Genomic DNA, 112416 nt, shown 5'->3' with positions numbered 1-112416 from the left:
CGGTCAGGTACTTGGTCGCCGAATGCACCACCAGCGTCGCGCCATGCTCGATCGGCTTGCACAGCCAGGGCGTGGCGGTGGTATTATCTACGATCAGCGGCAAGCCCACACGGTCAGCAATGGCGGCAATCGCGTCCAGATCGGTGATATAGCCGCCCGGATTGGCAATGGTCTCGCAGAAAATCGCGCGGGTGTTGTCATCCACCGCCGCCTCGACCGCCGCCAGATCGTCGAAATCGACGAACTTGGCCGTCCAGCCAAAGCGCTTGATGGTCTGGCTGAACTGGGTCAGCGTGCCGCCATAGAGCCGGGTCGAGGCGACAATGTTCAGCCCCGGCCCCATCAGCGGGAACAGCGCCATCAGCTGCGCCGCATGGCCCGATGAGCAGCAGATTGCCCCGGCCCCGCCCTCCAGCGCGCAGACCCGGTTCGCCAGCGCCGACACGGTCGGGTTGGTCAGGCGCGAATAGATATACCCGACCTCCTGCAGGTTGAACAATTTGGCCGCGTGATCCGCATCGCGGAATACATAGGCGGTGGTCTGGTAAATCGGCACCTGCCGCGCGCCGGTGGCCGGATCGGGCTCGGCCCCTGCATGAATCGCCAACGTGTCAAAGCCGTAGCCGGGTGTGTCGGTCATCTGGTGTCCCCCCTTGATGGTTCCGGCGGAACGCTAACGGGGATCGCGGCAACCATCAACCGCTGCTCTGCGCGCAGATCTCACAATACAGCCCCTGCATTGCTGCTTTTGAAATACTCCCCGCGGAGCGTCCGGCAGCGGCCGCAGGAGCCTCCGGCGGGAGTATTTCAAAAGCAGCAATCGCAAGAGATCAGCGCAGCCACAGGCCTTCGCGCTTGAGCGTATTGCGGATCACCTGTTCGCGGCGCGGCAGGTTTGCGCGGTCAAACAGCGCGCGGGCGCGGCGGCCCTGATTCTGGTAGACCATGGCCTTGACCGGGGCATAGTCGCGCAGCACCCGACGCAGCGGTTGGTCTTTGGCCACCGCCTCCAGCACCTCGACCGCACGGTCGCTTTCGCGGGCGTAGAGCAGCGGCAGGGTGCGGTAGTGGCAGGTCACATCGCCATCCAGCCCCGCAAGGCCGGGGCCGGGCCGTCCGCCGCCAAAGGAGTGGATCACCAGCGGCAGCGCCACCTGATCCAGCCAGGGGTCAAGCTCCTGCAGCACCAGTTCGGACGGGCGGTCATTGCGGATGGATTTCGCATAGGACAGAAAACGCGCGCCAAAGCGGCGGGGGCTGTCGTGAAAGAACCAGCCGGCGTTGAAATACAGATAGCGTTGCCAGTATTCATCCGGCTGGCTCAGATCAAGCGAGGCGGCAAAATCCAAGCCAAAGCGGTCATAGAGCGATTTCCAGATCTCCCCATAGCCCGGCCCGTAAAGTTCCAACCGGGGCCAGGTGCCTTCGCGCCGCAGGCTGGCCGAGGGGCGGGTGAAGTCCAGCGCCAGCGTGGCCAGATCGCCGGTGATCAGGGTGTCGGTGTCCAGAAACAGAAACGGCGAGTCGGGCAAGGCAGCCAGCGCCTCGATCTTGTTGCCATAGGGGTAATCCTGCCCGAACACCTGCGAGTCGAACGGCACGATCGTGGCGCCCAGCCCTTCCAGCGCCGCGCGGGCGGCGGCACTCATGCGCGGGTCGCTTTTCCACAGCGGCCCCGGTTGCGGCTCGCAGATCACCAGCTGGCCTGTAAATTCCGGGTTGGTCAGCCGCAGCGAGCCTGCCAGCAGGATCGCCTCATATTGCAGGCGACCGGCCTGGCCGATGGCCATCAGGGTGACAACGTGGCGCTTTTTCGGGCCGGGGTCGGGCATCATTCTTCCCGTAGACTGCTTTTCATCTGTCTAGCGGGATTTCCGGCATCGGGAAAGCCCGCCCCGCACCGTCGCAGCGGCGGCCATTTTGAGAATCGTTCGCAATTAGATTGACATTGCGACTAATTCGCATAAATTGAGACTGACAAGGACAACACGCAGGAAGTATTGCTATGCTGGCGCGACGCACGTTTCTGGGGCTGATAGCCGGGGCCTTTGCCCCACGCCTCGCCTTTGCCGATACCCCGTCCATCGTGGCCACCACCGGGATGATCGCCGACGCCGCCCGCGCTCTGACCGGCCTGCCGGTGACCGCATTGATCGGGCCGGGGATGGACCCGCACGGCCACCGCCCGACGCGCAACGACATCCTGACCCTGTCGCGCGCCGATCTGGTGCTCTGGCACGGGCTGAACCTTGAGGCGCAGTTTGCCAAGCTGATGACGGGGCTGGCAGAGAAATCCACCGTTCTGGCAGTGGCCGAGACACTGCCTGCCGATGTGTTGCTGTCTGATCCGGCCTATCCCGACCGCCCCGACCCGCATATCTGGTTTGATCCCACGCTCTGGGCGCAGGTCACGCAAGCGATGGAGCTGACGCTCGCCGAATTTGCGCCCGATGTTGCGGCAAATGGCGTGGCCTACCGCGAGTCGATCACCGCCATCGGCTTTTATGCCAACAAGGTGCTGTCCACGATCCCGGCCGAATCCCGGCTGCTGGTCACCGCGCATGATGCCTTTGCCTATTTCGGCCGTGCCTTCGGGCTGGAGGTGGAGGGGGTGCAGGGCATTTCCACCGAATCCGAGGCCGGGCTGTCGCGCATCGCCGAACTGGTCGATCTGCTGGTCGACCGGCGCGTGCCGGCGGTCTTTGTCGAAAGCTCGGTCTCTGACCGCGCCCTGCGTGCGCTGATCGAAGGGGCGGCGGCCAAGGGCCACACCGTCCGCATCGGCGGCGAGCTGTTTTCGGATGCAATGGGGCCCGAGGGCAGCTATGAGGGCACATGGGTCGGCATGATGGATCACAACGCCACCACCATCGCCCGCGCGCTGGGGGGCGACGCACCGGAACGCGGCGCGCTGGGGGTGCTGGGCTCGGATGGCTGAGGATGCAGGGAGCACATGGCTGATGCAGGCCGGGGGTGACGCCGGACACAGGTGCGCCTTGCAGGTGCAGGGGCTGACCCTGCGCTACAATGATGTGCTGGCGTTGGATGGCGCGACCGCGCGCTTTCCCACCGGCAGCATGACAGCGATCATCGGCCCCAATGGTGCAGGCAAATCCACCTTTCTGAAATCGGTGCTCGGGCTGGTCGAGGCCGAGGGCGCGGTCAGCGCCTTTGGCGGCCCAGTCGCGCAGGCGATGCCCCGCATTGCCTATGTGCCGCAACGCGCGGCAGTGGACTGGAGCTTTCCGGTCCGGGTGATCGACGTGGTGCTGATGGGCTGCTACCGCAAAACCGGGCTGCTGGGCCGGATCGACCGTCGGATGACGGCGCATGCGATGGCCGCACTGGCCCGGGTCGGCATGCAGGATTTTGCCCGCCGTCAGATCGGGGCCTTGTCGGGTGGCCAGCAGCAGCGGGTGTTCTTGGCCCGCGCTCTGGCGCAGGGGGCAGACCTGTTCCTGCTGGATGAGCCCTTTGCCGGGGTCGATGCCGCCACGGAATCCGCGATCATTTCGGTGCTGAAATCGCTGCGCGACGGCGGGGCCACCATCATCGCCGTGCATCACGACCTGACCACCGTGGCCGCCTATTTTGACCGGGTTGTTCTGATGAACCGCCGCACGCTGGCCGAGGGTCCGGTGGCCGAGACCTTTACCCGCGACGCATTGGCGCAGGCTTACGGTCCCGCCCTGATGCTGGACCCGACCGGGAGCTCTGCCGTATGATCTGGCAGGCCCTGATGCTGCAAGGCGGGTACAACTCCGTTCTGGTCAGCCTCGGGGCTGCGCTCCTTGGCGCAGCTGCGGGGGCGGCGGGGGCGTTCCTGACCCTGCGCCGCCGGGCGCTGATGTCGGATGCGATGGCCCATGCCACATTGCCGGGAATCGGGCTGGCCTTTCTGGCGATGGTGAGCTTGGGCGGCGATGGCCGCTTTCTGCCGGGGCTGATGCTGGGTGCAGCCCTCACCGCTGGGGCGGGCCTGTGGGCGGTGCAGCGGCTGGCGCGCCAGATGCACGAAGATGCCGCCACCGGCGCGGTGCTGGCCAGCTTTTACGGCGCGGGCATTGTCATTCTCACGCTGATCCAAGGCCTTGGCACCGGCCGCCCGGCAGGGTTGGAATCCGTGCTCTTGGGCTCCACTGCCGGAATGCTGCGTGCCGACGCGCTGGTGATCGGCTTTGGCGGTCTGGCGGTCAGCCTGGCCCTCTGGGCGCTGCGTCGCCCCCTCGCCATGGTCGCCTTTGACCCGCTGCATGCAAGCATGATGGGCGTCAACCCGCGCCGGATGGATGCGGCACTGATGGCGCTGGTGCTGGCTGTCGTGCTGGTCGGGCTGAACGTGACCGGCCTGATCCTGATCGTGGCCCTGCTGGTCACCCCTGCCGTCACCGCCCGGATGTGGAGCACGACCGTCACCGGCACCGCCACGCTTTCGGCGCTGATCGGGGCCGCCTGTGGCTATGTGGGGGCCGCGATCTCGGCCTCGGTGCCCGACCTGCCCACCGGCCCGGTCATCGTGCTGCTGGCGGCGGGCGTCTTTGCGCTCACGCTGCTGATCCGGGGGCACCGCGATGGATGAATTCCTCTATCTCTCGCTGCCGCCGATGGTGATCGCCTCGCTTGCCGCTGTCGCCTGCGTGTTGCCCGGAAATTTCCTCTTGCTGTCGCGCCGCGCCATGCTGGGCGACGCGATGAGCCATGTGGTGCTGCCGGGCATTGTCGCCGCCTTCCTGCTGACCGGATCGGGCAGCGGCGTGGTGATGGGGGCAGGGGCCCTTGCCGCCGCAGGTCTCTCGGCCCTGCTGATCGAATTCGTCACCCGCCGCGCGCAGATGGAGCCGGGGGCGGCGATGGCCGTGGTCTTCACCGCGATGTTCGCGCTGGGTGTGGTGCTGTTGGAAACCACCGGCACCTCGGGCGTGCACCTTGATGTCGAACACGCGCTCTATGGCAATCTGGAAAGCCTGATCTGGCTGGGGGCCGCCCCGCCCGAGCTCTGGCGCCTGGCGCTGATCGCGGCGGGGCTGGGTCTGGCGCTGCGGCTGGTCTGGCGGCCCTTGGTGCTCGCCACCTTCGATCCGGTGTTCGCGCAGACCCAGGGCATCCCGGTGGCCTGGCTGCGCGCTGGCCTGACCGCAGCCACCGCGCTCGCCGCTGTCGCGGCGTTTCAGGCTGTCGGCTCGATTCTCACCATCGCCATGCTGATCTGCCCCGCCGCCTCGGCCCGGCTGCTGACGCGGACGCTGCCGTCGCAGCTCATGGCCTCGCTCGGCTTCGCCGTCGCCTCGGCGCTGCTCGGCTATATCCTTGCCGGCTATGCGCCGCTCTGGGCGGGGCTGCCCTTCACGCTTTCGGCCTCTGGCATGATCGCCACGGTCTCGGGGCTGATGCTGGCCTGCGCCGCGCTGATCGCTTCCCATCGCGCCCGCGCCGCCCTATAAGGCCGCGAACCCAAACGCGAGGGCACGCCGATGCGCACCGCCGAAATCACCCGCCAGACCGCCGAGACCGGGATCACCGTCGCGATCAACCTCGACGGCACCGGCCAGTATGATGTGAACACCGGCGTCGGCTTTTTCGACCACATGCTCGACCAGCTTGCCCGCCATTCCCTGATCGATATCACCCTGCGCGCCAAGGGCGACCTGCACATCGACGACCACCACACGGTCGAGGATTGCGGCATCGCGCTGGGTCAGGCGCTGACCCGCGCGCTTGGCGACAAGACCGGCATCCGCCGCTACGGTCACTTCGCGCTCGCCATGGATGACACCCAGATCTCCTGCGCGCTCGACCTGTCGGCGCGGCCGTTCCTCGTCTGGAACGTGGATTTTCCGACTGCCAAGATCGGCACCTTTGATAGCGAGCTGGTGCGCGAGTTCTTTCAGGCCTTTGCCACACATGGCGGCATCACCCTGCATGTCGACCGCATCCACGGGCTGAACAGCCACCACATCGCCGAGGCCGCCTTCAAATCCGTCGCCCGCGCTCTACGCATGGCGGTCGAACCCGATCCCCGCATGGCGGGCCAGCTGCCCTCGACCAAAGGCGCGCTCTAACCCATTTTCTGTCTTCAAATATCCCCGCCGGAGGCTCCCACAGTCCCGCCGGGCGCAAGGGCCCAGGATCATGCTCACCGTCCTCGTCGATTACGATAGCGGCAACCTGCACTCCGCCGAAAAGGCGTTCCAGCGCATGGCGGCAGAGACCGGTGGTGGCGAGATCCTCGTGACCTCGCGCCCCGAGGATGTCGCCCGCGCCGACCGCATCGTGTTGCCCGGCGACGGCGCTTTCCCGGCTTGCCGCCGGGCGCTGGGCGATGTCGGCGGATTGTTCGAGGCGATCGAAGAGGCGGTGACCCACAAGGCCCGGCCTTTCCTCGGCATCTGCGTCGGCATGCAGATGATGGCGAGCTGGGGCCGCGAATACAGTGAGACACGCGGCTTTGACTGGGTGCCGGGCGAGGTGGTAAAGATCACCCCCGCCGATCCGGGCCTGAAAGTCCCGCATATGGGCTGGAACGATCTGGTGATCGACAACCCCCATCCGGTGCTGGCGGGGATCGAGACCGGCGATCACGCTTATTTCGTCCACTCCTATCACTTCCGCGTCACCCATCCGGCGCAGCGGCTGGCCCATGTCGATTACGCGGGCGATGTCACCGCCATCATCGGGCGCGGCACCATGGTCGGCACCCAGTTCCACCCGGAAAAGTCGCAAGCCACCGGCCTGCGCCTCATTGCCAATTTTCTGCAATGGAAACCGTAAACCCGGCTGATTTGCAGCTGATCCTTGACGAAATCGCACATTCCATGGCGGCTGCGACCGATCGCGGCCAGCCCGCCACCTATATCCCCGAGCTGGGTCGCGTCAGCCCGGATCAGTTCGGCATCGCGCTGTGCCTGCCGGATGGCCAGCAGCTGAGCGCCGGCGACGCCGCCACCCCGTTCTCGATCCAGTCAATCTCCAAGGTCTTTACCCTTGCCATTGCCCTTGGCCGGCTTGGCGATGCGCTGTGGCAGCGGGTCGGGCGCGAACCCTCGGGGGCCGCATTCAACTCCATCGTCTCGCTCGAACACGACCGCGGCATCCCGCGCAATCCCTTCATCAACGCCGGGGCCATCGCCGTCACCGATGCGATCCTGCAGGGTCTGCAACCCCGCGACGTGCTGGCCGAACTGCTGCAATTCCTGCGCATGGCGGCCGAGGATGACAACATCCACATCGACAAATCGGTCGCCGCCTCTGAGCTCGCCCATGCGCACCGCAATACGGCCCTCGCCGAGTTCATGGCCGCCCATGGCAATCTGCAAAACCCCACCGCGCTGACCATCGGCACCTATTGCCACCAATGCGCGGTGGAAATGTCCTGCGTGCAACTCGCCCGCGCCGGGCGCTTTCTGGCAGGGCTGCCCGGTTGCCCGCGCCCCGTCTCGCCGTCGCGCATCCGCCGGATCAACGCACTGATGTTGACCTGCGGCCATTACGACGCCTCGGGCGATTTCGCCTATCGCGTTGGCCTGCCGGGAAAATCCGGGGTCGGCGGCGGCATCCTCGCCATCGCCCCGGGACGTGCCAGCATCGCGGTCTGGTCCCCCGGCCTCAACGCGCAGGGCAATTCCAAACTCGGGGCCGAGGCAATGGAACACCTCGGCCGCGCCACCGGCTGGTCAGTGTTCGGCTGACCTTCATAACACAAGAAGGCGCAGGCACTCCTCTTTGCCCTGCGCCCATTGTCAAACCCGAAATCTGCTTACTTCACCCGGCTCCAGGTGCCGCCATCACGGCAGATCCCCAGCACACAGCCGGAAATCGCCAGACCATTGCCCTGCAACACCATCTTGGCGTTGTAGGTCTTGTTGCGATCCGGCGACCAGACCTTGCCATCGCCGTAAGCGCCACCGCCTTTGGCCTGCATATCCCAGATGATCCGCTTGCCGACATTGGCGGATTTGATCTCCTTGCCAGCCCCGTCAAAGGCCTTGACCAGCGTGCCGCAAACGGCAGCGCCGCAGGCCTGCACCTGCACATGGCCAAAATTGCCGTTGTCATCCGGCTTGGTCTTCCAGATGCCGACTGCCGGATCGGCAAAGGCGGTGGAAGCGGTGAAAATCATGGCGGCAGCCAGTGCCACCCGTTGCGCGAATCTGTTCATTCCGGGCTCCTCCCTGAAGCTGCACAAAGCATCCGCAATCCACCCCCATCCTTGCAAGCATGACGTGGGGTCGCGCGCCTCTTGGCATCGCGCGTCTGCCATGCCAAAGGGGGGCAAAGCCAGAAAGGGTGTGCCATGATCCTCTATCCCGCGATCGACCTGAAAGACGGCCAATGCGTGCGCCTGCTGCGCGGCGAGATGTCCGCTGCCACCGTCTTTGGCGATGACCCGGCGACACAGGCCGCGACGTTCGAGGCCGCAGGCTGCGACTGGCTGCACCTTGTTGACCTCAACGGTGCGTTTGCAGGCCAGCCGGTCAACGCGGCGGCGGTCGAGGCGATCCTCGCGCGCATCAGCGTGCCCGCCCAGCTCGGCGGCGGCATCCGCGACATGGCCACGATCGAGATGTGGCTGTCAAAGGGCCTCGCCCGTGTCATCCTCGGCACCGTGGCGGTCGAAAATCCTGATCTGGTGAAGCAGGCCGCCCGCGCCTTTCCCAGTCAGGTCGCCGTCGGCATCGACGCCCGCAAGGGCTTTGTCGCCACCAAAGGCTGGGCCACGGAGACCACCGTGCAGGCCACCGATCTGGCCCGCAGCTTTGAAGATGCCGGCGTCGCCGCGCTGATCTACACCGACATCGACCGCGACGGCGCGATGCAGGGCCCCAACATCGCCGCGACAGAGGCTTTGGCGCGCGCCGTCACCATTCCGGTGATCGCCAGCGGCGGCGTCTCATCGATGGCCGACCTCACCGCGCTCCAGGCAACCGGCGTCATCGCCGGGGCCATTTCCGGCCGCGCCCTCTACGACGGGGCCATCGACCTCGCCACCGCCCTCAAAGCCCTGAAATCCTGATTGCTGCTTTCCAAATACTCCGGGGGGAGCGCATAGCGCGGGGGGCAGCGCCCCCCTTTCCCCGCCCAACCACACGCGCTAGGGTCCGCATATGCTGAAAATCCGCATCATCCCATGCCTTGATGTCGCCGATGGCCGCGTGGTCAAGGGCGTGAACTTCGTCAACCTGATCGACGCGGGCGATCCGGTCGAGGCCGCGCGCGCCTATGATGCGGCGGGGGCGGATGAGCTGACCTTTCTCGACATCCACGCCACGCACGAAAATCGCGGCACCATGTTCGATCTGGTCACCCGCACCGCCGAGCAATGCTTCATGCCGCTGACCGTTGGCGGCGGCGTGCGCACGCATCACGACGTGCGCGCACTGCTGCTGGCCGGGGCCGACAAGGTCAGCTTCAACTCCGCCGCCGTCGCCAATCCCGATGTGGTGGCCGAAGCGGCAGACCGGTTCGGCAGCCAGTGCATCGTGGTTGCCATCGACGCCAAGACCGTCGCCCCCGGCAAATGGGAGATTTTCACCCATGGCGGCCGCAAACCCACCGGCATCGACGCGGTCGCCTTTGCCCGCACCGTCGCGGCCAAAGGCGCGGGGGAGATCCTGCTCACCTCGATGGACCGCGACGGCACCAAGGGCGGCTACAACCTGCCCCTGACCCGCGCCATTGCCGATGCCGTCAGTATCCCGGTCATCGCCTCCGGCGGCGTCGGCACGCTTGATCATCTGGTTGATGGGGTGACCGAAGGCCACGCCTCTGCCGTGCTTGCCGCCAGCATCTTTCACTTCGGCACCTTCACCATCGGTCAGGCCAAGGCCCACATGGCCGCCGCAGGCATCCCCGTGAGGCTGACATGACCAACCCCTCCGTGCCCCACACCCTCGACCGCCTCGCCGCCACCATCGCCGCCCGCAAGGGGGCCGACCCCGAGTCCAGCTGGACTGCCAAGCTGCTCGCCAAGGGCCCGGAAAAATGTGCCGAGAAGTTCGGCGAAGAGGCAATCGAGGCGATCATCGAAGCGGTGAAAGGCGACCGGGCGAAGCTCGCGTCAGAGGCGGCAGACGTGCTTTACCACCTGCTGGTCATGCTGGCCGCCCGCGACGTGCCGCTGGCCGATGTCTTGGCCGAACTCGACCGCCGCGACGGCACCTCTGGCATCGTCGAGAAAGCCGCGCGCGGGTAAGCAGCCGATTTTTCGCAGAAAAATCGTCTCACAACCCCAGCCGCGGGATTTCGATGGCCGGGCAGCGGTTCATCACCACCTGCACGCCGTGCGCGCGCGCACGTGCCGCTGCGTCCTCATCCTCGACCCCCAGCTGCATCCAGACGCAGACCAGCTCGGGAAACCGCGCCAGCGCCTCGTCCACCACCGCGCCCGCCTCTTCCGACCGGCGAAAGATGTCGACCATGTCGACATGCCCCTCGATCTCGGACAGGCTGGCCCGCACGACCTCGCCCAGCGCCACTTGCCCGGCCTGACCGGGATTGACCGGAATCACCCGATAGCCCTGCCGCGCGAGATAGGCCGCCACGCGGTGGCTGGGCCGTTCGGGCTTGGGCGACCAGCCCACCAGCGCGATGGTGCGGCTGCGGGTCAGAATATCGGCAAGGCGGGCATCTTCGGCATCGGTCATGGGGCACCTGTCAGGAAAGCCGGACAAAGAAAAAGGCGCCGCGGGGATGAACCCGGGCGCCCAGTCGCGGAACGAGGGACAGTGAATGAGAAACGGGAGTTCCAACCCGCAACTCGTCATATTGAGATAGGAACTTTAAGGCGGCGTTAAAGCTCATGTCGCGCTTTTGTGAACCACCCGCTGGCTGGCGGCATAAAGTGAGACCGCAGCGGCGTTGGACACGTTCAGACTGCCAAACGCGCCGGTATAGGGAATGCGCGCCAGATAATCGCAGGTCTCGCGGGTTTTCTCGCGCAGGCCCGGCCCCTCGGCCCCCATCACCAGCGCGATGGGGCGCTTGTTGGCCAGATCGAGCGCGCCTTCCAGCGTGTGCTCCGCCTCGCCCTCCAGCCCGATCAGGATATAGCCCATGTCGCGCAGTTCCTGCATCGCATCAGAAAGGTTGCCGACCCGCAGATAGGGCTGGCGTTCCAGCGCTCCGCTGGCGGTCTTGGCCAGTGCGCCGGTCTCCGGGGCCGAATGGTGGCGGGGGGCGATCACTGCCCGCGCGCCGAACACCTCGGCCGAGCGCAGCACCGCGCCCACGTTATGCGGATCGGTCACCCTGTCCAGCAGCACGACCAGCGGCGCACCTGCGCCCGAAATCGCCACATCGGCCAGTTTGCCCCAGTTCAGCGGCCGCACTTCCATCGCAGCGCCCTGATGCACCGAGCCGTCGTCAATCGGCACGTCGAACTTGCGCGGGTCCGCAATCTCGGGTTCGATCCCCGATTGCGCCACCGCCTCTTCCAGCTTGTCGAGCGCGTTCTTGGTCAAGACAAGCCGCAGCTTTTCACGCGCCGGATTGACCAGCGCGTCGCGCACCGCATGCAGGCCGAACAGCCAGACAGTCTCCTTCGCGTCAGCCCGCTTGCCGCGTTCCTTGTCGATCACCCAGGTCGGTTTGGTGGTTCCGGTCTTCATCATGCAGCCCATTGTTTCTGGCTTTGCAGAATGCGGCGGGGCAGGGGGGATGCGCAAGCCGAAACTCTTGGCCCCGCGTTGCATTCGGTGCTTGACGCCCCCCGGCCCCTTGGGTATTCCGCCCCCGTCGGGTGACGAGCTGCAAGGTGCGGCAGCGGACTGTAACTCCGCCGGGGAGACCCACGCCTGGTTCGATTCCAGGGTCACCCACCATCTTTCCAGATGGGGACCGACAACCGAGAAAGCCGCCTTCGGGCGGTTTTTTCATGTCTGCGACCCACCCCAAATCCCCCGCATCGCCCTGCGCAGGTAAGGTTTGCCTGCCTTGACAGAAGGTGGGGCTGTCAGCACCATTTTTTCATATTCCACAGCAAAACGACCGTTTTTACCCTGCATTTCCAGAGGTTCTCATGACCACTCTGTTCTGGCTCGCGCTTGCGACCTTGCTGACCGTTTTCGGTGACTACCTGATCAAACTGGCAACGCTGTCGCCGCAGGGCCTGCGCTCGGCGCAGTTCGCCCTTGGTGCGCTGTGCTATGGCACCCCGGCGATTGCCTGGTATGCGCTGATGCAGACCCACAGCCTTGCCATGGTGGCGGTGCTCTATTCCACCGCGACCCTGATCCTGCTGACCCTGCTGGGCGTGTTTGTGTTCCGCGAAAGCTTTGGCCTGCGCGACGGGCTTGGCGTCAGCCTCGCGCTTGCGGCCGTTCTGGTCATGCACAAGCCGGAATAAAGCGCGTAGAATGCGGGGGGGCGGAAATGAAAAAGGGCAGCCGAAGCTGCCCGTTTTCAGACCGAAATGGAGCGGGCGAGGCGATTCGAACGCCCGACCCTAACCTTGGCAAGGTTATGCTCTACCCCTGAGCTACGCCCGCACCGTTTCGGTAAGCGGTGATTTAGGGGATGGCGCGGATGCCTGCAAGAGGAAAATGCACGCCCCGACGCATTTTTCGCAAAGACTGGCAAAGGCCCAATGAAAAAAGGCCCCGGCACAGCGCCGGGGCCTTCAAGCTTCTGGAATGCAAGGGTTATTCCAGCTCGATCAGCAGATCTTTTGCGTCGATCTGGCTGCCCGGCTGCACATGCAGCGCCTTGACCACCGCTTCGCGGTCGGCATGTAGCCCGGTTTCCATCTTCATCGCCTCGATGGTCAGCAACAGATCCCCGGCCCGCACCTTCTGCCCCACGGTGACCGCAATGCTGGCCACCGATCCCGGCATCGGCGCACCGATATGGGCGGCGTTGCCTTCGGCCGCCTTTGGCCGCGCGGCGGTCTTCGCCTTGACCGCACGGTTGGGCACCCGGATCACCCGGGGCTGGCCGTTCAGCTCGAAGAACACCTTCACATCGCCGTCTTCCGACACATCGCCCACCGCCTGCAGCCGGATTTCCAGCGTTTTGCCGGGGTCGATCTCGGCGGTGATCTCCTCGCCCGAGGTCATGCCGTAAAAGAAGGTGCGCGTCGGCAAAATCCGCACCGGCCCATACAGCCGGTGGCGGGCGCGGTAGTCCATGAACACCTTGGGATACATCAGGTATCCGTTCAGGTCTTCCTCATCCAGCATTTCGCCATCAGCCTCTTCCTGTCCCAGATGCAGCTCTTGCGAAAGCTTGGCGCGCACCTCGTCCAGATCGACTGCAGGCAGGGTCTTGCCCGGCCGTTCGGTCAGCGGGGTCTCGCCCTTGAGCACCTTTTTCAGAATGCCCTCCGGCCAGCCGCCATGTGGTTGCCCCAGATTGCCGCGCAGCATGTCGGCCACCGAATCCGGAAACGCCAGCTCCACGGCCGGGTCTTCGACCTGCGCCCGGCTCAGCCCCTGCGCCACCATGATCAACGCCATATCGCCCACCACTTTCGACGACGGCGTGACCTTCACAATGTCACCGAACATCTGGTTGGCATCGGCATAGGCCTGCGCCACCTCGGGCCAGCGCTCTTCCAGCCCCAAGGACCGGGCCTGCGCTTTGAGGTTGGTGAACTGGCCACCGGGCATCTCGTGCAGATAGACCTCTGACGCCGGGGCAGGGGTGCCCGATTCGAACGCGGTATATTGCGCCCGCACCTGCTCCCAATAATTGGAAATCTCGCGGATCGCGGCGATATCCAGCCCGGTATCGCGCTCGGTGTGGCGCAGCGCCTCCACAATCGAGCCAAGGCAGGGCTGCGAGGTGCCGCCCGAAAACGCATCCATCGCCGCATCGACCGCATCCACCCCGGCCTCGCAGGCGGCAAACACCGTCGCTGCCGCAGCACCCGAGGTGTCGTGGGTGTGGAAATGCACCGGCAGGCCAATCTCCTGCTTCAGCGTCTTGATCAACACCCGCGCCGCTGCCGGTTTCAACAGTCCGGCCATATCCTTGAGGCCCAGGATATGCGCACCCGCCCCCTTCAGCTCCAGCGCGCGCTCGACATAGTATTTCAGATCGTATTTCGCCCGCGCAGGGTCCAGCAGGTCGCCGGTGTAGCAGATCGTGCCTTCGCAAACCTTGTTCGCCTCCAGCACCGCATCCATCGCCACGCGCATGTTTTCGACCCAGTTCAGCGAGTCGAACACCCGGAACACATCCACCCCGGTCTCAGCCGCCTGTTTCACAAACGCCTGCACCACATTGTCGGGGTAGTTGGTATAGCCCACGCCATTGCTTGCCCGCAGCAGCATCTGCGTCATCAGGTTCGGCATCTGCGCCCGCAGATCGCGCAGCCGCTGCCAGGGGCATTCCTGCAAAAAGCGGTAGGCCACGTCAAACGTCGCCCCGCCCCAGCATTCCACGCTGAAAAGCTGCGGCAGATGGGCGGCATAGGCGGGGGCCACCTTGATCATGTCGATCGACCGCATCCGCGTCGCCAAGAGCGACTGATGCCCGTCGCGCATCGTGGTGTCGGTGATCAGCACCTTTTTCTGCGCCTTCATCCAGTCCGCCACCGCCTGCGGGCCCTTTTGCTCCAGCAGGTTGCGAGTGCCCATCGCTGGTTCCGCCCGCACCTTCGGCGCTTTGGGCGCCTTGGCCTCGGCCGCAGGCTTGGCGCGGCCCACCGTCTCGGGGTGGCCGTTCACGGTGATATCGGCGATATAGGTCAGGATCTTGGTCGCCCGGTCGCGCCGCTTGCGAAAGGCGAACAGGTCGGGCGTCGTGTCGATGAACTTGGTGGTATAGCTGTCATCCAGAAAGGTCGGGTGCTTCAGCAGGTTGATCACGAACTCGATGTTCGTCGCCACCCCCCTGATCCGGAATTCGCGCAAGGCCCGGTCCATGCGTTTGATTGCCTTTTCCGGCGTCTGCGCATGCGCCGTCACCTTGACCAGCAGCGAATCGTAATACCGCGTGATCACCCCGCCCGCGTAAGCCGTGCCGCCATCGAGCCTGATGCCGTTGCCGGTGGCCGAGCGATAGGCCGTCAACCGCCCGTAATCGGGGATGAAATTATTCAGCGGATCTTCGGTCGTGACCCGGCACTGCAGCGCATGACCGTTCAGTTTCACACCGTCCTGCGATGCGACGCCGGTCGCCTCTGCCAGGGTCTTGCCTTCGGCAATCAGGATCTGCGCCTGCACGATGTCGATGCCGGTCACCTCCTCGGTGACGGTATGCTCGACCTGCACGCGCGGGTTCACTTCGATGAAATAGAATTTCTCATCATCCATATCCATCAGGAACTCGACGGTTCCCGCGCATTCGTAATTCACATGGGCACAGATCCTGCGGCCCATCTCGCAGACCTCGGCGCGCTGCGCCTCGGTCAGATACGGGGCAGGGGCGCGCTCCACCACCTTTTGGTTGCGGCGCTGCACGGTGCAATCGCGCTCCCACAGGTGGTAAATCTCGCCATGCTTGTCGCCCAGAATCTGCACTTCGACGTGGCGCGCGCGCTGGATCATCTTTTCCAGATAGCCCTCGCCATTGCCAAATGCCGCCTCGGCCTCGCGCCGCCCTTCGCGTACCTTGGTCTCCAGCTCGTCTTCCGACAGGATCGGCCGCATCCCGCGCCCGCCGCCGCCCCAGCTGGCCTTGAGCATCAGGGGGTAGCCCACCGCCTTTGCCTCGGCCTTGATCGCCGCCATATCCTCGCCCAGAACTTCGGTCGCAGGGATCACCGGCACCCCGGCCTCGATCGCCACCCGCCGCGCAGACGCCTTGTCGCCAAGCGCCCGCATCGTCTCGGCCCGTGGCCCGATGAACGTGATGCCAGCCTGATCGCAGGCCTCGACAAAATCAGGGTTCTCCGACAGCAGGCCATAGCCGGGGTGGATCGCATCGGCGCCGCACATCTTGGCCACGCGGATGATTTCGGAGATCGACAGGTAAGCCCCCACCGGCGACAGCCCCTCGCCGATCCGGTACGCCTCATCCGCCTTGAAGCGGTGCAGCGACAGCTTGTCCTCTTCGGCAAAGACGGCCACGGTTTTCTTGCCCATCTCGTTCGCGGCCCGCATCACGCGGATCGCGATTTCCCCCCGGTTGGCGACAAGAATCTTGCTGAACTCGGGCATGGTCTACTCCATCAAAGACGTGGCAGCGGCGCGGCAAGGGCGCGGCAATCCGCCTCACTCTATTGGTGCCGCACTGCAGCGCAAGGGCGCTCTGTTACCAAACTGCAAAGTTTGCGAAATATGCAGCCAGATGTTTGCACCTGCGAAATCCCGCCTTTCCACAGCGAAAATGTGAACAAGTCACGAACAGACGCTTTTCATCCTGCCAATCCGGCGTATAAATGCGCCATGATCGATTGGGATGAAAACGACGCCTTCGAGGCCGCCGCCGCACCGCAAAACGTGCCGCTTTCGCAACGTGCCATGGCCGCACGGCCTGCGCCCTACCTTGATGACCTGAACCCGGCGCAACGCGCGGCGGTCGAGGCGCTGGATGGCCCGGTGCTGATGCTGGCAGGCGCAGGCACTGGCAAGACCAAGGCGCTGACCAGCCGCATCGTGCATCTTCTGAACACCCAGCGCGCCCGCCCGAATGAGATCCTGTCGGTGACCTTCACCAACAAGGCCGCGCGCGAGATGAAGGAACGCGTCGGCCGCCTGCTGGGGCAAGTGGCCGAAGGCATGCCGTGGATGGGCACCTTCCACTCGCTCTCGGTGAAAATCCTGCGCCGCCACGCCGAACTGGCGGGGCTGAAGCCCAATTTCACCATTCTGGATACCGACGACCAGATCCGCCTGCTCAAACAACTGATCGCCGCCGCCGACATTGACGAAAAACGCTGGCCCGCCCGCATGTTGGCCGGGATGATCGATGGCTGGAAAAACCGCGCGCTGACGCCGATGAACGTGCCGTCAAACGAGGCATCGGGCTTCAACAACATGGGCACCGAGCTTTATGCCGCCTATCAGGACCGTCTGCGCACCCTGAACGCCACCGATTTCGGCGACCTGCTGCTGCATTGCGTCACCATCTTTCAGGCCCACCCCGATGTGCTGGGCCAGTATCAGCGCTGGTTCCGCTACATTCTGGTCGATGAGTATCAGGATACCAACGTCTGCCAATACCTCTGGCTGCGTCTGCTGGCGCAATCGCACAAGAACATCTGCTGCGTCGGCGATGATGACCAGTCGATCTACGGCTGGCGCGGGGCCGAGGTCGGCAATATCCTGCGGTTCGAAAAGGATTTCCCCGGCGCGACCGTGATCAAGCTGGAGCAGAACTACCGCTCCACCGCCCATATCCTCGCCGCCGCCTCCGGTGTCATCTCTGCCAACAAGGGCCGTTTGGGCAAAACACTGTGGACGGCGGGTGAGCCGGGCGAAAAGGTCCGCCTGATCGGCCATTGGGACGGCGAGGAAGAGGCGCGCTGGATCGGCGAAGAGGCCGAGGCGCTGCAGCGCGGCACCCGTGGCCTTGATCCGGTCAGCCTGGATCATCAGGCGATTCTGGTGCGTGCCTCGCACCAGATGCGCGCGTTCGAAGATCGTTTCCTCACCATCGGTCTGCCCTACCGTGTCATCGGCGGCCCCCGCTTTTACGAGCGTCTCGAAATCCGTGACGCCATGGCCTATTTCCGCCTCGCCGTCTCGCCCGAGGATGATCTGGCCTTCGAGCGCATCATCAACACCCCCAAACGCGGCTTGGGCGACAAGGCGCAGGGCGACATCCAGCGACTTGCCCGCGCTGCTGGCGTGCCCCTGCTCGACGGCGCGCGCGAAGCGGTGGCCAAGGCCACCATCGGCGGCAAGGGCGGCGGTCAGTTGCGCCAGTTTGTCGAAGGCGTCGATCGCTGGCATCAGGTCACGCTCAACCCCGATTACAACCACATCGCGCTGGCCGAACAGATCCTCGACGAATCCGGCTACACCACCATGTGGCAAAACGACAAGACACCCGAGGCACCGGGGCGGCTCGACAACCTCAAGGAACTGGTCAAGGCGCTGGAACAGTTCGACAATCTGCAAGGCTTTCTCGAACACGTCAGCCTGATCATGGACAATGAGACCGAAGAGGCGTCCGAAAAAATCTCGATCATGACCCTGCATGCCGCCAAGGGCCTGGAATTCCCTGTGGTCTTTCTGCCGGGCTGGGAAGACGGGTTGTTCCCCAGCCAGCGCAGCATGGATGAATCCGGTCTGAAGGGCATCGAGGAGGAACGCCGTTTGGCCTATGTCGGCATCACCCGGGCTGAGCGCATTTGCACGATCTCCTTCGCCTCCAACCGGCGGGTGTATGGCCAGTGGCAAAGCCAGCTGCCCTCGCGCTTCATTGACGAGCTGCCGTCCGATCATGTCGAGGTGCTCACCCCCCCCGGCCTTTACGGCGGCGGCTACGGTGCCGCCGCGCCCGTGGGCTTCGGCTCCGGGCTGGAGGAGCGGGTGTCAAAGGCTGATGTCTACAACTCCCCCGGCTGGCGCAGGTTGCAGGCGGGCCAGTCCAACCGCCCGGTGCAGCAGCCAAAAGAATCGCGCCACGTCACCATCGACGCCGAGGCGATTTCCGCCTTCACCATCGGCGACCGGGTGTTTCACCAGAAATTCGGCTACGGCAAAGTCACCGACATCGAAGGCGACAAGCTCGACGTTGATTTCGAACACGCGGGCCCCAAGAAACTCGTCGCCCGCTTCGTCATCCCGGCCGCGCAAGTGGATGACGTGCCGTTCTGACGGCGGTTCATCCTGACCTGCCTTTGGCCATTCATCCTGGCAAAAATACTCAAATCCCACCGCAGCCCAAAACGCCGCCCTCAGCCGCGCCTGACCCGCTCCAGCCCGTAGATCACCAACCCCGCGACCAGCCCCCAGAACGCAGCCCCCACGCCCAACACCACCACGCCGGACCCGCCGACGGCCAGCGTGATCGTCGCCGCAAACCGTGTCTCCACCGTGGCAAACGCCCCCGTCAGCGCGCCCATCAGCGGCCCCAGCAGCGCCAGTGCCACCAGCGCCACCATCACCTGCGGCGGCAAAGCGCCCAGCAGCACCAAAATCGCCGGCGAGCACAGCCCCAGCACAACCCAGGCCGCCGCATAGGCCAGGCCGACCTTCCAGCGCTGGTCACGGTCCGGGTGCACATCATCGCCCATGCAGATCGCGGCCGTGATGGCGGCCATGTTGATCGTATGCGCGCCAAACAGCGCCGACACGGCGGAAATCCCGCCGGTCACCGCCAGCGCCCGCGTCACCGGCGGCTGATAGCCTGCCGCCCGCATCACCGCGAATCCCGGCAGGTTCTGGCTCGCCATCGTCACCAGATAGAGCGGCAGACCCAGCCCGATCAGCACGCCGATATTCCACTCCGGCATCACGAACACCGGGGCAGGGGCGGGAAAGGCCAGCGCGGGCAACAGCGCAGCCCCGGTGCCAAAGGCCAAAGCCACCCCAGCCGCCAAAGCAGCCAGCACCGCCAGCGCCGGATTCCACAGCCGTACCAGCGCAAACACCGCGACCATCGGCAGCACCAGCCCCGGTGCCGCCTCGGCCGCCCCCGCACCGCGCAGGCAGAACGGCAGCAAAACCCCCGCCAGCATCGCCGCGGCAATGCCATCGGGGATAGACGCCACCAGCCGACCCAAGGGTCGCACCGCTGCGGTCAGCGCCACCAGCCCGCCCGCCAGCACAAAGGCCCCGACCGCCTCGGGCATGGTGATTCCGGTTGTCGCCGCTATCAGCGCGGCCCCTGGCGTGGACCAAGCCAGCACCACCGGCACCCGGTTCCACGCCGACAGCCAGGCCGAACCCACCGCCTTGGCCAGCGAAATCGCCAGCACCCAGCTTGCGGTCTGGCCCGCATCCGCGCCCACCGCCAAAGCCGCCGCCAGCACCAGCGCGATGGTCGAGCCATAGCCGACCAGCGCCGCGACAACGGCTGCTGAAATCAAGGAAATCCGCATAACACCCCCGTTTGCCGCGACTATTCCGGCCAAACCCGGCAACCGCAAGCCCTGAAAATGAAAACGGCGACGCCCAGGGAGGAGGAGGGGCGCCGCCGCATCATTCACGACCAACCCCAGGGAGGAGGAGGGGGCCGGCGTATCCGGGAACCCGAACCCCAGGGAGGAGGAGGGGGTGCCGGGTTCCGCTTTTCAATCCGACCCCAGGGAGGAGGAGGGGGTAGGACCGAACTTTGGTGGGCGCTTCCGCGCCCGGAATTCGGGCGCGGCGACCCCAGGGAGGAGGAGGGGGCCGCCGCTGATCCGACCGGCTCAGGGAGGAGGAGGAGCCGTTCGAACTGGGGTGAGGGTTGAACCCTCGAATTTCGGGCGCGGCGACCCCAGGGAGGAGGAGGGGGCCGCCGCTGATCCGACCGGCTCAGGGAGGAGGAGGAGCCGTTCGAACTGGGGTGAGGGGCAAACCCGGATGGTCCGGCCCTCGAATGATCCGCGGCACCCTCAGGGAGGAGGAGAGAGGGTGCCGCTGTTCCGACCGGCCTCAGGGAGGAGGAGGAGACCGCTCGTATCAGATAGGAGCGCGTGCTCCGGTTTAAAGGGCGTCGGTATCAGGGAGGAGGTTGATACCGACGCTTTTGCTACAGACCCCAGGGAGGAGGAGGGGGTCTCGCAAAGAAAATTCACTTGCCGTAAGCGGCCTCGTTGGCGACACGGGTGATCATGGCGCGGTGAATGCCCAGATCAGCCAGCTCGCGGTTCGACAGTGCCTGCAGTTCACGGACAGTCAGTTTGAACACCCGGCGCCGCTCCAGAGCGACGCGAATGGTTTTGACAATGGCCGCAGCCCGGTCAGCAATGCCGTAGGAAGCGGCACGCGAGGAGTTTACATAAGCCATAGCACTCTAGCCTCTTGGTTCAGGTCAGTTGCAGCGTTCTGCCGCGTTGTTAGGGGTAACATGGGGCAAATGCTGCAACTGCACAATAGCCCTGATGCGCAATGCTGCCATGCAGCAGTCGCATGGCTAAACGTCACGGAAACGTCATTAATAACAGCGGCTTCGCGCAAAATTTGAGCATTTGGTCAAGCAATCCTTGAGCTTTGCTGCAAAGACCGCAACTGTGCTGCAACGACAGGCAAAAGGAAAACAACAATGGGTGTCTCGCGCGATGATGTGATGGCGGCTCTGGCAGGAATCAGGCTGCCGGATGGCGGAAGCCTTGTGTCTCAGGACATGATCCGGGCGCTCACGCTGGACGAATCCCCCGGCGGAACCACGGTGCGCTTCGTGATCGAGGCCCCCAGCCCCGAGCTTGCCCGCCAGATTTCCCCCCTGCAGCCGCTGGCCGAATCGGCCGTGCGTGCGCTGCCGGGTGTTCTCTCGGTCCAGGCCGTCACCACCGCCCATGGTCCCGCCGCCAAACCTGCCGCGCCCAGCCTGAAAATCGGCCAACATCCCACGCCGCAACAGGGCGGGCCGCAAAAACTGACCGGCATCGACCGCATCATCGCCATCGGCTCGGGCAAGGGCGGGGTTGGCAAGTCCACCGTATCGTCAAACCTCGCCGTGGCCCTTGCCCGGCAAGGCCGGCGCGTCGGCCTTTTGGATGCCGATATCTACGGCCCCAGCCAGCCCCGGATGATGGGCGTCAACCGCCGCCCCGCCAGCCCGGATGGCAAGATCATCGAACCCATCGTCGCGCATGGCGTCACCATGATGTCGCTTGGCCTGATGCTCAAGGATGACGAGGCGGTGATCTGGCGCGGCCCGATGATCATGGGGGCCTTGCAGCAACTGCTCACGCAGGTCGCGTGGGGCGAGCTGGATATCCTGCTCATCGACCTGCCCCCCGGCACCGGCGACATTCAGCTGACCCTGTGCCAGCGCACCCAGCTGACCGGCGCGATTGTGGTCTCGACCCCGCAGGATGTGGCGCTGATTGATGCACGCAAGGCACTTGATATGTTCCTCAAGCTGAAAACCCCGGTGCTGGGGCTGATCGAGAACATGTCCACCTTCTGCTGCCCCAACTGCGGGCACGAGACGCAGATCTTTGGCCATGGCGGGGTCAAGGCCGATGCCGCGCGCCTTGATCTGCCGTTCCTGGGCGAGTTGCCCCTGACCCTCGCGGTCCGGCAGGCGGGCGACAGCGGCACCCCGATCGCCGCCACCGACGCGCCCGAGGCCGAAGCCTATGCCCGCCTCGCCCACCGCCTGATCGCGGGTGGCATGGCCTGACCCTTAGCGCAGCGGCGGGATCGGCCGGGAAAGGCTGATCACGCCGAATCACGCAACCGGGATTTTCTGGGAAACCGGGGTGAAAGCCCCGGTTTCTTGCGTTTCCGGGTCATCTCCCTGTCACATATGACCATTTTTCGTGGCCCCTCCGCGCACAGGTTGGTAAACTTTTCACGCCAGGCCGGGAAATGCTGGGAAAAAATGTCCTTACTACATTTAGCGTTCACGCGGACGTTACCGCCCATAATTCACTGCATATTGTCCAGAGAACGGTCTAGATGCTGTTGCAGTCATGCCGCAGCAGCCTCAGTGACCAACCTTTGCCCGAAAATTCCCGTTGCTTCCCAGCTAATCCCATGGCATCCCTTGTTACATCGAAACGGGCAGTACGAACAGCAGCGGCAGCTTCAAGACCGCAAACAGGCGAAACAGTCAGGCTTCATACAGGCAACCCGTTTAGACAACACAGATCCGGCGCGCGAGCGAGCAGACATCTCCCCCAGGTGGCGCGCGTAGCTGGACGCCCAGCGATGGGACAGGCGGCGGATCGAGCAGTGGCAGCAGCTCGGTCCGCCGTATTCATTTCAGGCTCCTGCTTCGGGGCCGGCAACGACGGAAAGGGACGGGCGCAAGCTCAGGCAATATGTCGGACATGTTTCGCGGTGAATACTACCAAAAGGTAGATTCCAAAGCCCGGGTCTTGATCCCGGCACCGTTTCGACGTGTCCTTGACGCCGGAGATCCCCGCACCTCTGACACCCCCCGCACCCGTATGGTCATCGTCTATGGCGGCAAAAGCCGCCAGTTCTGCGACTGCTATTCGATGGCGGGCGCCGATGCGCTGGCCCGCTGGGTTGAATCCATTCCCCAAGGCAGCAAAGACCGGATCAAGGCCGAACGTGATCTGGTCACCCGCTCCGCCACTGTGGACATTGATGACGATGGCCGCATTGTCCTGCCCGGCCCGGTCCGTGAAAAACTGGGCATCACCCCTGAGATGATCAAAGAGGGCGTCGAATCCGCCCTTGCCGGTGCGACTGACCGCTTCTCGCTGTGGCGTGGCGATGTCTACCGCGACGTGTTCGACGAAGATGATGATGATGACGGCGAAGATGCCCTTGCGGTGGTTGGCCGTTACCCAAAGGTCGGGTGAGATGGCAGAGACAGGCGATCAGCAACAGGGTCGCGCCCCCCATATCCCGGTGCTCTTGCGCCCCATTCTCGACCTCTGCGCGCCGATTGGCGGGCTGTGGCTGGATGGCACCTTCGGGGCAGGGGGCTATGCCCGCGCGCTGCTCGATGCCGGGGCCGATGTGATCGGCGTGGACCGTGACCCGATGGCGCTGGACATGGCGCAAAGCTGGCGTGGCACCTATGGCGACCGGTTGACGCTGGTGGCGGGCACCTTTTCCAACCTTGACCAGTATAGTGACACGCCCTTGGATGGCGTTGTGCTCGATCTTGGCGTCAGCTCGATGCAACTCGATCAGGCCGAGCGCGGTTTTTCCTTCATGAAAGACGGCCCGCTTGACATGCGCATGTCGCAAGACGGCCCTTCTGCCGCCGATCTGGTCAACACCGCTGATGAGACCCGGCTGGCCGATATCCTGTATCACTACGGCGAGGAACGCGCCTCGCGCCGGATCGCCAAATCCATTGTCGAGCATCGCAGCCGCGCCCCGATTGAAACCACCCTGCAGCTGGCCGAGATCGTCGCCCGCTGCCTGCCGCGCCCCAAGCCGGGCCAAAGCCACCCGGCGACCCGCAGCTTTCAGGCGATCCGCATCGCGGTGAACACAGAATTCACCGAACTGGCCGAAGGGCTGATGGCCGCCGAACGCGCGCTCAAACCCGGCGGGCTGCTGGCCGTGGTCAGCTTCCATTCGCTCGAAGATCGCATCGTCAAACGCTTTTTCCAGCTGGCCTCCGGCACCGAACCCAACACCAACCGCTACGCGCCGCAATCCACCCTGAACACCGCGCGGTTTGACATCGTGACCAAACGCGCGGTCGGCCCCGATGACCGCGAGCTCGATGAAAACCCCCGCTCCCGCTCGGCCAAACTGCGCATTGGCCGCCGCACCACAGCGCCCGCCCAGACCCTCGATCCGCAGGCCCTCGGCCTGCCGGAACCGCCGCCTCAGAAGAAAGGACGCCGCTGATGCGCCCCGTCATCTATGTGCTGTCCTTCATCGCCGTGCTTGGCCTTGGATTCTGGGCCTACCGTGAGCATTACGATACCCGTCAGGCCCTGCGCGAAGTCTCTGCGCTCAATTCCGAAATCGCCGGTCTGCGCGAGGCGCTTGCCCTTCAACGCGCCGAATGGGCCTATCTGAACCGTCCGGCCCGCCTGCGTGAACTCGCCTCGCTCAACTTTGAACGTCTGGGCCTGATGCCGCTGGAGCCGACCCAATTCGGCGATGCCGCCAACCTGTCCTACCCGGCGGTTGAAGAATTCTTCGGCGATATCAACAACTCCGTCATGGTCAACGGTCAGCTGAACGCGCAGGAGGAACCGCTATGACCCGCACCCCCCTCCGCCCGCTTGCCCGGATTCTCAAAGCCCGCGCCCAGGGCGAAAACCCCGATGTGATCGAGCGCGAAAATCTGCGCCTGCGCCATGAGCAGATGCGCGATGCCTCGCGCACCCGCGCCGAAGTGCGCCTGCTGATCCTTGGGTTCTCGTTTTTTGTGGCCTTCTCCGCCATCGGTATCCGCATGGGCGCACTGTCGGCCAGCGAAGCCGCCGAGCCGCGATCATTGGCCTCGGGGGCCGAGATCCTTGCCCAACGCGCCGATATCACCGACCGCAACGGTCGCGTGCTGGCCACCAACATGCTGACCCACGCGCTGTATGCGCATCCCAAAGATATGGTCGACCCGCCCCGCGTCGCCGCCGAACTGGCCGCAATCTTCCCTGAGCTGAAAGCCGATGATCTGACCCGCCGTTTCACAGATGGTCGCAGCTTCATCTGGCTGCGCAAGGTGCTCAGCCCAGAGCAGATGCAGCAGGTCCACGACATCGGCGATCCCGGCCTGTTGTTCGGCCCGCGTGAGATGCGGCTTTACCCCAACGGCACGCTTGCCGCGCATATCCTTGGCGGCTCTTCCTTCGGTGCCGAAGGCGTGCATTCCGCCGAAGTCATCGGCACTGCAGGGGTCGAGCGCGCAATGGATGCCCGCCTGCGCGATCCGGCGCTGGTCGGTACTCCGCTGGAACTGTCGATCGACCTGACCGTGCAGGCCGCAGTCGAGGAAATCCTCGACGCCGGCATCACCATGATGAACGCCAAGGGCGGCGCCGCCATCATCATGGATGTGAAAACCGGCGAGATTCTGTCGCTGGCCAGCCTTCCCGCCTTTGATCCCAACAACCGCCCCAACCCGGTGCTGCCGAAAGATGCCGAACCGGGCGACAGCCCGCTGTTCAACCGCGCGGTGCAGGGCGTCTACGAACTCGGCTCCACCTTCAAGATCTTTGCTGCCGCTCAGGCGATGGAACTCGGCCTTGTCGGGCCTGACACCATGGTGGATGCCAACGCGCCGATGCAATGGGGCAAGCACCGCATCAAGGAATTTCAGGGCAAGAACTACGGCCCCCTGTTGTCGGTCACCGATGTCATGGTCAAATCCTCCAACGTCGGCACCGCCAAGATGGCGCTGCAGATCGGCGGGTTGCGCCAGCAGGCCTTTCTCAAATCGCTGGGCTTTTTCGAGGCCACCCCGGTCGAGCTGACCGAAGCCCCCGGCGCGCGGCCCCTGCTGCCCGCCCGCTGGCCCGAAATCGTCACCATCACCACCTCTTACGGCCACGGCATGTCGGCCAGCCCGCTGCACCTCGCCACGGCTTATGCGACCATCGCCAACGGGGGAATCACCGTAAAGCCGACCCTGATGAAACAGACCGGCCCGCGCCCCGGCACCCGCGTCATGCGCGAAGATGTGGCCGATGCCGCCGTGTCGATGTTACGGCAGGTGGTGACACGCGGCACCGCCAGCATGGCCGAAGTGCCGGGCTACGAGGTGGCGGGCAAAACCGGCACCGCCGACAAGCCCAAACGCACCGGCGGCTATTACAAGGACAAGGTGATCAACACCTTCGCCTCGGTCTTCCCGGCTTCTGACCCCCGCTATGTCGTGCTGGTCACCCTTGATGAACCCGTGGAAACCTCTGGCACCGAGCCGCGCCGCACCGCTGGCTGGACCTCGGTTCCGGTCGCGGCCGAGATCACAAGACGCATCGCGCCCCTGCTGGGCATCCGGCCAATGGTTGAAGCTCCCCCCGCGGATAGGCTAACAGCCGTGCGGAACTGAGGGGACATGACATGGCACCGCATCCGGCAACGCGCCGCGCGACACTGGCAGATCTTGGGCTGACCCCAAGGGCAGGGGCGAACCCTGCCATCATCGGCATCACGGCAGACAGCCGGGCCGTGCAGCCCGGCTTTCTCTTTGCCGCGCTGCCGGGCAGCCGGTTGCATGGCGCAACCTTTGCCGCCACCGCGATTGAACAGGGGGCCAACGCCATCCTGACCGACAGCGCAGGCGCGCGCCTGTTGCCGCCCGGCCCGGTCTCGGTCGTCGTGGTCGAAGACGCGCGTGAGGCCTTCGCCCGCGCCGCCTCGCTCTGGTTCGGCGCGCAGCCCGCCCGCATGGTCGCCGTCACCGGCACCAATGGCAAAACCTCGGTGGCCACCTTCACCCGCCAGATCTGGGAAGCGCTGGACCATCCCGCCATCAACATCGGCACCACCGGGGTCGAGGGCGCATGGACCGCGCCATCAGCCCACACCACCCCCGACGCGTTCACCCTGCACGCGATGCTCGCCGCCGCCGCCGAGGCCGGTGTTACCCATGGCGCGATGGAGGCGTCTTCCCACGGTCTCGACCAGCGCCGGATGGATGGCGTGCGCCTCTGCGCCGCCGGGTTCACCAACCTGACGCAGGATCATCTGGACTATCACCACACGATGGAGGCCTATCTTGAGGCCAAAGCCGCGCTGTTCACCCGGCTGTTGCCCGATGATGCTGTGGCCGTGGTCAACCTGAATGGCGCGCACGGCTCGGATATTGTCGAGCTGTGCCTTGACCGGGGCCTGCCCACCATGACCATCGGTCACGGGCAGGGGGCCGACCTGCGCCTGTTGTCGCAGCGCTATGATGCCACCGGGCAGGATCTGCGCTTTTCCTGGCAAGGCCAGCCCTATATGACCCGCCTCAACCTCGTCGGCGGGTTTCAGGCCGAAAACGTGGCCCTTGCCGCCGGTCTCGCCATCGCCTCCGGCGATGACCCACAAGCCGTCTTCGCCACCCTGCCGAAACTGACCGGCGTGCGCGGCCGCATGCAGCTTGCCGCCACCCGCACCAATGGCGCGGCGGTTTATGTCGATTACGCCCACACCCCCGACGCCATCGAAACCGCGCTCAAGGCGCTGCGTCCGCATGTCATGGGCCGCATCATCATCGTCTTCGGCGCAGGCGGTGACCGCGACACCACCAAACGCCCGCTGATGGGGGCTGCCGCTGCCGCGCATGCCGATGTGCTGTTCGTCACCGATGACAACCCGCGCGGCGAAGACCCGGCCACCATCCGCGCCGCGATCATGGCCGCCTGCCCGGACGCGACCGAAGTGGGCGACCGCGCCGAAGCCATCCTGCGCGGCGTCGATGCGCTGCAACCCGGCGACGCCCTGCTGATCGCGGGCAAGGGGCACGAGACCGGCCAGACCATCGCGGGGCAGGTCTATCCGTTTGACGATGTGGAACAGGCCAGCGTCGCCGTTGCTGCCCTTGATGGGGTGATCTGATGCCAGCCACACCGCTCTGGACCTCCGCCGATGCCGTTACCGCCACCGGCGGTACAACCACCGCCACATGGCAGGCCAATGGCGTCTCGATCGACACCCGCACCCTGCAGCCCGGCGAGTTGTTCGTGGCGCTGAAAGATGTGCGCGACGGCCACGACTTTGTGGCGCAGGCCCTGTCCAAAGGCGCCGCCGCCGCCCTTGTCACCCACCGCCCTGCAGACGTGACCGAGGATGCACCGCTGCTGATCGTGCCCGATGTGCTGCAAGCGCTTGAACGCTTAGGCACCTTCGCCCGCGCCCGCACGCAGGCCAAGGTCGTCGGCGTCACCGGATCGGTTGGCAAGACCAGCACAAAGGAAATGCTGCGCGCCATCCTGGGCGGGCAGGGCAGGGTGCATGCCGCCGAGGCCAGCTATAACAACCACTGGGGCGTGCCGCTGACCCTCGCGCGGATGCCGCCCGACACCGACTTTGCGGTGATCGAAATCGGCATGAACCACCCCGGAGAGATTGCGCCCCTCGCCCGCATGGCGCAGCCGCATGTGATCCTGATCACCACCGTCGGTGCGGCGCATCTGGAGGCATTTGCCGATGTCGCGGCCATCGCCCATGAAAAAGCCGCGATCATGGATGGCCTGATCCCCGGCGGCACCGCCATTCTCAACGCTGACCTGCCCACCACGCCGATCCTGCTGGCCAAAGCCTCATCCGTCGGTGCAAGCACCTACCTCTTCGGCACCAGCCCCGGCGCACAGTACCACATGGACCACGCCGACATCACCGACGACGCCACTGTGGCCCGCGCCACCCGCAATGGCGCACCTGTGCTGTTCAAGGTCCGCACCCCCGGCAAGCACTTCGCGCTCAACGCGCTCGGCGCGCTGGCCGTCGCCGATGCGCTCGGCTGCGATGCCACCATCGCCGCCTGCGACATCGGCAACTGGCAGCCGCCCAAAGGGCGCGGCACGCGCGAAACCATCCTGCTTGACCGCGTGGACGAGACCAGCTTTCAGCTGATCGACGACGCCTTCAACGCCAACCCCGCCTCGATGGCCGCCAGCCTCGATGTGCTCATCGCCGCCCAGCCCGAAAACGGCGTCGGCCGGGTCGGTCAGGGCCGCCGCATCGCCATTCTCGGCGACATGCTGGAGCTTGGCCAGACCGAGGCCGCGCTGCACGCCGCCATCGCCCGCCATCCGGGCCTGTCCGCGATCCACACCATCCACTGTGTCGGCCCGCGCATGCGCGTCCTGCACGCCGCCCTCCCGCTCCGCCAGCGCGGCGACTGGGTGGAAACCGCCGCCGCGCTCGTCCCCCGTGCCCGCCAACTCGTCGATGCGGGCGACATCGTGCTGGTCAAAGGCTCCAAAGGCTCCAAGGTCAGCCTCGTCGTTGACGCCCTGCGCAAAATGGCCCAAGGCACCGCCCCAACAGAAGGGACCGCGTAAATGTTGTATCTGCTGACAGAATTCTCCGCCGGGGGGGATTTCTTCAACCTGTTCCGCTACATCACCTTCCGCGCTGGCGGGGCCTTTCTGACCGCGCTGATCTTTGGGTTCATGTTCGGCCAGCCCCTGATCAACATCCTGCGCCGCAAGCAGGGCAAGGGCCAGCCGATCCGCGATGACGGCCCGGCCAGCCATTTCGCCAAGGCCGGCACCCCCACCATGGGCGGCCTCCTGATCCTGTCGGCGCTCCTGGTCTCCACCCTGCTGTGGGCCCGGCTCGACAACCCCTATGTCTGGATTGTCCTGCTGGTCACCATCGCCTTTGGCCTGATCGGCTTTGCCGATGATTATGCCAAGGTCACCAAACAGACCACCAAGGGCGTCTCGGGCAAGGTCCGCTTTTCTGCAGGGCTGATCATCGCGGCGCTGGCCACCTTTGCCGCCGCCAGCTTTCACCCCTCGGGTCTGACCAACCAGCTCGCCTTTCCGTTTCTGAAAGACCTGCTGCTGAACATGTCGTTCTTCTTCGTGCCCTTCGGCATGATCGTTATCGTCGGGGCCGCCAATGCGGTCAACCTGACCGACGGGCTCGATGGCCTAGCCATCATGCCGGTGATGATCGCCGCAGGCACCTTCGGGGTGATCGCCTATGTGGTCGGCAACTTCAATTACACCGATTACCTCGGCGTCCATTTCGTCCCCGGCACCGGGGAACTCCTCATCTTCTGCGCCGCCCTGTTCGGCGGCGGCATGGGTTTTTTGTGGTACAACGCCCCCCCGGCCGCCGTGTTCATGGGCGACACCGGCAGCCTCGCTTTGGGCGGAGCACTGGGAGCCATCGCCGTCTGCACCAAGCATGAAATCGTGCTCGCCATCGTCGGCGGGTTGTTCGTGGTCGAGGCGCTCTCGGTGATCATTCAGGTGCTCTACTTCAAACGCACCGGCAAACGCGTGTTCCTGATGGCCCCGATCCACCACCATTTCGAGAAAAAGGGCTGGGCCGAACCCCAGATCGTGATCCGCTTCTGGATCATCAGCCTGATCCTCGCCCTGATCGGCCTCGCCACGCTGAAGGTGCGGTAAGCCCTCCCGGTCTCATTTTCTGTCCGAAAATATCCCACGGGGGTCCGGGGGTGTGAAACCCCCGGTGCAACGCCAGCCACAAATGCCGCCGTTCACACTCCGGCGCTTGCGCCACCTACGGGTAGGGCGGGGTTCACCCCGCCACCCCTTGCCCCCAAATCTTAACAACCCCTTAATCCCACACCCCCAACCCCTTGAAATCACTCACTCCATATCCCTGTAACACAGTGGGCACCCTTTGAAAGAGTCCGACCTCTACCCCCCGGTCAAGGCCTTCCTTGAGGCGCAGGGATATACCGTCAAGGCCGAGGTCGGTGCGGCCGATGTGATGGCCTGCCGTGACCCGGACCCGCCGCTGATCGTGGAGCTCAAGACCGCCCTCAACCTGCCGCTGATCCTGCAGGGCGTGGCGCGGCAGGGGCTGTTTGACCATGTCTACCTCGCCGTACCCCAGCCCGCCAAATGGACCCACCGCTACCGCGACCTGATCGCCCTGCTGCGCCGCCTCGGCCTCGGCCTGCTGACCGTCCGCGAGGGCACCGTCGAGCCCCACCTCGACCCCGCCCCCTATCAGCCGCGCAAGAACGCGGCCAAAGCCGGGCGGCTGCTGCGCGAGTTCCACAAGCGGCAGGGCGACCCCAACATCGGCGGCACCACAAGGGTGAAGCGGGTGACCGCCTACCGTCAGGATGCCCTGCGCCTCGCCGCTGCCCTTGCCGCGCTGCCAGACGGCACCAGCCCCGCCACGCTTGCCAGGGCCACCGGCATCCTCAGGGCCGGGGCGATCCTGCGGGACAATCACTACGGCTGGTTCGATCACCCGGCCAAGGGCCGCTACAGCCTGTCGCCCGCCGGGCATGCAGCGCTTGCCGCCCCCTTTCCAGATGCCGCCGGTTCCCCTATCCCGTGAGGGTCAGATCAGAAGGGGCGGCAGATGATTCCAGTCAAGGGCTACGCAGGCGCAAAGGTCGCCGTTCTGGGCCTCGGCCGCTCCGGCCTCGCCACCGCCCGCGCGCTGATCGCGGGCGGGGCAGAGCCGCTGTTGTGGGACGACAGCCCCGAGGCGCGCGACAAGGCGGAGGCCGAGGGCTTCACCCTCACCGATCTGGGCCGGGCCAACGCCTTTGACGGCGTGACCAGCCTGATCACCAGCCCCGGCATCCCGCACCTCTACCCCGCCCCGAACAAGATCCTCGCCCGCGCGCTGGAGGCAGGGGTGCCGGTGGACAATGACATCGGCCTGTTCTTCCGCAGCTTTGCCGCCTCGGACTGGGATGATTTCGAGACCATGCCGCGCGTGGTCTGCGTGACCGGCTCGAACGGCAAGTCCACCACCACCGCGCTGATCCACCACATTCTGGAGGTGGCGGGGCGGCCAGTGCAGATGGCGGGCAACATCGGCAAGGGGGTGTTGTCGATTGATCCGGCGCAGGATGGCGAGGTGGTGGTGCTGGAGCTGTCCAGCTACCAGACCGACCTTGCCCGGGCGCTGACGCCGGATGTGGCGGTCTTCACCAACCTGTCGCCCGACCATCTGGACCGGCATCACGGCATGGGCGGCTATTTTGCCGCCAAGCGACGGCTGTTTTCCGAGGGCGGGCCAGACCGCGCGGTGATCGGCGTGGATGAGGTCGAGGGCCAGTTTCTGGCCAATCAGATGGGCATGGGGCCGCAGGACGACCGGGTGATCCGGATCTCGTCGGGGCAAAAGCTGGACCAGTTCGGCTGGAGCGTCTTTGCCCGCAAGGGATTCCTGTCGGAATGGCGCAAGGGGCGGCAGGTGGCGAGCATCGACCTGCGCGAGGTGTCGGGTCTGCCGGGTGCCCACAACCACCAGAACGCCTGTGCCGCCTATGCGGCGTGCCGGGCGCTGGGGATTGCGCCGAAAATGATCGAGGGCGCGTTCGGCTCGTTCGCCGGGCTGCCGCACCGCAGCCAACTGGTGGGCGAGCGCGGCGGGGTGCGGTTTGTCAACGACTCCAAGGCCACCAATGTCGACAGCGCGGCCAAGGCCTTGCAGGCGTTCCCGCGCATCCGCTGGATTGCGGGCGGGATGGGCAAGGACGGCGGGATTACGGCGCTGCAGCCGCACCTTGGCGCGGTGGTAAAGGCCTATCTGATCGGCCATTCGGCCCGCGACTTTGCGCTGCAGCTGGGCAAGACCCCGCATGAGATCTGCGAGACCATGGCGCAGGCCGTGGCCCGGGCGGCGGCCGAAGCCGAGGCGGGCGAGGTGGTGCTGCTGGCCCCGGCGGCGGCCAGCTTTGACCAGTACCCGAACTTTGAAAAGCGGGGCGACGATTTTGTGGCGCAGGTGCAGGCGCTGATCGGCGGCTGAGGCACCTGAGGGCTGAGGAAGAGCCTCCGGCGGGAGTATTTGGCAAGCAGCAATGCCGGGCATGTAACACTGCGGGAAGCGCGGTATGATCCTTTGGAATCAAGGGATTGGCTGTGTTGGCTTAAGGCATTTTTAACGAATTGATCTTGGGGCGCGGTGCGTTTCACGCTCTCTGCAGGCGCTGTGTCGGGGAGATTGGGAGGCCTGCCCGAAGCCCTATCACGCTGCAATCTGGGCCTGTCGTGCGGTCTGTTCGGCATGCGGGCTCGCCTCTGGTGGTCAAGGGTGCAGGCGCGATCCGTGGCGGGCTGCGTCGCGATCCTGCGGTGGCAGGGCATAGGGATCAGCATCCGGTGATGCGCCTGTTGTCATTTTCTGTCTCCAAATATCCCGGGGGTCCGGGGGCTGGCCCCCGGTTCTGCCAAAGCCACAGGCGCGCCCTCTGGCAGTCTTGCCACCGAGGGGCTGCAGGGCCGATGGCGATGTCTCCGGCGGGCGTATTTGGCAAGGGGGCAAGCCATGGCGTCAGGGGAGGGCCGGGCTGCGCAATCCAAGAGAGCGGCGCGTCCGCGGCGATGTCGGGCGCCGCGGCGCAGCTTTCCGCTGGCTTTGCGGCGCGTTCTTGGTTAGAGTTTGAGACAGACCCGGCAAACGGGCAATCGGCAGAGCAGACGTTACAGGCGGTTTTCCCATGACTGAAATGGTCTATGGCTCCAGTCCCGTTCGGGTGACAGAGCCGGTGTTGCCCCGCTGGTGGCGCACCATCGACAAATGGTCGCTGACGGCCATCATGGTGCTGTTTGGCATCGGATTGCTGCTGGGCCTTGCCGCGAGCGTGCCGCTGGCCAGCCGCAACGGGCTGAATGATTTCTATTATGTGCAGCGACAGGCCGTGTTTGGCGTGATCGCGCTGCTGGCGATGGCCGGGGTGTCGATGATGCCGCCGGTGATGATCCGCCGTCTGGGCGTGATCGGCTTTGCCGGGGCCTTTGTGGCGCTGATGCTGCTGCCGTTCTTTGGCACCGATTTTGGCAAGGGCGCGGTGCGCTGGTTCAGTTTTGGCTTTGCCTCGGTGCAGCCGTCGGAGTTTCTCAAGCCCGGTTTCATGGTGATAGTCGCCTGGATGATGGCGGCCAGTCAGGATCTGAACGGGCCGCCCGGCAAATCGGTGTCGTTCGGTCTGACCTTTGTGGTGGTGATGCTGCTGGCGATCCAGCCCGATTTCGGTCAGGCGGCGCTGATCCTGTTCGGCTGGGGGGTGATCTACTTCGTGGCCGGGGCTCCGATCACGCTGATCGGCATCATTCTGGGGCTAGTCACCTTTGGTGGCACGATCGCCTATGAAAGCTCGGAGCACTTTGCCCGGCGGATCGACGGCTTTCTGAACCCCGAGATCGACCCGCGCAGCCAGATCGGCTATGCCACCAACGCCATTCAGGAGGGCGGCTTTTTTGGCGTCGGCGTCGGCGAGGGGCAGGTGAAATGGACCCTGCCCGATGCGCACACCGATTTCATCATCGCAGTGGCGGCCGAGGAATACGGGCTTATTCTGGTGCTGGTCATTCTGGCGCTGTACGGCACCATCGTCGTGCGCAGCCTGTTCCGGCTGATGCGCGAGCGGGATCCGTTCATCCGGCTGGCGGGCACCGGGCTTGCCTGTATCTTTGGGGTGCAGGCGATGATCAACATGGGGGTGGCGGTGCGGCTGTTGCCCGCCAAGGGGATGACGCTGCCCTTTGTCAGCTATGGCGGGTCGTCGGTGATTGCGGCGGGCATCACGGTGGGGATGCTGCTGGCCTTGACGCGCACGCGCCCACAAGGTGAGATTGGTGATATCCTCCGCAGGGGGCGCTGATGGCACAGGGAAAGCTGCTTTTGATCGCAGCCGGTGGCACCGGGGGGCATATGTTCCCCGCGCAGGCGCTGGCCGAGGCGATGGTGCGTCGGGGCTGGCGGGTGAAGCTGTCGACCGATGCGCGCGGCGCGCGCTATGCGGGCGGTTTTCCGCATGTGGTGGCGGTGGAGCAGGTGGCCTCGGCCACCTTTGCGCGCGGTGGTGTGCTGGCCAAGGCTGCTGTGCCGTTCCGCATCGCGGGCGGTGTGCTGGGGGCGGTGGTGGCGCAGATTCGCGACCGGCCTGCGGTGGTGGTGGGGTTCGGCGGTTATCCGACGATCCCGGCGCTGGCGGCCGCCTGGGTGTTGCGGCGGCCGCGGATGATCCATGAGCAGAACGGGGTGCTGGGGCGGGTCAATCAGCTGTTTGCGCCCCGGGTCGACACCGTGGCCTGCGGCACCTGGCCCACCGACCTGCCCGAAGGGGTGACCGGCGTGCATACCGGCAACCCGGTGCGGCTGGCGGTGCTGGACCGGGCAGGGGCGGGGTATATCGCGCCCGGCGACTATCCGATGTCTTTGGTGGTGATCGGCGGATCACAGGGCGCGCGGATCTTGTCGGAGGTGGTGCCGGTGGCGGTGGCGATGCTGCCCGATGCGATCCGGCGCAATCTGCGCGTGGCGCATCAGGCGCGGGCCGAGGATCTGGACCGCGTGGTGGACGCCTATGCGCAGGCGGGCATCCGGGCCGAGGTGAAGCCGTTTTTCAGCGACATTCCGGCGCGCTTGTCAGAGGCGCAGCTGGTGATCTCGCGCGCGGGGGCGTCGTCGATTGCTGACATTTCGGTGATCGGGCGTCCGGCGATCCTGATCCCCTATGCGGCGGCGACCGGCGACCATCAGGCCGCCAATGCGCGCGGGCTGGCGGCGGCGGATGCCGCAATTGTGATCCCGGAAAAGGTGCTTGACGCGGAAAGCCTCAGCGGCCACATGGCGGCGGTGCTGTCGCAACCCGACGCCGCCAACCGGATGGCCGCCAATGCCTTGTCGCAGGGTCGTCCCGATGCCACCGAACGTCTGGTGGCGCTTGTCGAAGCCCTCGCAGAAGGAGCCCCGCAATGAATGCGGCCACAAAACTTCCCCTTGAACTGGGGCCGATCCATTTTGTCGGGATCGGCGGCATTGGCATGTCAGGCATTGCCGAAGTTCTGATGACGCTGGGCTATACCGTGCAGGGGTCGGATTCCAAGGCCAGCAAGATTACCGACCGGCTGGTGTCGCTGGGCGCCACGGTTTTTGAGGGGCAGGCGGCGGAGAATATCGGCGCTGCTGCGGTGATCGTGATTTCTTCGGCCATCAAGAAGGGCAATCCGGAGCTGGAAGAGGCGCGGCGGCGCAAGTTGCCGGTGGTGCGCCGGGCCGAGATGTTGGCGGAACTGATGCGGATGCGGTCCAACATTGCGGTCGCGGGCACGCATGGCAAGACCACCACGACGACGATGGTGGCGACGCTGCTGGACAAGGGCGGGTTTGATCCGACCGTCATCAACGGCGGGGTGATCCATTCTTATGGGTCCAATGCCCGCGCCGGGGCTGGCGAGTGGATGGTGGTGGAGGCGGACGAGTCTGACGGCTCGTTCAACCGCCTGCCGGCGACGATTGCGATTGTCACCAATATCGACCCCGAGCATATGGAGCATTGGGGCAGCTTTGACGCGTTGCGCAAAGGCTTCCTCGATTTCGTGTCGAACATTCCGTTTTACGGGCTGGCGGTGTGTTGCACCGATCATGCCGAGGTGCAGGCGCTGGTGGGCCGGGTGGCGGATCGTCGGATCGTGACCTTTGGCTTCAACGCGCAGGCCGATGTGCGGGCGGTGAACCTGAGGTTCGAAAATGGCAGCGCCTTGTTCGATGTGCTGCTGAACAACGAGGACGAAGGTTCGAAAATTGAAGGTTGCGTGCTGCCGATGCCCGGCGATCACAACGTGTCGAACGCGTTGTCGGCGATTGCGGTGGCCCGGCATCTGGGGATGAAGAAGGACGAGATCCGCGAGGCTTTGGCCGGGTTCGCCGGGGTCAACCGACGCTTTACCAAAGTGGCCGAGGTGAATGGCGTGACCATCATCGACGACTACGGCCACCACCCGGTCGAAATCGCGGCGGTGCTGCGCGCGGCGCGGCAATCGACCAAGGGTCGGGTGATCGCGGTGCATCAGCCGCACCGATACAGCCGGTTGTCGAGCCTGTTCGAAGATTTCTGCACCTGCTTTAACGAGGCAGATGTGGTTGCGATTTCAGAGGTTTACGCGGCAGGAGAAGAGCCAATTCCGGGGGCCAGTCGCGATGATCTGGTGGCCGGGCTGATTGCCCATGGCCATCGCCACGCCCGCGCGGTGATGGATGAGGCCGATCTGGCGCGGCTGTTCCGCGAACAGGCGCGGCCGGGCGATATCTTTGTGTGCCTTGGGGCCGGTACGATCAGCACCTGGGCCAACAACCTGCCCGCCAAGCTGGTCGGGAAAGCGGCATGACCCCGGCGCTGACAGCCGCGCTGTTGTGGCTGGTGGTGGCAAATGTCATCGCCATGTTTCCCAGCAAGGATCACCACTGGCGCGCGGCCTATGTGCTGATCGCCATCGGCATCCCGCTGGTCGGTTGGGTCACCGCGCAAAGCGGCCCTATCTGGGGACTGGTGATACTGGCGGCGGGGGCCAGCGTGTTGCGCTGGCCGTTGATCCACTTCTGGCGCTGGCTGAAGGGACGGAACGGCACCCCGGCGGAGTGATCCGCCGGTTTTGCGTTATGCCCGCCCCTGATCCGGGGCCGGGGGGTAGGGTTCGGCGCGGCGCGGGTCAACTTCGCGAATCGAGGCGCTGGGGTCCATCGTCGGGCTTTCTGGGCGCGGAAGTGGCGTGGTGGCGCGCATGCGCCGGGTGCTCCACAACCCGAAGGGAATGCCCCCGGCAAGGCCGATGATGCCTGCAACGGCAAAGAGCTGCCAGCCGTACAGCCCTGCAGTCAGGCCGGCGATGACGGCGACACCGGCAAAGCAACCGACGGCAAGCGGAACAACGGTGGAACGCAAGTATGGGAAGGCCATGGCTTTCTCCTTTGCTTCTGATTGTACTTTTGAATTTATCTTCAACGACAACGCCGCGTTGTGCGGAGGGGTTCCGGGGAAACCGGGTGATTTGTCTTTGAATGGGAAGAATGACCCTGACTTCGGGGAAAGCACAGGAAAGCTGGAACCTCTGAGCGGTTCGGTTGTTTACCTAGCATCTGGCAGACAGATGGCCACCCTTGGCCGCGTCTGCGTAAAAGGAGGACTTGCGATGCAAACCCAAACCTATGCTGACACCACGTCGACCCGTGCGGCCGGAAATTCATTGATTTCTGGCAAAACCATTCAGGGCACCCGCGTTTATAGCCCGGCTGGGGATGAGCTGGGCCATATTGACGATGTGATGATCGACACGTCTTCGGGTAAAGCCGTGTATGGCGTGCTGGAATTCGGCGGCTTTCTGGGAATTGGCAGCGATCACCACGCCATCCCGTTCGGCAAGCTGAACTACGACACGGCGCGTGAAGGCTATGTCACTGACCTGACCAAAGAGCAGCTTGAGAATGCGCCGAAACAGGACGCAAGCTGGCGTGAAAACCGCGACTGGCAGCAGCGCAGCCACGAATACTATGGTGTGGCCCCTTACTGGCTGTAAGGCGCACTAACGCGAAAGGCTGACTGTGTATCTGTGAGTCTGATTGTATCTACGGCCCGAGGCGGGCGCAGCACATTGCTGCGCCCGTTTTCATATGTGCCGGGTCTTGTCATTGGGGCCAGGGCGCGGGTAGCTAGAGGGATGACCCAGACCCTTCCCACCCCCCGCGGCACCCTGACTCCCAATCGACCCCTGGCGGATCTGACCTGGCTGCGCGTCGGCGGGCCTGCGGACTGGCTGTTCCAGCCTGCGGATGAGTCGGATCTGGCGGCATTTCTGGCGGACTTGCCCGGCGATGTGGCGGTGTTCCCGATAGGCGTCGGGTCGAACCTGATCGTGCGCGATGGCGGGTTGCGGGCGGTGGTGATCCGGTTGGGTCGTGGCTTTAATGGCATTGCAATTGACGGCGACCGGGTGACGGCGGGGGCGGCGGCGCTGGATGCGCATGTGGCACGCCGCGCGGCGGAAGCGGGGCTGGACCTGACCTTTCTGCGCACCATTCCGGGCAGTATCGGCGGCGCGGTGCGCATGAACGCCGGGTGCTATGGCTCTTATGTCGCCGATGTGCTGCAAGAGGTGCGGATCGTCACGCGGGAGGGCCGGGTGGAGGTGCTGCCCGCCGCTGCGCTGAAGTTGCGCTACCGGCAATCGGACCTGCCCGAAGGGGCAGTGGTGGTGAGTGCGACGTTCCGCGCGCCTGCCGGGGATCCGGCAGCGTTGCAGCAGCGGATGGAGGAGCAGCTTGCCAAACGTGACGCCAGCCAGCCGACCAAAGAGCGCAGCGCCGGATCAACTTTTCGTAATCCGGTCGGGCATTCTTCGACCGGGCGGGCGGATGACAGCCATGAGCTGAAGGCCTGGAAAGTCATTGATGACGCCGGAATGCGCGGTGCGACGCTTGGCGGTGCGCAGATGAGCCGGATGCACTCGAACTTCCTGATCAACGCCGGTGGCGCAACTGCCGCTGATCTGGAAAATCTGGGCGAAGAGGTGCGAAAAAAGGTTTTCCAAACCAGCGGGATCACGTTAGAGTGGGAAATCATGCGGATCGGCGAAGCGTAACAGCCAACTGGCCGCAAAATAACAAGAATAAGGGTCCGAAATGTGACCCGAGAGGCAGTAAATGGCGGGTACATCTGGCAAGGTGTCCCGCGTGGCGGTTATCATGGGTGGGCCATCCGCTGAGCGGGAGGTTTCCTTGTCCACAGGCAAAGCCTGTGGGCTTGCGCTGCGCGAGGCGGGATATGACGTGGTTGAGGTCGATGCTGGCCCGGACCTGCCCGCACGGCTGAGTGAAATCAAACCTGACGTCGTGTTCAACGCCCTGCATGGCCGCTGGGGCGAAGACGGCTGTGTTCAGGGTCTGCTGGAATGGTTGCGGATTCCTTACACGCATTCTGGCGTGCTGGCGTCTTCGCTGGCGATGGACAAGCAGCGGACCAAGGATGTCTACCGCGCTGCGGGTCTGCCGGTGGCGGAGTCGGTGATCGTGTCGCGCGATGCGGTCGAGGCGGGGCATGTGCTGCCGCCGCCCTATGTGGTCAAGCCGAACAACGAAGGCTCGTCAGTCGGGGTGTATATCGTGCATCCGGGCAGCAATGCGCCGCGTCTGGCGGCGGCAATGCCGGAACAGGTGATGGTCGAGGCCTATGCGCCGGGCCGCGAGTTTTCGATTTCGGTGATGGACGACCGGGCGCTGTGCGTGACCGATATCCTGACCGACGGCTGGTATGATTATGATGCCAAATACAAACCCGGTGGCAGCCGCCATGAAGTTCCGGCCAATATTCCGGCCGAGATCGAGGCGGCTTGTCTGGACTATGCCCTGCGCGCGCATCGGGCGTTGGGGTGCCGGGGGCTGAGCCGGACTGATATGCGCTGGGACGAGACCAAGGGGCTGGATGGGCTGATCCTGCTGGAAACCAATACCCAGCCCGGGATGACGCCCACTTCGCTGTCACCAGAACAGGCGGCGCATATGGGGATGCCGTTCCCGCAGCTTTGCGCCTGGATCGTGGAGGATGCGTCATGCAACCGCTGAGCGCGCCCCGCCGTCAGCCGCCGCCTTTGGCCGCCATTCCGCTGCGCCGCGATCCGGCGCCCTCGCGGTGGGCCTACCGGATGCAGCGGCTGTGGCTGACGCCGCTGTTCCGCGTGATGTTCCGCGTGGGCGTGCCGACCTTTGTACTGGCCTCGGTGGTCGGGATCATTCTGGCCGATGAGGACCGCCGCGACGCGATTGCGGGGGGGGTTTCGGAAATCCGCACCCAGTTCCAGAACCGGCCCGAGTTCATGGTGGGTCTGGTCTCGGTGGTCGGGGCCTCGCCTGAACTGGCCGATGTGGTGCGGGCCAAGCTGGATCTGAAGCTGCCGAAATCGTCGTTTGAGATCGACCTTGCCGCCGCGCGGGCGCGGATTCAGGAGCTGGACGCGATTGCGCGCGCCGATCTGATCGTGCGCTCGGGCGGGGTGCTGGAGGTGGCGATTACCGAACGCGAACCGGCGCTGTTGTGGCGCACGGCAGACGGGATCGAGATGCTGGATGCGACCGGGCACCGCGTGGCGAGCCTTGGCGCGCGCAGTGACCGGCCCGATCTGCCGGTCGTCGCCGGGGATGCGGCAGACAGTGCCACGCCCGAAGCGCTGGCCTTGCTGGCCGCTGCCGCCCCGATCTCGCCGCGCGTGCGCGGGCTGGTGCGGGTGGGAGAGCGGCGCTGGGATGTGGTTCTGGACCGCAATCAACGCATTCTGCTGCCGGCAGACAAACCGATTGCCGCCATCGAACGGCTGATCGCCCTGCATCAGGCGGGCGATCTGCTCGGGCGCGATATTCTGACCGTGGACCTGAGAACCGACCATCGCCCCGTGCTGCGTCTGGCGCCCTATGCGCTGAACCAGTTGCGGCAATCACAGGGCATCGACACCAGCGGGAGCCAGCTATGACCGACCTCTATCAGGCGCAGCGCGCCATGCGGAACATGCGCCGCGCCGCCATGCAACGCGGCGTTATTGCCATTCTGGACATCGGCACGTCGAAGATCGCCTGTCTGATCCTGCGCTTTGACGGGGTGGACAGCTTTGGCGACGATACCGTGGGGCCAATGGCCGGGCAGTCGTCGTTCCGGGTGATCGGGGCGGCCACCACGCGGTCGCGCGGGGTGCGCTTTGGCGAGATCGCGGTGATGGCAGAAACCGAGCGCGCGGTGCGCACTGCGGTGCAGGCGGCGCAGAAGATGGCCAATGTGCGGGTGGATCATGTGATCGCCTGTTTCTCGGGGGCAGAGCCACGCAGCTATGGTCTGGCCGGTGAGATTGATCTGGAAGACTCGGTGGTGACCGAACAGGACGTGGCCCGCGTGCTGTCGGCCTGTGACATGCCTGATATCGGACAGGACCGCGAAGTGCTGCATGCGCAGCCGGTGAACTTTGCGCTGGATCACCGGTCCGGCCTTGGCGATCCGCGCGGGCAGATCGGCAACCGGCTGGCGACCGACATGCACTTGCTGTCGATTGACGGCAACGTGGTGCAGAACATCCTGCACTGTATTCAGCGCTGTGATCTGGAACTGGCGGGGATGGCGTCTTCGGCCTATGTCTCGGGCATCTCGGCGCTGGTCGAGGATGAGCAGGAGCTGGGGGCGGCCTGCATCGAAATGGGCGGCGGTTCGACCGGGATTTCGGTCTTCATGAAAAAGCACATGATCTTTGCCGATGCGGTGCGGATGGGCGGCGATCATGTGACCAGCGACATCTCCAAGGGGCTGATGGTGCCGATGGCGGTGGCCGAGCGGATCAAGACCAAACATGGCGGCGTGCAGGCGACCGGCATGGATGACCGCGAGATGATCGAGGTCGGCGGCGACTCTGGCGACTGGGAAAAAGACCGCCGCCAGGTCAGCCGGGCCGAGCTGATCGGCATCATGCGGCCACGGGTCGAGGAAATTCTGGAAGAGGTGCGGGCGCGTTTGGATGCGGCGGGTTTTGACAGCCTGCCCAGCCAGCAGATCGTGCTGACCGGGGGAGCAAGCCAGATCCCCGGACTGGACGGATTGGCGAGCCGCATCTTGGGTCAGCGGGTGCGTCTTGGCCGCCCGCTGCGGGTGCAGGGGTTGCCACAGGCGGCGACGGGGGCCGCATTTTCATCGACGGTGGGCCTGTGTCTGTTCGCGGCCCATCCGCAGGATGAGTGGTGGGATTTCGAAATTCCGGCCGAGCGCTATCCGGCACGGTCCCTCAAGCGGGTGGTGAAATGGTTCAAAGACAACTGGTGACCCCAATATCCTGCGCGAGTGGCGAAATCCCGCTGAAATAGATGCAACAAACCCCATATTTTGTGGGGTCTGGGTGCTTTTTTGAGTGACGACTGGCAGGCATGTGGATATTCTAGGGGGTAATTCGAGGGCAAACGCGCCCGGGACAGGCGCGTAACCCCGATCCAGACATCAGACGCGGCGGCAAGACGACCACTGGCGGCACAACAAAAAGACAGGCGGATAGGCAATGGCACTCAACTTCATCGTGAACGCGCAGCGCGAAGAGCTGAAGCCCCGGATCACCGTGTTTGGTGTCGGCGGTGCAGGCGGTAACGCGGTCAACAACATGATCGAACAAAACCTTGAAGGGGTAGAGTTCGTCGTGGCCAATACCGATGCACAGGCCCTGCAGCAATCCAAGGCGACGTCCAAGATCCAGATGGGGATCAAGGCGACCGAGGGTCTGGGGGCAGGGGCCCGCCCGACCGTGGGTGCTGCCGCAGCGGAAGAGACCATTGAGGAAATCGTCGATCATCTGGCGGGCGCGCATATGTGCTTTATCACCGCTGGTATGGGCGGCGGCACCGGCACCGGGGCGGCCCCGATCATCGCGCAGGCCGCGCGGGAGCTGGGCGTGCTGACCGTCGGTGTTGTGACCAAGCCCTTTCAGTTCGAAGGTGCCAAGCGGATGAAGCAGGCCGAAGACGGCATCGAGGCGCTGCAAAAGGTTGTTGATACGCTGATCATCATCCCGAACCAGAACCTGTTCCGTCTGGCCAATGAACGCACCACCTTTACCGAAGCCTTCGCCATGGCCGATGACGTGCTGTATCAGGGCGTCAAGGGCGTGACCGATCTGATGGTGCGCCCCGGCCTGATCAACCTCGACTTTGCCGACGTGCGTGCGGTGATGGACGAGATGGGCAAGGCGATGATGGGCACCGGCGAAGCGTCGGGCGAAGATCGCGCGGTTCAGGCGGCAGAGAAGGCGATTGCCAACCCGCTGCTGGACGAGATCAGCCTGAACGGCGCCAAGGGCGTGCTGATCAACATCACCGGCGGTTACGATCTGACCCTGTTCGAACTGGACGAGGCCGCGAACATCATCCGCGAAAAGGTCGATCCGGACGCGAACATCATCGTCGGCTCCACGCTGGATACCAGCATGGAAGGTATGCTGCGCGTGTCGGTCGTGGCAACCGGCATCGACGTGGCTGTGGCCAAGGCTGAAACCCCGGTGGCGCGCCGGTCGATGGCAGCCCCGCTGCCGTCGCACCTGACCGCTCCGGCGGCTGAGGCCCCGGCACAGCAGCCCGCGTTTTCGGTGCAGCAGGTTGCCATGACGCCTGCGCCGCAACCCGCGCCGCAGCCGGTGCAGCATGCTCCGGCTCCGCAACAGCAGCAGCTGTTTGACGCTGTCGCCGCCCGCGCGCCTTATGCCGAAGAGCACAGCGACGAGCTGCCGGCTCCGGCCTATCGCCCGCAGCCTGCTGCTGCCGCGCCGTCGCGTGGCGTGCCGATGCATGACGACGCGGCGGCCTTTGTCGCACCGCGCCCGCGCGCCGCTGGCACCCCGTCGCCCGAGGCTTTGGCCCGGTTGCAGGCTGCCGTGTCGCGCGGTCCGGGGCAGGGCGCTGCCCCGCGCCCGGCCGCAGCCGCACCGCAACCTGCCGCCGCGCAAAAGGCAGCCGAGCAGGCGCGCCCGCGCTTTGGCATCGGCTCGCTAATCAACCGCATGGCGGGTGGTGGCCATGAGCAGGCGGCATCCGAGCGTCCGGCCCCCGGCCGCCAGCAACCGCCGGTCACGTCTTATGACGACGAGCCGGAACTGAGCGCCGATCAGGAGCGGATCGAGATCCCCGCGTTTCTGCGCCGTCAGGCGAACTGAGAAACGATTGTAACAAATATCGGAAAGCCCGCACTGTGTGCGGGCTTTCTTGTTTTAAATCATATATTTACGGCCCATTCTTTCTGTCACGAACCGACATAAACCGTGAGTTGGCTTTGGCGTCATAAATCCTTAATTCAATGTCACGGAACACTGTCGCAACTTTTGCCGCCCGTGCGGCGTTGTGAGCAGGTTAACTTTATACGACGACCAGGGGTCTGACTTTGCAGAATACGCTGAAATCCGCTGTGGTGTTTGAAGGTCGGGGTTTGCACTCCGGCGCGCCCGTGCGCATGGTGGTGCGGCCTGCTTCGGCAGATTACGGCATCTGGTTCAAGCGCGTCGATGTGACCTCGGGTGATCAGATGATTGCCGCGCGCTGGGATCAGGTGGTGCCGTCGCGTCTGTGCACGCTGATCCGCAATGCCGATGGGGTCGAGGTGTCGACGATCGAGCATGTGATGGCGGCCCTTGCGGGCTGTGCCATTCATAACGCCGTGATCGAAATTGACGGACCGGAAGTGCCGATCCTGGATGGCTCTGCCGTCGCCTTCGTCGATGGCTTTCTGGCCAAGGGGCTGATCGAACAATCCGCCCCGGTGCGGGCGATCCGCGTGATCAAACCGGTCGAGGTCCGTGAGGGCGAGGCGGTGGCCCGTCTGGACCCGGCGGATATGCTGGAGATTGACTTTTCCATTCAATTCGACGAAGCGGCCATCGGGTTTCAGGCCAAGCATCTGAACCTGTCCAACGGCGCTTTTGTCCGCGAATTGGCCGACAGCCGCACCTTTTGCCGTCAGGCCGATGTCGATGCGATGCGCGCCCGTGGGCTTGCCTTGGGCGGTACGCTTGACAATGCCGTGGTGTTCGAGGGCGACCGTGTGTTGTCCCCGGGCGGCTTGCGCCACGAAGATGAGCCGGTGCGCCACAAGATGCTGGACGCGATGGGCGATCTGTATCTGGCGGGCGGGCCGATTTTGGGCCGTTATACCGGCATCCGCGCGGGCCATGCGCTGACCAACCGCCTGCTGGTGGCGTTGTTCGCCGATCTGACCGCATGGCGGATGATGGAATGCAGCGCTCTGACCGTGGGAAAATTGCCCGGTATGGGTGTGCATCGCAGCGACCTTCCCGCAACGGCCTGACAGGGTTGTGATCTTAGGCGCAAAGGCGTTTTGCGCAGCGGATTTTTCTGTGCTAGGAGGTCTGCAACAGGGCGGAAACCGCGCCGCAGACAGCGTGCGTTCCGGGTGGTTTGATGGATAGGCAGACGATGGCAGTCGGAAAATCGGGCGCGAAATGGCTGAGCATCGCGCTCGTTCTGTCGATTCTCTCGGCTTGTGGTGCGCGCACGCAAGAGCGGTCGCTGGACAGCTACACAGCCGAAGAGATTTACAAACAGGGCGAGCTGGAGCTGGAAACCGGGTCCAAACCCAAGGACGCGATCCGCTATTTCCAGGAAGTGGAACGGCTTTATCCCTATTCGGAATGGGCCAAGCGGTCGCTGATCATGCAGGCCTTCAGCCAGCACAAGGCCAAGGAATACGAAGAGGCGCGCTCGACCGCGCAGCGCTTTCTTGATACCTATCCCGGCGATGATGATGCGCCCTATGCGTCTTACCTGATGGCGCTGTCCTATTATGACCAGATTGACGAAGTTGGCCGCGATCAGGGTCTGACCTTTCAGGCGTTGCAAAGCATGCGTCAGGTGATCGAACAATATCCCGACAGCGACTATGCCCGCTCTGCCATGCTGAAATTCGAGCTGGCCTTTGACCATCTGGCTGGCAAGGAAATGGAAATCGGGCGCTATTACCTGAAACGGCGCAACTATACCGCTGCGATCAACCGGTTCCGCACCGTGGTACAGGACTTTCAGACCACCACCCACACCGCCGAGGCGCTGCACCGGCTGGTCGAGGGGTATCTGGGGCTGGGCCTGAATGCCGAAGCGCAGACGGCAGCGGCCATTCTGGGCTACAACTATCAATCCTCGCCGTTTTATGACGACAGCTTCCGTCTGCTGAAAGGCCGGGGTCTGGCGCCAGAGGCGCAGGGCGACAGCTGGCTGAGCCAGGTGTATCGTCAGATGATCAAGGGCGAGTGGCTGTAAGAGCGGTGCGTGCCCGCACGCACCCTACGGGATGACCTATGCTCCGTTCGCTTGATATCCGCGATGTGTTGATCATTGACCGGCTGACCCTTGATCTGGGGGCCGGTCTCAATGTGCTGACCGGCGAAACCGGCGCGGGCAAGTCGATATTGCTCGATGCGCTGGGGTTTGTGCTGGGCTGGCGGGGCCGGGCCGAGCTGGTGCGGGCCGGGGCCACGCAGGGCGAGGTGACGGCGGTGTTTGATCTGCCCCCCGGCCATGCGGCGCGCAGCGTGCTGGAAGAGGCCGGGATCGAGGCCGAGGATGACCTGATCCTGCGCCGGGTGAACACGGCCGATGGCCGCAAGACGGCTTTCGTCAACGACCGCCGGGTGTCGGGCGAAGTGCTGCGCGCCTTGTCCGAGGTGCTGGTGGAACTGCATGGCCAGCATGACGACCGGGGGCTGCTGAACCCGCGCGGGCACCGGGCGCTGTTGGACACGTTTGCCGGGCTGGACCTGACAGCCTCGCGCCGGGCCTGGGCGGCGGCACGGGTGGCGCGCAGCGCGCTGGCCGGGGCCGAGGCGGTGCTGACGGCGGCGCGGGCGGAAGAAGACTATCTGCGCCATGCGGTGGCCGAGCTGGACAAGCTGGCCCCCGAGCCGGGCGAAGAGGCGGCGCTGGACGCGCGCAGACGTGCGATGCAGGGGGCAGAGCGCATTCGCGCTGATGTCGCCCGTGCCTTGCAGATGTTGTCAGAGGACGGGGCAGAGGCCGCCTTGCGCGATGCGACCCGCTGGCTGGAAGGGGCTGCCGACAAGGCCGAGGGCGCGCTGGAGGCGCCGCTGGCGGCAATCGGGCGGGCCCTGATCGAGCTGTCGGATGCGCAGGCCGGGGTGGAGACCTGTCTGGCCGGTCTGGACGTGAACCCCGGCGATCTGGAAGCGGCGGAAGAGCGGTTGTTCGCGATCCGGGCACTGGCGCGCAAGCATGGGGTGATGCCCGATGATCTGGGCGGCTTTGCGGCCGATCTGCGGGCGCGGTTGCAGGCGCTGGACAGTGGCGAGGCCGGGATTGGGGCCTTGCAGCAGGCGGTCACCGAATCCGAGGCGGCCTGGCGCGCCGAGGCTGCACGGCTGACCGCGGCGCGGCGCGAGGCGGCGGCGCGGCTGGACCGGGCGATGGCGGCGGAACTGGCCCCGCTCAAGATGGAACGCGCGGTGTTTGTCACCGCCGTCTCGCGCGGCGAAGACGGGCCCGACGGCGCGGATGACGTGACCTTTACCGTGGCCACCAACCCGGGCGCGCCCTCGGGGGCCCTGAACAAGATCGCCTCGGGCGGCGAGTTGAGCCGGTTTCTGCTGGCGCTGAAGGTCTGCCTGACCGCGCAGGCCGAAGGGCTGACGATGATCTTTGACGAAATCGACCGGGGCGTGGGCGGGGCCACCGCCGATGCCGTGGGGCGGCGGCTGAAGCTGTTGTCGGACACCGCACAGGTGCTGGTGGTCACGCACAGCCCGCAGGTCGCGGCCCTGGGCGCGCATCACTGGCGGGTGGAAAAGCGGGTCGAGGCCGGGCAGACGCTATCGACTGTCTATGCGCTGTCGGCTGCGGAGCGGGTCGAAGAGATCGCGCGGATGCTGTCGGGCGATACCGTCAGCGACGCCGCGCGTGACGCGGCACGGGCGCTCTTGGGGTAGGGCGGGGGCGGGCGCTTTGTTGCGCTGGTCGCGATGATCGACCGAAAAGAAAGAGCGCTCCGCGCGGGAGTATTTTCAAAGCAGCAATGCAGGGGCGAGGATTTCCGGGGCCGGGGTCAGCCTTCGACCATGGCGAAGGTGGCGGTCAGGGCGAGCCAGCCCTCGCCTTTGGCCACCAGAACCGCGGTGAGCAGAGCGCCGATGCGCGGCAGTTCCGCGCCACTCGCATCGCGCAGGCCGGTGACGACAAAGCGCTGATGCAGCACCGCAGCCCCCGGACCAAGCGGGCGCAGCGCGGTTTTGCCGGTGACCAGCCGGGCCATGCGCGACAGGCCGGCAAATTCCTGCTGCATCCCCTTGGCGATGGTGCTGCGGCCTTCGGCCCAATGGCCGGTCAGGGCGTGAAAGCTGCCATCCTCGGCAAACAGGGCGGCGATGGCCTCGGCATTCTGGGCGCTGAAAGCGGTGGCAAAGGCGCGGGGAAAATCAGAGGCTTGGGTCATGGCAGCACCAGTTTACCGGGGGTCACGGCAACCTCCGGACAGAGCCGCAGGTTAGGGGGCGGCGCGAGCGGCTGCAACCTGTGTCAACGCGGTGGCAAGGTCGCCATAGCCGGTAAAGCGCCGTTCATAGGCGAGGTTCAGCCGGGCGGCGCAGTTGGCGGCCTTTGCGTCGAGCGCGGGGTCGTTGGTTTGGGCCTGATAGACCAGTTTGGTGTAATTGCCGAAATAGATGTCGCGCAGCTCGGGGTGGCGGTCCAGTCCCATGGGCCGCCAGACAAAGGCATCGAACTGGCGCACCAGAAAATCGGTGAGGTAGAAGGCGGTGAACTCGTCTTCGGCTTTGGCGGCAAAGGCGGCGTTGCCCTCAAAAAAGCTGTAGCAGTGCGGGCCCTCGACCATCTGCACCCCCAGCTCGGCGCATTTGGCCTGAAGCAGGCCGCCGGTGCCGCAATCGGCGTAGACGATGAAGATCTGGTCATAGGCGGCGCGGTGTGCCGCCACCGCCTGCTCCACCGCCGCCGGAATCCGGTCGGGCCAGAGGTGCAGGTTGGCGGGCAGGCATTGCAGATCGAGATGCGACCAGTGGTTTTGCTGTTTCAGCGCCAGAATTTCATGCGCGAGGGCACCGCAGGCGATCAGCAGAACCCGGTCCGCTGTGGACGAGGGGCCGCTGAGGGGCAGGCCGGTGGTGGTCAGGGTCGCATCATCGGGTGGCGTCAGCGCCACTGGCGCAAGCCCAGCATCAGACTGCCGGCAAGGGCGGCGAGGGCGAGCGCCAGCATCGGCACCTGCACCCAGACGGCAAGGGCGATGGTCGCGCCTGCCGCGGTGATCACAAAGGCCAGCATCGCCAGAAACAGGGGGAGGGGCATGGAATACTCCTTTTCCTGAGTCGAATGTGGTCGTTCGTGGCAGAAATGTGAAGCCCCAAATCCAACAAAAAAGCCCCGGTCGTCAGCGACGCCGGGGCCTTGGTGGCGGAGTGCAGGATCAGGCGCTGAGCTGGTTGTGCTTGCGCGCGACCCAGGCCTTGGCGGTTTCCACCGCAACGGCTGCATCGCGGCAATAGGCGTCTGCGCCGATGGCTCTGCCAAATTCCTCATTCAGCGGCGCGCCGCCGACCAGAACGATATAGTCGTCGCGCAGGCCCTTTTCCTTCATCGTGTCGATCACGACCTTCATATAGGGCATGGTGGTGGTCAGCAGCGCGGACATGCCGAGGATATCAGGCTTTTCGGCCTCCAGCGCGTCCAGATACTTCTCGACCGAGTTGTTGATGCCCAGATCCAGCACTTCGAACCCGGCACCTTCCATCATCATGGCAACCAGGTTCTTGCCGATGTCGTGGATGTCGCCCTTGACCGTGCCGATCACCATCTTGCCCATGCGCGGCGCTCCGGTTTCCACCAGCAGCGGCTTGAGGATGAACATGCCTGATTTCATCGCATTTGCAGACAAGAGCACTTCCGGCACGAACAGGATGCCGTCGCGGAAGTCGTTGCCCACGATGGTCATGCCCGCCACCAGTGCCTTGGTCAGCACGTCATAGGGGGTCCAGCCACGACCGATCAGGATGTTCACGCCATCCTCGATCTCTTCTTTCAGGCCGTCGTAAAGGTCGTCGTGCATCTGCAGCACAAGTTCGTCATCCGAAAGATCAGCGAGGATGATTTCGTCATCGGCCATGGGGTGCGCTCCTGCGGCGAAAGGTCTTGCCGTCTGCATGGGGCCAAATCGGTTTTGCGACTTTCCGGTTTACGACATGCCCGGATTGAAAGCCGACAGAGCGGAGAGGGCTTGAAGTGTGTTCACTATACGTTCATGGTTGTGCCCATGTCTGATCCTGATCCCACACTCATGGCCGGCCAGCGGATCCGGGCGCGCGGGGTAGCGTCGAATGCGGCGGGGCGGTTTGAGTCGCAGGTCCGGGTGCGGGTCGATGACGGTTGGGACATCGCGGAAGACGAGCGGCTTTTGCGCACCGAGATCAGGGTGGAGCGGCCCCGCTCGGCGCTGAGCTACAACCGCTCGCCCGATCTGCCGTTTGACCGCTCGGTGAACCCGTACCGGGGCTGTGAGCATGGCTGTGTCTATTGCTTTGCCCGGCCCAGCCATGCCTATCTGAACCTGTCGCCGGGGCTGGATTTCGAAACCAGGCTGATCGCCCGACCGGGGATTGCCGGGGTGCTGGCAGGGGAATTGCGCGCGAAAGCCTACCGGGTGGCGACGGTGGCTTTGGGCACCAATACCGACCCTTACCAGCCCTGCGAGACCGAGCATCGGCTGATGCGGCAGGTGCTGGAGGTGCTGGCGGAGTTCAACCATCCGGTTGCGATCACCACCAAGGGCACGCTGATCGAGCGCGACATCGACATTCTGGCCCCGATGGCGGCACTGGGGCTGGTGCGGGTGGGGATTTCGGTGACCTCGCTGGACCCGGATCTGTCACGACGGCTGGAGCCGCGCGCGCCTGCACCGGCGCGGCGGCTGGCGATGATCCGGCGGCTGTCAGAGGCGGGGATTCCGGTGCGCGCGATGGTGGCGCCGGTCATTCCGAGCCTGACCGACCCGGAGCTGGAGCAGATCCTGAGCGCCTGCCGCGATGCAGGGGCGCAGGCGGCCAGCTGGATCGCGCTGCGCCTGCCGCGCGAGGTGTCGCCGCTGTTTCAGGACTGGCTGTCGCATCATGCGCCGGACCGGGCGGCCAAGGTGATGGCGCGGGTGCGCGAGATGCACGGCGGCAAGGATTATGACGCGCAATGGGGAAGGCGGATGCGCGGCGAGGGGATTTGGGCCGACCTGATCGCACAACGCTTTGACAAGGCGGTGGCGCGGCTGGGGCTGAATCAGAAAATGCCGTCGCTGCGCTGTGATCTGTTCAGGCCGCCACCACGGGCGGGGGATCAGTTGGCGCTGTTCTGACCGCGACGGATTTTCTGCGAAAATCCGGAAGAACAGGTTTTCTGCGAAAACCTTGCGGGACGTGATCTTTCGCAGAAAGATCGTGCCTGCCGGTTTTTCGCAGAAAAACGGTTTCAGCCCCGGCGGTTCCGGCGCTCGCGCTTTGGGTCGTTCGAGGTGTCGCCGGTGCCGTCCGAGGCCGAAGAGAACCCGCCGAGCTTGGCCGAGATGTCCTCCAGCGTCGGGCGCGGGCCCTTTGGCGTGTTTTCAAGCGCCTTGCGCATCGCCTTCAGATGCTCGGGCATGGTGCCGCAGCAGCCGCCGATGATGCGCACCCCGGCATCGCGCGCCAGCACGGCATATTCGCCCATCAATTCCGGCGTGCCATCGTAATGGATGTGGCCGTCGTGATATTTCGGAATCCCGGCATTGCCCTTGGCGATGATGGGGCGTTCGCTGCCGGTGGTGACAAAGCCCAGCACGGTGCGCATCAGGTCAGAGGCGCCGACCCCGCAATTGGCACCAAAGGCCAGCGGCGGGTTGGCCAGTTTCTCCACCATTTCAGCCATCGCAGCCGAGGTGGTGCCCATCATGGTGCGGCCCGCCGTGTCAAAGCTCATGGTGCCACACCAGGGCATGCCAGCCAATGCGGCGGCCTCGGCGGCGGCCTTGTACTCTTCGGGCGCAGAGATGGTTTCGATCCACAGCACATCGGCCCCGCCCGCTTTCAGCCCTTCGGCCTGTTCGTGGAACATCTCGACTGCAAGCGCATGGGTCAGCGTGCCCATCGGCTCGAAAATCTCTCCGGTCGGGCCGACCGAGCCTGCGACGACGACTGTACGGCCCGACGCATCGGCAATCTCACGCCCCAGCGCCGCACCCACACGGTTCAGCTCATGCACGCGGTCCTGCGCCTGATGCAGTTTTAACCGGCTGGCATTGCCGCCGAAGGTGTTGGTGAGAAAGATGTCCGATCCGGAGTCGACCGCGCCGCGATAGAGCGCGCGGATGTTGTCGGGCTGGTCGATGTTCCAGAACTCCGGCGGCTCGCCCGAGGACAGGCCCATGTTGAACAGGTTGGTCCCGGTCGCGCCATCGGCCATCAGCCAGTCGCGGGTGGAAAGCAGCTTGGAGAGGGCATCTTGCGACATCGGGGCCTCGGCTTGAAAGGGTTGAGACCGGAATGCCAGAAGCGGGGGCCGGTGGCAAATCCAATTCCTGCGGGCCGCACATGCAAAAGCCGCCCCGGAGGGCGGCCTGAGCCGGTTTGCGGCGAAGGTCCGCCGGAGCTGGATCAGATTTCGGTCATCAACTGGGCTTTGGCAGCGATCAGCATTTCGGCCATCTTGGCCCGGATTTCCTGATCGCTGGCTTTTCCGGCCAGATCGGCGGTCAGTTTGCGCACGACATCTTCGATCCCGGCCTCTTCGAAATCGGCCTCGACCACGGTCATCGCATAGGCGGTGGCGTCATCGCCCGACTCGCCCATCAACCCTGCGGCCCACAGACCGACCAGCTTGTTGCGGCGGGCTTCGGCGCGGAACTGCATTTCTGCGTCATGAGCAAACTTGTTTTCAAAGGCATTTTCGCGGTCGTCGAAGGTGGTCATGGGCGGCCCCTTGGTTGAACTTGTGCTGTCTTTGATATGCCCTTCCCGCCGCGTCACTGCAAGAGGCGGATGGGCGCAGGCCCGGCCTGCCGCTGCGGGTTTTCCCTGCGATTTTTAATCATGGCTTTGGCGGGCGCAAGGTTGGGGGCTCTGGCTTGCGGTGGGGCCGGGCTTCACGTATAGGCCAGAGAAAGTCAGCTAGGGCGGTGCTTCACCGCCCCTGCCTGCATTTGTCGCGGAGAGTTCATGGCACGGCGTAAGAAGGTCTATGAGGGCAAGACGAAGATCCTCTATGACGGTCCGGAACCCGGCACGCTGATCCAGTATTTCAAGGATGAAGGCATCTCATCCGAGGCTCCGGTGACCAGCGAGGCCAAGGGCACCGAAGGCAAAGGCGTGCTGAACAACCGGCTGTCGGAATTCTTCATGACCGGGCTGAACAGCATCGGGGTGCCGACGCATTTCATCAAACGGCTGAACATGCGCGAGCAACTGGTGCGGATGGCCGAGATCCTGCCGCTGGAAGTGGTGGTGCGCAACTTTGCCGCAGGCGAATTGTCGACCAAGCTGGGGATTCCCGAGGGCACGGCGCTGCCGCGCCCGATCGTGGAATATTACTACAAGGACGACCGGCTGTCGTCGCCGATGGTCGCTGAAGAGCATATCGTGGCCTTTGGCTGGGCCAGCCAGCAGGATCTGGATGATGTGGTGGCGCTGGCGCTGCGGGTCAACGATTTCCTGTCGGGCGTGATGATGGGCGTGGGCGTGCGGCTGGCCGATTTCCGTATCGAGGTCGGCCGGGTCTGGGAGGGCGATTACATGCGCCTGATCATCGCCGACGAGATCAGCCCCGACAATTGCCGGTTGTGGGACATGCGCCCGGTGATTGACCGTGGCGACGGGCAGCCGGTGGCCGAACCGGGGCCGATGGCGGATGTCTATACCGAACTGGCGCGGCGGCTGGGCGTTTTGCCCACCAATGTCACCCATTCGCCAAAGCCGACGCTGATCAATTAGCTGGGCCCGGCGCAACGCCGGGCGGGTTTGCGTCTGGTGATCTCTGCACGCCCCCTTGCTCCGACGGGGAGGGGGCGGTAAGGGAGGGGCCAAATCTGGTCAGCAATCGAGGAATTGCCATGAAAGCCCGCGTCACCGTCATGTTGAAGAACGGCGTTCTGGATGTGCAGGGCGAGGCTGTGCGCCATGCGCTTGGCACGCTGGGCTTTGCGGGCGTCGAGGGCGTGCGTCAGGGCAAGGTCATCGAGCTGGATCTGGCCGAAACGGATGCGGCCAAGGCCGAGGCCGATGTGAAGGCCATGTGCGACAAGCTGCTGGCCAATACCGTGATCGAATCCTACCGCGTCGAGATTCTCTGACCGCGCACGGGTTGAGGTGTTGCCCGGGGGGCTGTCTGCCCCCCGAACCCCCCGAGGATATTTTTAGACAGAAAATGAAGATCAGGCCGTGCGCTTTGTCAGGCGCAGGCGGATGCCGTTTGCGGCGCGCACGGTGAGGTGGGCGACGGGGACGGGGATATCGTCTGCGATGGCGTCGACCTGCCAGCGGCGCAGCAGGTGGGCCAGCAACAGCGGGCCTTCGACCATGGCAAAACCTGCGCCGGTGCAGACGCGCGGGCCGGCCGAGAACGGCAGATAGGCGTCGCGGGCGCAGGTCTTGTTGTCTTCGCGCGACCAGCGGTCGGGATCAAAGCCGTCAGGGTTGGTCCAGAGCCGTTCGTGCCGGTGCAGATGCCAGGGCGACAGCACGATCTGCGCGCCGGGCGCGACGGCGCGGTCTCGCAGGGTTTCTGGGCAGGCGTTTTCACGCACCATCATCGGCACGGGTGGGTAAAGCCGCAGGGTTTCGCGGAATACGTCGCGGGTGAATTTCAGACGCGACATGGCCGCGAAATCGGGCGCGTCTGGCAGGCTGGCCGCCTCGGTCGCAACGCGCGCCTGAGCCTCGGGGTGGGTGGCGAGCAGGTAGAGCGCCCAAGCGAGGGCGGAGGCGCTGGTTTCATGCCCGGCGAGGAAGAAGATGGCGACCTGATCGACCATTTCCTCGGTGTTGAAGGTCTGGCCGGTCTGCGGATCGGCGGTCAGCATGATCTTGGTCGCCAGATCATCAGGGGCGGTGCCAGCGGCAATCTCTGCCGCGCGGGCGGTGGTCATATCGGTGATCAGCGCGCGGATCTTTGCCGCTGAGCGCAGGGTGGCGCGGCGGTGCAGGCGCGGAAACCAGCGCGGCAGCGGCAGAAAGGCGGCAAGGTTCAGGATTGGCTGGGTGCGTTGATAGGCGCGGAACTCGTGGAACACCGCCTGTGCGGTCTGGTGCTCGATCGGGATCGAGAACAGCGTGCGGAAGATCACATCGGCGGCGGCGTGGCTCATCTCCTCCTCAACCTCCACCTCGCCTGCGTGCAGGCGGGCGGTGGCGGCTTCTGCTGCCTGCCACATTGCCGGGAAGGTGTCGCGCAACCGGCCGCCCTCAAAGGCGGGGTCGATGATGCGGCGCTGGCGTTTCCAGATCTCACCATTCGTCACAAACACCGAATTGCCAAGCAGCGGGTTCAGACCTTCGCGGATGCGGTTGGATTTGGGGAAATCATCGGGGCGGGATTTCAGCACCAGATCAATGAGTTTCGGGTCATTGCACATGTAGCTGCGAAAGAACGGCGTGCGGAATTCGGCCATCCATGCCCGGTAGAGCCGCGCGGGTTGTGCCGACAGGATGTCGTGCCGGAACAGCCGCAGATAGCGCCAGAGCGAAACGCGGTCGGGGCGGGGTGTTGGTTTGGGCGGGATCATGCCGTGGAGGTATAGCGGTTGACGGGGGAGAGGATACGGCTTTTTGACGGGGCGCGGCTGGCGTAGCGCGCGGCGAGGGTTTGCGGCCCGGCGGTGATCTGGAAATAGTCGTAATCGCCGGGGCGGTCGAAGGCGCAGAGATACTGGAAATGCAGCCGGAAAAACCGCCAACGCAGTGCCTTCCAGCGCTCGGGCGACAGGGTTTGGGTGAACGCAGCAGACAGCACCAGCGGCCAGCGTTGGCCCGGTGGGGCCACACCTGTCACAGCCACCGGATCGCAGAGCGCAAAGGCGCAGCCGTCGCCGGGGGCGGTGACATCAACCCATGTCAGCTCATCACGCACCGACAGATAGGCCAGATCGCCGCGCAGGCGGGTGGCACCGGGCAGGAAGCTGACCATCGGCACCACTTGCCCCAAGCTGAGGAAGGCCAGCGGCGGGTGGCCAGCGGGCAGGCCCGCTCGGATCATATCCGACAGTATCGACACGCCCAGATGCGCGCCCGAGGAATGGCCGACCACCAGCACCTCATCGCATTCGGTGTCGAGAGCGGCGCGGATGATTGTCGCAAATTCGGCCATCCGCGCCTCCAGCGCGGGCGGGTTGGCCCCGTTCCAGCGGGCAGAAAAGGCGTAGTCGTGCATCAGGTAATAGGCAAAGACCTTGTTATCGCGTGCCTTGAACCAGCGCAGGATGAACGGGATGGGGATCAGGCCGACGGCGATCAGCGCCGGGTGGGTAACGGCCGCGACCAGACGACCAAAGCCCCAGCCGACGGCGCAGGCAAGCGCCAGTTGCCCCAGCAGAAACACGATGGGGTAGAGCGCCGCAATCACCGGCCCCTTGCGCAGCCGCATCAGCCGGAACAAAGCGCCCGAGCCGATATAGGCCCATGCGGTACGCACCAGTTGCGCATAGGTGGCGGGAATCGAGTTTGACATGCTGTCACGCACGATATCTGACCAGACCAGCACCTCGATCTCCGCCTGCGCCTTGTGTCCATTGACCGTGCCCTGCACGCGCCAGCCATAGGGGCCTTTGGTGGTTTTGGGCTGCAAGGTGATGTCATAGCCGGAAATCGCGGCCTGATCGGCGGATTCCTTGCGATACAGCTCGCGGTAGCGGCGCGGGTGGATGGGGTCATAGCCGGGGATATAGAACACACGACGGCGAAAGGGCTTTGTGCCCTGCGCCATGGTGTCGGTCTTTATCGGTTCAAGTCTGGCCATCCGCCCCTCCTGCGCCGCAAGTCTAGGGGGCATTTCGGGCAGAATTAAGGGGAAAGCGCTCAGCCCAGCAGCGGAATACCAAAGCGGTCAAAGGTTTCCAGCAGCCACCAGCTGAAATCGGTGAAAGCCCCGGTGACCAGCGCAAGGCCGACGACCAGCAACAGGATGCCCATCACCCGTTCAATCGCCCTCATATGCGGCTTCAGCCGCTGCATCAGGCCGAGTGAGCGTTCGACAAACAGCGCGGCCAGCAGGAACGGCAGGCCAAGGCCAAGCGCATAGACCGCCAGCAGCATGGTGCCGCGTTGGACCGAGCCCTCTTGTGCGGCCAGCGACAGGATCGCACCCAGTTGCGGGCCGATGCAGGGGGTCCAGCCAAAGGCAAAGGCGAGGCCGAGGACATAGGCGCCAAACGCCGTGCCGCCCCGGTCACCCGCATCCAGCCGCGCCTCACGGTCCAGCAGCGGAATGCGGAAGACGCCGAGGAAATGCAGGCCGAAGATGATAACCACCACGCCGGAAATGCGGGAGAACAGCACCTGATTCTGCAGAAAGAACGCCCCGAAGATCGAGGCGGTGAAGCCCAGCAGCAGGAAAACGGTAGACAATCCCATGACAAAGAACAGCGCGGGGATGATCACCCGGCGGCGGGCGGTGGCATTGTCGCGCATGTCGCCCATGGAGATACCGCCCATATAGGCAAGGTAAGGCGGCACGATGGGCAGGACGCAGGGGGAAAGGAACGACAACACCCCTGCGGCCAGTGCGATCAGCATGGCGGGCAAGAGCGCCGCGTCGATCAGGTCTATTCCGAACATGGCTGTCTGTCCCCTTTGGCCCAGTGATAGCTTGGTCCGCCGGGCGCGTCACGGGGGCGGGGTGTCACATGCGCGTGGTCATCGTGAAACATCGCGGCAAATGGACGGGGGCGGCAGAGTGATCTGCCGCCCCCCAATGGTCTGACGTGTGCCTTAGCGGCCCAGTGACCACCAGCCCTTGCGCTTGGGCTTGGCAGTGCCGTCTTCGGCCTCTGGCTCCGGTGCGGCGTCAAGGCCGGGATCGACCGCGAGCCCGGTCTGGGGGGCGGCCGGTTCGTCCGACGGGGCCGGTTGCAACGCCGGAGCGGGTTTTGCGACCGCCTCGGGTTGCGGGGCAGGGGTGGCTTCTGCTGCTGGCGCGGCCACAGGTTCCGGCGTTGGCGCGGGTTGTGCTGCCTCTGCCACCGGCTCTGGAGCCCCGGCTTCTGTCACCGCAACCTCTGCTACCGCAGCCTCTGTCACCTTTGGCTTGCGGGTCCGGCTGCGCTTTTTGGGCGCTTCAGCCGCGTCTGGTGCAGCCTCGGCGGCAGGCTCTGCCGCTGCGGGTGCCGCTGCGGCTGGGGTCTCTGCCTCTGCCGGGGTCGCCTTTGGCTTGCGGGTCCGGGTGCGCTTTTTCGGAGCCTCGGCTTCGGGGGCCGGGGTGTCCTCAGCGACCGGCTCTGCGGCGACGGCTGCTGCGGGTTCAGCCGCCTGCGGGGCAGCCTCTGCCACAGCGTCATCGCTGTCGTCGCCGTCATCACCTTCGCTGTCGCCGTCATCCGAGGTGCCATTGCCTTCGGCATCGGTGCCGTTGGGGCCTGCGCCTTTGCGGCGACGACGCCGACGGCGCTTCTTCTTGCCGTTGCCGTCGGCCTGACGCGGATCGACGGTGGCTTCGGCCTTGGCTTCCGCTTCTGCCTCCGGCTCGGCCTCTGCTTCGGCCTCGTCTTCGACATCATCCTCGATCGGCAGATCTTCGTCTTCGTCCTCGGCCACCGGCGCGCCCATCAGGCTGGAGTTGCCCGAGATCACCGCACCCGGTTCAGGCACCACGCGCAGCGCGGTCTTGAACTTTTCGATGGTGTAATCGGGGCTGATCATCGACGGATCGGCCTCCATCCGCACGGACATGCCGTAGCGGGCCTCGATCAGGGCGATGTGTTCGCGCTTCTGGTTGATCAGATAGTTGATGATCCCGACCGGAGCCTTGAGCAACACCTCTTTGGACCGCTTGCGCGTGCCCTCTTCTTCCAGCGCGCGCAGAACCTGCAGCGCCATGGAATCGTCCGAGCGGATCAGCCCGGTGCCGTGGCAATGCGGGCAGGGCTGGGTGGTGGATTCGAGCATGCCGGGGCGCAGGCGCTGGCGGCTCATTTCCATCAGGCCAAAGCCCGAGATGCGGCCGACCTGAATGCGGGCGCGGTCGGTTTTCAGCTTGTCTTTCAGCTTCTTCTCGACGGCGGCGTTGTTGCGACGCTCTTCCATGTCGATGAAGTCGATGACGATTAGACCGGCAAGGTCGCGCAGACGCAGCTGGCGGGCCACCTCTTCGGCGGCCTCCAGGTTGGTTTTCAGCGCGGTATCCTCGATGGAGCCTTCTTTCGTCGCGCGGCCTGAGTTCACGTCGATGGCGACCAGCGCCTCGGTGATGCCAATGACGATGTAGCCACCGGATTTCAGCTGCACGGTCGGGTTGAACATGCCGCCCAGATAGCCTTCGACCTGATAGCGGGCGAACAACGGGGTCGGGTCCTGATACAGCTGCACCGCGCGGGCGTGGCTTGGCATGATCATGCGCATGAAGTCTTTGGCGACGCGGAAACCTTCGGCACCCTCGACCAGAACCTCGTCGATCTCGCGGTTATACAGATCGCGGATCGAGCGTTTGATCAGATTGCCCTCTTCATAGATCGGGGCGGGGGCGATGGATTTCAGCGTCAGCTCGCGGATCTGTTCCCACAGCCGCATCAGGTATTCATAATCGCGCTTGATTTCGGCCTTGGTGCGCTTGGCGCCCGCGGTGCGGATGATCAGGCCAGCGCCTTCCGGCACTTCGATCTCGCTCGCGATTTCCTTGAGTTTCTTGCGGTCAGGCGCGTTGGTGATCTTGCGGCTGATGCCGCCGCCGCGCGCGGTGTTGGGCATGAGCACGCAGTAACGACCGGCGAGGCTCAGATAGGTGGTCAGCGCCGCACCCTTGTTGCCGCGTTCTTCCTTGACCACCTGCACCAGCATGATCTGGCGGACCTTGATCACTTCCTGGATTTTGTAGCGGCGCGCGCGGGGTTTGCGCGGCTGGCTGATTTCTTCCGACACGTCCTCTTCTGCGATCGATTCGATCTCGTCATCGGTCTCGGAGGCGTGGTCCATGGCGCGGTACGGCGTTTCGCCATTGCCGTTGTCAGACCCGTTTTCGGAGCCGTGATCGTGGTCATGCCCGTGGCCGTCATGGTCATGACCTGCGGCTTCGGTGACGGGTGTTGCGTCGCTGTCCTGCTCGTCGTCGAGGTCAACCACATCCATGCCCGCCGGGCCGGAGGTCACGGCATCCTGTGCCTTTGCCTCTTCGGCAGCGGGTTTGGGGCGCGGCGCGCGGCGGCGCGAGCGGCGGTTTTCTTCTTCTTCCTCGGCGCGGGCATAGGCGCGTTCTTCTTCGATCAGCGCTTTGCGGTCAGCGACCGGGATCTGGTAATAATCGGGATGAATTTCGGCAAATGCCAGAAATCCGTGCCGGTTGCCGCCGTAATCGACGAACGCCGCCTGAAGCGACGGTTCAACCCGCGTTATCTTGGCAAGATAGATGTTGCCGGCGAGCTGACGTTTGTTGACCGTTTCAAAGTCAAATTCCTCGACCTTGTTTCCGTCGACCACCACAACCCGAGTTTCCTCGGGATGGGTGGCATCAATAAGCATTTTCTTAGCCATATCATTCCATTGCGCCTGAAACGCATCAAACCCTCTGGCGGACCAGAGGGGCATTGATACGGGGGGAGGCGTCTTGTTCGGGCGGGCGTTCGCGTCAGGCGTGACGGCAGAATGCCCATTGGGCACCCCACGCCGTCTATCGTCTTTGTCGCGCGCGTCATCGCGGTTCACGTCTGAGGGGCGGCTAGGCCCCCCACCTTCAAAAAGCCCGTGCATCCAAAGACTTACGGGCAATGACAACAGCCTTGCGGCCGATCCGGCTGCCAGTCCGCGCGTCGCGTTTCATCGCGTCGGCCATGACGGACAGAGAATTCTGTGCAAAGGATATACCGTTGCCCGGCAACCCTAGCGGCAAAGCGCGCGCAAGGGCAATGGGCAATTTATGCCACACGCCATCCGGGCACGGATCAGGCCGCCCGGTCAGGGGTCAGTATTTGGCCGGAACGTAAAGTTCAGGCGGCAGGACGGCGCGTTCGTAGTCGGGGTTGAACACCCGGTCGGGCAGGTGAACCTCTTCATGCGGGACCGGCTCATAGGGGATCAGGCTGAGCAGATGGTCGATGCAGTTCAGCCGCGCGCGCTTTTTGTCATTGCCTTCAACGATATACCACGGCGCTTCGGGAATGTTGGTGCGCGCCATCATTTCCTCTTTGGCCTTGGTATACTGCTCCCACCGCACCCGGCTTTGCAGATCCATCGGCGACAGTTTCCACTGTTTCATCGGGTCATGAATCCGCATCAGGAATCGCATCTGCTGTTCTTCATCGGTGATCGAAAACCAGTATTTGATCACCGTAATGCCAGAGCGGACCAGCATACGCTCAAATTCGGGCACATCGTGAAAGAACTGCTCGACCTGATCCTCATCGGCAAAGCCCATCACCCGTTCGACCCCGGCGCGGTTGTACCAGCTGCGGTCGAACAGCACGATTTCGCCGCCCGCAGGCAGGTGCGGCACGTAGCGCTGGAAATACCACTGCGATTTCTCGCGGTCCGAAGGGGCGGGCAGGGCGACCGCGCGCACCACGCGCGGGTTCAGCCGCTGGGTCAGGCGCTTGATCACGCCGCCCTTGCCCGCGCTGTCGCGGCCCTCAAACAGCACCACGACCTTTTTGCCGTGATACTGCACCCAGTCCTGCAGCTTGATCAGCTCGGACTGCATCCGGATCAGGGCGTGGAAGTACTCGTGCCGGTCAATCGTGTCGGGGTGCTTTTCCTTGTAGATCCGCGAGATTTCCAGCGAGAGCTGGGCATCTTCCAGCTCCAGCTCGAAATCCTCGTCAAAGGTGTCGGCCAGTTCGGCCTGCAGCCAGTCTTGCGCGGGGGAGGTGAGGGGGGTGTTCACGGCGGGAACCTTTCAGGGTTTTCCCGCCGTGCTTAGCCCCGGCATTGTAACAGGATCGCGACGGGATCAGGTATAATCCTGCCTCTGCAATCCATATTTGGCCATCTTTTCGTTCAGCGTCCGGCGTGGCAGGCACAGCTCGTCCATCACGGCGACGATGCTGCCCTTGTGGCGGCGCATGGTGTTGTCGATCAGCATCTTCTCGAAGCTTTCGACATATTCCTTGAGCGGCTTGCCCTCGGTCGTCATCGCCGGGCCGGATGCTTCGTTATCGGCCATCAGCAGGCTGGCAATCGAGCCGGAGCCGCGCCGGTTCTGCAACACCGCGCGTTCGGCGATGTTGACCAGCTGGCGCACATTGCCGGGCCATGGCGCCTGCAACAGCTGTGCCGCCTCTTGTGCGGTGACTTGCGGCGCGTCGCAGCCGTATTCTTCGGCGAACTGTTCCGACATCCGGGTGAACAGGGTCAGAATATCCTCACCGCGCGCCCGCAGTGGCGGGCACAGGATGGTCATCGCGCCAAGGCGGTAGAACAGATCGGCGCGCAGGATATCCTCCAGCGTCTTGTCGGCCACATGTTCGTTGCAGATCGCGATGATGCGGGTTTCCGGCGGGGTGCCAGACTCGTTGATCAGGGTCAGCAGCCGGGCCTGCAGCGACTGGCTGAGCGCCTCGACATCTTCCAGACACAGGGTACCACCGCGCGCCTCTTCGACCAGCGGGATCGCGCCATCTTCGGCCGGGCCAAAAAGCTTGGCGGCAAGCTGGTCTTCGGACCATGCGGCGCAAGAGATGGTGACGAATTTCTTCGACGCGCGCGGCCCCACCGCATGCAGGGCATGCGCCACCAGCGTCTTGCCGGTGCCGGTTTCGCCGTCGATCAGCACATGGCTGTCGGCCTGACCCAGATCGAGGATATCCTCGCGCAGACGCTCCATCACCGGGCTGCCGCCGATCAGCTTTTTCATCAGCACCGAGCCGTCGGACAATTCGCGCCGCAAGGCGCGGTTGTCCAGCGTCAGGCGGCGGGCCTGGGTCGCACGTTTGGCCAGTTCGGTCATCCGGTCGGGGTTGAACGGCTTTTCCAGAAAATCATAGGCCCCGACCCGCATCGCCTCGACCGCCATCGGCACATCACCGTGGCCGGTGATCATGATGACGGGCAGGCCGGAATCCATGCTCATCAACCGTTTCAGAAACGCCATGCCATCCATACCCGGCATCTTGATATCGCTGACGACAACGCCCGCAAAATCGGCACCGATGCCCTTGAGCGCGTCTTCGGCGCTGGCATAAGTCTCGGTGTCAAAACCAGACAGGGCCAGCCATTGGCTGATGGATTGACGCATATCGGCTTCGTCATCGACGATGGCCACTTTCATTGCGCGCGACATGAATACCTCATTCCGCAGCTTCCTGCTCTTTTACCGGCCCCAACAGGGGCAATTGCATTTCAAATACCGCGCCGCCGCCTTCGGCATTGCGCGCGGTCAACCGGCCACCCAGATCGCCCACGATCCCGGATGAGATGGCAAGGCCAAGGCCCACGCCTTCACCGGGTTTCTTGGTGGTGTAGAAGGGCTCGAACAGGTTATCCAGATCGACGATCCCATGCCCGTTGTCACGCACCATCAGCATGGCGGTATCGCCCTGACTGAGGATCAGATCAATCTGTGGGCCCTGACGGTCCTTGGTCGCGTCCAGCGCGTTGCGGAGCAGGTTGATGATCACCTGTTCCAGCCGGATGCGGTCAGCCAGCACCATCACTGGCTGGCGGGGCAGGGTGCGTGTGATCTTGACCACCCGCGCTTTGAGCTGGGGTTCCATCATCGACAGCGCGGAACTGAGCGCCTGCCGCAGATCGACCGGCTCGAACGCCTCACCGCCCTTGCGGGCATAGGATTTCAGCTGGCGGGTGATCGCGCCCATGCGCTCGATCAGATCGTCGATGCGCTGGAACGACGACAGCGCTTCCTCTGGCCTGCGGCGCTGCAACAGCAGGCGCGCGCCGGCCAGATAGGTTTTCATCGCGGCAAGCGGCTGGTTCAACTCGTGGCTGACCGCAGCCGACATCTCGCCCAAAGCCGCCAGTTTGGACGACTGGGCGAGGGTCAGCTCGGCCACGGCCAGATCCTTTTGCACCTTTTCACGCTCGGCAATCTCACGTTGCAGGCGGGCGTTGAGCAGGCGCAGTTCCGCAGATTCGCGCCGAAAGCTCATGCTTTGCGACCAGGCCTTGCGCGACAGGGCATAGAACGTCAGCGCCAGCAGGATGGCAAAGCCCATGATTTCCAGCGCCAACACGCCGTTAACCCGCTCGCGCACCGAATCGTAGGCGGTCAGCGTGACCATGCGCCAGCCGCGGAACGGCACCCGCGCCTCGGTCTTCATCACAGCCTGACCTGACAAGTAGGCGTCAGGCGGGTTCTGCGCCCAGTCGGCGGTGGCCTGCAGCGCGCGCCCGATGGCAGAGCGTTCCTCGCGGACTGCAAGCGCCTCGGACAAGGGCAGGCCACGCCAGCGCGGTTCGGTGGCCAAAATCACCGTGCCCTCGCTGTCGGCAACCAGCACCGCATCCTGAAACCCGGCCCAGGCGCGTTCGTATTTCATCAGATCGACCGCGACCGCGATTACCCCCACTGGACGCCCATCCACGATGATCGACCGGGAATAGGTGAAATCGAACCCCGCCGTGCCCCGCCGTGCGGCGGTAAAGATCGTGTCCTTGGCGCGCAGGGCATCGACGTAAAAGCTTTCGGTCCGGTAGGGCGTGCCCAGCAGATTGCGGTTGGTGGCACCGACCACCCGGCCATCACGGTCCATCAGCATGATCGAAGCCACGCCGATTTCGGATTGAACCTTGATCAGCCGTTGCGAGGTCTGGGAATAATTGCCGGCCCGCAGCGCCTCGCCAAAGGCGGGATCGGTGGACAACAAGAGCGGCACCACCGAGGTCCGCTGCAATTCCGAGATCATGTTGCCGGAGTAAAGCGCCAGCCGCAGATCGGCGCGGTTGCGGGTGGTTTCCGAAAATCGTTCGGTGAGCCAGCGGTTTGTGACCAGCACCACACCGACGGCAAGGATCACCATCAGCGCAATCACCAGTTTCACGCGCCAGGAAATCCCTTGCGTGTCTTCGTCCTGATCCATGGGAAGCCGTGTGTCCGCCATGTGCGCGACTTTAGGCTCTGGTCAGGGATGCCTCAAGCCGGGGCCGGTCAGGCAAGCGCCATCCCGCCCATCAGCGCACGGAACATTCCGGCACCATCGGTGCCACCATGCACCGGCTCGCAGGCGCGTTCCGGATGGGGCATCATGCCCAGCACACGGCGGTTTTCGGACAGCACGCCGGCAATATCGGCCATCGAGCCATTGGGGTTTTGTTCATAGGTAAAGGCGATGCGGTCTTCGCCTTGCAGGCGGCCCAGACCTTCGGCGTCAATGGTGTAGTTGCCATCGTGATGCGCAATCGGAATCTCGATCTCCTGCCCGCGGCCGTAGGCGTTGGTATAGGGGCTGTTGGTGGTCTCGACCCGCAGTGTGACGCGCTTGCACGCGAATTTGAGACCCGCATTGCGCATCAGCACACCCGGCAGCAGGCCCATTTCGGTCAGCACCTGAAAACCGTTGCAGATGCCCAGAACGAAGCCACCTTTTACGGCATGGCTCTTGACCGCCGCCGCGATGGGGGATTGCGCGGCAATCGCCCCGCAGCGCAGGTAATCGCCAAAGGAAAACCCGCCCGGCACGCCGACCACATCAACGCCATGCGGCAGATCGGTATCCTTGTGCCAGACCCGCGCCACCTGAAACCCCGCCTGTTCAAAGGCCGATGCCAGATCACGGTCGCAGTTTGATCCGGGGAAGGTGATGACAGCGGCTTTCATGGGACTCTCCCTGAGGGTGCGATGAGTGTCGCCATAGCGCAAGTGGCAGCCCGCTTCCAGTCCGGGATTGGGCTATTTGCCGCGATAATGCTGCAAGACAAACACCCGGATCGCCGAGGCCAGCCCCTCATCCCCCTGACGCGCCGCATCAATGAGGGCAGCAAGGGCATTCACCGTCTCGCCCTGCTCGGTGGCGATGGCGCGAAAGGCGTCCCAGAACGCAGGCTCCAGCGAGACGCTGGTGCGGTGTCCGTGCAGGGTCAGCGAGTGTTTGGCGGGGCGCGTTGTCATCGGCGCAGTCTAGCGGCAGACCCGCGCGGCGCAAAGGGGGCGCGGCAGAGCGTGGCGGCGGAGTGGGAACCGCTTTGCTCCGGCAGGGGTTTGTCTGATCGAGATGTTCAACGGAGACTCTGCCGATGCTGCCACTTGCGACCTATCGCCTGCAACTGCGCAACGGCGTTGATTTTGACTGCGTGAAGGCTGATCTGGATGCCATTGCGCGGCTGGGCGTCAGCCATCTGTATCTGTCGCCGATCTTTGCGGCGGGCTCCGGTTCGACCCACGGCTATGACGTGATCCGCCCCGATGCGGTAGACCCGGATCTGGGCGGCATTGACGGGTTTCGCTATCTGGCGGCTGCGGCGCGGGCGCGGGGACTTGGCATCATTCTGGATATCGTGCCCAATCATACCGCGTTTTCGCTGGAAAACCCGTGGCTGCGCGATGTGCTGCGCTACGGGCAGGAAAGCCGCTATGCGCAGCATTTCGACATTGACTGGTCCGCCGGGCGGCTGGTGCTGCCGTGGTTGCCGCGCCCGGTCAAGGCGATGCTGGTGGACGGCGCGTTGCGGGTGGAACCGGACGAGCGGCTTGGGGCGGTGCTGATCGCGGGCGATGTGCGCCTGCCGCTGCGCGGCGGGGCAGAGGGCACGGTGGAAGAGGTGCTGGAGCGGCAGTGCTGGCAATTGGCCGACTGGCAGGCGGGCAGCGACTGCATCACGCACCGGCGATTTTTCAACATCACCGAACTGATCTGCATGCGGGTTGAACGCGAAGAGGTGTTTGACGACATGCACCGTCTGATCCTTGCGCTGATCGCCACCGGCGATGTGCAGGGGCTGCGGGTGGATCACGTCGACGGCTTGCGCGCGCCGGGGGCGTATCTGGCGCGGTTGCGCGACCGGATGGGGCCGGATGTGCCGGTCTGGGTGGAGAAGATTCTGGTAGGGGATGAGCCGCTGCCCGATTGGCCAGTCGAGGGCACCACGGGTTATGAACAAGCCCGCGACATCGCCCGGGTGCTGACACCGCCCGACGGGGTGGCGGCGCTGACCGCTTTGTGGTCGGCGGACCTCGGGCGCGGCACCGAGTATGCGGCGACGCTGACAACCGCCAAGCGCGACATCCTGCGCTATGATCTGGCGGCAGAGGTGTTGCGACTGGTCGATCAGGGCCGCGCCGCATTGGCCGATGACCCAGAGCATGATCCCGGCCCGGAAACCCTGAGGCAGGCGGTGATCGCCATGCTGGAGGGGATGCCGGTCTATCGCACCTATTTCGGTGAAGACGGACAGTCGGCGGAGTTTGCCGATGCGGCGATGGCGCAGATGCGCGCACATATCCGTGCCAGCCTGCGCCCGTCCACCACCGCGCTGCGCCTGACCGACTGTATTGCACAGGCGCAGACGCCGGCAGAGGCTGCGTTCCGCGATCTGTTTCAGCAGACCAGCGGGGCGGTGCTGGCCAAATCGGCTGAGGATACCGCGCTCTATCGCTTTCTGCCCTATCCGGCGGCCTGTGAGGTCGGGGCCGCGCCCGATGATGTGGCCTTGACCTCCGATGCGTTCGCGGCGCTCTGGGCGGCGATGGCGCCGGGGGCGATGGTGTTGACCTCGACCCATGACACCAAGCGCAGCGAAGATGCGCGCATGCGGCTGGTGGCCTGCGCGCACCTGCCCGATGCGGTGCAGATCCTTTGGCGCGACATGACTGTGCTGCCGCAAGTGCAGGCCGCCCTGGCGGGAGGGATGCGCAAAGATGAGCTGTGGGTCTTGATGCATGCGCTTCTGGCGGCCTGGCAACCGGCGGGGGATGCGCCGGATCTGCCCGAGAGGGTGGCGGCCTATCTGCAAAAGGCGATGCGCGAGGCAAAAGAGATCACAACCCCGTCTCATCCCGACGAGGCGGCCGAGGCCGCGGCCTTGAGGCTGGCGCGCGATCTGGCCACCGCGTGGCAAGCAGAGCTGCCAGAGGCGGCGGCGGCGCTGATCGAGCGTGGCGAGATGCTTTCGCTGGTGCAACTGGCGCTGAAAACCCTTTCTCGCGGCGTGCCGGACTTTTATCGCGGCTGCGAAGGCCCGGCGTTCTGGCTGACCGACCCGGACAACCGCGCCCCGGTCGATCTGCGGCAGGGGATGGCGCTGGAGCAGGCGCAGACGTTCGGCGGGCGGAAATACCGGCTGACCCGTGACCTGCTGACACTGCGCCGCGAGCATTTCACCGACCTTCAGGGGCCGGGCGAGACAAAGCTGGAACAGACAGGCCGTGGCTTTGTGGTGCGGCGACAAACCGGGGGCGGGGTGATCCGCGTGGAACTGCAACCGGGGCGCGCGCCGGTGCTGCGGCACGAGCCTTTGGCGCAGGCCGGTATCGGCGATGCGGCTTGACCACGGGTATACAGAAAAACCCCGGACCTGATGGTCCGGGGTATTCTACATCGCGGGTGGCAAAATGCGGTTCAGAACGCCAGGCTGAAATGCTCGCCCATATCAGGCTGTTTGCCAGTCAGCTTGGATTTAACCAACTCAAAGGCAAAGCCTAGCCCGCCGGGGGTCAGCCAGACCTCTGCCTCGGTCGGCACCAGACGGATGAGGCGGATGTCGGGGTCGTCGATGCCATCGAACCAGCTGCTGGCGACCGGGTTCCACAGCTCTTCCAGTTTGGCCCGGTCCTGCACCAGCCCGGCGGCGCCCTCAATGCGGGCGTGAATGTCATTCTCGCCAGTCACGATCAGCGAGGCATCAGACTCACCCTTGGTAAGGGCCGTCACCAGATCGGTGCCCTGTGCGGTGATAAACCAGATCGCGGACTCTTCCTGCCGCGAATAGGGGGACATCGGAACATGGCGGGCGCTGCCGATGGCAAGCATCGCAGAATTCACGCCTTTGATTTCTTTCCAGAACTGATCGACCAACATCGGGACACCTCTTTATTGGGACAGGGGCGGACGTGGCCGCCTTCACCCTGTCAACGCCGGGGGGGAGGCGTGGTTCCAACACCGGATGGGCGAGACCACGGCTCGGCGTTCACGCTGTTGGCATTTGGTGCGGGGCCTGCCTGCGCCTATCTTTCGCAGGACCGCCTGCCGGGTTCCGGCCGCACAAAAGGAGCCGCAGACGCATGACCCCACCCCCGACAAACGCCGAGGCGCGTGGCCTGCAATCCGCGCGCGAAATCGAAGGTCACCTCAAGGCGCTGGAAACCTTTACCCCGATGGCGCTGGGCGTGTTGTCGGTGGCGTCGGGGATTTACACCTATCTCGGTGTGTCCTCGTTGCTGAACAACTCTGGCGCGCTGAGCTTTTTCGCGGCGGTGGCCTATTCGCTGGCGGTGTCGGTGGCGATCTTTGTGTTCTGGAGCTATCTGATCCGCCTGCTGCCCGCGATGCGTTCCGCCTCGGCGCGGCTGGGGTTGTTTCTGTCGATGGCGCTGGGGTCGCTGGCGATCATCGCCATGTCCAGCTGGCTGAACGCGGCGGCTTTGGCCGGGTCGGCGGCGGTGGAGCAGCATCTGGCCAAGACCGTGCAGGAGTATCAGGTTGGTCTGGAACAGGCCAACCGGGTGACGGTGGCGGCGCAAGGGCTTGGCCTCGATGTCGCCCGCACGCGGCAAAGCTTTCAGGATCTGTCGGCGCAAGAGGCCACCGGCAATCTGTCGGGCACCGCAGGGCGTGGCGCGGTGTTCCGGGTGCTGACCCAGAAGGCGGACGAGTTGGCGGGATTGGAGGCACAAATCGCAGCACAAGGGCCGCTGGTCGAGGCGGCGTTTTCCGAAGGCAACCTGATCCTGAGCCGGATGCGGGCACTGACCGCCTCGGTCGGCGATGTCGAACAGCGCTCGGTGGAGTTTGCCGAAGAATCGGTGCGGCTGGCCGGGCTGATCGCGCAGTTGCGCCAGCTGTCGGTGGCCCCTCTGGTGGCGCGGGCGGCGCAGGATCTGTCGGCCTCGGTCGTGGTGCCGGAACTGGATGGCTCGACCGACAGCATCCGCAGCGACCAGCGCAGCACGATTGACGCGGTGCTGACACTGCTGGCGCAGCGGGCGACGACGCTGAAAGCGGCGGCGGATGAGGTGCTGGCGATGCCGACACCCGATGACACCACCTATGCCCCGATCTCGACCGCCGATGCGGTGCTGCGCTATGCGGGTGATTTCGTCCCGTCCTGGGCGGGGGCGATTGCGATTGACCTTTTGCCGGCGGTGCTGGTGCTGATCATGATGGTGGCGCAAGGCGCGATCCGGGCTGAACGCGGCACCTCGGCCCCGGAGGAAACGATGACGCTGGCCGAACTCCGCGCCGCTGTGACGGCGCTGCGGGCGCTGGAAGCGCCCGCTGCTGATCCGGTTGCAGAGCCGGGCCCGCCGCCGATGCGGGTGGCAGCGGTTGACCCCGCGCCTGAGGCGGCCGATGTGCCGCCGCCGCATCTGATCAGCGGCAGGCGCTGAATGAGCGGCGTGCGGGTTTCGCGATCGGGGCGGGTGTTGCAGGCGATGCTGGTGGCGCAGGTGGCGCTGGCCGGGCTGATCGTGTTTGGCGATTTCCGGCAGGTTCTGCCAGATCTGTTCCGCGCCAACCCGACCCCGCCTGCCGATGTGCCGCCGCCGCATCTGATCAGCGGCAGGCGCTGAATGAGCGGCGTGCGGGTTTCGCGATCGGGGCGGGTGTTGCAGGCGATGCTGGTGGCGCAGGTGGCGCTGGCCGGGCTGATCGTGTTTGGCGATTTCCGGCAGGTTCTGCCAGATCTGTTCCGCGCCAACCCGGCCCCGCCTGCCGCTGTGCCGGTGCGCCCCGGCGATCAGACCCGCCGCTATGCGCCGCGTGACCTGCCGCGCGATCTGCCTGCCGGGCCGGGATTTCCGCGCAGTGATCAGGTGCCCGCGCGGCTGAAATTCACCGAAATGACGGTGGACGGGGCCAGAACCGTGCTGCTGGAAGGCGCGATTGAGCCGGGTGATGCTGCCCGCTTTGCCGACTATCTGGAGCAGCGGGCGGCGGTGCCCGAGCAGATAGCGCTGCACAGCCCCGGTGGGTCGGTCAGTGACGCGCTGGACATCGGGCGGATGATCCGCGCGGCAGAGGTGCCGACGCTGATGCAGGCGGGGGCCGCGTGTTTCTCGGCCTGCCCCTATATCCTTGCTGCGGGGACAGAGCGGCGGGTCAGCCGCACCGCCCTTGTCGGCGTGCATCAGCACTACTTTGGGGAAAGCACTCTGCTGCCCGCCTTTGTCGCGGTCGAAAGCATCCAGCACGGGCAGGGCGAGGTGCTGGATTATCTGGGCGAGATGGGCATCGACCTGCGGCTGTCGGCCCGCGCCATGCAGACCCCGCCTGCCAACATCTACATTCTGGTCGAGGACGAGCTGACCGATTTTGCTCTGGCAACCGAGATGGTGGATTAGCGGTTCAAAGGTGGATCAGAAGCTGCCGAACACCATGCCAAGCGCAATGATCAGGGCGCAGGCGAGGGTGGGGATGACGACCGCCACCACAAAGATATCGCCATAGGCCTGCCGGTGGGTCATGCCGCAAATGCCCAGCAGCGTGATCACCGCGCCGTTATGGGGGAGGGTATCCAGCCCGCCGGTGGCGACCGCCACCACCCGGTGCAGCAGACCCGGCTCAACGCCCTGCACAGCGGCCTGCGCCACCAGCGATGGCCCCAGCACATCCAGCGCAATCGACATGCCACCCGAGGCAGAGCCGGTGATCCCCGCCAAGGCCCCCGAAGACAGCGCCGCCGAGATCAGCACATTGCCGCCCGACAGCCCCTCCAGACTGCTGCGCAACACCTCGAACCCTGGCAGGCTGGCAATCACCGCGCCAAAACCGACAAGGCTGGCGGTGTTGAACAGGGGCAGCAGCGCGGATTCCGCGCCTGCGTTCACCACCTGCATCATCTGCGGCGGGCGGCTGAGGATCAGCGCCAGCCCCAGCGCCACGGTCAGCGCGGTGATCACTGACCACAGCCCCTTGACCCGCGACAGCTCCGTCGCGCCGTAAAGCGCATCAGCCAGATAGCCGGTATCGAGCGCGGGCAGGATCACGCTGCCCATCCCCAGCGTCACCACCCCGACCGACAGGATCGGCACCAGTGCCACCCAGAGCGGCAAGGGGGTATCACGCGGCGGGATTTCGGGGGCATCCGGCGCGGCCTCGCCCGCCATCCGCCGCACCCGCAACTGCAGCCATGCGACCCCAAGCCCCAGCATCACAGCCGACGCGATCAGCCCCAGACCGGGGGCGGCAAAGGCGGTGGTGCCAAAGGTGGCCATCGGAATCGCATTCTGGATCGAGGGCGTGCCCGGCAGGGCGGTCATGGTAAAGGTGAACGCGCCAAGGGCGATGGTCGCGGGAATCAGCCGGGCAGGCAGGTCGGTCCGGGCAAACAAGGCCCGCGCAAGGGGCCAGGCAGCAAAGGCCACCACAAACAGCGATACTCCGCCATAGGTCAGCACCGCACAGGCGGCGACCACCGCAAGGATGGCGTTTTGCGGGCCAAGCGCGGTTGCGATAGCCTCCGCCAGCCGCTGCGCCGCACCCGACGCCTCCATCACCCGGCCAAACACCGCGCCCAGCAGAAACAGCGGGAAGAACGCGATCACAAACCCGCCCGCCGCCTGCATGAAGATCTGGGTATAGCCCGCCAGCACCGGCGCGCCCGACAAACTGGCGGCCAACAAGGCCAGCACCGGGGCCAGCACCAGCACCGACATGCCGCGCCACGCCCCCAGAATGAGCAGGGCCAGAGCCATCAGGATCAGCAGAACCGTCATCTCGCCTCCTCGCCTTGCCGCGCCGCAGCATAGCGCGTCGGCGCAAGGCGGGATAGGGCAGCGCCGCGCCGGTCCGGGCGGCAGATGCGCACAGGGGGCGGATGGCTTTGTCCGCTTGGGCTAGCGTGCGAATTTCATCGGCAGGGTAAAGCTGTAACTGGCGTCGGTCAGCCCCTTTGGCGCAGCGGCGAATTTGCCTGCGCTGCGCACGGCGCTGATTGCGGCCTCGTCCAGTGCGGGGGTGCCGGATGATTTTGCGATTCCCACCGCTGTCAGCCCACCGGCGCGGGTGACGGTCAGGCGCACGGTCACGGTGCCGGATGCCCCGCCTGCGGCAGAGGGATAGCGCTTGCGTCGTTCCACCCGCGCCCGGACCGAAGCGCCCCAGCTGCTTTTCAGGTCGTTGACCTTGGCCTCCGACAGGGTTGCGGCTTGCGCCTGCCCGCCTTGACCGGCCTGCGGCCCGCCACCGGCTCCAGCGGCTTTCTGCGCCACTTGCCCGGCCGAGGGTTTGCTGGCCTGAGGCTTTTTCTGCTCTGTGGGTTTTTCGGCCAGCTTCTTTGGTTCGGCCTGTTTTGGGGCCGTCTGCGGTTTTGCCTTTGGTCTGATCGTAGGCACAGGCTCCGGCTCGGTCGCAGGCTCCGGGGCGATCTCGGGCGGTGGCTCGGGCAGGGTGACATCGGCGACAAGCGGCGTGTCCGCCATCTGCGGCAGTGCCAGCATCGGCTGTGGTGCGGGGGGCAGCGCGGGTTCGGCGAGGGCGGCCATCTGCGGCGGGGGCTCGGGGGCCTCGGGCATCGCAAGCTCTGGCGCAGGTTCGGTGACGGGTTGCGGCGGGCGGTCCCAGTCGGCGACCAGTTCGGCAAGGCTGGCATCGGCGGCCTGCAGCGAGACCAGATCTTCACCACCCGACCCGGACGACACCGCGCCCGCTGGGGCGGGCCGCGTGGCAAAGGCACCAACATGCAGGCCGACGGCAAGGGTCAGGGCGCATACCGCCTGTACGCGCGCAGATGTCATGAGCGCCCTCCTTCGGCCACAAGCTCGATGCTGGCAAACCCCAGTCCCGACAGCTTGGGCAGCAAACCAGCCAGCGTTGCCGCTGGCAAGGCGCCATCCGCCCGCAGGGTCAGGCGCGGCGGTTCCGCTTCGCAATCTGCGGTGGCGCAATGGCTGTCACGGCTGGCCGTGATCTGGGCCAAGGCGGCATCGGCCAGAGAGTCGCGATAGCCGATCTGCCCGTCAGCGGCGATGAACAGGGTGAAATCGCCCTGCGCCTCGGCTTCGGTCTGCGCGGTTGGCGGGATGACAGCAAAGGGTTCGGGCGGGGTCAGCCGGGCCGAAATCAGAAAGAAGATCAGCAGCAGAAACACCACATTGATCATCGGCAGCAGGTTTTCGGCGGGTTTCCGGCGGGGTGGGTCACTGAAATTCATCGGCTACTCCACCAGCACCAGCCGCGAAAACCCCGCAGCGCCCAGTGTTTCCATCAACACGACCAGCGCTTGCAGATCGGCCCCGTCCTGTGGCCGCAACACGATGGCATCAGTGGGGCTGTCCATCAGCGCGGTCAGCGCGGCGGCCAGATCTTCGGGCGCGATGGCCCTGCCGTTCAGGCGCAGGCCCTCAGCAGACAGTTCCACCAGCCGCGGCGGGCCGGAGTAGCTGCCGCCGCTGCCGGGCAGCGACAGTGGCACCGCGCGGTCAACACCAAAGCGCGAGGCCAGCATGAAAAACACCAGCAGCAGAAACACGACGTCGATCATCGGCGTCAGATTGGGGCGCCTGCGCGGGCGATCTGCGCCAAAGCTGATCATTCTGCAGCCCGGTTTGCGGCTGGAACCAGCGGGACGACAGGCTTTGCCCCATGCAGGATCTGCGTGGCCGAATCTTCCATGTCATGGCGCAGCGCATCGACCACCGCCTCGAACCAGGTCAGCGCCACCTGTGCGGGAATGGCCACCGCCATGCCGGCGGCGGTTGTCAGCAGTGCCTCCCAGATGCCGCCCGCCAGAGCCGCAGGATCGGCGCGGCTGCCCGCCTCTTGCAGGGCCTGAAACGCGGCGATCATCCCTGTGACGGTGCCAAGGAGACCCAGCAGGGGGCCGATGGTCGAGGCCAGTTCCAGCCCCCGCAACCCCGCACGCGCCTTGAGCAGCAGGCCGCGCGCCACGCGCCCGGTCTCCGCTTCGGCGGCGTCGCGGTCAAGGCCGGGGTTCTGGGCGGCTTTCATCGCGGCATGGGCCAGAATGGCGCGCAGCGACCTGCGGTTTTCCAGCAGGGCCAGGGCTTCGACGGTTCGCCCGGTCTTCCACAGGGCCAGAGCCTTGGCCGTGTGCCGCCCACCCGACCATGCCCCGAATGACACAAGACGCATGATCTTCCACAGGATCAAGGTGACGGTCAGCACCGACAGCAGGGCAATCGCCCACATCGCCGGGCCACCCATTTCGACGAAGGACACAAAGGATGACACTGCTGCTGCGGCAGTGTCTGTGCCCAAATCTGTAGCCGTTTCCATCTGCGTCTCCTGATCCTGCGACTTTCGGACTACAATTGGTGACTAAATTTGTCAACAAGCTGGGCGGATCACACATGCACTTGCATGTATCGGATGTCCCGGCTACCCGGCCCGAATGACGCAGCCACGGACCTCCGAAGCCACGCCAAACCCCAAAAACAACGGAGTGGTCCATGACCCGTTTCAATTCCGCAGGAGCGCGCGGCCTGTTGTGTGCCAGCGTCAGTCTGTTTGCTTTGCCCGCACTGGCGCAGGATATCAGCTTAGACCCGATTCTTGTCGCGCAACAGGATGAACAGGCCGGGGCGGCGGATCGGGCGACGACGCAATATGTGTCGCAAGCCGAACTGGAGCGCGCCCGCACCGGCGATCTGAAGGATCTGTTTGCCGGGATCGCCTCGGTCTCGGTGGGCGGTGCGATGCCGATTGCACAGAAGATCTTTGTCAACGGCGTCGATATGCTGAACCTGCGGGTGACACTGGACGGCGTGGCGCAGAACAACCGCGCGTTTCACCATGTATCGGCCAATGCCATCGACCCCGGCCTGCTGAAAGCCGCGCGTGCCGATGCCGGCGTGGCGGCGGCGGATGCCGGGCCACATGCGATGGCGGGGTCGGTGGTGTTTGAAACCGTGGATGCAGGCGACATTCTGGCAGACGGGCAGAACATCGGCGGCAATCTGCGGCTGTCCTATGCCGACAACGGCAAGACCCTGACCGGCGCGCTGACCGCTGCCGGACGGCACGAGGGGTTCGAGTGGCTGGGATATCTGAAATCCGCACAGGGCGATGATTACCAGGCGGGCGCGGGCAACACCATTCAGGGCAGCCGGGCCGATCTGCAAAGCGGGTTGGTCAAGCTCGCCTATGAAAGCGATCAGGGCGACCGGATCGAGTTTTCGGCGCAGCAGTTGCGTGACAAGGCGTTGCGCCCGTACCGGGCCAATTTTGGCGGCACGATCGGCGGTCGTCCGACCCCGGCGACGCGGGTTTATGACACCACACGGACCAGCGTTTCGCTGAGCTATGAGAACACGCAGGCCACCGGATTGTGGGATCCCAAGCTGGTGATCGGCTTCTCGGAAAGCGAAGTCAACGTGCCCGATCCGTACAGCAGCGAAGGCACCTCTGGCACCACATCACTGACGCTGCAGAACACCTTTAACCTGAGCGAGCGTGACACGGTGACCGTGGGCCTCGATGCCTATCGTCGCAACGGGTTGTATGAAGGGCCGGGGCTGCGGCTGGAGGAAAAATCGCGCAACATCGGGGTGTTCGCCCAAGCCCGGCTGGAGCCGGTGGAGCGGCTGAAGCTGTCGTTCGGCTTGCGCGCCGACCGCCAGACCTTTACCGGCGTCACCGGCTGGCAAGACACGAATTCGGGTCTGTCGGGCAATGCGTCGGTCTCTTACGGCGTGACCGACGCTTTGACCCTGCGCGCCGGGGTGTCATCGGTGTTTGGCGGCATCGACATCGAGGATAACTATACCTTTGACCGCGCACCACGCCCATTGTGGTCTTATGCAACGCTGAAACCGTCGCGGTCGGAAAACATCGTCGCGGGCGTGGACTGGACCGATGGCCGCCTGACCCTTGGCGGCGAGGTGTTCCAGACCAAAATCGACAACGCACGCGGGGCCGAGGATAACTTTGACTTTGAAAGCCGGGGTTTCAACCTGGGCGGCACCTATGGCTGGGGCGGCGGTTTTGCGCGGCTGACCTATTCCAACAGCAAGGTGACGGTGAACGGCACCGCGTCCAGCAGCTATGACGCGCAGGATTTTGGCGCGCCTCTGGGGCAGGTTCTGGCATTCGAGGTGCAACAAGAGGTTGGGGCATCGGGCTGGACGCTTGGGGGCAGTCTGGATGTGGCCTTTGATTACAACACGGTGCCGGCGGATGCTCAGAACTCGCTCAAAGGCTATGAGGTGGTGAATGTGTTCGCGGAATACGTGCCGCCCCGCATGCAGAACCTGCGTCTGCGGGCCGAGGTGACGAACCTGTTTGATACCGATTTCGCCGACCGAGCGACCTATGGCGCGGATTTCAACACAGTGATTCCGCTGCGCGAACCGGGCCGCACCGTGACGCTGTCGCTGGTGTCTAAATTCTGAAATCCTCCTGACGGCGGGGCGCAGGGCTCCGCCGTCAGGGATACAGCCGGATCAGCACGCGACACAGGGCATAGGCCTCGTCCGTGCTGAGCCGGTGCGCGAATTCGGCCTGAATGGCGGCCATATATTCGGGCCAGATCGCATCGTTCGCCAGCCGCCCTTCTTCGGTCAGAAACAGCCGTTGCCCGCGCCCGGCACCCGGCATCCGCTCGCGCCGGATCAGGCCTGCGGTGGCCATGCGGCTGACATGGCGCGACAGGGTGTATTGCGCGATGTGCAGCTGACGTTCCAGCTCTGCCATCTGCAGGCCGTCGCGGCTCCGGTCAATTTCCAGCATGATCTCGTGCCAGACCGGGTCTTCCATGCCGTGACGGCGCAGAGCGCGCGCGATGCGGGGAAAGGCGGTGCGCTGGATACGCAAGAGGTTGAACCACACCCGGTTATAGCCGATGCGCGGATCCTCATCGGGAAAATCCGGGGCAGGCGGTGGCAGGTCTGTGGTGTTGCTGGCGGTCACTGGCACATCCGTTCGGGCAGGGGTGCGGATACATAGCCTGTGATCCCCCGGTTTGTCAGCCTTGGTGCGGGGGGAAAGCGCGCCTAAAGATGATGCAGCACCAGCGGCTTGCCCTCAACCTGCATCACCCGCAGCTCCATGTCATAGATCGTCCCCAGCACTTCGGCGGTGCAGACCTGCGAAGGCGGGCCTTCGGCCGCGATGCGCCCGGCTTTCATCGCGACGATATGATCGGCCCAGACCGCCGCATGGTTGATGTCATGCAACACCACCACAATGCTGCGACCCGCATCGCGCAAGCCCGCCAGCCGCGCCATCACGCCGCGCGCATGCGCCATGTCGAGCGCAGCGAGCGGCTCGTCCAGCAACAACCACTCCGCCCCTTGCGCCAGCGTCATCGCGATAAAGGCGCGCTGCCGCTGCCCGCCAGACAGCGCATCCAGAAAGCGGTCGGCCAGCGGGGTCAGGTCCATGTCGTGCAGCGCCTGCTCGACCTCAGCCGCATCCCTTGGGCCGGGTCTGCCCTGATGATGCGGCCAGCGGCCAAAGCTGACCAGCTCGCGCACCCGCAACCGGCTGCCCAAGGGGTTGGATTGCGACAGGATCGCCATCTGCTTTGCCAGCGCCCGGGTGTCGGTGGTGCCGATGTCGGACCCATCCACCCGGATCTGCCCCGCCTGCAATGGCATCAGCCGCCCCGTAAGCGACAACAGGGTGGATTTGCCCGCGCCATTCGGCCCGATCAGCGCGGTCAGCTTGCCCATGGGCAGGCGCAGCGTGATGTCTGACAGGATCGGCATCTTGCCGATCTGGTGGCTGACGCCCTGAACCTCGATCATCTGATGCGCCCCCTGAGCAGCAACCACAGGAAAAACAGCCCGCCCACAAACTCGATCACCACCGCCAGCGTGGATTGCAGGCCAAGCGCGCGTTCAAACAGCGTCTGCCCGCCGACCAGCATTATCCCCGCGATCAGCATCGCCATGGGCAACAGCCGGGCATGGCGGCCTGAGCCTGCGGCCTCATGCGCGAGCCCGGCCACGATCAGCCCGAAGAACGCAATCGGCCCGACCAGCGCCGTCGCGACCGAGACCAGCACCGCGACAAGCGACAGCGCCAGCAGCATCAGCCGGTCATGCGCAAGGCCCAGCGACACGGCAATCGGGCGACCAAGTGCCAGCACATCCAGACGTGGTGCTACCCACAGCGCCGCGCAGATTGCCGCGCAGGTCAGCAGCGCCGCGATTGGCAGCAGATCGGTATTCACCCGCGCAAAGCTGGCGAAACTTGCGTATTGCACCACAGCAAAGGCATTCGGGTCCAGCAACCGCGCCAGAAACCCGGCAGCCGAGCGGAACAGCACACCCAGAATCACCCCGGTCAGGATCAGCCGCGCGACATCCTGCCCGGCGCGACCCAGCAGGGTGCTAAACAGCGCCAGCGAGGCGGCGATCATGATTGCCACCTCGACCGCGAATTTGACCGGCGCGGTCAGACTGGCAAAGCCGCTCAGCCCAAGGCTGGCAACCAGTGCGGTCTGCATCAGGATATAGAGCGCATCAAACCCCATGATCTGCGGCGTCAGAATCCGGTTGCGGCTGACGGTCTGGAACAGCACCGTCGCCACTGCGACAGCTGCGCCCACGAGAAGCATCCCCGCCAGTTTGCCCGCGCGCAGGGACAACACAAACTGCCATTTCGGACCCAGCCCCCAGAACAGATAGGCGGCGCAGGCCCCGGTCAGGGCCAGTGACAGGGCGATCATGCGCCTATCCACGGGCAGGCTCGCGGTACAAGAGCCACAGGAACAGCAGGCTGCCGACCACCCCCAGAACCGTGCCCACCGGCACCTCATAGGGATAGCGCACAAGCCGCCCGATGATGTCGCAGGCCAGCACCAGTGCCGCCCCGCCGGCTGCGGTGACGGGAAGGGTGGCGCGCAGGTTGTCGCCCATGCCGCGCGCCACGATGTTGGGTACAACCAAGCCGATAAACGGGATCATGCCGACGGTCACGATCACCAGCGCGGTGACCACCGCCACCACCACCAGGCCCAGCCGCATCACCGCATCGGGGTTCAGCCCCAGCCCGGTGGCGGCCGCCTCGCCCAGCCCCAGAATGGCAAAACGGTCGGCGGCGAACCACGCGAGCGCCGCTGCGGCGGCGGCGATCCAGAGCAGCTCATACCGTCCGGCGATCACGCCGGAAAATTCGCCGGTGAACAGCCAGATGCCGATCATCTGCAACAGATCCGTCTGCCAGCCGATGAAGGTGACCATCGCCCCCAGAATGGTGGACAGGACAATCCCGACCAGTGGCACCAGCAGCACCTCCCGCGCGGGCAGGCGGCGGATCAGCCGCAAAAACAGTGCGGTTCCGGCCATGGCGGCCAGACTGGCCGCCATCATCTTGACCCAGATCGGGGCGGCGGGCGCGATCAGCGCTATCGCCAGCAACCCCAGCGCCGCACTTTCCGCCGTGCCGGTGGTGCCCGGCTCGACAAAGCGGTTGCGCACCAGCTGCTGCATCACCACCCCGGCGATTCCCAGCGCTGCCCCGGTCAGGATCACCGCCAGCGTGCGCGGCAGCCGCGACACGGTCAGGATCAGCGCGGCCTGCGGGTCGGTGCCCACAGAGGCCAGATTCATATCCGCCGCCCCGATCAACAGGCTGGCGGCGGACAGCGGCAACAGGGTGAGGGAAAGGGCAAGGGCCGGGCGCATGGCTGGGCAGGACTTCGGGTTATTTCGAGAACGCGGCGGTCAGTTCCGACAGGGTGGTGGTGATCGACGTGTAACCGCCCCCTGCGATGTAAATCGGGCCAGAGGACATATAGATGATCTGGCCCTTTTGCCCTGCCGTGGTTCCGGCAACCAACGGGTTGTCCAGCGTGGCCTGCGCGGAAGCCGTCTCGCCGATGGCGGCGGCACGGTCCACCACGATCAGCCAGTCGGGGTTGGCCTGTGCAATGAACTCGAACGAGACCGCATCGCCATGAGTATCGGGGTTCAGGTTCGCGTAGGCTTCGGGCAGATCGAGGGCGGTGTGAATCCAGCCAAACCGCGAACCCTTGCCATAGGCCGAGACCTTGGACCCGTTGGTCTGCAGGATCAGCGCGGTGCCTTTGCCCGCCACGGCGGCTTTGGCGGCCGTCAGGATCGCATCATAGGTTGCCAGCAGGTCTGCCGCCTGTTCGGTCCTGCCGAACAGGGTGCCATAGGCTTCGATCCGCTGGCGGGCCTCGGCGGGGATGTCTTCCCAGATCGTCATGTCGATGGTGGGCGCAATCGGCGACAGCGCATCAACCTGCGTCGATGACCGCCCACCCACGATGATCAGATCGGGTGCAAGCTGCGCAAGCGCCTCCAGATCCGGCTCGAACAGGGTGCCCACCGGATTGACCGGCACATCGGACAGATAGTCCACATACAGCTTGTCCGGGGTGCCATCCGGGGTCACGCCAAGGGCTGTCAGGGTGTCGATGGCCGCAATGTCGAACACCGCGACCTTGGCCGGGGCGGCAGGAACCGAAACCTCGCCCTGCGCGGTCAGGAGCGTGACCGGATCGGCCTGTGCCATGGTAACGGCAAGCGGAAGCGCGGCCAGCAGGCCGAAAAGGGGGGCGCGGATCATCAGCGGCTCCTGAGTTTCGGGCGTGTGGCTGATGATCTGGCTTCACGCGGTTTGAAGCCCTGTTACCGTCTTGTCCTGCCGGTTTCCAGAGGATATTCCGTCTAAAACAGTAGGGAATTAAACATGCTCATCTCAACCGCACATTATGCAACGGAAAATGGCTCGAAATATCTGCAACAGCTGTGCAAGCACTTTGCTCATAAGGTGGCGGTGAGCTTTGATGAGTCGGAGGGCACTGCCGCGCTGATGTCCGGCCCGGCGACATTTCTGGCCGACCGCGACGGGTTGACCATCCGTGTTACGGCTGAGGATATGAAGGGGCTGATTCAGGCGCGCTTTGCCATTGATGTGCATCTGGTGACCTTTGCCCACCGTGAAGGCTTCTCCGGTCTGAGCTGGAGTGTCGAGGAACTGCCTGACGCCAGTATCCCAGCCTGAACAGGCGCTGCGGCGGCGGCAGGTGGTCTGTTGCGATGGCGTTATCTGGTCCAGTAGGCGGCCGCGCGGCTTTCGTCCTTGGTCAAGCCTGCCCGTGTCATCCAGAGCCGCGCGGCCTCGGCCTGCGCTTTCTCGCCCGCGAAAAACACGAACCGGCGGGACGGCGGCAGCATAAGCCTGTCCAGCAAAGCGACGGGTGCCTCCACCGATGCCCCGATGATCCAGACCAGCCGCAGCCGGTGGGGCAGAGCCACCTGCTGCACATCGCCGGGGTCTGGTACGCAGACAAAGGCCTGTCCGCAAGCGGTTGCGGGCAAGGCCTGAATCATCCGCAGGATGACGGGAAGGGCGGTTTCATCGCCGATCAGTCCGACCCAATCTGCAGCAATGGTTCCACCGCCCCCCGGCCCGGTCAGGCCCACGGGATCGCCTGGTTTCAATCCGGCGCTCCAGTTGGTCACACGACCACCCGCGTGCAGAAAGATGTCAATGTCGATCCAGTTTCCCAGCGGATCCATCGCGCGCACGGTATAGGGCGGGCGGTGCCAGGCCTCCGGCCCGCCGGGCCAGTCGAGCCCGGCTTCGGTTTCCACTGGCAGAGCAACACCTTCTGGCCCGATCATGAACCGGAAATGCAACCCCCCGGTCAGAAACCGCCGGAAATCGCCGGTCAGCCGCAGGCGCCGGAAATTCGGCGACAGGTCCAGCACTTGTGCGACATGGCCAAGGGTCATGGTGGCCTTTGGCCGGATCGGTGTGGCGACGGTCATGCAGGCACCTCTGGTTCGGTGGGAAGGGTGCAGACGGCATCGGCGGCGCCCTCCCGATAGGGGGTTCCGGCATCCTGGGGGATCAACACCTGTACGTTGTGCAGTCCTAGATCGGCCATCTGCCAGGGCACTCCGCCGCCGAATTGCAGATGCCCCATGCCGATGATGCCAACCGCCAGCGGTGTGCCGGGCAGGCGGGTGGCGCTTTGCAGCCGGATGGCAAAGGCGCGGTCCCAGACCTCTTGCGCGCGGATGAAACGGTCAAAGGCCGGGTCGGCGGCAGAGGTTGCCACGCGGTCTGGGCGCGGCCCCCCGGTCAGGTCAAAAACAAAGCGGCGATAGGCGTCGGGCGAGGGGTATGGCGCGCTCAGCCCCTCTTTCAACGCGTCCGGCACGGCGTTCCAGCCCTGTGCGCCGGTCGCGCGCACCAGATCGCGCGCCACATTCAGCCCGACCATCGGCACCCGCATGTCCCGGCAAAAGCGGAACAGCGGCAGGTACAGCTCGGGTGCGAAGCCCCAGACCGTGCCCCAGCCCACCTGTTCCAGAAATTCCGATTCAGACAGCGCACCGGCCACCCATTGCGCCAGCACCGGGTCGACGCGGGCGGGAAACATCTCGAACCCCATCACGATGGGGCGATGCGCCAGCAATCCGGCGGCCACGTAAAGCTGCCAGCGATGATGATCGGCGCGGTCATGCCGTTCGCCCAGCAGTACCGCGTCGGAGGGGGCAAGACGCGCCATCAGGGCGGGGTGGGTGATGGCGCTGCCGCCAACTGTCCAAACCGGCTGGCTCATGCGTCTGCCTCCGGCGCGAGGATCAGCCCTGTCGGCTGGCCGAGAGCGTTCAGCGCGATGTGTCTGCCCTCTACGATCTGCCAGCTGGTGACGGCACCGGTTTTCAGATGCAGGTGGAAATCGGGGGTCATCACGTTGATGAACCCCATCGCGGGCCGGACGGTTTCGATACGTCCCTGCCAGCCTTGTGTGAACCCCGGTTGTTCGACGGAAATGGTTACGGGCACGGCCGTTTCAGCCAAAGCGCTCAACAGGACAAAGCCTGCATCCTCTTCGGACAGGTTCTCGGGCGCGGAGGTGGGTGGTTCCGACGGTTCTGGCGCAACAGCATGGCGGGCAAAGCCGGTCAGGGCGGCTTCCATCGCTTCGCCTCCGTCCATGCTGACGACGGCGGCGATCACCGCGCCGGAGCTGTCCAGAAACGTCAGGCGGGGATAGGACTTTCCCTGCATCACCGAGCGGCGGTCGATCAGGATCTGCGCCACCGGGGCCGGATCAATTGACGCCGCATGGCACGCGCCTGACAGACGCAGCCGCCCCGCTTCGGGTGTCACGGCCTCGACAACACCGATCCGTTCATGCGTGGCCCCGCCGGTCTTTGCGATCACCATCACTCTCCCCATCCGGGGCAGGCGTTCCAGAACCTTGCCGGGAGCGGCGCCGATCAGACGCTCCAGCGGCGGTTGGTCCAGCGGTGCGAGGGGGGCGGGGTGCAGGGTGGTCATGCCAGTTTCCTTTCGGGGTCAGTGGGGCCGATGTGCAGGGTGTCATCCGTTTTCAGAACAGACGGAATCCGGTGGGCGACGAGAACGAGGGTGGTGTCTGGCAATTCCGCGCGCAGCCAGCTCAGCAGATCGGCTTCGGCGGCAAGATCAAGGGCAGATGTGGCCTCGTCCATCAGCAGCCAGTCGGGGGCGTTCAGAACGGCGCGCGCAAGGCCAAGCCGCTGGCGTTCCCCCATCGACAGACCGGCCAGACCGGTCTCTCCCTCGCCTGAGGCAAGGCGGTGGCTCAGGCCAAGCCGGGACAGAACCGCGATGATACGGGACGTATCCAGTGTAGCGGGATCGAGCGGATGACAGGCGGCGGCCATCAGCCCGTCGCCCAGCACCGGCGCGCCTGCGGGCAGGAACAGGAACCGCCCCGCCGGGCGCACGATCCGGCCTTCGCCCCAGGGCCACAGCCCGGCAATGGCGGCCAGCAGCGTGGTCTTGCCCTGACCTGATGCCCCGGTGATCAGAAACACCCGGCCGGGGCGGATCACCCGGTCGGGCACGACATCCAGCCACCGACCCTCGGGCGTGGCAAGGCGCAGGGCGGACAGGCGCAGCGCGCCATCTTCGGCCACGTCGCGCCGGATGTTGCGCGGGGCGGCGGGCAGCGGCGACAGGGTGGTGGTCGCCTGCATCAGGCCATCAAGCCGCTCACAGACCGCCACAAACTCTGCCAGCTTGCGATAAGAAAAGATGAACCACGACAGCGTGGTCGTCACATTGGAAAAGGCCGAAGCCAGCTGCATCAGCCCGCCCAGAGTGATCGCCGCCGCGAAATAGGCGGGCAGGGCGAAAAACGTCGGCATCCGCAACACGGTTTGCATGTAGGGGCGGCCGAACAGGCCCTGCACCAGCTCGGCCCGGATCAGCCGGTGCCAGTTCGCGGCCACCGCGGCAAAGCGGCTGTCCAGCCGCCGGCGCTCGGCCGCCTCGCCCCCCGATTGGGCAACCATGTCGGCGCGGTCGCGCAACTGGATCAACGCATGGCGGAAATCAGCCTCGGCGCGTTCGCGGGTGAAGTAATGCCCTTTCAGGGGTCGTCCCAGCAGATGGGTGATCACGGTCGAGGCCGCGACATAGACCGGGGCCAGCCAGAACATGTAACGCGGAATCTCGATCCCGATGCCAAAGACGGTAAAGCTGAGGGCAAAGCCGGACAGCGCCCAGAGAATCGCCACGAAAGACACCAGCGACACCAGTTCCGAGATCAGATCCAGCGTGAATTCCAGCAGGCGGTCAACGAACAGGCGGCAGTCTTCGGCCACCCGCTGATCGGGGTTCTCCACCGGAGCGGCACTATATCCGGGGCGCATCAGCCAATAGGCGCGGTTGCCGATCCACAGATCCAGCGCCCGCCCGGTCAGCCGCGCACGCCACAGGATCAGCAGCTTTTTGCGCAGCCAGTCGGCCAGCAGCCAACTGCCCGCCGACAGGGCAATCAGTGCAAAGAACACGCCCACTTGTCGCAGGGCCGCGGCGGCATTCATCTGCTCCAGCGCGTCGTAAAACGCCTTGTTCCAGGCGATCAGCTGAATGGCGACCCAGACCCCGACAAAATTCAGCCCCAGCACAACAGCGTAAAGCGCAAAGCCCCGCCATGCGTCCGGCCCGGTGGCGGTCAGACGCGCCAGACGGCTTGCGCGCGCAAGAGTTGGTTTCAGTCCGGCAAACATATGCGCCCCGTTTTCTTGAGAAACGCCGCTGCATTTTCTTGCAGCGACGCCCGGTTTTGGTGTGACAGCAGAGGGTGGGTCAGAACCTGTAATCCAGCGTCAGCGCGACAGTGCGGGCAGGCCCGGTGTAGAGCTCCAGCGGGACCGTGTTTGCCGTCGCCACAGTCGGGGTGCGCGAAAGGCCAGCGGTGGTCATGTCGAAATAGCGCTTGTTCAGCACGTTGTTGACCGTCAGGTTCAGCACCGCGTTTTCGGCCACACCCCAGCTTGCGCCCAGATCCAGCACGCCATAGCCCGGCGGGGTGAAGTTGGTGGCGCTGGTCGGCTTGCCCTTGCGCGCCAGCGTCGTTGTCGCCCGCAGGGTCAGGTTGTGGTCGGGCACCTCATAGCTGACCCCCATCACGGCGGTCAGCGGCGGCACCAGATGCTGGGTCTGGTCTGCCTGTGGTGTTGCCTGTGCCTTGCCATCCATCCAGGCCAGCGAGCCGGTCAGCTTCAGCTGATCGGTCAGATCATAACCCGCCTCCAGCTCCACCCCCCAGGTCTTGACCGCCGAGATATTGCGATAGGTGATGTCGTTGGTTCCGGGGACGAAGTAGAAGCTTTCGATGAAGTTCTCGTATTCGGCCTGAAACGCATTCACCGCGAAAAAGCCCCGGTCGTATTCGCCGCGCAGACCGATCTCAACGCTCTTGACCTCTTCCGGCAACAGCCCCGGCGCAGGTACCAGATCGAATGAGCCAGAGGTGGACGAGGTGTAAAGCTGCTGGAATGTCGGCAGCTTGAAGCCTTCGCCGTAATGCGCCCAGACCGAATAGGTATCGTTCAGATGATAGGTCGCCCCCAGCGAGCCGAGCAGCTTGCGTTCCTTGCGCGTGGTGGTCGGGTTCGACGGGTGGGCGACGACGGAATCGTTCAGCGTCGGGTCCATCCGGTAGGTCGCAAAGCGCAGACCGGGGGTCAGCTCCAGCTTGCCATCCAGCAAGGTGATCTGGTCCTGAATGAACAGATCGGCACGGCGGGTGGTGCCATCGGTAAAGTTGAAACCGCTGGGCACACTGGCCACAGTCGCACCCGTGGTCACATTGGTCAGAACGCGACGGCGGTCATAGCTGGTTTTGGTGCGGTCGCCGTCAAAGCCAAAGGTCAGAACGTGATCGCTTGATCCCAGCGAAAACCGCGATGTTGCCTGCACGTCGAGTTCAAGGAAGTCTTCGCTGTAATCCACATAGTCGATCTGGCGGGTGGTCTGGTTCGCGGCGTTGCGTTGCACCAGCAGCGCCTGCTGGTTGTAGCCCGATGGGGTCCAGCCCAGCGTGGCGCGGACCTCATTGACCGGCCCCTCGAATGTGCCTTCATAGTCCAGCGCATAGCGCGTGCGGGAAATGTCGCGGCTGCGCGGGTTGTCGATGACAAAGGCGCCCCCGGTCGCAGGCCCGAGCGTCAGGCGGTTGTCGGTCTCGGACAGCCGGTCCAGATGATCAAAGGTGAACCCCAGCTTCTGACTGTCGCTGATCGACCAGTCCAGTTTCACCAGCGTCCGGTCGGATGTGCGGTCCAGCGGGTTGAACTGGCCACAGGTTACGCCGCCATAGGCGACAGGGCGCGAACAGCCATAGATGCCACCATCGGCGCGGGCGTTTTTCAGCCGCATCTCGTGGTCAACCGTGCGCGACCGCCCCACCATCAGCGCCAGATTCGGGCCGAATTTCTGCGCAAAGGCCACGGCCACATTGGTTGAGTCCGTCAGTTGGCCATAACCAAGCGTGACCTGCCCGCCACGGGTTTGCCCCTCGGCGATCAGATCATCCGGCCCGATGGTTTCCAGCGCCAAGAGCCCGCCAAGCGCATCGGCTCCCCACAGGACCGAGGACGGCCCGCGCACGATGTCGGCCTGTTTGGTAAAGCTCATGTCCAGATAATCACGCGAGCCGTCGATGATCCGTTCCGGAATGCGACCGCCATCGACCACCATCTGCACCCGGTTTCCCTCGACCCCGCGGATGCGGACCCCGGTTTGCCCGCCGAACGGGTCAGCGCCCGACACCTGACGCGCCGCCGTCACCCCCGGCACGTAGCGCAGCAGGTCTTCCAGCGACTGCACGTTGCGGGCGCGCAGATCCTGACCGTCGACGACGGTGATATGGCCCTGAATCTTGCGCAAGGTGCGGCCGATCCGGTCGGCAAAGACGGTGATCGGGTCCAGTGCGATGACATCGCTGTTTTGCGTGGCCTTACTCTGTGCAAGTGCCGGAGCGGAGAGAGGAAGTGTCAGTAAAAGCGCGGTTGAACTGCGCAACAGCAGGCCGCGCATGCGGGGTGGTGCCATGATGTGTCCCATTCGTTGTTTTGCTGATTGCTGGCGAATGGGCTAGCCGGGTGCAGGCGGTTACCGCCTGTTGATCTGTAAAAGGGCAGAGGAGTGGATTTCGTGAAAAACGGGCAGCAGCATGGATTTCGTCATCAAATGTCAGTCGGACCGTGCGGGCTGACCTAGTGCAGCATTGCCGCCTCGCGGTGGGTGGGGCGCTGCGGTCTGGCGCGGGCTTCGGTGGTGTTGACCGGCCCCAGAGTTTTGGCCAGCGCCAGCGCGCAACGGATCAGATCCGGGTCCATGCGGCCAAGCGTAAGGGCCGCAACATGACCGCGAGCCACATCGGTCCGGTCGCGGCGCATCGACTGGATCAGGCCCATCAGATCGGCCTCTTCCGGGGTGACCCAGCCGCGGCAGGTCAGACACAGCGGATTGCCAAAGCGGAACGGTGACGGCCGGGCACGGCGCATGGCCTGAACCACCGCCAGAATGCGCATCGCCGTCTGCGGCCCATCCCGGTCATTCCAGCGCTCTGCGGCGGTCGCAAAGGCCATTTGCCAGGACTGGGTTTCGGGGTCACCAAAGCTGGTCAGGAAATGCCGCACGATGGCCAGAACACCCTTTGCCCTGTCATCAAGATGCAGCCGGTCGAGGGGAAAGGCGTCGGGGGTAGGTTTATGCGCCTGCATCATCACGCCTGCCTTCTGGCATCGGGTCTGACAGGGAATGGTCTCTGCCGATCGGGGAAAAGCCCCAGACCGATGCGCGGTCCGGCCCGGCGGGCGGGAAACCGTGACTGCGCCTCTATCGCGGTGCAAAAGGTGGGGTGCCGCCCGCTACAGCCCATGGCAGGGACAATCTGATCGGTCGCGCGCAGAGAGTCGGGAAATCGGGGCATGGCCAGTGTTCCTTTGGCAGGTGAACATCTGGCAGAAAGCTGGATTGATGATTTCCTATAAAAAGAATCGGGAATTGACAAGAGGTAGAGTTCCGGGATGGCAAAGTTTACCACCCCGTTTTCAGCTGCTGATGCTGTCGCCCCTGTCAGGCGGATGCCATGGCCTTGTCCAACAGGGCCTTGATATCTGCCTTTGACGTGCCTGCCACAATCCGCCCCAGTTCTTGCCGACCCTTCAGGGCCACAAGGGTAGAGCGGCGGGGGATTTTCAAGGCTTTTGAGAGCGCGCCATTTCCATGCTCGTCCCAGTCCACGATGAAAAAGGCGATGTTTTGCTCATAGGCCGGGTTTTCCGCCTTCAGTGCCGCCAGCACCCGTTCCTGCGCGGCGCAGGTCGAACACCAGCTGGCCCAGAAATCCAGCAGCACGGTCCTGCCTGCATCCATCGCTGCCTCGGCCGCGCCGGCGGTGTAAGGGGTCGCACCAAAGGCGCGTGAGGCCAATGAGAAAACGGTCAAACCTGCGCTCAGAGACAGGAAGTTGCGGCGGTGCATTCGAGTGGCTCCTTTGGGTCAGATGGATACGGAAAAATCAATCAGCCAGACGGGCAGGGTTTCGTTCAGCCAGCGCTCGATCACGTGGTGCAGGCCGAACCAAAGTGCGAGACCAACGGCAATGAACGTCACCCCCATCACCGGTTTGGCCCGCTCGGCGAGGGTGCGCAGAAGGGCCTGACGCTTTCGGATGGCCGACTTGGCGCCATAGGCGAGCGCCATGATCAGCGTCGACACCCCAAATGCGAAAGCGGTCATGATGGCACCTGCACGCCAAAGATTTTCTCCGGTGGATGCGAGGGCGATGGCCGCCCCGAGCGTGGGGCCGATGCAAGGGCTCCATACCGCGCCCAGCAACGCGCCAGACAGAACCTGCCCGCCAAGCCCGGCGTCCGAGGTTGTGTCGATCCGGGCATCTGCACGGGCGGCAATGCCCGCTGTGGCGGTGGAAAAGCGCCCCGACAGCGCAGGCACCAGCATGACCAGCCCAAACCCCACCATCGCCAGCGCAGCCGCATGCGCCACGCTGTCTGTGTCAAGCCCAAGGGCAGGCCCGATGGCCGTCACCCCAAGACCCAAAACCACGAAAGACAAAGACATCCCGGCGGCAAGGGCAATCGGCGCGCGCTGGTCGCGATGCAGGCTGCTGGCCAGGACGATCGGCAGAACCGGCAAGACGCATGGGTTGATCAGCGTGAGCAGACCGGCGAGATAGGCAAAGATCAGCTCCATCCGGCAGTCTCCGGCTCAGGGTTGACGGTCACATGGCCCACGCTGCGATGGTGGGGCGCATATCTTTGACTGAGGTAGGTCTCTCTCAATTCCGGTGCGCCCCTGACTTGCCCGCGCATCCGATGCGCGCTTTCAAAGCGTTTCTTCCAGTTCGGAAACGCAGGCTGCGCGTTACAGTCATAACAATCTTGTGTACGGGCATCACGACATCACATGAAATGCAAATGGTCATGTAACAAATCGGCCCAAGCGGCGAAGTGAAAGAGTGTGATGGCAAAACAGGTTGATGCTTGGGAGCCGCTTCTTGCGGCCGCAAATGCGGGTGATGCGCGCGCCTATGCAGAGTTTCTGAAGGCCGTGACACCGGTGCTGCGGGGCATCGTGCGGGCCAAAGGCAGGAACCTGGGTGACGCTGGCTGCGAAGATGTCCTGCAGGAGGTTCTGCTTGCGCTTCACCTCAGGCGTCATACCTGGGACAGTAGTGCCCCGGTTCGACCGTGGCTTTACGCGATCACGCGGCACAAGATCGTGGACGCGTTCCGGGCGCGCGGGCGCAAGATTGACCTGCCGATTGACGATTTTGTTGACGTGCTCGTCGCCGAAACAGGGCCCGACCCGACCGAGGCCGCCGATATGGCCAAAATGATCGGGATGCTGGACCGACGCTCTGCCATGATCGTCCGCAAGATAGGGCTGGAAGGCGGCAGCGTGGCCGAAACCGGTGCGGCGTTGACGATGAGTGACGGCGCGGTCCGTGTCGCCCTGCACAGGGCATTGAAAACTTTGGCCATCCTGCGGGAAAGGCATGTGAAATGAAGACCGATGAACTGATCCGGCTGCTGGCCGCCGACACTCTGCGTCAGCCCGCCCTGCAAAGAACCCTGATGCTGGCCCTTCTGCCCGCTTTGGCGCTTGCTGTGCTGACGCTCTGGTTTGGCCTGGGTTTCCGGGCGGATCTGTTGACCGCTCTGGCGACGCCGGTTTCGGTCGCCCGCATCTTGCTGGCAGGCGCACTGGGAATTGCGGCCACGCGGCTTGCCTTGTTGCTGGCCCGACCGGAAGGGCCGCAAACGGCGCGACTCTGGCCGTTGGGGGCCGTTGCCGTCGCGGCTCTTGGTGTTTTGCTATGGGCCTTTGTCACCACGCCATCAGATGCCCGCCAGATGGCGACGGTAGGCAAGACGATGGCGACCTGTCTGGTTACGATCCCGCTGTTGTCGATTCTGCCGGTCGCGGCCCTGCATTACATTCTGCAACGGGGCGCTGTGACAGCACCTTTGCGGGCAGGGTTCGTCGCCGGTCTGGCGGGATCCGGCCTTGCTGCGGCGATCTATGCGCTGCACTGCACCGAAGACAGCCCGCTGTTCTATGTCACCTGGTATGGTCTTGCGATCATGGGTGTCGCGCTGGTCTCCGCCGTGATCGGCGCGCGCAGCTTGCGGTGGTAACAGCATCTGGCGCGGGTCGAATGCGTCAACGGCCAATTGCGGTCAGCCTTTGGCTATTCTGTCGCCGCCGTCATGCGGCACGGACAGTCAGCCATAAGGTATCTGGGAAGAAGTGGCAGCCCGTAGGGGAGTCGAACCCCTCTTCCCAGGTTGAAAACCTGGTGTCCTAACCGATAGACGAACGGGCCACGCTGTCGGTGGGGGGTGTGTAGTGACGTTGCTTCTGACTCGCAAGAGGAAAAACGCGTCTTGTCAGCCTGAGGCGGGGGCGGCGTCTTCGAGGCGCAGTTGCACCTTGGTCCGGCCGCCCCAGTGGTTCAGCTCCAGCCGTCCGGCCAGATGAAAGCGGCGATGGCCGGCACCATCGAGCGCGGGGCCGAGCGGGGTGTCATAGGCGCCAAAGGCCATCGCCTCGATCTGCGCGCCCATACCGTCAGAGACCGCCAGTTTCAGGTGCTTGTCGCCGATCCGGCGCGGCACGACCGCCACATCGGCAAAGGCAAAGCGCGGGGCGGGAGCACCCTGACCAAAGGGGCCCGCCGCCTCGATCTGTTCGACAAAGCCGGGGGTGCAGGCCGAGGGCATCAGCAGGCTGTCGATGCGCAGGGCACGCGGCCCCTCAGTCCCAGCCCCCTGACGGCCCAGCAGATCCGACAGCCGCGCCATCGCCTCTTCCAACTGGTCACGAGCCACGGTCAGGCCTGCGGCCATTTTGTGCCCGCCGCCCTTGATCAGCAGCCCCTCGGCCGCCACGCGCTGCACGGCGGCTCCCAGATCGACACCGGCGACCGAGCGGCCAGAGCCTTTGCCCTCACCGCCCTCCAGCCCGATCACGATGGCGGGGCGGTTGAACGCCTCTTTCAGCCGGGCGGCGACGATGCCGACGACGCCGGGGTGCCAGCCCTCGGCGGCGGCCCAGATCAGCGGCGCGTCCAGACCCCGCGCCTCGGCCTGCGCCATCGCCTCTTCGCGGACGCTTTCGGTGATCTCGCGCCGCTCCGCGTTCAGCTGATCCAGCCTTGCGGCCATGCTTGCTGCGGCGCGCGGATCGTCGGTGGCCAGCAGGCGCGCGCCAAGGTCGGCCTGACCGATGCGGCCCCCGGCGTTGACCCGTGGCCCCAGCACAAACCCCAGCGCATAGGGGGTCGGGGCCTGATCCATGCGGGCGACATCGGCGAGGGCGACCAGACCGGCGCGTTCGCGCCGCGCCATCACCCGCAACCCCTGCCGCACCAGCGCGCGGTTGACGCCGATCAGCGGCGCCACATCGGCCACAGTGGCCAGCGCCACAAGGTCGAGCATCGCCATCAGATCGGGCCCCTGCACGCCTTCGGCGCGCAGGCGGCGGTTGGCTTCGACCAGCATCAGGAACACCACCGACGCGGCGCAGAGATGGGCGAGATCGCCCGACTCGTCCTGCCGGTTCGGGTTCACCACCGCCACCGCTGCGGGCAGAGTCTCGGCCCCCAGGTGGTGATCGAGCACCACCACATCACAGCCCGCCGCCGCGATCGGATCGTGGGACAGGGTGCCGCAATCGACGCAGAGGATCAGGTCATGCACCGCCCCCAGCGCCTGCATCGCGGGCACGTTCGGGCCGTAGCCCTCATCAATGCGGTCGGGGATATAGAGCGTGGCCTCGCGCCCCATCGCCCGTAGCCAGATGATCAGCAGCGCGGCCGAGGCACCGCCATCGACATCGTAATCGGCAAAGACCGCGATGCGTTGGCGCGTCTTGACCGCCTGCAGGAAGCGGTCAGTGGCGGGGGCCATGTCGCGCAGGGTCAGCGGGTCCGGCAGCAGGTCGCGCAGCACGGGCGCAAGAAAGGCCGGGGCATCGGTGGGCGAGACGCCGCGCCGCACCAGCGTATGACACAGCGCCATCGGCAGCCGGGTCTGTTGCGCCATGGCCTCGGCCAGACGCTCTTCTTCGGTCTCCGGGCCGGTCCAGCGGCGACCGAGAACGGAAGCGTCTACGTTGAGGAAGGCGCGTGGGCTCATGGCTGGGGTCTGCACCAAGCGGGGCGGCGCTTCAACCGGAAATGTGGCGCGCGGGAGCGTCTGGGGGACGCGCGCCGCGCGGGAGTATTTCAGAAAGGTGCAATGCAAAGGGGGCGCAGGATGGCCTGCGCCCCTGTGGTGTCAGCGGCGGATCGGGTTGCGATAGTTCATGCGGCGGACCGAGCCGGTTTTCGACCGCATCAGGATGGTTTCGGTGGTCAGATGGCCGGGCTCGCGCTTGATACCGGCCAGCAGGCTGCCGTCGGTGACGCCGGTGGCGGCAAAGATCACGTCGCCGCGCACCAGATCGTCACGGGTGTAGACGCGGTCGAAGTTCTCGATCCCGGCCTTGCGGGCGCGGGCGCGTTCATCGTCGTTGCGGAACAGGAGCTTGCCAAAGAACTGGCCGCCCATGCATTTCAGCGCGGCGGCTGCCAGCACGCCTTCGGGCGCGCCGCCGGAGCCCATGTACATGTCGATGCCGGTCAGGTCGGGTTCGGCGCAGTGCATGACACCGGCCACGTCGCCATCGGTGATCAGACGGATCGCGGCGCCGGTGGAGCGGATTTCGGCGATCATCTCTTCGTGGCGGGGACGTTCCAGCACGCAGACGGTGATGTCATTGGTGGAGCAGCCCTTGGCAGCGGCGAGGGCCGAGACCCGCTCGGACGGGGTCATGGCGAGGGTGACGGTGCCGGTGCGGTGGCCGGGGCCGATGGCGAGCTTTTCCATGTAGACATCGGGGGCGTGCAGCAGCGAGCCGCGCGGCGCCATGGCGATTACGGTCAGGGCGTTGGGCATGTCCTTGGCGGTGAGGGTGGTGCCCTCCAGCGGGTCGAGGGCGATGTCGACCGCCGGGCCTTGTCCGGTGCCGACCTCTTCGCCGATGTAGAGCATCGGGGCCTCGTCGCGCTCGCCTTCGCCGATGACGACCACGCCCTTGATGTCGAGCAGGTTCAGCTGGTCGCGCATGGCGTTCACCGCCGCCTGATCGGCGGCTTTCTCGTCGCCGCGACCGATCAGGTTGGCGCTGGCCAGAGCGGCGGCCTCGGAAACGCGGGCGAGGCCGAGGGACAGCAGGCGGTCCTGAAACTCGGCAACTTTGGGCGGGGCGACGGGCATGATCTGTCCTTTTTTGGGAAATGCGCTCGTGCTTCCTTTAGCCTGCCGCATCGCCCTGGGGCAAGCGTGATGGCGCTAACCGCGCCGGGAAATCAGCGCGGGGTGGGGCGTAAGTGCCCACTGTGTTACAGCCCAAGCCATTCAATGAAATCAATGTCTTGACTATGCTGGATTCATCATCTGTTAACCTTTGCCCCCCGCCACGGCAGGGGCAAGGCCGGGGCCTGCGGCGGCAAGGCAAGGCGGTTCAGACCTCTTCGATGCGGATCGCCACGGGCGCGCCGAGCAGAACGCCGGTGGTGCCGAACTGGTCCAGCGCATAGGCGACATCGGCGGGGGAGGCTTTGTGGGTGACGATCAGCACGGTGGCCTTGTCATCGGCGGCACCCGGTTGGTTCAGCTGGCGCATCTGGTCAATCGAGATGCCTGCCTCGCCCAGTGCCGTGGCGATCTTGGCCAGCGCGCCGGGTTTGTCCAAAAGGGACATGCGCAGGTAATAGGGCGCAGGGGTCGCGGATTTTGCTGCCACAGGTTCGGTCAGCGAGGTGGCGGGGCGGCCAAAGGTCGACAGCCGGGTGCCGCGTGCGATGTCGATCACATCGGCCATCACGGCGCTGGCGGTCGGGCCTTCGCCCGCGCCCGCGCCGCGCATCACGATCTGGCCCACGCTATCGCCTTCGAGCACCACCATATTGGTGCCGCCCTGCAACTGGCCCAAGGGGCTTTCGGCGGGCACAAGGCAGGGGGTCATGCGCTGTTCCAGCCCGCGCCCGGTCATTTGTGCCACACCCAGCAGCTTGATGTGATAGCCCATGTCATCGGCCAGATTGATGTCTTCGATCGAGACATTGCCGATGCCCTCCAACTCGACCTTGTCAAAGCTGACGCGGGTGCCAAAGGCGATGGCGGCCAGCAGCGACAGCTTGTGGCCCGCGTCGATGCCGCCGACATCCAGGTTCGGGTCGGCCTCCAGATAGCCCAGTTGCCGGGCCTCTTCGAACACCGCCTCATAGGGCAGGCCGGAGGCCTGCATCCGGGTCAGGATATAGTTGCAGGTGCCGTTCATCACGCCCATGACGCGGCGCATCTGGTTGCCCGCCAGACCTTCGGTCAGGGTCTTGATCACCGGGATGCCGCCTGCGACGGCCGCCTCGAACCGGATCACCTTGCCCTGCGCCTCGGCGGCGACGGCCAGTTCGTGGCCGTAATGCGCGAGCAGCGCCTTGTTCGCGGTGACCACATCCTTGCCCGCCGCGATGGCGGCTTCGGTGGCCAGTCGCGCCGGGCCCTCATGACCGCCCATCACCTCGACAAACACGTCGATGTCGTCGCGGCGGGCGAGCGCCACCGGATCGGTTTCCCAAGGGTAATTCGACAGGTCGGCATCGCGGTTCTTTTGCGGATCGCGGGCAGAGACGGCGGTGATCACCACCGGGCGGCCAGCGCGGGCGGCGATCAGATCGGCATGGCGCTGGACAATCTTTACCACGCCGATGCCGACGGTTCCCAGACCGGCAAGACCAATTCGCAGGGGGGCTGGCATGGGGGACTCCGTCTTTTGGGTATGCTTTGATCGCGGTCTTAGCGCGGCTGTCGGGTCAAGGCAACGCGGCGCGGGTGCGGCAGGGGCGGGGGGCGGTGAAATCGGTCGGGGTGCCTATTGGCTGCGCAGCTGATCGGCGCGGGCGCGCAGGCGGTCGGCTCGTGCGGTCACCGGGGCGACCGCGGCGGCGCTGGTGCCAACCGCATCGGCCTGCGCCAGAATGCCGGCCAGCGGCACCAGAACCGGCGGCGGCGCGTCAACGGTCTGCGCGATGTCGGGCAAGGGCGCGCAGGCTGCCACCCCGAGGCAGAGCAGGGTCAGCAGGGCCAGCAGGGGGCGGCGGCGGGGGCGGGCAAAGGGCATCATCTGGCAATCCATCGGCGGCAGGGCTGGCCGTATCGCGCCGACCCTAGGCAGGTTCACCGCAGCGGGCAAGGGGGAGGGGGAAGCGGCCAAGCCCCTATCCCTGCGGCGGCGGCTGGTTTATGGGCTGGGAACCCTGACCGCCAGCCCCCGGAGCGCATGATGCCTGACCAGACCCCTGATGCCGCCGCTGTTCTGGCCGAGCTGCGCCCGTCACCGCCCCGGCGGGTGGTGGGGGTGACGATCCTGGGGGTGCTGGGGGCGGCACTGGTCTATCTGGCGCTGGCCTATCCGCCGGATGGCGCGGGCTGGCTGGTGTTCTTGCTGGGGTTCGGCGCGGCCTCGCTGTGGCTGTCGGTGCGGATGTGGCAATCGACGGCTCAGGGGCTGGTGCTGACGCGCGAGGCGTTGCGCGATCACGCGGGGCGCGAGCTGGCGCGGGTGGATCAGATCCGCGCGGTCAACCGGGGGGTGTTTGCGTTCAAGCCTGCGGGCGGGTTCACCCTGTCGCTGAGGCAGGGCGGGCCGCGCGGCTGGGCGCCGGGGCTGTGGTGGCGGCTGGGCCGGTCGGTGGGCGTGGGCGGTGTCACCCACCGGCACGAGGCGCGCTATATGGCCGAGGTGCTGGATGCGCTGATCAAGGCGCGCGGTTAGCCGCAGGCTCTGATCAAGGCGCGCGGTTACCCGCAGGCTCTGATCAGGGCGCGCGGTTACCCGCAGGCGACGCCCTGCATGCAGATCTTTGGCAGGAAACGCGGGCGGGTGACGATGACATGGCGCAGGACGCCGTCGTCCACATTGCCCATCACCCAGTCGACGGGGCGGAGCAGCGGGACGAAATCTATATTGGCCTCGACCACGATCAGCGCGTCGCCATCATGCATTACCGGCAGATGGTCTTGCAGCTCGGGCAGGGTGGCGGTGGTCAGGCGCGGGATGGTGGGGGTGCTGGCGCGGGACCACAGCACCTCGTACCGGTCGCGGGCTTCGCTGTAGAAGACCGAGGTGATCCGGGTTCTGGTCGGCAGCGAGGGCCCCATCATGTATTGCAGGGTGCTGAACATGCCGTTCACATAGGCCTCGGTCACGTTGTCCTGTTTGCGGGTCACCAGATCAGAGACCGAATAGGCGGCCTTTTGCGAGCGGTTCACCACATCAAAGGCATCCCAGAAGGTGAAGGTGCCGAAGATGCAGAACATGTAGATCGGCATGACCATGAGCATCTCGGCTGCGGCCAGCCCGCGTTCGTCACGCTTGAAACGGCGCAAGGCGGTGAGGGTCATTTGCAGAAGGTTGCGCATCATGATGTCACCAGCCTCAGGACGGTTCGTTGACGAAGGACGAGATTGACGAGATGCCGACGCCGCCGGTGCTGTCGGGAAACAGCTGGCGGCCCAGGATCATGCGCGGGAACAGCACCGGCACCACGATGCAGGCACGCACCAGCATCAGCTGTTGCTGCTGGCCCAGCGAGAAGGTGACCACGGGCTGGATTTCCTCGTCGTTGTTGACACAGGTGACCGGGGTTTGCGGCATCGCCCATGTTTGGGTCGAGACCGCCTGCAGCTCGATCATCATCTGGTCTTCGCAATTGCCGATGATGCGGGCGCGGGCGCAGATGTCGCGCTTGAGGCTGTCCTGCGTGGGGTTTTCCTTCAGCCCAAGGCGCAGGTCGCGCATGGCCACATCCAGCGAGTGATCGAGCATCACCGATTTGATCATCAGGATGCCCACTTCGGCGGCCCAGAAGAACATGCCGAGGTAGAGCGGGAAGAACAGCGCGAACTCGACCGAGGCCAGCCCGCGCTCGTCCTTGCGGAAGGGGCGGAAGAGGGTGCGGATGCGGGTGATCATTGGGTCAGTTTCAACTGGCTGATGTTGGTGGCGATGGAGCGGAAGGCGGTGCTGATCTCCAGCCCCTGCGCGTTGAAGTAATGCGCGGGAGAGCTGGCGCAGTTTTCGATCAGGGCGCGGCCATTGGTCGGGGCCTCGAAGGCGATGCCGTAGATCATCACCTCGCGCGCCTTGGCCAGACCGCAGACCTGCTGCAGCTGGGTGTTCATGGTGTTGATCGGGGTCTGGCTGCGCATGGCGTTCATCTGGTTGGTCTGCGTGACGCCCAGAGGACGGACGTAGAACTGCTGCGCAACCCAGGACAGACGCACGTTGGCCCACAGAGTCTGCCAGTCCTGGCGCGTCGCGCCGGTATAGGTGGCGGTCGTGCTGTAGCAGGTGCTGCTGGACGGGTTTGAACCGTTCCACGGGCGCGAATGCCAAGCGTTCAGATGTGGCACATAGAACGGGCGGCTGTTGCAGATGTTTGTCGAAGACGAGGTGTTGACCCGGGCCTGATGGAAGATCGAATACTGGTTGACCGAGTTGGCGCGCCAGATCGGGGAAGTACCGTGACGGTAAGCCTCGTTCACCCGCTCTTCGGCGAAATGTTCGCCATCGGTCATCAGCACGATGATCTTCATCGCCTCGCGGTCGTTGTATTCAAACGGGCGGTTGCCGAAATAAGAGGGTGTCTGACCCTGGGCGACCATGCCGGTGTAGAGCGACCGCGCCGAAGGATCGAGCAGCGCCGCGCCCCATTTCAACCCGGCGTTGATCGAGGTCGCGCCGATGGCGGAAAGACCGTTGATGTGGGCTTTCAACGCCGTGCGGTTGTTGGTGGGGGCGCGGATCACGTTTCCGGTCAGGTGGCCGGTCGCGGGCGGGCACCAGCGGTTGCCCGTGGCCACCACAGCATTGGAATGGGTCGGTGCGATATAGCCGGTCGAGGTGGTCGAATAGGTGTCGGCATGCGCCGTCACTGGCATCGGCGTGGTGCGTGACAGGGTCAGGCTGTTGTAGGTGGTGGCGGGCAGGTCAAAGCAGTTTACGAAGTCGACTTCATGGTCGTCTTCCGCATTGAACATGCTTTGCAGATACTGCGGCAGGTTCACCTGACCGTTATAGGGCACGATCCCGATTGAGACGCGGTTTTCGATGTCCTGACTCATCACCGTATCGATGAATTCGCTGGCGGCGGATTTCAGGTTGGTCAGCTTGGTACCGGCCATCGAGCCGGACACGTCAAGCACCAGCATGATTTCGATATTGTTGATCCGCTGCTCGGCCTGCGAGGCACCACGGGCGACCAGTTTTGTGCTGTCGGACAGATCATACAGGTTCATGAAGATCGGGGTCAGCTCGATCTCGGCCTCGGCCCGGACCGTCGAGGCGTTGAAGGTGCGCTGGAACTGTACCAGCCGCAGGTGATCGGCCATGTCGGCCTTGGCAAAGTAATCGCGCACCACGCTTTCGGCATCCAGCTCTTGCGTCAGCGAGGCGGCGGCGAGGGTGGCACGATCCAGCGTCTGCTGTTGTTTGGTGCGTACGGTCTCAAAGTTGATGATGTCGATCCCGACCCCGGCCAGCATCAGCATCAGAGTCGCCATGATGGCGGTGAAAACGACGATATGACCGTCTTCGTCCCTTGCGAAACGCAGGGCACTCTTGCGCGAAAGCCTTTTGGCAGCACTGATTATTCTGCGGTCCATTCCACTGTCCCCAAGCGCCGAAAGCCCCGCCCCCACGGATCTTTGGCATGATGTCTGGGTCGCAGAAGACGCAGTCAGAGCGGCAAAATTATGGCGTGGGTAAAGCAAGCGCGAGCATGGCGCAGAGATTGGCGACGAATGGGCCTTGCAGGGCAGGACTGTTGCTGGGGCGGCAACAGCCAAAGCGGTTTTGCCAGCTGTGCCACAGGAAGGAATCGGCAGTCCAGCGGGGAGTCGCTACGATTCGATTCGTTTTTTCGTCACCCAACGGGCAGTTTTTGCGATGAACTGTTCACAAACTATCGTTAGGCTGGGCGACGGGCGCAGTCCGTTGCGCCCGGCCTGACAGGAGGGATGGCATGATTAGGGATGGCGAACCGAGTTTTCGGGAGTCTGTAGATCTGATGTTCAACCGCGCCGTGCGGCTGATGGATCTGAGCCCCGGACTGGAGCAGAAAATCCGGGTGTGTAACTCGACCTACACCGTGCGCTTTGGGGTGCGTCTGCGCGGCAAGATCGAGACCTTTACCGGTTATCGCTCGGTGCATTCCGAACATATGGAGCCGGTCAAGGGCGGTATCCGCTATGCGCTGTCGGTCAACCAGAACGAGGTTGAGGCGCTGGCGGCGCTGATGACCTATAAATGCGCGCTGGTGGAAACGCCGTTCGGCGGGTCCAAGGGCGGGCTGTGCATCGACCCCCGCGCCTGGGAAGAACACGAGCTGGAGCTGATCACCCGGCGCTTTGCCTATGAGCTGATCAAGCGCGACCTGATCAACCCGGCGCAGAACGTGCCCGCCCCCGACATGGGAACGGGCGAGCGCGAAATGGCGTGGATCGCCGATCAGTACAAGCGGATGAACACCACTGACATCAACGGCAACGCCTGTGTCACCGGCAAGCCGCCGCATGCCGGCGGGATTCAGGGCCGGGTCGAGGCGACCGGGCGCGGCGTGCAATACGCCTTGCAGGAATTCTTCCGCCACCCAGAAGACAAGGCCAAGGCCGGTCTGACCGGCGGGCTGGAGGGCAAGCGGGTGATCGTGCAGGGCTTGGGCAACGTGGGCTATCACGCCGCCAAGTTCCTGTCGGAAGAAGACGGCTGCATCATCACCGCCATCATCGAGCGGGACGGCGCATTGCAAAGCGATGCCGGCCTGAATGTCGAGGATGTGCGGCACTGGATGGCCAAGCAGGGCACGATTCAGGGCTATCCGTCGGCCTCGTTTGTGGCCGATGGCACCCCGCTGCTGGAGGCGGAATGTGACATCCTGATCCCGGCCGCGATGGAAGGGGTGATCCATATGGAAAACGCGCCCCGCATCAAGGCCCCGCTGATCGTCGAGGCGGCGAATGGCCCGGTGACCTTTGGCGCGGATGAGATCCTGCGCGAAAAGGGTGTGGTGATCATCCCCGACATGTACGCCAATGCGGGCGGGGTGACGGTGTCGTATTTCGAATGGGTCAAGAACCTGTCGCATATCCGCTTTGGCCGGATGCAGCGCCGCGCCGAAGAGGGGCGGTCGCGCATTCTGGTCGAAGAGCTGGAGCGGTTGTCGGCGGATCAGGGCCTTGGCTGGACCCTGTCGCCGGATTTCAAGGAAAAGTTCCTGACCGGATCGGACGAGCTGGCGCTGGTGCGCTCGGGGCTGGATGACACCATGCGCACCGCCTATCAGGCGATGCGCAAGGTCTGGCATGAGCGCGACGATGTCGATGACCTGCGCACGGCGGCCTATATCGTCTCGATCAGCCGGGTGGCGACGGCCTATCGGTCCAAGGCGTTGTAAAACGGCTGATTTGGCCATCTGCGACATGTGGTGTCGCGGATGGCCAAGGCGGCGCGGTGGAACCTTGCCAATCTGCGCCTGACCCGGTTTGATGCCTGCGGATCAATGATCCCGGTCACATGTCCCGGTCAGGGAAAGGTCTGCCATGCGCTATTCCGGTTTCAGGGTCATCACCCAGGGTCTGTTCGGCAATGCCGGATGGAAGCCGGCCTGGCGCGACCCCGCGCCAAAGGCGGAGTATGACGCCGTGATCATCGGCGGCGGCGGGCATGGGTTGGCCACCGCCTATTATCTGGCGAAAAACCATGGGCTGACGAATATCGCGGTGCTGGAAAAGGGCTACCTTGGCTCTGGCAACATCGGGCGCAACACGACGATTGTGCGGGCGAATTACTTTCTGCCCGGCAATTCGGAATTCTACAGCCACTCGCTGAAACTGTGGGAGGGGCTGGAGGCGGATCTGAATTACAACGTGATGCATTCGCAGCGTGGGCTGATCAACCTGTTCCATTCCGACGGCCAGCGCGATGCCTTTGCCCGGCGCGGCAATGCGATGCTCAATCAGGGCGATGATGCGGTGCTGCTGGACCGCGAGGGGGTGCGCGAATTGCTGCCCTATCTGGACTATGAAAACACCCGGTTCCCGATCTATGGCGGGCTGTTGCACCCGCGCGGCGGCACGGCGCGGCATGATGCGGTGGCCTGGGGCTATGCCCGCGCCGCCGATCAGCGCGGGGTGGATCTGATCCAGAATTGCGAAGTGACCGGGATTGATATTGTGGATGGCCGGGTGACCGGGGTGCAGACCACGCGCGGGGCGATCCGGGCGAAAAAGGTAGGCATGGTGGCGGCGGGCCGATCGGGGCAGGTGGCGGCAATGGCGGGGCTGCGGTTGCCGATCGAGAGCCATGTGCTGCAGGCTTTCGTGACCGAAGGGCTGAAGCCGGTGATTGATCATGTGATCAGCTTTGGCATGGGGCATTTCTATATCAGCCAGTCCGACAAGGGTGGGCTCGTGTTTGGCGGCGATCTGGATTTCTACGCAAGCTACGCCGCGCGCGGCAATCTGCCGATGGTCGAGCATGTGATGGAGGCAGGCATGACGCTGATGCCGATGATCGGCCGCGCCCGCGTGCTGCGGTCCTGGGGCGGGATCATGGACATGACGCCGGACGGATCACCCATTATCGACAAGACACCGATAGAGGGGCTGTTTCTGGATGCCGGCTGGAACTATGGCGGGTTCAAGGCTGTGCCTGCCTCGGGCTACTCTATGGCGCATCTGATGGCCACGGGGGAGAGCCACCCGGTTGCGGCAAAATTCGGGCTGAACCGCTTTGCGACGGGGCATCTTCTGGACGAAGAAGGCACCGGCAGCCAGCATAACCTGCATTGAGGGGCGCGATGATTTTGCACGCTTCCCGCTCTGCTCCGGCGTCGGATGCCTCCGGCGGGAGTATTTTATCAAGCAGCAAATCAAGAGCCGCGTGCCTTGGATTGCTGCTTGCCCAAATACTCCGGGGTGAGGCCGCAGGCCGAGGGGCAGCGCCCCTTGCGAAGTCCGTCAAACAGAGAGGTTCTTCAAGATGCGCCTGACCTGCCCGCTGTGCGGCCCGCGCGACCGGCGCGAATTTTATTACTACGGCGCGGCGGAGTATCTGAACCGGCCCGCGCCGGATGCGGCGCCGGAGGCCTGGGATGACCATCTGCACAACCGCGACAACCCGGCGGGGTTGGTGCAGGATCTGTGGTATCACGAGCAGGGCTGTTGTTCCTGGCTGAAGGTCACCCGCAATACCGTGACACATGAGATTGTCACGGTCGAACCTGTTGCCGGGGGTGCCGCATGAGGATCGACGGCAAGGGTCGGATTGACCGGACGCGGCCTGTGACCTTTCGCTTCGATGGGCGTGCTTACGCGGGCTACAAGGGCGATACGCTGGCCTCGGCGCTGATCGCCAATGATGTGCGGGTGGTCGGGCGCAGTTTCAAATATCACCGCCCGCGCGGGATTCTGACCGCCGGGTCAGAGGAGCCCAATGCGCTGGTCGAGATTGTCGGCCCGGCAAACCAGACGCCCAACACGCGAGCGACCGTGCAGGAGCTGTTTGAAGGGCTGGCCGCGCGCAGCCAGAACCGCTGGCCGTCGCTGCGTTATGACGCGCTGGAGATCAACGATCTGGCCGCCCTCTTCCTGTCGGCGGGGTTCTATTACAAGACTTTCATGTGGCCGCGCCGGTTCTGGGAGGGGCTGTATGAGCCGCTGATCCGCCGCGCTGCCGGTCTGGGCAGCCTGTCGGGGCGGCATGATGAAGGGGTCTATGAAAAGGCCTGGGCGCACTGTGATCTGCTGGTGATCGGGGCCGGGCCTGCGGGGCTGATGGCGGCGCTGGTGGCGGGGCGCGCGGGGGCGGATGTCATTCTGGCTGATGAGTCGTCAGAGCCGGGCGGGCGTTTGCTGTCGGATGACGGCGAGATTGACGGCGCGCATGCTACTGACTGGGTGGCAAGAGTGCTGGCAGAGCTGGCCAGCCTGCCCAATGTGCGGCTGATGACGCGGACCACGGTGACCGGGGCCTATGATGACGGCACCTATGGCGCGCTGGAGCGGGTGGGGCTGCACCGCAGCCCGCGCCCGAACCTGCCGCGCGAGTGTTTCTGGCGCATCGTGGCCAAGCGGACGGTGCTGGCGGCGGGCGCGCTGGAGCGCTCGGTGGCCTTTGAAGACAATGACCGGCCGGGCGTAATGCTGGCCTCGGCGCTGCCGAGCTATCTGAACCGCTATGGCGTGGTTCCGGCCAGGCGTGTGGCGCTGTTTGCCAACAATGACAGCGCGCGCAGCACCGCCCGCAGCCTGATGGCGGCGGGGGTAGAGGTGGTGGCGATCATCGACAGCCGCGAGGATGCGCCGGATGAGCCGGGGATCGCGCTGCACAAGGGCGCGCAGGTGATCCGCGCGCGCGGGCGGATGGGGCTGCGCGAGATCATGGTGCGTGCCGGGGGCCGGGAGTTCCGGGTGGAGGCGGAGTGTCTGGGGGTTTCGGGCGGCTGGAACCCGTCGGTGCATCTGACCTGCCATCTGAACGGCCGTCCGCGCTGGTCGGACGCGCTGGCGGCCTTTGTGCCGGTCGAGGGCGCGGTGCCGGGGATGCTGGTGGCGGGGGCTGCCAATGGCTCGTTTTCGACCCATGGCTGTCTGGCGGCGGGGGCCGAGGCGGCACGGGCGAGCCTTGCCGCCTTGGGGGTGGCGGCAGGCGCGGTGGAGCTGCCGCAGGCCGAGGATGCGCCCTATCAGATTGCGCCGCTTTGGGCGGTGCCGGGCAAGGGCCGCGCCTGGCTGGATCTGGCCAATGATGTGACGGTCAAGGATGTGGCTTTGGCTGCGCAGGAGGGCTTTCGCTCGGTCGAGCATATGAAGCGCTATACCACGCAGGGGATGGCGCCCGATCAGGGCAAGAATTCCAACGTGGCGGCGCTGGCGGTGCTGGCCGATGCGACCGGGCGCGGGATTGCCGAGACCGGCATCACCACCTTCCGCCCGCCCTATGCGCCGGTGTCGATTGCCGCGATGGGGGCCGGGGGCCGGGGGATGGGCTTTGCGCCGCAGCGGATTCTGACCAGCGATCAGGCCAGCCGCGACCGGGGCGCCCCGATGGTGGAGGCGGGGCTGTGGTACCGGCCCGGCTATTTCCCCAAACCGGGGGAGACGACCTGGCGCGAGGCTTGCGACAGGGAGGTGATGATGGTGCGGTGTTCGGTCGGGGTCACCGATGTCTCGACCCTGGGCAAGATCGAGATTCAGGGGCCGGATGCGGGGCGGTTTCTGGATTTCGTCTATACCAACACGTTTTCCACCCTGCCGGTGGGAAAGGTCCGCTATGGGCTGATGCTGCGCGAGGATGGTCATGTGCTGGATGACGGCACCTGCGCGCGGTTGGGGGATCAGCACTGGCTGATGACCACCACCACCGCCGCCGCCGGGCTGGTGATGCGGCATCTGGATTTCGTGCATCAGGCGTTTTGTGCGGATTGGCAGGTGCGCTTTGCGTCGGTGACGGAGAGCTGGGCGCAGTTTGCGGTGGCCGGACCGCTGGCGCGCGATCTGGTGACAAGCGCTTTGGGCCATGCGCCGGATCTGCCGTTCATGGGCTGCGCTCCGGTGGTGGTTCAGGGCGTGGCGGCGCGGCTGTTCCGGATATCGTTCTCGGGCGAGGAGGGCTATGAGCTGGCGGTGCCCACCCGCTATGGCGAGGCGCTGTTCCGCGACCTGACCGCAAGGGCCGAAACCATGGGCGGCGGGCTTTATGGGATGGAGGCGCTGAATGTGCTGCGGATCGAGAAGGGCTTCATCACCCATGCCGAGATCCACGGTCGCACCACCGCTTTTGACATCGGCATGGAAAAGATGGTGAGCGGCAAGAAGGACTGTATCGGCAAGGTTGCCGCGACGCGGGCGGGTCTGGTCGGGCCAGAGCGGGAGCAGATGGTGGGGCTGATGCCGTTGACCGGTTCGGTGCTGACGGCGGGCGCGCATCTGTTTGCGCAAGGGGCGGATCTGGTGCGCGAAAATGCGACGGGCTATGTCACCTCGGTCGGGTATTCGCCGACGCTGCACAGCCATCTTGCGCTTGGGTTTCTGAAAAATGGCCGCGCGCGGCATGGCGAGACGGTGCGGCTGGTGGACCGGCTGCGCGGGGTGGATGTGTTGTGCACGGTGACCGATCCGGTGTTCCATGACCCGAAGGGGGAGAAACTGCGTGCCTGAGCTGATCGCCAAACCCGCACTCGGCGCGGCCCCCGTCACCCATGCCGGCACCACGCTGGCCGAGGCTGACCTGCCGCAGATGACAGCCATCGCGCCCTGGCCGGGGCAGGCGGAGGCGGTGGGCCGGGCGCTGGGCCTGCAATTTCCGCTGCCCAATGCGGTGACCGAGGCCGGGGGCACGCGGCTGGTCTGGGCCGGGCGTGACCTGGCCTTTCTGATTGGTGGTGTCGCGCCGGAGGGATTGGCTGCGGCGGTCACGGATCAGTCGGACGGTTGGGTTGCGCTGACCCTGTCTGGCGCGCGGGCGGTCGAGGTGCTGGCGCGGCTGGTGCCGCTGGACCTGCGGGCGGCGCAGCGGGGGCAGACGTTCCGCACTGCGCTCAACCATTTGCCGCTGATCCTGATCGTCGAGGGGGAGGGTGACTTTACCCTGCTCACCTTCCGCTCGATGGCCCGCACCGCCTGGCATGAGGTTGAGGAGGCGATGGTAAAGGTCGCGGCACGGGCCTTGTGAACGCCGCGCGACGGACGCGGCTGGAGCCTCCGGCGGGAGTATTTGGTAAAGCTGCAAATCCAAGGAGCCCCTTTATACTTTGCAGCTTTCCCAAATACTCCCGGGGGTCCGGGGGCAGGCAGCCCCCGGGGTGGCCGCCGGGATCACCAGTGGCCGGTGTTTTCCATGCTGGCCCAGGGCTCGGCGGGGGCAAGGGCGTCGCCTTTTTGCAAGAGCTCGATCGAGATGTTGTCGGGGCTGCGGACAAAGGCCATGCGGCCATCGCGAGGCGGGCGGTTGATCAGCACGCCATTGGCCTGCAGATGGGCGCAGGTGGCGTAGATGTCATCGACCTCATAGGCCAGATGGCCGAAGTGGCGGCTGTCCGAGGGCAGGCCGTCATCGCCGTCCCAGTTCCAGGTCAGCTCGACCGGGCATTCCGGCTGGCCGGGCGGGGCCATGAAGATCAGCGAAAACCGCCCCTTTTCGCTTTCGTGCCGCCGGGTCTCTTCCAGCCCGAGCAGGCGGTAGAACGCCATCGAGGCCTCCAGATCCAGTACCCGGACCATGGTGTGCAGATATTTCAGTGCCATCGTATGTCTCCCGATTGATTGGGGGACATCTTAACGCGGTGGCTGGGAAAGGCGAGGGGGCAGGGTCAGAATGATGATCTGATCCGGATGCCGAGGCCCAGATCTGTGCCGTCATAGCGGCTGATGTTGGATCTGGTCCTGCGGGTTTCGAGCGAGAAAACCGGCTCGAAGCCAAAGGCGTTCAACCGGGTGAGCGACAGATCGACCGAGGCAGAGGCGGTGCGGTCGTGCCGTCCGCTGTTGCCGAACGCACCGCCAAAGAACACCGGATAATCGCGCAGTCCCAGCCCGAGCGCGCCCGAAAGCTGAACCCCGGCGAGCGGCTTGCCGACGCTGTAGCGCAGTTCGGATGTGAGGCTTTTGTTCTCTTGATTGGCATCATAAGACACGGTTTTGCCCGCGATCAGCCGCAAGCCGATCACATCGCCCGAGGCCAGCCGGTGTTCGGTGGCGCTGTCGATCATCAGGGCGGTGGCCGCCGGGACGGTTCCGGTCCGCCATTGGCGTTCCACCGCCAGACCCAGCCGGGTCAGGGTTGCCGGTGACAGGCGCTGGGTGAGCGAAGCATCAAGCTTTGCCCTGTTTGCATAGTGTTGCCCGGCCAGCCAGGACTGGCCAAGCTGCACCCCGCCGCGCAGGACCGTGTTTTCGGACAGCGCCCCATAATGTGACAGTTGCACATCGGCGGTCGAGGTGGAAAAATCCGAGCCGCGTGCCATGGGCGCGATGCGCCGGGCGCGGTCATTCAGCACAATCGCGCTATGCGTCAGCCGCAGGCCCAGATCGGTGCCGTGCCGTTCGGTTCCGCTCAGCCGATAGCGCAGACCAAAGCCCAGACGGGTCTCGGCTCCGGGCAGGGCGCGCGAGCTGGGGGTAAAGATGAAATGGGTCGGGATGCCGTCAATCGACAGCATCGGGTCTTGTGCGCCGTTGTTGACGTTCTCGCTGGGGCGGAAGGTGGCGTCGAAGCTCAGCTGCAGGCGCGTGACCCGGCGCAGCGACTGAAAATCGGTGATCGCCACGGCTTCGGCCTGCGCGGTGGGCGCATCCTGCACCGCGCGCCGCAGCCAGTATTGCGCGACCAGTGACTGGCCCTGACCATGGGCGGCCTTGGCGGCCAGACGGGCGGCGACAAAGCGTTCGTGCTTGCTGCTGCCTGCGGCAAAGGCGCGGCTGGCGTTCTGACGGGCGGCCTTTGGCTGGCCATGGGCAAGGTTGACTGCCGCCAGCACCGACAGGGCGGCGGCATCCTTCGGGTTGATTTGCAACTGGTCCTGTGCCAGTTGGCGCGCGGTTTGCAGATCCCCGGCGGCGAGGGCGTATTCGGCGGGGGACGGGGGGCGTGCGCCCCCCGATCCGGCCATCACGGCCAGCGCCAGAACCAGCGCCACAAGCCGGGCGGGACGACGGGTCATCGCTGCGGTCAAGGTGCCGTAGACGAAGGGCAGGGCGACGGCGCGCCGGGGGCGCACAGATCGGCCACAAAGGCACCGCGTTCTAGCACGTCTGAATTGCCCGAAATCGGTCTCATCTCGACCGCGCCCGCTACCGCAGCGCCGCCGGTGCCGCCGAAGGCTCCGGCATAGGTGCCTGCGGTCTCTCTATCATTAAATACCACAGTGCCCCCAAAAGTGCCGTCAGGTTTGATCTCCGCGATTTGCAGGAACACGTCATCCAGCGGTGTGCCGGTATCAACAATTCTGCGGCCGCTGATGGTGCCCTCGATGCCGGTCTGTTGGCCGCCGACTTGGGGGCTGCCGAAATTGGCGTTGATCATCACCTGGCCGGTTGTTCTGGTTGGTTGGATGGGTTCTGCGGGAGGCCCCGGAGGCAGGTCGGGATTAACGTCTGGCCCCCCATTCAGCAATCCGGCGTAGCGTCCGGAATAGGTGGCAGTATCCGGGCTTGTCGGGCGCGAAAAAGCCTCATCGACCGCATAGGTCGATCCCCAGACCATTTCGGTGAACTGGCCGCTGCCGACGACGCCGGCGCTGACCGCCCCTTGGGCCGAGGTGTCGAACAGGGCGACGTAATAGCGGCTGGTGTTGGTGTCCTGCCACGTAAAGGCCTGATAGCCGTCGGTGTCGAGGGTAGCGTCGCGTGTGAACGGAATCGAGCGGCCACCGGTGCCCAGCGGGTCGATCACCAGCGACAGGGTGCCGCCGTTTGCCGGGCTGTAGGTTGCGCTGCGCAGGTTGCCGCGCAGAGCCTCGGGGATCGGGTCAACCGGCGGCGCTGGCGGTTCGGTCGGCGGCGGCGTGGGCGCCGGGGGCGGGACCGGAGGGCAGGGGGCCAGAGGGTTGCTGTCGCACTCCGGCGTGTTGTTCAGGGGGTTTCCGCCACAACTCGCAACGGCAAGACCGGCCGCAAGGGCCGCGATCACACGCCAATTCATGATTACCTGCTCGGTTATAGTGTTCTTTTGCGGCTAAAGCTGCCTGCCTCACGGCTTTGTGTCAATGAATCCATACGCCTGTGCCACGGCCTGATGCAGAATTGCCGCGCACCCTTGCGAGGGTTCCCCAACCTCTCGTATCCTGCGCGCTGACACGACCCATATCTTGTGAACGCCCGGATTCGAAAGGCCACCCTCATGCCGCTTTCCCCTGATCAGATTGCCGAAATCGACGCCGCCCGCGCTACGCCGCGCCAGACTCTGCGGGCGGTGTCCGAGGGGATGGAGGCGCATCTGTACCGCGCGCAGGAGGTGCTGGATCACGGCTTTATCCGGGTGATCGACTATATGGGCGATGATGCGGCCATCGTGCAGGCGGCGCGCGTCAGCTACGGCGCGGGCACCAAGCATGTCTCGAACGATGAGGGGCTGATCCGCTATCTGATGCGGCACTGGCACTCGACCCCGTTCGAGATGTGCGAGATCAAGCTGCACGTCAAACTGCCGGTGTTCGTCGCGCGCCAGTGGATCCGCCACCGCACCGCCAACGTCAATGAATACTCCGCGCGCTATTCGATTCTGGACCGGGAGTTCTATATCCCCGCGCCCGACCAGCTGGCCGCGCAAAGCACGGTCAACAATCAGGGCCGGGGCGCGGTGTTGCAGGGCGAGGAGGCCGCCCGGGTGCTGGAGATCCTGAAACGCGACGCGGGGCAGGCGTTTGACAGCTATGAGTCGATGCTGAGCCAAGAGGGTCAGCAGGGGCTGGCGCGGGAACTCGCGCGGATGAACCTGCCGATGAACACCTATACCCAGTGGTATTGGAAAACCGACCTGCACAACCTGTTCCACTTCCTGCGCCTGCGTGCCGATGCCCACGCGCAATACGAAATCCGGGTCTATGCCGAGGCGATTGCCGCCTGCGTGAAGGACTGGGTGCCCTTGGCCTTTGCCGCGTTCGAGGATTACCGGATGGGCGGGGTAACGCTGAGTGCGAAGGCAATTGACTGTGTGAAGCGCATGCTCAACGGTGAAAAGGTGACGCAGGAAACCTCTGGTATGAGTAAGGGGGAATGGCGTGAGTTTCAGGTTGTATTGGGGTGAAGGATGCTTTTTAGGGTTAGGACCCATTGATTTCAGCTGCGCGGCATGATTCAGGCTCCGCAAGGAGACTGGATCATGAGCAACCTTTTCTGGCTGACGGATGCGCAGATGGCTCGCCTTCGGCCGTTTTTCCCCAAG

Annotated in this window: 106 protein-coding genes and 3 tRNA genes (1 of these 109 only partly in view); 54 read left to right on the top strand and 55 right to left on the bottom strand. The window is 64.9% G+C overall.

Annotation, left to right across the window (positions count from 1 at the left end; translation table 11 throughout):
- Together D1012_RS13450 and D1012_RS13445 are read right to left on the bottom strand one after the other, a co-directional pair.
- A protein-coding gene (locus tag D1012_RS13450) for an O-acetylhomoserine aminocarboxypropyltransferase/cysteine synthase family protein (RefSeq protein ID WP_118153065.1) crosses the window boundary here: on the bottom strand, nt 1-640 show its start. The gene continues 665 nt to the left of window position 1, outside the view; 640 of the gene's 1305 nt are visible here — the first part of the coding sequence; it begins with the start codon at nt 638-640; its stop codon lies beyond the left edge, outside the window.
- A 190-nt stretch (nt 641-830) separates the two neighbouring features.
- Nucleotides 831-1832: a GT-B fold glycosyltransferase domain-containing protein gene (locus D1012_RS13445; RefSeq protein ID WP_118153354.1), complete on the bottom strand. Its 1002-nt coding sequence runs from the start codon at nt 1830-1832 to the stop codon at nt 831-833.
- Nucleotides 1833-2005: 173 nt separating this feature from the next.
- On the opposite strand from D1012_RS13445, the gene D1012_RS13440 reads away from it, so the two are divergent.
- The 7 genes from D1012_RS13440 (at nt 2006) to D1012_RS13410 (ending at nt 7685) form a co-directional block, all read left to right on the top strand.
- A complete protein-coding gene (locus D1012_RS13440) occupies nt 2006-2938 on the top strand; it encodes a metal ABC transporter solute-binding protein, Zn/Mn family (protein ID WP_118153063.1) in 933 nt (310 codons plus the stop codon).
- A 22-nt stretch (nt 2939-2960) separates the two neighbouring features.
- A complete protein-coding gene (locus tag D1012_RS13435) occupies nt 2961-3725 on the top strand; it encodes a metal ABC transporter ATP-binding protein (RefSeq protein ID WP_118153351.1) in 765 nt (254 codons plus the stop codon).
- Nucleotides 3722-4579: a metal ABC transporter permease gene (locus D1012_RS13430; protein ID WP_118153061.1), complete on the top strand. Its 858-nt coding sequence runs from the start codon at nt 3722-3724 to the stop codon at nt 4577-4579. The genes D1012_RS13435 and D1012_RS13430 overlap by 4 nt, the downstream gene beginning before the upstream one ends.
- Nucleotides 4572-5441 (top strand): metal ABC transporter permease, encoded by an 870-nt coding sequence (locus D1012_RS13425; protein WP_118153059.1) that lies wholly within the window; start codon nt 4572-4574, stop codon nt 5439-5441. Before D1012_RS13430 ends, D1012_RS13425 begins: the two co-directional genes overlap by 8 nt.
- Nucleotides 5442-5471: 30 nt before the next feature.
- The gene (gene hisB / locus D1012_RS13420; RefSeq protein WP_118153057.1) at nt 5472-6059 is read left to right on the top strand and encodes an imidazoleglycerol-phosphate dehydratase HisB; all 588 of its coding nucleotides are present in this window, start codon (nt 5472-5474) and stop codon (nt 6057-6059) included.
- A gap of 70 nt (nt 6060-6129) precedes the next feature.
- Nucleotides 6130-6768: an imidazole glycerol phosphate synthase subunit HisH gene (gene hisH / locus D1012_RS13415; RefSeq protein ID WP_118153055.1), complete on the top strand. Its 639-nt coding sequence runs from the start codon at nt 6130-6132 to the stop codon at nt 6766-6768.
- The gene (locus tag D1012_RS13410; protein WP_118153053.1) at nt 6756-7685 is read left to right on the top strand and encodes a glutaminase; all 930 of its coding nucleotides are present in this window, start codon (nt 6756-6758) and stop codon (nt 7683-7685) included. The genes hisH and D1012_RS13410 overlap by 13 nt, the downstream gene beginning before the upstream one ends.
- Nucleotides 7686-7753: 68 nt before the next feature.
- Here D1012_RS13410 and D1012_RS13405 read toward each other — a convergent pair whose 3' ends face one another.
- A complete protein-coding gene (locus D1012_RS13405; RefSeq protein ID WP_118153051.1) occupies nt 7754-8155 on the bottom strand; it encodes a DUF2147 domain-containing protein in 402 nt (133 codons plus the stop codon).
- A 135-nt stretch (nt 8156-8290) separates the two neighbouring features.
- Between D1012_RS13405 and hisA the strand changes: the two genes are divergently transcribed.
- The 3 genes from hisA (at nt 8291) to D1012_RS13390 (ending at nt 10189) form a co-directional block, all read left to right on the top strand.
- Entirely contained in the window at nt 8291-9010 is a 720-nt protein-coding gene (hisA, locus tag D1012_RS13400) for a 1-(5-phosphoribosyl)-5-[(5-phosphoribosylamino)methylideneamino]imidazole-4-carboxamide isomerase (RefSeq protein ID WP_118153049.1), read from the top strand.
- 91 nt (nt 9011-9101) lie between these two features.
- Complete coding sequence (hisF, locus tag D1012_RS13395; protein ID WP_118153047.1) at nt 9102-9863, top strand: imidazole glycerol phosphate synthase subunit HisF; 762 nt, start codon at nt 9102-9104, stop codon at nt 9861-9863.
- Entirely contained in the window at nt 9860-10189 is a 330-nt protein-coding gene (locus D1012_RS13390) for a phosphoribosyl-ATP diphosphatase (RefSeq protein ID WP_118153045.1), read from the top strand. Before hisF ends, D1012_RS13390 begins: the two co-directional genes overlap by 4 nt.
- A 28-nt stretch (nt 10190-10217) precedes the next feature.
- On the opposite strand, the gene D1012_RS13385 is transcribed toward D1012_RS13390, so the two are convergent.
- Both D1012_RS13385 and rlmB read right to left on the bottom strand, forming a co-directional pair.
- Nucleotides 10218-10640 (bottom strand): CoA-binding protein, encoded by a 423-nt coding sequence (locus tag D1012_RS13385; RefSeq protein WP_118153043.1) that lies wholly within the window; start codon nt 10638-10640, stop codon nt 10218-10220.
- Nucleotides 10641-10793: 153 nt separating this feature from the next.
- Entirely contained in the window at nt 10794-11603 is an 810-nt protein-coding gene (gene rlmB, locus D1012_RS13380; protein ID WP_118153347.1) for a 23S rRNA (guanosine(2251)-2'-O)-methyltransferase RlmB, read from the bottom strand.
- A 129-nt stretch (nt 11604-11732) separates the two neighbouring features.
- On the opposite strand from rlmB, the gene D1012_RS22680 reads away from it, so the two are divergent.
- Nucleotides 11733-11816 (top strand) — tRNA-Tyr (locus D1012_RS22680).
- 197 nt (nt 11817-12013) lie between these two features.
- A complete protein-coding gene (locus D1012_RS13375; protein ID WP_118153041.1) occupies nt 12014-12340 on the top strand; it encodes a hypothetical protein in 327 nt (108 codons plus the stop codon).
- Nucleotides 12341-12407: 67 nt separating this feature from the next.
- Here D1012_RS13375 and D1012_RS13370 read toward each other — a convergent pair.
- Both D1012_RS13370 and D1012_RS13365 read right to left on the bottom strand, forming a co-directional pair.
- A tRNA-Gly gene (locus D1012_RS13370) sits at nt 12408-12482 on the bottom strand.
- 153 nt (nt 12483-12635) lie between these two features.
- Entirely contained in the window at nt 12636-16097 is a 3462-nt protein-coding gene (locus D1012_RS13365; RefSeq protein ID WP_118153039.1) for a pyruvate carboxylase, read from the bottom strand.
- Nucleotides 16098-16325: 228 nt separating this feature from the next.
- Here D1012_RS13365 and D1012_RS13360 point away from each other — a divergent pair, with 228 nt between their 5' ends.
- Nucleotides 16326-18704 (top strand): ATP-dependent helicase, encoded by a 2379-nt coding sequence (locus tag D1012_RS13360; RefSeq protein WP_118153037.1) that lies wholly within the window; start codon nt 16326-16328, stop codon nt 18702-18704.
- Nucleotides 18705-18784: 80 nt separating this feature from the next.
- Here D1012_RS13360 and D1012_RS13355 read toward each other — a convergent pair whose 3' ends face one another.
- Both D1012_RS13355 and D1012_RS13350 read right to left on the bottom strand, forming a co-directional pair.
- Nucleotides 18785-19930: a benzoate/H(+) symporter BenE family transporter gene (locus tag D1012_RS13355; RefSeq protein ID WP_118153035.1), complete on the bottom strand. Its 1146-nt coding sequence runs from the start codon at nt 19928-19930 to the stop codon at nt 18785-18787.
- Between the two features lie 677 nt (nt 19931-20607).
- The gene (locus D1012_RS13350; protein WP_118153033.1) at nt 20608-20823 is read right to left on the bottom strand and encodes a DUF1127 domain-containing protein; all 216 of its coding nucleotides are present in this window, start codon (nt 20821-20823) and stop codon (nt 20608-20610) included.
- A gap of 255 nt (nt 20824-21078) precedes the next feature.
- Between D1012_RS13350 and D1012_RS13345 the strand changes: the two genes are divergently transcribed.
- From D1012_RS13345 to D1012_RS13275, 14 genes are all read left to right on the top strand, one after another.
- A complete protein-coding gene (locus D1012_RS13345) occupies nt 21079-22164 on the top strand; it encodes an Mrp/NBP35 family ATP-binding protein (RefSeq protein ID WP_118153031.1) in 1086 nt (361 codons plus the stop codon).
- Nucleotides 22165-22807: 643 nt separating this feature from the next.
- Nucleotides 22808-23317, top strand: coding sequence for a division/cell wall cluster transcriptional repressor MraZ (locus D1012_RS13340; RefSeq protein ID WP_147335699.1), 510 nt, complete (start codon nt 22808-22810; stop codon nt 23315-23317).
- A 1-nt stretch (nt 23318) separates the two neighbouring features.
- Nucleotides 23319-24326 (top strand): 16S rRNA (cytosine(1402)-N(4))-methyltransferase RsmH, encoded by a 1008-nt coding sequence (gene rsmH / locus D1012_RS13335; RefSeq protein ID WP_118153026.1) that lies wholly within the window; start codon nt 23319-23321, stop codon nt 24324-24326.
- Nucleotides 24326-24688: a cell division protein FtsL gene (ftsL, locus tag D1012_RS13330; RefSeq protein WP_118153024.1), complete on the top strand. Its 363-nt coding sequence runs from the start codon at nt 24326-24328 to the stop codon at nt 24686-24688. Before rsmH ends, ftsL begins: the two co-directional genes overlap by 1 nt.
- Nucleotides 24685-26478, top strand: a complete 1794-nt coding sequence (locus D1012_RS13325; RefSeq protein ID WP_118153022.1) for a peptidoglycan D,D-transpeptidase FtsI family protein — start codon at nt 24685-24687, stop codon at nt 26476-26478. Before ftsL ends, D1012_RS13325 begins: the two co-directional genes overlap by 4 nt.
- Before the next feature lie 11 nt (nt 26479-26489).
- Nucleotides 26490-27971, top strand: a complete 1482-nt coding sequence (locus D1012_RS13320) for a UDP-N-acetylmuramoyl-L-alanyl-D-glutamate--2,6-diaminopimelate ligase (RefSeq protein ID WP_118153021.1) — start codon at nt 26490-26492, stop codon at nt 27969-27971.
- On the top strand, nt 27971-29419 hold the full coding sequence (locus D1012_RS13315) for a UDP-N-acetylmuramoyl-tripeptide--D-alanyl-D-alanine ligase (protein ID WP_118153019.1): 1449 nt from the start codon (nt 27971-27973) through the stop codon (nt 29417-29419). Before D1012_RS13320 ends, D1012_RS13315 begins: the two co-directional genes overlap by 1 nt.
- On the top strand, nt 29420-30502 hold the full coding sequence (gene mraY, locus D1012_RS13310) for a phospho-N-acetylmuramoyl-pentapeptide-transferase (protein ID WP_118153017.1): 1083 nt from the start codon (nt 29420-29422) through the stop codon (nt 30500-30502).
- Between the two features lie 238 nt (nt 30503-30740).
- Entirely contained in the window at nt 30741-31412 is a 672-nt protein-coding gene (locus D1012_RS13305) for a DUF2161 family putative PD-(D/E)XK-type phosphodiesterase (RefSeq protein ID WP_118153014.1), read from the top strand.
- Nucleotides 31413-31436: 24 nt separating this feature from the next.
- Nucleotides 31437-32840, top strand: a complete 1404-nt coding sequence (murD, locus tag D1012_RS13300) for a UDP-N-acetylmuramoyl-L-alanine--D-glutamate ligase (RefSeq protein ID WP_118153012.1) — start codon at nt 31437-31439, stop codon at nt 32838-32840.
- 691 nt (nt 32841-33531) lie between these two features.
- The gene (gene ftsW / locus D1012_RS13290) at nt 33532-34695 is read left to right on the top strand and encodes a putative lipid II flippase FtsW (protein WP_118153008.1); all 1164 of its coding nucleotides are present in this window, start codon (nt 33532-33534) and stop codon (nt 34693-34695) included.
- Complete coding sequence (locus tag D1012_RS13285; RefSeq protein WP_118153006.1) at nt 34695-35795, top strand: UDP-N-acetylglucosamine--N-acetylmuramyl-(pentapeptide) pyrophosphoryl-undecaprenol N-acetylglucosamine transferase; 1101 nt, start codon at nt 34695-34697, stop codon at nt 35793-35795. Before ftsW ends, D1012_RS13285 begins: the two co-directional genes overlap by 1 nt.
- Nucleotides 35792-37204 carry a UDP-N-acetylmuramate--L-alanine ligase gene (gene murC / locus D1012_RS13280; RefSeq protein ID WP_118153004.1) on the top strand — a complete coding sequence of 471 codons (1413 nt, stop codon included), beginning with the start codon at nt 35792-35794 and terminating at the stop codon, nt 37202-37204. Before D1012_RS13285 ends, murC begins: the two co-directional genes overlap by 4 nt.
- Nucleotides 37201-37458: a DUF2484 family protein gene (locus D1012_RS13275; protein WP_118153002.1), complete on the top strand. Its 258-nt coding sequence runs from the start codon at nt 37201-37203 to the stop codon at nt 37456-37458. The genes murC and D1012_RS13275 overlap by 4 nt, the downstream gene beginning before the upstream one ends.
- 15 nt (nt 37459-37473) lie before the next feature.
- Here D1012_RS13275 and D1012_RS22820 read toward each other — a convergent pair whose 3' ends face one another.
- Nucleotides 37474-37773, bottom strand: coding sequence for a hypothetical protein (locus D1012_RS22820; RefSeq protein ID WP_199489500.1), 300 nt, complete (start codon nt 37771-37773; stop codon nt 37474-37476).
- 232 nt (nt 37774-38005) lie between these two features.
- On the opposite strand from D1012_RS22820, the gene D1012_RS13265 reads away from it, so the two are divergent.
- The 9 genes from D1012_RS13265 to recN all read left to right on the top strand — a co-directional run bounded on the left by D1012_RS13265 (nt 38006) and on the right by recN (nt 48322).
- On the top strand, nt 38006-38389 hold the full coding sequence (locus tag D1012_RS13265) for a PRC-barrel domain-containing protein (RefSeq protein WP_118152999.1): 384 nt from the start codon (nt 38006-38008) through the stop codon (nt 38387-38389).
- A 141-nt stretch (nt 38390-38530) separates the two neighbouring features.
- On the top strand, nt 38531-39451 hold the full coding sequence (gene murB / locus D1012_RS13260; protein ID WP_118152997.1) for a UDP-N-acetylmuramate dehydrogenase: 921 nt from the start codon (nt 38531-38533) through the stop codon (nt 39449-39451).
- Between the two features lie 61 nt (nt 39452-39512).
- A complete protein-coding gene (locus tag D1012_RS13255) occupies nt 39513-40430 on the top strand; it encodes a D-alanine--D-alanine ligase (RefSeq protein WP_118152995.1) in 918 nt (305 codons plus the stop codon).
- Nucleotides 40418-41332, top strand: a complete 915-nt coding sequence (locus D1012_RS13250) for a cell division protein FtsQ/DivIB (protein ID WP_118152993.1) — start codon at nt 40418-40420, stop codon at nt 41330-41332. The genes D1012_RS13255 and D1012_RS13250 overlap by 13 nt, the downstream gene beginning before the upstream one ends.
- Nucleotides 41329-42660 (top strand): cell division protein FtsA, encoded by a 1332-nt coding sequence (ftsA, locus tag D1012_RS13245; protein ID WP_118152991.1) that lies wholly within the window; start codon nt 41329-41331, stop codon nt 42658-42660. Before D1012_RS13250 ends, ftsA begins: the two co-directional genes overlap by 4 nt.
- 229 nt (nt 42661-42889) lie before the next feature.
- Entirely contained in the window at nt 42890-44530 is a 1641-nt protein-coding gene (gene ftsZ / locus D1012_RS13240) for a cell division protein FtsZ (RefSeq protein WP_118152989.1), read from the top strand.
- 224 nt (nt 44531-44754) lie between these two features.
- Complete coding sequence (gene lpxC, locus D1012_RS13235; protein ID WP_118152987.1) at nt 44755-45675, top strand: UDP-3-O-acyl-N-acetylglucosamine deacetylase; 921 nt, start codon at nt 44755-44757, stop codon at nt 45673-45675.
- 128 nt (nt 45676-45803) lie between these two features.
- The gene (locus D1012_RS13230; RefSeq protein WP_118152985.1) at nt 45804-46643 is read left to right on the top strand and encodes an outer membrane protein assembly factor BamD; all 840 of its coding nucleotides are present in this window, start codon (nt 45804-45806) and stop codon (nt 46641-46643) included.
- Nucleotides 46644-46681: 38 nt separating this feature from the next.
- The gene (recN, locus tag D1012_RS13225) at nt 46682-48322 is read left to right on the top strand and encodes a DNA repair protein RecN (protein WP_118152983.1); all 1641 of its coding nucleotides are present in this window, start codon (nt 46682-46684) and stop codon (nt 48320-48322) included.
- Nucleotides 48323-48438: 116 nt separating this feature from the next.
- On the opposite strand, the gene D1012_RS13220 is transcribed toward recN, so the two are convergent.
- The 4 genes from D1012_RS13220 to D1012_RS13210 all read right to left on the bottom strand — a co-directional run bounded on the left by D1012_RS13220 (nt 48439) and on the right by D1012_RS13210 (nt 50511).
- Nucleotides 48439-48825, bottom strand: a complete 387-nt coding sequence (locus D1012_RS13220) for an SgcJ/EcaC family oxidoreductase (protein WP_118152981.1) — start codon at nt 48823-48825, stop codon at nt 48439-48441.
- 51 nt (nt 48826-48876) lie between these two features.
- Nucleotides 48877-49545 (bottom strand): DUF1638 domain-containing protein, encoded by a 669-nt coding sequence (locus tag D1012_RS13215; protein WP_199489506.1) that lies wholly within the window; start codon nt 49543-49545, stop codon nt 48877-48879.
- The gene (locus D1012_RS22815) at nt 49542-49697 is read right to left on the bottom strand and encodes a hypothetical protein (protein ID WP_199489499.1); all 156 of its coding nucleotides are present in this window, start codon (nt 49695-49697) and stop codon (nt 49542-49544) included. The genes D1012_RS13215 and D1012_RS22815 overlap by 4 nt, the downstream gene beginning before the upstream one ends.
- A gap of 118 nt (nt 49698-49815) precedes the next feature.
- On the bottom strand, nt 49816-50511 hold the full coding sequence (locus D1012_RS13210) for a corrinoid protein (protein ID WP_118152979.1): 696 nt from the start codon (nt 50509-50511) through the stop codon (nt 49816-49818).
- A 147-nt stretch (nt 50512-50658) separates the two neighbouring features.
- On the opposite strand from D1012_RS13210, the gene D1012_RS13205 reads away from it, so the two are divergent.
- Nucleotides 50659-51747 carry a PA0069 family radical SAM protein gene (locus D1012_RS13205; protein ID WP_118153341.1) on the top strand — a complete coding sequence of 363 codons (1089 nt, stop codon included), beginning with the start codon at nt 50659-50661 and terminating at the stop codon, nt 51745-51747.
- A gap of 113 nt (nt 51748-51860) precedes the next feature.
- Here D1012_RS13205 and bmt read toward each other — a convergent pair whose 3' ends face one another.
- Nucleotides 51861-52877, bottom strand: a complete 1017-nt coding sequence (gene bmt, locus D1012_RS13200; protein WP_118152977.1) for a betaine--homocysteine S-methyltransferase — start codon at nt 52875-52877, stop codon at nt 51861-51863.
- Nucleotides 52878-53020: 143 nt separating this feature from the next.
- The gene (locus tag D1012_RS13195) at nt 53021-53335 is read right to left on the bottom strand and encodes a DUF1476 domain-containing protein (protein ID WP_118153338.1); all 315 of its coding nucleotides are present in this window, start codon (nt 53333-53335) and stop codon (nt 53021-53023) included.
- 246 nt (nt 53336-53581) lie between these two features.
- Between D1012_RS13195 and D1012_RS13190 the strand changes: the two genes are divergently transcribed.
- Together D1012_RS13190 and purS are read left to right on the top strand one after the other, a co-directional pair.
- Complete coding sequence (locus tag D1012_RS13190; protein WP_118152975.1) at nt 53582-54352, top strand: phosphoribosylaminoimidazolesuccinocarboxamide synthase; 771 nt, start codon at nt 53582-53584, stop codon at nt 54350-54352.
- Between the two features lie 119 nt (nt 54353-54471).
- A complete protein-coding gene (gene purS / locus D1012_RS13185; RefSeq protein WP_118152973.1) occupies nt 54472-54711 on the top strand; it encodes a phosphoribosylformylglycinamidine synthase subunit PurS in 240 nt (79 codons plus the stop codon).
- A gap of 81 nt (nt 54712-54792) precedes the next feature.
- Here the strand turns inward: purS and D1012_RS13180 are convergent, their stop codons facing one another.
- The 9 genes from D1012_RS13180 to D1012_RS13140 form a co-directional block, all read right to left on the bottom strand.
- Entirely contained in the window at nt 54793-56142 is a 1350-nt protein-coding gene (locus D1012_RS13180) for a cytochrome P450 (protein ID WP_118152971.1), read from the bottom strand.
- Nucleotides 56139-57371, bottom strand: a complete 1233-nt coding sequence (locus D1012_RS13175) for a hypothetical protein (protein ID WP_233517119.1) — start codon at nt 57369-57371, stop codon at nt 56139-56141. Before D1012_RS13175 ends, D1012_RS13180 begins: the two co-directional genes overlap by 4 nt.
- 59 nt (nt 57372-57430) lie before the next feature.
- Nucleotides 57431-58189, bottom strand: coding sequence for a cytochrome c biogenesis CcdA family protein (locus D1012_RS13170; RefSeq protein WP_118152969.1), 759 nt, complete (start codon nt 58187-58189; stop codon nt 57431-57433).
- Between the two features lie 153 nt (nt 58190-58342).
- On the bottom strand, nt 58343-61093 hold the full coding sequence (locus tag D1012_RS13165; protein WP_118152967.1) for an Rne/Rng family ribonuclease: 2751 nt from the start codon (nt 61091-61093) through the stop codon (nt 58343-58345).
- A 427-nt stretch (nt 61094-61520) separates the two neighbouring features.
- The gene (gene ppk2, locus D1012_RS13160; RefSeq protein WP_118152965.1) at nt 61521-62438 is read right to left on the bottom strand and encodes a polyphosphate kinase 2; all 918 of its coding nucleotides are present in this window, start codon (nt 62436-62438) and stop codon (nt 61521-61523) included.
- Between the two features lie 66 nt (nt 62439-62504).
- Nucleotides 62505-63833 carry a sigma-54-dependent transcriptional regulator gene (locus D1012_RS13155; protein WP_118152963.1) on the bottom strand — a complete coding sequence of 443 codons (1329 nt, stop codon included), beginning with the start codon at nt 63831-63833 and terminating at the stop codon, nt 62505-62507.
- Nucleotides 63834-63840: 7 nt separating this feature from the next.
- Nucleotides 63841-65529 (bottom strand): sensor histidine kinase, encoded by a 1689-nt coding sequence (locus D1012_RS13150; RefSeq protein ID WP_435530920.1) that lies wholly within the window; start codon nt 65527-65529, stop codon nt 63841-63843.
- A 128-nt stretch (nt 65530-65657) separates the two neighbouring features.
- Nucleotides 65658-66326, bottom strand: coding sequence for a phosphoribosylformylglycinamidine synthase subunit PurQ (gene purQ, locus D1012_RS13145; protein WP_118152959.1), 669 nt, complete (start codon nt 66324-66326; stop codon nt 65658-65660).
- A gap of 72 nt (nt 66327-66398) precedes the next feature.
- On the bottom strand, nt 66399-66617 hold the full coding sequence (locus D1012_RS13140; protein ID WP_118152957.1) for a ribbon-helix-helix domain-containing protein: 219 nt from the start codon (nt 66615-66617) through the stop codon (nt 66399-66401).
- Nucleotides 66618-66742: 125 nt separating this feature from the next.
- Between D1012_RS13140 and treY the strand changes: the two genes are divergently transcribed.
- Entirely contained in the window at nt 66743-68992 is a 2250-nt protein-coding gene (treY, locus tag D1012_RS13135) for a malto-oligosyltrehalose synthase (RefSeq protein ID WP_118152955.1), read from the top strand.
- A 71-nt stretch (nt 68993-69063) separates the two neighbouring features.
- On the opposite strand, the gene D1012_RS13130 is transcribed toward treY, so the two are convergent.
- On the bottom strand, nt 69064-69522 hold the full coding sequence (locus tag D1012_RS13130; RefSeq protein ID WP_118152953.1) for a pyridoxamine 5'-phosphate oxidase family protein: 459 nt from the start codon (nt 69520-69522) through the stop codon (nt 69064-69066).
- A gap of 203 nt (nt 69523-69725) precedes the next feature.
- Between D1012_RS13130 and D1012_RS13125 the strand changes: the two genes are divergently transcribed.
- The 3 genes from D1012_RS13125 to D1012_RS13115 are packed head-to-tail and all read left to right on the top strand — an operon-like array spanning nt 69726 to nt 72005.
- Entirely contained in the window at nt 69726-71051 is a 1326-nt protein-coding gene (locus D1012_RS13125; protein WP_233517118.1) for a hypothetical protein, read from the top strand.
- Nucleotides 71052-71060: 9 nt separating this feature from the next.
- Nucleotides 71061-71234, top strand: coding sequence for a hypothetical protein (locus tag D1012_RS22675; RefSeq protein WP_158569350.1), 174 nt, complete (start codon nt 71061-71063; stop codon nt 71232-71234).
- A gap of 9 nt (nt 71235-71243) precedes the next feature.
- Nucleotides 71244-72005 (top strand): COG3904 family protein, encoded by a 762-nt coding sequence (locus D1012_RS13115; RefSeq protein ID WP_435530919.1) that lies wholly within the window; start codon nt 71244-71246, stop codon nt 72003-72005.
- A 15-nt stretch (nt 72006-72020) separates the two neighbouring features.
- On the opposite strand, the gene D1012_RS13110 is transcribed toward D1012_RS13115, so the two are convergent.
- The 5 genes from D1012_RS13110 to D1012_RS13090 all read right to left on the bottom strand — a co-directional run bounded on the left by D1012_RS13110 (nt 72021) and on the right by D1012_RS13090 (nt 75900).
- Nucleotides 72021-73379: a GntP family permease gene (locus tag D1012_RS13110; protein ID WP_118152947.1), complete on the bottom strand. Its 1359-nt coding sequence runs from the start codon at nt 73377-73379 to the stop codon at nt 72021-72023.
- Between the two features lie 120 nt (nt 73380-73499).
- The gene (tolA, locus tag D1012_RS13105) at nt 73500-74399 is read right to left on the bottom strand and encodes a cell envelope integrity protein TolA (RefSeq protein ID WP_118152945.1); all 900 of its coding nucleotides are present in this window, start codon (nt 74397-74399) and stop codon (nt 73500-73502) included.
- Nucleotides 74396-74815 (bottom strand): ExbD/TolR family protein, encoded by a 420-nt coding sequence (locus D1012_RS13100; RefSeq protein WP_118152943.1) that lies wholly within the window; start codon nt 74813-74815, stop codon nt 74396-74398. Before D1012_RS13100 ends, tolA begins: the two co-directional genes overlap by 4 nt.
- A gap of 3 nt (nt 74816-74818) precedes the next feature.
- Complete coding sequence (locus tag D1012_RS13095) at nt 74819-75196, bottom strand: ExbD/TolR family protein (protein ID WP_118152941.1); 378 nt, start codon at nt 75194-75196, stop codon at nt 74819-74821.
- Nucleotides 75193-75900, bottom strand: a complete 708-nt coding sequence (locus tag D1012_RS13090) for a MotA/TolQ/ExbB proton channel family protein (RefSeq protein WP_118152939.1) — start codon at nt 75898-75900, stop codon at nt 75193-75195. Before D1012_RS13090 ends, D1012_RS13095 begins: the two co-directional genes overlap by 4 nt.
- A 173-nt stretch (nt 75901-76073) precedes the next feature.
- On the opposite strand from D1012_RS13090, the gene D1012_RS13085 reads away from it, so the two are divergent.
- Complete coding sequence (locus tag D1012_RS13085; RefSeq protein ID WP_118152937.1) at nt 76074-78014, top strand: TonB-dependent receptor plug domain-containing protein; 1941 nt, start codon at nt 76074-76076, stop codon at nt 78012-78014.
- Nucleotides 78015-78048: 34 nt separating this feature from the next.
- Here the strand turns inward: D1012_RS13085 and D1012_RS13080 are convergent, their stop codons facing one another.
- The 5 genes from D1012_RS13080 to D1012_RS13060 all read right to left on the bottom strand — a co-directional run bounded on the left by D1012_RS13080 (nt 78049) and on the right by D1012_RS13060 (nt 82164).
- Nucleotides 78049-78531: a MarR family winged helix-turn-helix transcriptional regulator gene (locus D1012_RS13080; RefSeq protein WP_233517117.1), complete on the bottom strand. Its 483-nt coding sequence runs from the start codon at nt 78529-78531 to the stop codon at nt 78049-78051.
- 83 nt (nt 78532-78614) lie between these two features.
- Complete coding sequence (locus D1012_RS13075) at nt 78615-79370, bottom strand: iron ABC transporter ATP-binding protein (protein WP_118152935.1); 756 nt, start codon at nt 79368-79370, stop codon at nt 78615-78617.
- Entirely contained in the window at nt 79367-80308 is a 942-nt protein-coding gene (locus D1012_RS13070; RefSeq protein WP_435530918.1) for an iron chelate uptake ABC transporter family permease subunit, read from the bottom strand. Before D1012_RS13070 ends, D1012_RS13075 begins: the two co-directional genes overlap by 4 nt.
- Entirely contained in the window at nt 80301-81254 is a 954-nt protein-coding gene (locus D1012_RS13065) for an iron chelate uptake ABC transporter family permease subunit (RefSeq protein ID WP_118152931.1), read from the bottom strand. Before D1012_RS13065 ends, D1012_RS13070 begins: the two co-directional genes overlap by 8 nt.
- 19 nt (nt 81255-81273) lie before the next feature.
- Nucleotides 81274-82164 carry a siderophore ABC transporter substrate-binding protein gene (locus D1012_RS13060; protein WP_118152929.1) on the bottom strand — a complete coding sequence of 297 codons (891 nt, stop codon included), beginning with the start codon at nt 82162-82164 and terminating at the stop codon, nt 81274-81276.
- Between the two features lie 123 nt (nt 82165-82287).
- Between D1012_RS13060 and D1012_RS13055 the strand changes: the two genes are divergently transcribed.
- On the top strand, nt 82288-82602 hold the full coding sequence (locus D1012_RS13055) for a DUF2218 domain-containing protein (protein WP_118152927.1): 315 nt from the start codon (nt 82288-82290) through the stop codon (nt 82600-82602).
- 41 nt (nt 82603-82643) lie between these two features.
- Here D1012_RS13055 and D1012_RS13050 read toward each other — a convergent pair whose 3' ends face one another.
- The 8 genes from D1012_RS13050 to D1012_RS13015 all read right to left on the bottom strand — a co-directional run bounded on the left by D1012_RS13050 (nt 82644) and on the right by D1012_RS13015 (nt 91116).
- Nucleotides 82644-83372 carry a siderophore-interacting protein gene (locus tag D1012_RS13050; RefSeq protein ID WP_118152925.1) on the bottom strand — a complete coding sequence of 243 codons (729 nt, stop codon included), beginning with the start codon at nt 83370-83372 and terminating at the stop codon, nt 82644-82646.
- The gene (locus D1012_RS13045) at nt 83369-84172 is read right to left on the bottom strand and encodes a ChaN family lipoprotein (protein WP_118152923.1); all 804 of its coding nucleotides are present in this window, start codon (nt 84170-84172) and stop codon (nt 83369-83371) included. Before D1012_RS13045 ends, D1012_RS13050 begins: the two co-directional genes overlap by 4 nt.
- On the bottom strand, nt 84169-84897 hold the full coding sequence (locus tag D1012_RS13040; protein ID WP_118152921.1) for a hypothetical protein: 729 nt from the start codon (nt 84895-84897) through the stop codon (nt 84169-84171). Before D1012_RS13040 ends, D1012_RS13045 begins: the two co-directional genes overlap by 4 nt.
- Complete coding sequence (locus D1012_RS13035) at nt 84894-86618, bottom strand: ABC transporter ATP-binding protein/permease (RefSeq protein ID WP_118152919.1); 1725 nt, start codon at nt 86616-86618, stop codon at nt 84894-84896. Before D1012_RS13035 ends, D1012_RS13040 begins: the two co-directional genes overlap by 4 nt.
- 79 nt (nt 86619-86697) lie before the next feature.
- On the bottom strand, nt 86698-88947 hold the full coding sequence (locus tag D1012_RS13030; RefSeq protein WP_118153329.1) for a TonB-dependent hemoglobin/transferrin/lactoferrin family receptor: 2250 nt from the start codon (nt 88945-88947) through the stop codon (nt 86698-86700).
- A gap of 164 nt (nt 88948-89111) precedes the next feature.
- Entirely contained in the window at nt 89112-89624 is a 513-nt protein-coding gene (locus D1012_RS13025; protein WP_118152917.1) for a hypothetical protein, read from the bottom strand.
- A gap of 352 nt (nt 89625-89976) precedes the next feature.
- On the bottom strand, nt 89977-90384 hold the full coding sequence (locus D1012_RS13020) for a thioredoxin family protein (RefSeq protein WP_118152915.1): 408 nt from the start codon (nt 90382-90384) through the stop codon (nt 89977-89979).
- An 18-nt stretch (nt 90385-90402) separates the two neighbouring features.
- The gene (locus D1012_RS13015) at nt 90403-91116 is read right to left on the bottom strand and encodes a cytochrome c biogenesis CcdA family protein (protein ID WP_118152913.1); all 714 of its coding nucleotides are present in this window, start codon (nt 91114-91116) and stop codon (nt 90403-90405) included.
- Between the two features lie 270 nt (nt 91117-91386).
- Here D1012_RS13015 and D1012_RS13010 point away from each other — a divergent pair, with 270 nt between their 5' ends.
- Nucleotides 91387-91932, top strand: a complete 546-nt coding sequence (locus D1012_RS13010) for a sigma-70 family RNA polymerase sigma factor (protein WP_118152911.1) — start codon at nt 91387-91389, stop codon at nt 91930-91932.
- Complete coding sequence (locus tag D1012_RS13005) at nt 91929-92564, top strand: NrsF family protein (RefSeq protein ID WP_118152909.1); 636 nt, start codon at nt 91929-91931, stop codon at nt 92562-92564. The genes D1012_RS13010 and D1012_RS13005 overlap by 4 nt, the downstream gene beginning before the upstream one ends.
- Before the next feature lie 113 nt (nt 92565-92677).
- Here the strand turns inward: D1012_RS13005 and D1012_RS13000 are convergent.
- From D1012_RS13000 to D1012_RS12980, 5 genes are all read right to left on the bottom strand, one after another.
- Nucleotides 92678-92752, bottom strand: a tRNA-Glu gene (locus tag D1012_RS13000).
- Nucleotides 92753-92816: 64 nt separating this feature from the next.
- On the bottom strand, nt 92817-94565 hold the full coding sequence (gene recJ, locus D1012_RS12995; RefSeq protein WP_118152907.1) for a single-stranded-DNA-specific exonuclease RecJ: 1749 nt from the start codon (nt 94563-94565) through the stop codon (nt 92817-92819).
- A 141-nt stretch (nt 94566-94706) separates the two neighbouring features.
- Entirely contained in the window at nt 94707-95687 is a 981-nt protein-coding gene (gene glpX / locus D1012_RS12990) for a class II fructose-bisphosphatase (RefSeq protein WP_118152905.1), read from the bottom strand.
- A 247-nt stretch (nt 95688-95934) separates the two neighbouring features.
- Nucleotides 95935-97230, bottom strand: a complete 1296-nt coding sequence (locus D1012_RS12985; RefSeq protein ID WP_118152903.1) for a homoserine dehydrogenase — start codon at nt 97228-97230, stop codon at nt 95935-95937.
- Between the two features lie 114 nt (nt 97231-97344).
- Nucleotides 97345-97686: a hypothetical protein gene (locus tag D1012_RS12980; protein WP_147335698.1), complete on the bottom strand. Its 342-nt coding sequence runs from the start codon at nt 97684-97686 to the stop codon at nt 97345-97347.
- Nucleotides 97687-97755: 69 nt separating this feature from the next.
- Between D1012_RS12980 and D1012_RS12975 the strand changes: the two genes are divergently transcribed.
- Nucleotides 97756-98247, top strand: coding sequence for a hypothetical protein (locus D1012_RS12975; protein WP_118153326.1), 492 nt, complete (start codon nt 97756-97758; stop codon nt 98245-98247).
- A gap of 56 nt (nt 98248-98303) precedes the next feature.
- Here D1012_RS12975 and D1012_RS12970 read toward each other — a convergent pair whose 3' ends face one another.
- Genes D1012_RS12970 through D1012_RS12960 form a run of 3 tightly spaced genes read right to left on the bottom strand, consistent with a single transcriptional unit; the run spans nt 98304 to nt 101138 of the window.
- Nucleotides 98304-98897: a TadE/TadG family type IV pilus assembly protein gene (locus tag D1012_RS12970; RefSeq protein ID WP_118152899.1), complete on the bottom strand. Its 594-nt coding sequence runs from the start codon at nt 98895-98897 to the stop codon at nt 98304-98306.
- A 13-nt stretch (nt 98898-98910) separates the two neighbouring features.
- On the bottom strand, nt 98911-99447 hold the full coding sequence (locus tag D1012_RS12965) for a TadE/TadG family type IV pilus assembly protein (protein WP_118152897.1): 537 nt from the start codon (nt 99445-99447) through the stop codon (nt 98911-98913).
- Nucleotides 99444-101138: a TadE/TadG family type IV pilus assembly protein gene (locus D1012_RS12960; protein WP_118152895.1), complete on the bottom strand. Its 1695-nt coding sequence runs from the start codon at nt 101136-101138 to the stop codon at nt 99444-99446. The genes D1012_RS12965 and D1012_RS12960 overlap by 4 nt, the downstream gene beginning before the upstream one ends.
- A 359-nt stretch (nt 101139-101497) precedes the next feature.
- Here D1012_RS12960 and D1012_RS12955 point away from each other — a divergent pair, with 359 nt between their 5' ends.
- From D1012_RS12955 to D1012_RS12935, 5 genes are all read left to right on the top strand, one after another.
- On the top strand, nt 101498-102928 hold the full coding sequence (locus D1012_RS12955; protein WP_199489498.1) for a Glu/Leu/Phe/Val family dehydrogenase: 1431 nt from the start codon (nt 101498-101500) through the stop codon (nt 102926-102928).
- Nucleotides 102929-103073: 145 nt separating this feature from the next.
- Nucleotides 103074-104324, top strand: coding sequence for a sarcosine oxidase subunit beta family protein (locus D1012_RS12950; RefSeq protein WP_118152893.1), 1251 nt, complete (start codon nt 103074-103076; stop codon nt 104322-104324).
- 190 nt (nt 104325-104514) lie between these two features.
- Nucleotides 104515-104778 carry a sarcosine oxidase subunit delta gene (locus tag D1012_RS12945; protein WP_118152891.1) on the top strand — a complete coding sequence of 88 codons (264 nt, stop codon included), beginning with the start codon at nt 104515-104517 and terminating at the stop codon, nt 104776-104778.
- Nucleotides 104775-107693, top strand: coding sequence for a sarcosine oxidase subunit alpha family protein (locus D1012_RS12940; protein ID WP_118152889.1), 2919 nt, complete (start codon nt 104775-104777; stop codon nt 107691-107693). The genes D1012_RS12945 and D1012_RS12940 overlap by 4 nt, the downstream gene beginning before the upstream one ends.
- Nucleotides 107686-108207: a sarcosine oxidase subunit gamma gene (locus D1012_RS12935; protein WP_118152887.1), complete on the top strand. Its 522-nt coding sequence runs from the start codon at nt 107686-107688 to the stop codon at nt 108205-108207. Before D1012_RS12940 ends, D1012_RS12935 begins: the two co-directional genes overlap by 8 nt.
- A 143-nt stretch (nt 108208-108350) precedes the next feature.
- Here the strand turns inward: D1012_RS12935 and D1012_RS12930 are convergent, their stop codons facing one another.
- The 3 genes from D1012_RS12930 to D1012_RS12920 all read right to left on the bottom strand — a co-directional run bounded on the left by D1012_RS12930 (nt 108351) and on the right by D1012_RS12920 (nt 111174).
- A complete protein-coding gene (locus tag D1012_RS12930) occupies nt 108351-108779 on the bottom strand; it encodes a VOC family protein (RefSeq protein ID WP_118152885.1) in 429 nt (142 codons plus the stop codon).
- Between the two features lie 65 nt (nt 108780-108844).
- Nucleotides 108845-110194 (bottom strand): porin family protein, encoded by a 1350-nt coding sequence (locus tag D1012_RS12925; protein WP_147335697.1) that lies wholly within the window; start codon nt 110192-110194, stop codon nt 108845-108847.
- A gap of 8 nt (nt 110195-110202) precedes the next feature.
- Nucleotides 110203-111174 carry a hypothetical protein gene (locus D1012_RS12920; protein WP_158569349.1) on the bottom strand — a complete coding sequence of 324 codons (972 nt, stop codon included), beginning with the start codon at nt 111172-111174 and terminating at the stop codon, nt 110203-110205.
- 198 nt (nt 111175-111372) lie between these two features.
- Here D1012_RS12920 and thyX point away from each other — a divergent pair, with 198 nt between their 5' ends.
- Nucleotides 111373-112278, top strand: coding sequence for an FAD-dependent thymidylate synthase (thyX, locus tag D1012_RS12910; RefSeq protein ID WP_118152877.1), 906 nt, complete (start codon nt 111373-111375; stop codon nt 112276-112278).
- The last annotated feature ends 138 nt before the right edge of the window (nt 112279-112416 follow it).

The organism is Pseudotabrizicola alkalilacus (assembly GCF_003443995.1).
GTDB classification, from domain to species: domain Bacteria; phylum Pseudomonadota; class Alphaproteobacteria; order Rhodobacterales; family Rhodobacteraceae; genus Pseudotabrizicola; species Pseudotabrizicola alkalilacus.
Note: the sequence above shows the minus strand (reverse complement) of the source record. Positions and strands in the feature narration are given on the sequence as shown.

Bases quoted from the DNA above. Each gene is read 5' to 3' on its own strand.
- D1012_RS13445 (WP_118153354.1), bottom strand. From the start codon at position 1,832: ATGCCCGACCCCGGCCCGAAAAAGCGCCACGTTGTCACCCTGATGGCC.
- D1012_RS13440 (WP_118153063.1), top strand. From the start codon at position 2,006: ATGCTGGCGCGACGCACGTTTCTGGGGCTGATAGCCGGGGCCTTTGCC.
- D1012_RS13435 (WP_118153351.1), top strand. From the start codon at position 2,961: ATGCAGGCCGGGGGTGACGCCGGACACAGGTGCGCCTTGCAGGTGCAG.
- D1012_RS13430 (WP_118153061.1), top strand. From the start codon at position 3,722: ATGATCTGGCAGGCCCTGATGCTGCAAGGCGGGTACAACTCCGTTCTG.
- D1012_RS13425 (WP_118153059.1), top strand. From the start codon at position 4,572: ATGGATGAATTCCTCTATCTCTCGCTGCCGCCGATGGTGATCGCCTCG.
- hisB (WP_118153057.1), top strand. From the start codon at position 5,472: ATGCGCACCGCCGAAATCACCCGCCAGACCGCCGAGACCGGGATCACC.
- hisH (WP_118153055.1), top strand. From the start codon at position 6,130: ATGCTCACCGTCCTCGTCGATTACGATAGCGGCAACCTGCACTCCGCC.
- D1012_RS13410 (WP_118153053.1), top strand. From the start codon at position 6,756: ATGGAAACCGTAAACCCGGCTGATTTGCAGCTGATCCTTGACGAAATC.
- D1012_RS13405 (WP_118153051.1), bottom strand. From the start codon at position 8,155: ATGAACAGATTCGCGCAACGGGTGGCACTGGCTGCCGCCATGATTTTC.
- hisA (WP_118153049.1), top strand. From the start codon at position 8,291: ATGATCCTCTATCCCGCGATCGACCTGAAAGACGGCCAATGCGTGCGC.
- hisF (WP_118153047.1), top strand. From the start codon at position 9,102: ATGCTGAAAATCCGCATCATCCCATGCCTTGATGTCGCCGATGGCCGC.
- D1012_RS13390 (WP_118153045.1), top strand. From the start codon at position 9,860: ATGACCAACCCCTCCGTGCCCCACACCCTCGACCGCCTCGCCGCCACC.
- D1012_RS13385 (WP_118153043.1), bottom strand. From the start codon at position 10,640: ATGACCGATGCCGAAGATGCCCGCCTTGCCGATATTCTGACCCGCAGC.
- rlmB (WP_118153347.1), bottom strand. From the start codon at position 11,603: ATGAAGACCGGAACCACCAAACCGACCTGGGTGATCGACAAGGAACGC.
- D1012_RS13375 (WP_118153041.1), top strand. From the start codon at position 12,014: ATGACCACTCTGTTCTGGCTCGCGCTTGCGACCTTGCTGACCGTTTTC.
- D1012_RS13365 (WP_118153039.1), bottom strand. From the start codon at position 16,097: ATGCCCGAGTTCAGCAAGATTCTTGTCGCCAACCGGGGGGAAATCGCG.
- D1012_RS13360 (WP_118153037.1), top strand. From the start codon at position 16,326: ATGATCGATTGGGATGAAAACGACGCCTTCGAGGCCGCCGCCGCACCG.
- D1012_RS13355 (WP_118153035.1), bottom strand. From the start codon at position 19,930: ATGCGGATTTCCTTGATTTCAGCAGCCGTTGTCGCGGCGCTGGTCGGC.
- D1012_RS13350 (WP_118153033.1), bottom strand. From the start codon at position 20,823: ATGGCTTATGTAAACTCCTCGCGTGCCGCTTCCTACGGCATTGCTGAC.
- D1012_RS13345 (WP_118153031.1), top strand. From the start codon at position 21,079: ATGGGTGTCTCGCGCGATGATGTGATGGCGGCTCTGGCAGGAATCAGG.
- D1012_RS13340 (WP_147335699.1), top strand. From the start codon at position 22,808: ATGTCGGACATGTTTCGCGGTGAATACTACCAAAAGGTAGATTCCAAA.
- rsmH (WP_118153026.1), top strand. From the start codon at position 23,319: ATGGCAGAGACAGGCGATCAGCAACAGGGTCGCGCCCCCCATATCCCG.
- ftsL (WP_118153024.1), top strand. From the start codon at position 24,326: ATGCGCCCCGTCATCTATGTGCTGTCCTTCATCGCCGTGCTTGGCCTT.
- D1012_RS13325 (WP_118153022.1), top strand. From the start codon at position 24,685: ATGACCCGCACCCCCCTCCGCCCGCTTGCCCGGATTCTCAAAGCCCGC.
- D1012_RS13320 (WP_118153021.1), top strand. From the start codon at position 26,490: ATGGCACCGCATCCGGCAACGCGCCGCGCGACACTGGCAGATCTTGGG.
- D1012_RS13315 (WP_118153019.1), top strand. From the start codon at position 27,971: ATGCCAGCCACACCGCTCTGGACCTCCGCCGATGCCGTTACCGCCACC.
- mraY (WP_118153017.1), top strand. From the start codon at position 29,420: ATGTTGTATCTGCTGACAGAATTCTCCGCCGGGGGGGATTTCTTCAAC.
- murD (WP_118153012.1), top strand. From the start codon at position 31,437: ATGATTCCAGTCAAGGGCTACGCAGGCGCAAAGGTCGCCGTTCTGGGC.
- ftsW (WP_118153008.1), top strand. From the start codon at position 33,532: ATGACTGAAATGGTCTATGGCTCCAGTCCCGTTCGGGTGACAGAGCCG.
- D1012_RS13285 (WP_118153006.1), top strand. From the start codon at position 34,695: ATGGCACAGGGAAAGCTGCTTTTGATCGCAGCCGGTGGCACCGGGGGG.
- murC (WP_118153004.1), top strand. From the start codon at position 35,792: ATGAATGCGGCCACAAAACTTCCCCTTGAACTGGGGCCGATCCATTTT.
- D1012_RS13275 (WP_118153002.1), top strand. From the start codon at position 37,201: ATGACCCCGGCGCTGACAGCCGCGCTGTTGTGGCTGGTGGTGGCAAAT.
- D1012_RS22820 (WP_199489500.1), bottom strand. From the start codon at position 37,773: ATGGCCTTCCCATACTTGCGTTCCACCGTTGTTCCGCTTGCCGTCGGT.
- D1012_RS13265 (WP_118152999.1), top strand. From the start codon at position 38,006: ATGCAAACCCAAACCTATGCTGACACCACGTCGACCCGTGCGGCCGGA.
- murB (WP_118152997.1), top strand. From the start codon at position 38,531: ATGACCCAGACCCTTCCCACCCCCCGCGGCACCCTGACTCCCAATCGA.
- D1012_RS13255 (WP_118152995.1), top strand. From the start codon at position 39,513: ATGGCGGGTACATCTGGCAAGGTGTCCCGCGTGGCGGTTATCATGGGT.
- D1012_RS13250 (WP_118152993.1), top strand. From the start codon at position 40,418: ATGCAACCGCTGAGCGCGCCCCGCCGTCAGCCGCCGCCTTTGGCCGCC.
- ftsA (WP_118152991.1), top strand. From the start codon at position 41,329: ATGACCGACCTCTATCAGGCGCAGCGCGCCATGCGGAACATGCGCCGC.
- ftsZ (WP_118152989.1), top strand. From the start codon at position 42,890: ATGGCACTCAACTTCATCGTGAACGCGCAGCGCGAAGAGCTGAAGCCC.
- D1012_RS13230 (WP_118152985.1), top strand. From the start codon at position 45,804: ATGGCAGTCGGAAAATCGGGCGCGAAATGGCTGAGCATCGCGCTCGTT.
- recN (WP_118152983.1), top strand. From the start codon at position 46,682: ATGCTCCGTTCGCTTGATATCCGCGATGTGTTGATCATTGACCGGCTG.
- D1012_RS13220 (WP_118152981.1), bottom strand. From the start codon at position 48,825: ATGACCCAAGCCTCTGATTTTCCCCGCGCCTTTGCCACCGCTTTCAGC.
- D1012_RS22815 (WP_199489499.1), bottom strand. From the start codon at position 49,697: ATGCCCCTCCCCCTGTTTCTGGCGATGCTGGCCTTTGTGATCACCGCG.
- D1012_RS13210 (WP_118152979.1), bottom strand. From the start codon at position 50,511: ATGGCCGATGACGAAATCATCCTCGCTGATCTTTCGGATGACGAACTT.
- D1012_RS13205 (WP_118153341.1), top strand. From the start codon at position 50,659: ATGTCTGATCCTGATCCCACACTCATGGCCGGCCAGCGGATCCGGGCG.
- bmt (WP_118152977.1), bottom strand. From the start codon at position 52,877: ATGTCGCAAGATGCCCTCTCCAAGCTGCTTTCCACCCGCGACTGGCTG.
- D1012_RS13195 (WP_118153338.1), bottom strand. From the start codon at position 53,335: ATGACCACCTTCGACGACCGCGAAAATGCCTTTGAAAACAAGTTTGCT.
- D1012_RS13190 (WP_118152975.1), top strand. From the start codon at position 53,582: ATGGCACGGCGTAAGAAGGTCTATGAGGGCAAGACGAAGATCCTCTAT.
- purS (WP_118152973.1), top strand. From the start codon at position 54,472: ATGAAAGCCCGCGTCACCGTCATGTTGAAGAACGGCGTTCTGGATGTG.
- D1012_RS13180 (WP_118152971.1), bottom strand. From the start codon at position 56,142: ATGATCCCGCCCAAACCAACACCCCGCCCCGACCGCGTTTCGCTCTGG.
- D1012_RS13175 (WP_233517119.1), bottom strand. From the start codon at position 57,371: ATGGCCAGACTTGAACCGATAAAGACCGACACCATGGCGCAGGGCACA.
- D1012_RS13170 (WP_118152969.1), bottom strand. From the start codon at position 58,189: ATGTTCGGAATAGACCTGATCGACGCGGCGCTCTTGCCCGCCATGCTG.
- D1012_RS13165 (WP_118152967.1), bottom strand. From the start codon at position 61,093: ATGGCTAAGAAAATGCTTATTGATGCCACCCATCCCGAGGAAACTCGG.
- D1012_RS13155 (WP_118152963.1), bottom strand. From the start codon at position 63,833: ATGTCGCGCGCAATGAAAGTGGCCATCGTCGATGACGAAGCCGATATG.
- D1012_RS13150 (WP_435530920.1), bottom strand. From the start codon at position 65,529: ATGGTGATCCTTGCCGTCGGTGTGGTGCTGGTCACAAACCGCTGGCTC.
- purQ (WP_118152959.1), bottom strand. From the start codon at position 66,326: ATGAAAGCCGCTGTCATCACCTTCCCCGGATCAAACTGCGACCGTGAT.
- D1012_RS13140 (WP_118152957.1), bottom strand. From the start codon at position 66,617: ATGACAACGCGCCCCGCCAAACACTCGCTGACCCTGCACGGACACCGC.
- treY (WP_118152955.1), top strand. From the start codon at position 66,743: ATGCTGCCACTTGCGACCTATCGCCTGCAACTGCGCAACGGCGTTGAT.
- D1012_RS13130 (WP_118152953.1), bottom strand. From the start codon at position 69,522: ATGTTGGTCGATCAGTTCTGGAAAGAAATCAAAGGCGTGAATTCTGCG.
- D1012_RS13125 (WP_233517118.1), top strand. From the start codon at position 69,726: ATGACCCCACCCCCGACAAACGCCGAGGCGCGTGGCCTGCAATCCGCG.
- D1012_RS13110 (WP_118152947.1), bottom strand. From the start codon at position 73,379: ATGACGGTTCTGCTGATCCTGATGGCTCTGGCCCTGCTCATTCTGGGG.
- tolA (WP_118152945.1), bottom strand. From the start codon at position 74,399: ATGACATCTGCGCGCGTACAGGCGGTATGCGCCCTGACCCTTGCCGTC.
- D1012_RS13100 (WP_118152943.1), bottom strand. From the start codon at position 74,815: ATGAATTTCAGTGACCCACCCCGCCGGAAACCCGCCGAAAACCTGCTG.
- D1012_RS13095 (WP_118152941.1), bottom strand. From the start codon at position 75,196: ATGATCAGCTTTGGCGCAGATCGCCCGCGCAGGCGCCCCAATCTGACG.
- D1012_RS13090 (WP_118152939.1), bottom strand. From the start codon at position 75,900: ATGGAAACGGCTACAGATTTGGGCACAGACACTGCCGCAGCAGCAGTG.
- D1012_RS13085 (WP_118152937.1), top strand. From the start codon at position 76,074: ATGACCCGTTTCAATTCCGCAGGAGCGCGCGGCCTGTTGTGTGCCAGC.
- D1012_RS13075 (WP_118152935.1), bottom strand. From the start codon at position 79,370: ATGATCGAGGTTCAGGGCGTCAGCCACCAGATCGGCAAGATGCCGATC.
- D1012_RS13065 (WP_118152931.1), bottom strand. From the start codon at position 81,254: ATGCGCCCGGCCCTTGCCCTTTCCCTCACCCTGTTGCCGCTGTCCGCC.
- D1012_RS13060 (WP_118152929.1), bottom strand. From the start codon at position 82,164: ATGATCCGCGCCCCCCTTTTCGGCCTGCTGGCCGCGCTTCCGCTTGCC.
- D1012_RS13055 (WP_118152927.1), top strand. From the start codon at position 82,288: ATGCTCATCTCAACCGCACATTATGCAACGGAAAATGGCTCGAAATAT.
- D1012_RS13050 (WP_118152925.1), bottom strand. From the start codon at position 83,372: ATGACCGTCGCCACACCGATCCGGCCAAAGGCCACCATGACCCTTGGC.
- D1012_RS13045 (WP_118152923.1), bottom strand. From the start codon at position 84,172: ATGAGCCAGCCGGTTTGGACAGTTGGCGGCAGCGCCATCACCCACCCC.
- D1012_RS13040 (WP_118152921.1), bottom strand. From the start codon at position 84,897: ATGACCACCCTGCACCCCGCCCCCCTCGCACCGCTGGACCAACCGCCG.
- D1012_RS13035 (WP_118152919.1), bottom strand. From the start codon at position 86,618: ATGTTTGCCGGACTGAAACCAACTCTTGCGCGCGCAAGCCGTCTGGCG.
- D1012_RS13030 (WP_118153329.1), bottom strand. From the start codon at position 88,947: ATGGCACCACCCCGCATGCGCGGCCTGCTGTTGCGCAGTTCAACCGCG.
- D1012_RS13025 (WP_118152917.1), bottom strand. From the start codon at position 89,624: ATGATGCAGGCGCATAAACCTACCCCCGACGCCTTTCCCCTCGACCGG.
- D1012_RS13020 (WP_118152915.1), bottom strand. From the start codon at position 90,384: ATGCACCGCCGCAACTTCCTGTCTCTGAGCGCAGGTTTGACCGTTTTC.
- D1012_RS13015 (WP_118152913.1), bottom strand. From the start codon at position 91,116: ATGGAGCTGATCTTTGCCTATCTCGCCGGTCTGCTCACGCTGATCAAC.
- D1012_RS13010 (WP_118152911.1), top strand. From the start codon at position 91,387: ATGGCAAAACAGGTTGATGCTTGGGAGCCGCTTCTTGCGGCCGCAAAT.
- D1012_RS13005 (WP_118152909.1), top strand. From the start codon at position 91,929: ATGAAGACCGATGAACTGATCCGGCTGCTGGCCGCCGACACTCTGCGT.
- recJ (WP_118152907.1), bottom strand. From the start codon at position 94,565: ATGAGCCCACGCGCCTTCCTCAACGTAGACGCTTCCGTTCTCGGTCGC.
- glpX (WP_118152905.1), bottom strand. From the start codon at position 95,687: ATGCCCGTCGCCCCGCCCAAAGTTGCCGAGTTTCAGGACCGCCTGCTG.
- D1012_RS12985 (WP_118152903.1), bottom strand. From the start codon at position 97,230: ATGCCAGCCCCCCTGCGAATTGGTCTTGCCGGTCTGGGAACCGTCGGC.
- D1012_RS12975 (WP_118153326.1), top strand. From the start codon at position 97,756: ATGCCTGACCAGACCCCTGATGCCGCCGCTGTTCTGGCCGAGCTGCGC.
- D1012_RS12970 (WP_118152899.1), bottom strand. From the start codon at position 98,897: ATGATGCGCAACCTTCTGCAAATGACCCTCACCGCCTTGCGCCGTTTC.
- D1012_RS12965 (WP_118152897.1), bottom strand. From the start codon at position 99,447: ATGATCACCCGCATCCGCACCCTCTTCCGCCCCTTCCGCAAGGACGAG.
- D1012_RS12960 (WP_118152895.1), bottom strand. From the start codon at position 101,138: ATGGACCGCAGAATAATCAGTGCTGCCAAAAGGCTTTCGCGCAAGAGT.
- D1012_RS12955 (WP_199489498.1), top strand. From the start codon at position 101,498: ATGATTAGGGATGGCGAACCGAGTTTTCGGGAGTCTGTAGATCTGATG.
- D1012_RS12950 (WP_118152893.1), top strand. From the start codon at position 103,074: ATGCGCTATTCCGGTTTCAGGGTCATCACCCAGGGTCTGTTCGGCAAT.
- D1012_RS12945 (WP_118152891.1), top strand. From the start codon at position 104,515: ATGCGCCTGACCTGCCCGCTGTGCGGCCCGCGCGACCGGCGCGAATTT.
- D1012_RS12940 (WP_118152889.1), top strand. From the start codon at position 104,775: ATGAGGATCGACGGCAAGGGTCGGATTGACCGGACGCGGCCTGTGACC.
- D1012_RS12930 (WP_118152885.1), bottom strand. From the start codon at position 108,779: ATGGCACTGAAATATCTGCACACCATGGTCCGGGTACTGGATCTGGAG.
- D1012_RS12925 (WP_147335697.1), bottom strand. From the start codon at position 110,194: ATGACCCGTCGTCCCGCCCGGCTTGTGGCGCTGGTTCTGGCGCTGGCC.
- D1012_RS12920 (WP_158569349.1), bottom strand. From the start codon at position 111,174: ATGAATTGGCGTGTGATCGCGGCCCTTGCGGCCGGTCTTGCCGTTGCG.
- thyX (WP_118152877.1), top strand. From the start codon at position 111,373: ATGCCGCTTTCCCCTGATCAGATTGCCGAAATCGACGCCGCCCGCGCT.